The 115,343-nt window shown below is 66.2% G+C and carries 107 protein-coding genes and 2 tRNA genes (2 of these 109 running past the window's edge); 67 read left to right on the top strand and 42 right to left on the bottom strand.

Annotated elements, in window-relative coordinates:
- On the bottom strand, positions 1–760 hold the 5' portion of the coding sequence (locus L1080_RS14315) for a DUF1542 domain-containing protein (RefSeq protein WP_250771309.1). It extends 53 nt beyond the left edge of the window; the window shows 760 of its 813 coding nt (coding positions 1–760); the start codon lies at positions 758–760; the stop codon falls past the left edge of the window.
- A gap of 204 nt (positions 761–964) precedes the next feature.
- A tRNA-Gly gene (locus L1080_RS14310) sits at positions 965–1,035 on the bottom strand.
- A gap of 139 nt (positions 1,036–1,174) precedes the next feature.
- Here L1080_RS14310 and L1080_RS14305 point away from each other — a divergent pair.
- From L1080_RS14305 to L1080_RS14275, 7 genes are all read left to right on the top strand, one after another.
- Positions 1,175–1,251, top strand: a tRNA-Pro gene (locus L1080_RS14305).
- A gap of 61 nt (positions 1,252–1,312) precedes the next feature.
- Entirely contained in the window at positions 1,313–2,689 is a 1,377-nt protein-coding gene (gene tig, locus L1080_RS14300; RefSeq protein WP_208961939.1) for a trigger factor, read from the top strand.
- Between the two features lie 184 nt (positions 2,690–2,873).
- The gene (locus L1080_RS14295; RefSeq protein ID WP_109328849.1) at positions 2,874–3,461 is read left to right on the top strand and encodes an ATP-dependent Clp protease proteolytic subunit; all 588 of its coding nucleotides are present in this window, start codon (positions 2,874–2,876) and stop codon (positions 3,459–3,461) included.
- Between the two features lie 47 nt (positions 3,462–3,508).
- Positions 3,509–4,171 (top strand): ATP-dependent Clp protease proteolytic subunit, encoded by a 663-nt coding sequence (locus L1080_RS14290; RefSeq protein WP_109328851.1) that lies wholly within the window; start codon positions 3,509–3,511, stop codon positions 4,169–4,171.
- Between the two features lie 241 nt (positions 4,172–4,412).
- The gene (gene clpX / locus L1080_RS14285) at positions 4,413–5,693 is read left to right on the top strand and encodes an ATP-dependent Clp protease ATP-binding subunit ClpX (protein ID WP_109328853.1); all 1,281 of its coding nucleotides are present in this window, start codon (positions 4,413–4,415) and stop codon (positions 5,691–5,693) included.
- Between the two features lie 68 nt (positions 5,694–5,761).
- Positions 5,762–6,202: a type II 3-dehydroquinate dehydratase gene (aroQ, locus tag L1080_RS14280; protein ID WP_250771313.1), complete on the top strand. Its 441-nt coding sequence runs from the start codon at positions 5,762–5,764 to the stop codon at positions 6,200–6,202.
- A 7-nt stretch (positions 6,203–6,209) separates the two neighbouring features.
- Positions 6,210–8,144 carry a sugar phosphate isomerase/epimerase and 4-hydroxyphenylpyruvate domain-containing protein gene (locus tag L1080_RS14275; protein ID WP_250771316.1) on the top strand — a complete coding sequence of 645 codons (1,935 nt, stop codon included), beginning with the start codon at positions 6,210–6,212 and terminating at the stop codon, positions 8,142–8,144.
- Between the two features lie 33 nt (positions 8,145–8,177).
- Here L1080_RS14275 and L1080_RS14270 read toward each other — a convergent pair whose 3' ends face one another.
- From L1080_RS14270 to iolC, 5 genes are read right to left on the bottom strand one after another with little or no spacing between them, the layout of a single operon-like run.
- The gene (locus L1080_RS14270; protein ID WP_159921339.1) at positions 8,178–9,227 is read right to left on the bottom strand and encodes a Gfo/Idh/MocA family protein; all 1,050 of its coding nucleotides are present in this window, start codon (positions 9,225–9,227) and stop codon (positions 8,178–8,180) included.
- Between the two features lie 23 nt (positions 9,228–9,250).
- Entirely contained in the window at positions 9,251–10,156 is a 906-nt protein-coding gene (locus L1080_RS14265; protein WP_159921341.1) for a sugar phosphate isomerase/epimerase family protein, read from the bottom strand.
- 34 nt (positions 10,157–10,190) lie between these two features.
- Complete coding sequence (gene iolD, locus L1080_RS14260) at positions 10,191–12,143, bottom strand: 3D-(3,5/4)-trihydroxycyclohexane-1,2-dione acylhydrolase (decyclizing) (RefSeq protein ID WP_250771319.1); 1,953 nt, start codon at positions 12,141–12,143, stop codon at positions 10,191–10,193.
- Between the two features lies 1 nt (position 12,144).
- Complete coding sequence (gene iolB / locus L1080_RS14255) at positions 12,145–13,047, bottom strand: 5-deoxy-glucuronate isomerase (protein WP_250771322.1); 903 nt, start codon at positions 13,045–13,047, stop codon at positions 12,145–12,147.
- Between the two features lie 57 nt (positions 13,048–13,104).
- Positions 13,105–14,094 (bottom strand): 5-dehydro-2-deoxygluconokinase, encoded by a 990-nt coding sequence (iolC, locus tag L1080_RS14250; RefSeq protein ID WP_250771326.1) that lies wholly within the window; start codon positions 14,092–14,094, stop codon positions 13,105–13,107.
- Positions 14,095–14,269: 175 nt separating this feature from the next.
- Between iolC and L1080_RS14245 the strand changes: the two genes are divergently transcribed.
- Positions 14,270–15,007 carry a GntR family transcriptional regulator gene (locus tag L1080_RS14245; RefSeq protein ID WP_250771330.1) on the top strand — a complete coding sequence of 246 codons (738 nt, stop codon included), beginning with the start codon at positions 14,270–14,272 and terminating at the stop codon, positions 15,005–15,007.
- 75 nt (positions 15,008–15,082) lie between these two features.
- On the opposite strand, the gene L1080_RS14240 is transcribed toward L1080_RS14245, so the two are convergent.
- Complete coding sequence (locus L1080_RS14240; RefSeq protein WP_250771334.1) at positions 15,083–16,471, bottom strand: MFS transporter; 1,389 nt, start codon at positions 16,469–16,471, stop codon at positions 15,083–15,085.
- Positions 16,472–16,592: 121 nt separating this feature from the next.
- Complete coding sequence (locus tag L1080_RS14235; RefSeq protein ID WP_159921351.1) at positions 16,593–17,270, bottom strand: TetR/AcrR family transcriptional regulator; 678 nt, start codon at positions 17,268–17,270, stop codon at positions 16,593–16,595.
- Positions 17,271–17,387: 117 nt separating this feature from the next.
- Here L1080_RS14235 and L1080_RS14230 point away from each other — a divergent pair, with 117 nt between their 5' ends.
- Complete coding sequence (locus tag L1080_RS14230; protein ID WP_250771337.1) at positions 17,388–18,311, top strand: shikimate dehydrogenase; 924 nt, start codon at positions 17,388–17,390, stop codon at positions 18,309–18,311.
- Positions 18,312–18,573: 262 nt separating this feature from the next.
- On the opposite strand, the gene L1080_RS14225 is transcribed toward L1080_RS14230, so the two are convergent.
- From L1080_RS14225 to pcaH, 7 genes are all read right to left on the bottom strand, one after another.
- The gene (locus tag L1080_RS14225) at positions 18,574–19,902 is read right to left on the bottom strand and encodes an HNH endonuclease signature motif containing protein (RefSeq protein ID WP_250771340.1); all 1,329 of its coding nucleotides are present in this window, start codon (positions 19,900–19,902) and stop codon (positions 18,574–18,576) included.
- A gap of 399 nt (positions 19,903–20,301) precedes the next feature.
- Positions 20,302–21,513 (bottom strand): acetyl-CoA C-acetyltransferase, encoded by a 1,212-nt coding sequence (locus L1080_RS14220; protein ID WP_250771343.1) that lies wholly within the window; start codon positions 21,511–21,513, stop codon positions 20,302–20,304.
- A gap of 35 nt (positions 21,514–21,548) precedes the next feature.
- Positions 21,549–22,346, bottom strand: a complete 798-nt coding sequence (locus L1080_RS14215; RefSeq protein ID WP_109328878.1) for an IclR family transcriptional regulator — start codon at positions 22,344–22,346, stop codon at positions 21,549–21,551.
- A complete protein-coding gene (pcaDC, locus tag L1080_RS14210; RefSeq protein WP_250771346.1) occupies positions 22,343–23,536 on the bottom strand; it encodes a bifunctional 3-oxoadipate enol-lactonase/4-carboxymuconolactone decarboxylase PcaDC in 1,194 nt (397 codons plus the stop codon). Before pcaDC ends, L1080_RS14215 begins: the two co-directional genes overlap by 4 nt.
- Entirely contained in the window at positions 23,533–24,879 is a 1,347-nt protein-coding gene (gene pcaB / locus L1080_RS14205) for a 3-carboxy-cis,cis-muconate cycloisomerase (protein WP_250771349.1), read from the bottom strand. The genes pcaDC and pcaB overlap by 4 nt, the downstream gene beginning before the upstream one ends.
- Before the next feature lie 22 nt (positions 24,880–24,901).
- On the bottom strand, positions 24,902–25,543 hold the full coding sequence (gene pcaG / locus L1080_RS14200) for a protocatechuate 3,4-dioxygenase subunit alpha (protein ID WP_250771352.1): 642 nt from the start codon (positions 25,541–25,543) through the stop codon (positions 24,902–24,904).
- Positions 25,543–26,262, bottom strand: a complete 720-nt coding sequence (gene pcaH / locus L1080_RS14195) for a protocatechuate 3,4-dioxygenase subunit beta (RefSeq protein ID WP_250771355.1) — start codon at positions 26,260–26,262, stop codon at positions 25,543–25,545. The genes pcaG and pcaH overlap by 1 nt, the downstream gene beginning before the upstream one ends.
- 147 nt (positions 26,263–26,409) lie before the next feature.
- On the opposite strand from pcaH, the gene L1080_RS14190 reads away from it, so the two are divergent.
- Together L1080_RS14190 and L1080_RS14185 are read left to right on the top strand one after the other, a co-directional pair.
- Entirely contained in the window at positions 26,410–27,159 is a 750-nt protein-coding gene (locus L1080_RS14190; RefSeq protein WP_250771358.1) for a CoA transferase subunit A, read from the top strand.
- Positions 27,156–27,797 (top strand): CoA transferase subunit B, encoded by a 642-nt coding sequence (locus L1080_RS14185; RefSeq protein ID WP_159921367.1) that lies wholly within the window; start codon positions 27,156–27,158, stop codon positions 27,795–27,797. Before L1080_RS14190 ends, L1080_RS14185 begins: the two co-directional genes overlap by 4 nt.
- Positions 27,798–27,873: 76 nt before the next feature.
- Here L1080_RS14185 and L1080_RS14180 read toward each other — a convergent pair whose 3' ends face one another.
- A complete protein-coding gene (locus L1080_RS14180) occupies positions 27,874–28,488 on the bottom strand; it encodes a maleylpyruvate isomerase family mycothiol-dependent enzyme (protein ID WP_250771361.1) in 615 nt (204 codons plus the stop codon).
- A 153-nt stretch (positions 28,489–28,641) separates the two neighbouring features.
- On the opposite strand from L1080_RS14180, the gene L1080_RS14175 reads away from it, so the two are divergent.
- On the top strand, positions 28,642–29,010 hold the full coding sequence (locus L1080_RS14175) for a hypothetical protein (protein WP_159921371.1): 369 nt from the start codon (positions 28,642–28,644) through the stop codon (positions 29,008–29,010).
- 38 nt (positions 29,011–29,048) lie between these two features.
- A complete protein-coding gene (locus L1080_RS14170; protein WP_201453555.1) occupies positions 29,049–29,741 on the top strand; it encodes a hypothetical protein in 693 nt (230 codons plus the stop codon).
- 69 nt (positions 29,742–29,810) lie between these two features.
- Here the strand turns inward: L1080_RS14170 and L1080_RS14165 are convergent, their stop codons facing one another.
- Entirely contained in the window at positions 29,811–32,174 is a 2,364-nt protein-coding gene (locus L1080_RS14165; RefSeq protein ID WP_250771558.1) for an arylsulfatase, read from the bottom strand.
- Between the two features lie 394 nt (positions 32,175–32,568).
- Here L1080_RS14165 and L1080_RS14160 point away from each other — a divergent pair, with 394 nt between their 5' ends.
- The 16 genes from L1080_RS14160 to proB all read left to right on the top strand — a co-directional run bounded on the left by L1080_RS14160 (position 32,569) and on the right by proB (position 52,216).
- Entirely contained in the window at positions 32,569–34,281 is a 1,713-nt protein-coding gene (locus L1080_RS14160; RefSeq protein WP_250771365.1) for an ABC transporter ATP-binding protein, read from the top strand.
- A gap of 74 nt (positions 34,282–34,355) precedes the next feature.
- A complete protein-coding gene (locus tag L1080_RS14155) occupies positions 34,356–34,982 on the top strand; it encodes a GNAT family N-acetyltransferase (RefSeq protein ID WP_159921375.1) in 627 nt (208 codons plus the stop codon).
- A gap of 58 nt (positions 34,983–35,040) precedes the next feature.
- On the top strand, positions 35,041–36,045 hold the full coding sequence (locus tag L1080_RS14150) for an iron-siderophore ABC transporter substrate-binding protein (RefSeq protein WP_159921377.1): 1,005 nt from the start codon (positions 35,041–35,043) through the stop codon (positions 36,043–36,045).
- A gap of 91 nt (positions 36,046–36,136) precedes the next feature.
- Positions 36,137–38,182 carry a S9 family peptidase gene (locus L1080_RS14145; protein WP_250771368.1) on the top strand — a complete coding sequence of 682 codons (2,046 nt, stop codon included), beginning with the start codon at positions 36,137–36,139 and terminating at the stop codon, positions 38,180–38,182.
- Between the two features lie 153 nt (positions 38,183–38,335).
- Entirely contained in the window at positions 38,336–38,647 is a 312-nt protein-coding gene (mihF, locus tag L1080_RS14140; RefSeq protein ID WP_109328903.1) for an integration host factor, actinobacterial type, read from the top strand.
- Between the two features lie 162 nt (positions 38,648–38,809).
- Positions 38,810–39,262 (top strand): SRPBCC family protein, encoded by a 453-nt coding sequence (locus tag L1080_RS14135; protein ID WP_374433848.1) that lies wholly within the window; start codon positions 38,810–38,812, stop codon positions 39,260–39,262.
- 176 nt (positions 39,263–39,438) lie between these two features.
- A complete protein-coding gene (locus L1080_RS14130; RefSeq protein WP_159921383.1) occupies positions 39,439–39,597 on the top strand; it encodes a hypothetical protein in 159 nt (52 codons plus the stop codon).
- Between the two features lie 91 nt (positions 39,598–39,688).
- On the top strand, positions 39,689–42,364 hold the full coding sequence (locus L1080_RS14125) for a valine--tRNA ligase (protein ID WP_250771374.1): 2,676 nt from the start codon (positions 39,689–39,691) through the stop codon (positions 42,362–42,364).
- A complete protein-coding gene (gene folC / locus L1080_RS14120) occupies positions 42,361–43,788 on the top strand; it encodes a bifunctional tetrahydrofolate synthase/dihydrofolate synthase (RefSeq protein ID WP_308202145.1) in 1,428 nt (475 codons plus the stop codon). The genes L1080_RS14125 and folC overlap by 4 nt, the downstream gene beginning before the upstream one ends.
- The gene (locus L1080_RS14115; protein WP_109328911.1) at positions 43,785–44,189 is read left to right on the top strand and encodes a DUF4233 domain-containing protein; all 405 of its coding nucleotides are present in this window, start codon (positions 43,785–43,787) and stop codon (positions 44,187–44,189) included. Before folC ends, L1080_RS14115 begins: the two co-directional genes overlap by 4 nt.
- Positions 44,190–44,207: 18 nt before the next feature.
- Complete coding sequence (ndk, locus tag L1080_RS14110) at positions 44,208–44,621, top strand: nucleoside-diphosphate kinase (protein WP_250771377.1); 414 nt, start codon at positions 44,208–44,210, stop codon at positions 44,619–44,621.
- A gap of 432 nt (positions 44,622–45,053) precedes the next feature.
- The gene (locus tag L1080_RS14105) at positions 45,054–48,698 is read left to right on the top strand and encodes a translation initiation factor IF-2 N-terminal domain-containing protein (protein ID WP_374433854.1); all 3,645 of its coding nucleotides are present in this window, start codon (positions 45,054–45,056) and stop codon (positions 48,696–48,698) included.
- A 204-nt stretch (positions 48,699–48,902) separates the two neighbouring features.
- A complete protein-coding gene (gene rplU, locus L1080_RS14100; RefSeq protein ID WP_109328917.1) occupies positions 48,903–49,214 on the top strand; it encodes a 50S ribosomal protein L21 in 312 nt (103 codons plus the stop codon).
- Positions 49,215–49,257: 43 nt separating this feature from the next.
- Complete coding sequence (gene rpmA / locus L1080_RS14095; protein ID WP_005248077.1) at positions 49,258–49,521, top strand: 50S ribosomal protein L27; 264 nt, start codon at positions 49,258–49,260, stop codon at positions 49,519–49,521.
- A 137-nt stretch (positions 49,522–49,658) separates the two neighbouring features.
- On the top strand, positions 49,659–51,119 hold the full coding sequence (gene obgE, locus L1080_RS14090) for a GTPase ObgE (protein WP_250771380.1): 1,461 nt from the start codon (positions 49,659–49,661) through the stop codon (positions 51,117–51,119).
- Positions 51,116–52,216 (top strand): glutamate 5-kinase, encoded by a 1,101-nt coding sequence (gene proB / locus L1080_RS14085; protein ID WP_159921393.1) that lies wholly within the window; start codon positions 51,116–51,118, stop codon positions 52,214–52,216. The genes obgE and proB overlap by 4 nt, the downstream gene beginning before the upstream one ends.
- A gap of 12 nt (positions 52,217–52,228) precedes the next feature.
- Here the strand turns inward: proB and L1080_RS14080 are convergent, their stop codons facing one another.
- The 9 genes from L1080_RS14080 to L1080_RS14040 form a co-directional block, all read right to left on the bottom strand.
- A complete protein-coding gene (locus tag L1080_RS14080; protein ID WP_250771383.1) occupies positions 52,229–53,056 on the bottom strand; it encodes an NAD-dependent protein deacetylase in 828 nt (275 codons plus the stop codon).
- A 21-nt stretch (positions 53,057–53,077) separates the two neighbouring features.
- Positions 53,078–54,013 carry a D-isomer specific 2-hydroxyacid dehydrogenase family protein gene (locus L1080_RS14075; protein WP_250771385.1) on the bottom strand — a complete coding sequence of 312 codons (936 nt, stop codon included), beginning with the start codon at positions 54,011–54,013 and terminating at the stop codon, positions 53,078–53,080.
- Positions 54,014–54,022: 9 nt separating this feature from the next.
- Positions 54,023–54,421 carry an ectoine synthase gene (locus L1080_RS14070; protein ID WP_109328926.1) on the bottom strand — a complete coding sequence of 133 codons (399 nt, stop codon included), beginning with the start codon at positions 54,419–54,421 and terminating at the stop codon, positions 54,023–54,025.
- Between the two features lie 19 nt (positions 54,422–54,440).
- Positions 54,441–55,718: a diaminobutyrate--2-oxoglutarate transaminase gene (gene ectB, locus L1080_RS14065; RefSeq protein ID WP_159921399.1), complete on the bottom strand. Its 1,278-nt coding sequence runs from the start codon at positions 55,716–55,718 to the stop codon at positions 54,441–54,443.
- A gap of 27 nt (positions 55,719–55,745) precedes the next feature.
- Complete coding sequence (ectA, locus tag L1080_RS14060; protein WP_159921401.1) at positions 55,746–56,258, bottom strand: diaminobutyrate acetyltransferase; 513 nt, start codon at positions 56,256–56,258, stop codon at positions 55,746–55,748.
- 190 nt (positions 56,259–56,448) lie between these two features.
- Positions 56,449–58,548: a RecQ family ATP-dependent DNA helicase gene (locus L1080_RS14055; protein ID WP_250771390.1), complete on the bottom strand. Its 2,100-nt coding sequence runs from the start codon at positions 58,546–58,548 to the stop codon at positions 56,449–56,451.
- A 58-nt stretch (positions 58,549–58,606) separates the two neighbouring features.
- The gene (locus L1080_RS14050) at positions 58,607–59,473 is read right to left on the bottom strand and encodes a ribokinase (protein ID WP_159921405.1); all 867 of its coding nucleotides are present in this window, start codon (positions 59,471–59,473) and stop codon (positions 58,607–58,609) included.
- A 10-nt stretch (positions 59,474–59,483) separates the two neighbouring features.
- Entirely contained in the window at positions 59,484–60,953 is a 1,470-nt protein-coding gene (locus tag L1080_RS14045; RefSeq protein WP_250771394.1) for an MFS transporter, read from the bottom strand.
- A 244-nt stretch (positions 60,954–61,197) separates the two neighbouring features.
- A complete protein-coding gene (locus L1080_RS14040) occupies positions 61,198–62,298 on the bottom strand; it encodes an NADH:flavin oxidoreductase/NADH oxidase (protein WP_250771397.1) in 1,101 nt (366 codons plus the stop codon).
- A gap of 114 nt (positions 62,299–62,412) precedes the next feature.
- Here L1080_RS14040 and L1080_RS14035 point away from each other — a divergent pair, with 114 nt between their 5' ends.
- The 12 genes from L1080_RS14035 (at position 62,413) to L1080_RS13980 (ending at position 73,417) form a co-directional block, all read left to right on the top strand.
- Positions 62,413–63,690, top strand: coding sequence for a glutamate-5-semialdehyde dehydrogenase (locus L1080_RS14035; RefSeq protein WP_159921411.1), 1,278 nt, complete (start codon positions 62,413–62,415; stop codon positions 63,688–63,690).
- Positions 63,691–63,739: 49 nt separating this feature from the next.
- Positions 63,740–64,651: an AAA family ATPase gene (locus L1080_RS14030; protein ID WP_250771400.1), complete on the top strand. Its 912-nt coding sequence runs from the start codon at positions 63,740–63,742 to the stop codon at positions 64,649–64,651.
- Positions 64,652–64,659: 8 nt separating this feature from the next.
- Positions 64,660–66,120 carry a vWA domain-containing protein gene (locus L1080_RS14025; protein ID WP_159921415.1) on the top strand — a complete coding sequence of 487 codons (1,461 nt, stop codon included), beginning with the start codon at positions 64,660–64,662 and terminating at the stop codon, positions 66,118–66,120.
- A 19-nt stretch (positions 66,121–66,139) separates the two neighbouring features.
- Positions 66,140–66,835 carry a nicotinate-nucleotide adenylyltransferase gene (gene nadD, locus L1080_RS14020; RefSeq protein ID WP_109328945.1) on the top strand — a complete coding sequence of 232 codons (696 nt, stop codon included), beginning with the start codon at positions 66,140–66,142 and terminating at the stop codon, positions 66,833–66,835.
- Positions 66,836–66,864: 29 nt separating this feature from the next.
- Complete coding sequence (gene rsfS / locus L1080_RS14015; RefSeq protein WP_109328947.1) at positions 66,865–67,290, top strand: ribosome silencing factor; 426 nt, start codon at positions 66,865–66,867, stop codon at positions 67,288–67,290.
- Positions 67,287–67,946, top strand: a complete 660-nt coding sequence (locus L1080_RS14010) for a histidine phosphatase family protein (protein WP_109328949.1) — start codon at positions 67,287–67,289, stop codon at positions 67,944–67,946. Before rsfS ends, L1080_RS14010 begins: the two co-directional genes overlap by 4 nt.
- Positions 67,933–68,730 carry a diglucosylglycerate octanoyltransferase gene (gene octT / locus L1080_RS14005; RefSeq protein WP_250771403.1) on the top strand — a complete coding sequence of 266 codons (798 nt, stop codon included), beginning with the start codon at positions 67,933–67,935 and terminating at the stop codon, positions 68,728–68,730. The genes L1080_RS14010 and octT overlap by 14 nt, the downstream gene beginning before the upstream one ends.
- A gap of 4 nt (positions 68,731–68,734) precedes the next feature.
- Entirely contained in the window at positions 68,735–69,601 is an 867-nt protein-coding gene (locus L1080_RS14000) for a DegV family protein (RefSeq protein ID WP_250771406.1), read from the top strand.
- Between the two features lie 67 nt (positions 69,602–69,668).
- On the top strand, positions 69,669–70,541 hold the full coding sequence (locus tag L1080_RS13995) for a ComEA family DNA-binding protein (RefSeq protein ID WP_250771409.1): 873 nt from the start codon (positions 69,669–69,671) through the stop codon (positions 70,539–70,541).
- Positions 70,538–72,109, top strand: a complete 1,572-nt coding sequence (locus L1080_RS13990; RefSeq protein WP_250771412.1) for a ComEC/Rec2 family competence protein — start codon at positions 70,538–70,540, stop codon at positions 72,107–72,109. The genes L1080_RS13995 and L1080_RS13990 overlap by 4 nt, the downstream gene beginning before the upstream one ends.
- A 55-nt stretch (positions 72,110–72,164) precedes the next feature.
- Positions 72,165–73,124 carry a TIGR03557 family F420-dependent LLM class oxidoreductase gene (locus tag L1080_RS13985; RefSeq protein ID WP_250771416.1) on the top strand — a complete coding sequence of 320 codons (960 nt, stop codon included), beginning with the start codon at positions 72,165–72,167 and terminating at the stop codon, positions 73,122–73,124.
- A 122-nt stretch (positions 73,125–73,246) separates the two neighbouring features.
- Positions 73,247–73,417 carry a hypothetical protein gene (locus L1080_RS13980; protein ID WP_201453556.1) on the top strand — a complete coding sequence of 57 codons (171 nt, stop codon included), beginning with the start codon at positions 73,247–73,249 and terminating at the stop codon, positions 73,415–73,417.
- A gap of 24 nt (positions 73,418–73,441) precedes the next feature.
- Here the strand turns inward: L1080_RS13980 and L1080_RS13975 are convergent, their stop codons facing one another.
- Complete coding sequence (locus L1080_RS13975) at positions 73,442–74,170, bottom strand: GAF and ANTAR domain-containing protein (protein WP_250771420.1); 729 nt, start codon at positions 74,168–74,170, stop codon at positions 73,442–73,444.
- 128 nt (positions 74,171–74,298) lie between these two features.
- Between L1080_RS13975 and L1080_RS13970 the strand changes: the two genes are divergently transcribed.
- From L1080_RS13970 to holA, 3 genes are all read left to right on the top strand, one after another.
- Positions 74,299–75,849, top strand: a complete 1,551-nt coding sequence (locus L1080_RS13970; protein WP_250771422.1) for a carboxylesterase/lipase family protein — start codon at positions 74,299–74,301, stop codon at positions 75,847–75,849.
- A 46-nt stretch (positions 75,850–75,895) separates the two neighbouring features.
- Complete coding sequence (locus L1080_RS13965; RefSeq protein WP_250771425.1) at positions 75,896–77,005, top strand: carboxylate-amine ligase; 1,110 nt, start codon at positions 75,896–75,898, stop codon at positions 77,003–77,005.
- 67 nt (positions 77,006–77,072) lie between these two features.
- Positions 77,073–78,050 (top strand): DNA polymerase III subunit delta, encoded by a 978-nt coding sequence (gene holA / locus L1080_RS13960; protein WP_159921435.1) that lies wholly within the window; start codon positions 77,073–77,075, stop codon positions 78,048–78,050.
- A gap of 69 nt (positions 78,051–78,119) precedes the next feature.
- Here holA and rpsT read toward each other — a convergent pair whose 3' ends face one another.
- The gene (gene rpsT / locus L1080_RS13955) at positions 78,120–78,380 is read right to left on the bottom strand and encodes a 30S ribosomal protein S20 (RefSeq protein ID WP_109328964.1); all 261 of its coding nucleotides are present in this window, start codon (positions 78,378–78,380) and stop codon (positions 78,120–78,122) included.
- A 305-nt stretch (positions 78,381–78,685) separates the two neighbouring features.
- On the opposite strand from rpsT, the gene L1080_RS13950 reads away from it, so the two are divergent.
- The 4 genes from L1080_RS13950 (at position 78,686) to L1080_RS13935 (ending at position 82,965) form a co-directional block, all read left to right on the top strand.
- Positions 78,686–80,320: a circularly permuted type 2 ATP-grasp protein gene (locus L1080_RS13950; RefSeq protein ID WP_250771428.1), complete on the top strand. Its 1,635-nt coding sequence runs from the start codon at positions 78,686–78,688 to the stop codon at positions 80,318–80,320.
- Positions 80,320–81,291: an alpha-E domain-containing protein gene (locus L1080_RS13945; RefSeq protein WP_159921439.1), complete on the top strand. Its 972-nt coding sequence runs from the start codon at positions 80,320–80,322 to the stop codon at positions 81,289–81,291. Before L1080_RS13950 ends, L1080_RS13945 begins: the two co-directional genes overlap by 1 nt.
- Before the next feature lie 8 nt (positions 81,292–81,299).
- Entirely contained in the window at positions 81,300–82,130 is an 831-nt protein-coding gene (locus L1080_RS13940; RefSeq protein WP_213578105.1) for a transglutaminase family protein, read from the top strand.
- A gap of 61 nt (positions 82,131–82,191) precedes the next feature.
- The gene (locus tag L1080_RS13935) at positions 82,192–82,965 is read left to right on the top strand and encodes an aquaporin (RefSeq protein ID WP_109328969.1); all 774 of its coding nucleotides are present in this window, start codon (positions 82,192–82,194) and stop codon (positions 82,963–82,965) included.
- 75 nt (positions 82,966–83,040) lie between these two features.
- Here the strand turns inward: L1080_RS13935 and L1080_RS13930 are convergent, their stop codons facing one another.
- On the bottom strand, positions 83,041–83,604 hold the full coding sequence (locus L1080_RS13930) for a type II toxin-antitoxin system PemK/MazF family toxin (protein ID WP_250771431.1): 564 nt from the start codon (positions 83,602–83,604) through the stop codon (positions 83,041–83,043).
- Positions 83,605–83,669: 65 nt separating this feature from the next.
- Between L1080_RS13930 and lepA the strand changes: the two genes are divergently transcribed.
- From lepA to L1080_RS13915, 3 genes are all read left to right on the top strand, one after another.
- Positions 83,670–85,562, top strand: a complete 1,893-nt coding sequence (gene lepA / locus L1080_RS13925) for a translation elongation factor 4 (protein ID WP_109328974.1) — start codon at positions 83,670–83,672, stop codon at positions 85,560–85,562.
- Positions 85,563–85,620: 58 nt separating this feature from the next.
- Positions 85,621–86,559, top strand: a complete 939-nt coding sequence (locus tag L1080_RS13920) for an NAD(P)H-dependent flavin oxidoreductase (protein WP_159921445.1) — start codon at positions 85,621–85,623, stop codon at positions 86,557–86,559.
- 72 nt (positions 86,560–86,631) lie between these two features.
- On the top strand, positions 86,632–87,615 hold the full coding sequence (locus L1080_RS13915) for an ABC transporter substrate-binding protein (protein WP_250771434.1): 984 nt from the start codon (positions 86,632–86,634) through the stop codon (positions 87,613–87,615).
- Here the strand turns inward: L1080_RS13915 and L1080_RS13910 are convergent, their stop codons facing one another.
- Entirely contained in the window at positions 87,616–89,592 is a 1,977-nt protein-coding gene (locus L1080_RS13910) for a glycoside hydrolase family 15 protein (protein WP_159921447.1), read from the bottom strand.
- Between the two features lie 86 nt (positions 89,593–89,678).
- Between L1080_RS13910 and L1080_RS13905 the strand changes: the two genes are divergently transcribed.
- The 8 genes from L1080_RS13905 (at position 89,679) to L1080_RS13870 (ending at position 96,953) form a co-directional block, all read left to right on the top strand.
- A complete protein-coding gene (locus L1080_RS13905) occupies positions 89,679–89,861 on the top strand; it encodes a hypothetical protein (protein WP_284708046.1) in 183 nt (60 codons plus the stop codon).
- A gap of 125 nt (positions 89,862–89,986) precedes the next feature.
- Positions 89,987–90,076: an Ms4533A family Cys-rich leader peptide gene (locus L1080_RS13900; protein ID WP_317746273.1), complete on the top strand. Its 90-nt coding sequence runs from the start codon at positions 89,987–89,989 to the stop codon at positions 90,074–90,076.
- 163 nt (positions 90,077–90,239) lie between these two features.
- Positions 90,240–91,271: a sulfate ABC transporter substrate-binding protein gene (locus tag L1080_RS13895; RefSeq protein ID WP_159921451.1), complete on the top strand. Its 1,032-nt coding sequence runs from the start codon at positions 90,240–90,242 to the stop codon at positions 91,269–91,271.
- A gap of 7 nt (positions 91,272–91,278) precedes the next feature.
- Positions 91,279–92,163 (top strand): sulfate ABC transporter permease subunit CysT, encoded by an 885-nt coding sequence (cysT, locus tag L1080_RS13890; protein WP_159921453.1) that lies wholly within the window; start codon positions 91,279–91,281, stop codon positions 92,161–92,163.
- Positions 92,160–92,966 carry a sulfate ABC transporter permease subunit CysW gene (gene cysW, locus L1080_RS13885; RefSeq protein ID WP_109328983.1) on the top strand — a complete coding sequence of 269 codons (807 nt, stop codon included), beginning with the start codon at positions 92,160–92,162 and terminating at the stop codon, positions 92,964–92,966. The genes cysT and cysW overlap by 4 nt, the downstream gene beginning before the upstream one ends.
- Positions 92,963–93,976, top strand: a complete 1,014-nt coding sequence (locus L1080_RS13880; protein WP_159921455.1) for a sulfate/molybdate ABC transporter ATP-binding protein — start codon at positions 92,963–92,965, stop codon at positions 93,974–93,976. Before cysW ends, L1080_RS13880 begins: the two co-directional genes overlap by 4 nt.
- 40 nt (positions 93,977–94,016) lie before the next feature.
- A complete protein-coding gene (locus L1080_RS13875) occupies positions 94,017–95,399 on the top strand; it encodes a sulfatase family protein (protein WP_374433877.1) in 1,383 nt (460 codons plus the stop codon).
- A 63-nt stretch (positions 95,400–95,462) separates the two neighbouring features.
- Positions 95,463–96,953, top strand: coding sequence for a UDP-N-acetylmuramoyl-L-alanyl-D-glutamate--2,6-diaminopimelate ligase (locus L1080_RS13870; RefSeq protein ID WP_250771437.1), 1,491 nt, complete (start codon positions 95,463–95,465; stop codon positions 96,951–96,953).
- Positions 96,954–96,992: 39 nt separating this feature from the next.
- Here the strand turns inward: L1080_RS13870 and cysC are convergent, their stop codons facing one another.
- The 10 genes from cysC to L1080_RS13820 all read right to left on the bottom strand — a co-directional run bounded on the left by cysC (position 96,993) and on the right by L1080_RS13820 (position 107,563).
- Positions 96,993–98,867, bottom strand: coding sequence for an adenylyl-sulfate kinase (gene cysC, locus L1080_RS13865; protein ID WP_250771440.1), 1,875 nt, complete (start codon positions 98,865–98,867; stop codon positions 96,993–96,995).
- Complete coding sequence (gene cysD / locus L1080_RS13860) at positions 98,867–99,817, bottom strand: sulfate adenylyltransferase subunit CysD (protein ID WP_250771445.1); 951 nt, start codon at positions 99,815–99,817, stop codon at positions 98,867–98,869. Before cysD (L1080_RS13860) ends, cysC begins: the two co-directional genes overlap by 1 nt.
- Entirely contained in the window at positions 99,814–100,617 is an 804-nt protein-coding gene (stf0, locus tag L1080_RS13855; protein WP_159921463.1) for a trehalose 2-sulfotransferase, read from the bottom strand. Before stf0 ends, cysD (L1080_RS13860) begins: the two co-directional genes overlap by 4 nt.
- Before the next feature lie 237 nt (positions 100,618–100,854).
- On the bottom strand, positions 100,855–101,745 hold the full coding sequence (locus tag L1080_RS13850) for a universal stress protein (RefSeq protein WP_250771448.1): 891 nt from the start codon (positions 101,743–101,745) through the stop codon (positions 100,855–100,857).
- Positions 101,746–101,858: 113 nt separating this feature from the next.
- Positions 101,859–102,614, bottom strand: coding sequence for a sirohydrochlorin chelatase (locus tag L1080_RS13845; RefSeq protein WP_250771452.1), 756 nt, complete (start codon positions 102,612–102,614; stop codon positions 101,859–101,861).
- Positions 102,615–102,619: 5 nt separating this feature from the next.
- On the bottom strand, positions 102,620–103,936 hold the full coding sequence (locus tag L1080_RS13840) for a sulfate adenylyltransferase subunit 1 (protein ID WP_159921469.1): 1,317 nt from the start codon (positions 103,934–103,936) through the stop codon (positions 102,620–102,622).
- A gap of 2 nt (positions 103,937–103,938) precedes the next feature.
- On the bottom strand, positions 103,939–104,892 hold the full coding sequence (cysD, locus tag L1080_RS13835) for a sulfate adenylyltransferase subunit CysD (RefSeq protein WP_109328997.1): 954 nt from the start codon (positions 104,890–104,892) through the stop codon (positions 103,939–103,941).
- Entirely contained in the window at positions 104,889–105,626 is a 738-nt protein-coding gene (locus L1080_RS13830) for a phosphoadenylyl-sulfate reductase (RefSeq protein ID WP_159921471.1), read from the bottom strand. The genes cysD (L1080_RS13835) and L1080_RS13830 overlap by 4 nt, the downstream gene beginning before the upstream one ends.
- Positions 105,623–107,350, bottom strand: a complete 1,728-nt coding sequence (locus L1080_RS13825; protein WP_109329001.1) for a nitrite/sulfite reductase — start codon at positions 107,348–107,350, stop codon at positions 105,623–105,625. The genes L1080_RS13830 and L1080_RS13825 overlap by 4 nt, the downstream gene beginning before the upstream one ends.
- Positions 107,351–107,470: 120 nt before the next feature.
- Positions 107,471–107,563, bottom strand: a complete 93-nt coding sequence (locus L1080_RS13820; protein ID WP_358274434.1) for an Ms4527A family Cys-rich leader peptide — start codon at positions 107,561–107,563, stop codon at positions 107,471–107,473.
- Positions 107,564–107,722: 159 nt separating this feature from the next.
- On the opposite strand from L1080_RS13820, the gene hemW reads away from it, so the two are divergent.
- Entirely contained in the window at positions 107,723–108,931 is a 1,209-nt protein-coding gene (gene hemW, locus L1080_RS13815; RefSeq protein WP_374433890.1) for a radical SAM family heme chaperone HemW, read from the top strand.
- A 19-nt stretch (positions 108,932–108,950) separates the two neighbouring features.
- Here the strand turns inward: hemW and L1080_RS13810 are convergent, their stop codons facing one another.
- Positions 108,951–109,268: a type II toxin-antitoxin system VapB family antitoxin gene (locus L1080_RS13810; protein WP_005261240.1), complete on the bottom strand. Its 318-nt coding sequence runs from the start codon at positions 109,266–109,268 to the stop codon at positions 108,951–108,953.
- A 245-nt stretch (positions 109,269–109,513) separates the two neighbouring features.
- Between L1080_RS13810 and hrcA the strand changes: the two genes are divergently transcribed.
- From hrcA to L1080_RS13775, 7 genes are all read left to right on the top strand, one after another.
- Positions 109,514–110,557 carry a heat-inducible transcriptional repressor HrcA gene (gene hrcA, locus L1080_RS13805; protein ID WP_109335011.1) on the top strand — a complete coding sequence of 348 codons (1,044 nt, stop codon included), beginning with the start codon at positions 109,514–109,516 and terminating at the stop codon, positions 110,555–110,557.
- Positions 110,558–110,646: 89 nt separating this feature from the next.
- Complete coding sequence (gene dnaJ / locus L1080_RS13800) at positions 110,647–111,795, top strand: molecular chaperone DnaJ (protein ID WP_159921475.1); 1,149 nt, start codon at positions 110,647–110,649, stop codon at positions 111,793–111,795.
- Between the two features lie 2 nt (positions 111,796–111,797).
- Positions 111,798–112,559, top strand: a complete 762-nt coding sequence (locus L1080_RS13795) for a 16S rRNA (uracil(1498)-N(3))-methyltransferase (protein ID WP_250771457.1) — start codon at positions 111,798–111,800, stop codon at positions 112,557–112,559.
- Between the two features lie 35 nt (positions 112,560–112,594).
- Entirely contained in the window at positions 112,595–113,356 is a 762-nt protein-coding gene (locus tag L1080_RS13790) for an alpha/beta hydrolase family protein (RefSeq protein ID WP_250771460.1), read from the top strand.
- Positions 113,357–113,488: 132 nt separating this feature from the next.
- Complete coding sequence (locus L1080_RS13785) at positions 113,489–114,562, top strand: PhoH family protein (RefSeq protein ID WP_159921481.1); 1,074 nt, start codon at positions 113,489–113,491, stop codon at positions 114,560–114,562.
- Between the two features lie 36 nt (positions 114,563–114,598).
- Complete coding sequence (ybeY, locus tag L1080_RS13780; protein ID WP_109329011.1) at positions 114,599–115,141, top strand: rRNA maturation RNase YbeY; 543 nt, start codon at positions 114,599–114,601, stop codon at positions 115,139–115,141.
- A 21-nt stretch (positions 115,142–115,162) separates the two neighbouring features.
- Positions 115,163–115,343: the 5' portion of a hemolysin family protein gene (locus tag L1080_RS13775; RefSeq protein ID WP_159921483.1), read on the top strand. It continues 1,139 nt past the right edge of the window; only the first 181 of its 1,320 coding nucleotides appear in the window; the start codon lies at positions 115,163–115,165; the stop codon falls past the right edge of the window.

Here is a 115,343-nt window from a genome sequence, read left to right as displayed (position 1 = left end):
CGCCGCCGCCGCTCATGTCGCCGCCGGCGTCGCCGCTCATATCGCCGCCGGTGTCGCCGCCATCTCCACCGTCCCCGCCCGAGTCTCCGGTGTCGGCAGCGGCGTCGCCCTGACCGCTTTCCCAGTCCTGGGCGCCGTACGCCACCCCCGACATTCCGGAGAACATCGCGGAGAACAGGAACATCGAGCCGACGCCCCAGGCACCGGCAATGAGCGCCGGTTTCCACCACGGCTCCGAGTACCAGCCGGCGGGGACGGGGCGGCCCGCGACTCGACCGCCGGGGTAGTAATTGGGGGTTCTCGGCGAGGGATTCGGTGACGCGGCTACCTGACGCCCCTCGAAGTCGACCTCCCGGTCCTCGGTGACCTGACCGGCCACCTTCTGGCCTTCGAGGGTGGGAATCTCGGGCCCGGGGTCCATCCCCATCGCGATGCGCGCGGCGCGGATGTAATACAGACCCTCGAGGGCGGTCTGCTTGGCGAGACGTGCCTGTGTCGGGGTGTCGGCCTGATCGATCTGCGACCCAGCGGCGATGTAGCGCTCGGACGCGTCGGCCAGCGCCTGCTTGGACGCGTCGTCCGAACCGACGAGGTTGTAGACCTGTCCGCCGAGACGCTCGATGGCCTGCCGGGCGTCCGCCTTGGCATCCTCGAGTTGGTGTGCCGTCTGCTCCGCCCGTGTGTTGCGGCCTCGCACGACCAGGAACCCGACCGCGGCGATGATCACGAGGATGAGTAGGAGTTCCGCGAGAGCCTCCAAGGGCCGAGCGGCCGTCGCCAGGACGAATCGGACAACTCCCAGCCTACCGAGGAAACCGGGGATTACGCGTTGGGCGAACGCGGGGACGGTCGGGCAACGAGATCTCCAAGTTTGTGACGCATGTCACAAGGTCGTGGATTGCGTGCCCCGGCCACCAGAGCACGAAAAAGGAGCGCTTCCGCGAGGGGAAACGCTCCCGTGTCGAGGGGATGACGGGAATCGAACCCGCGTAATCAGTTTGGAAGACTGAGGCTCTACCATTGAGCTACATCCCCGTGCATACGACAACCTGGGATCGCCATGCATGTCGTCTGCGATGTCAGACTGTACCCAATCCCGCTTTGGATTTCATAATCGGGGGGCCGTAGGATTCTTCCTCGGGTCCTCGCGAGGTTGGCGAGAGCCTGCTCGGACCGGGGTGTAGCGCAGCTTGGTAGCGCATCCGCTTTGGGAGCGGAGGGTCGCAGGTTCAAATCCTGTCACCCCGACCAGAACCACAGGGCAGGCAACTGCCGCACAGTAAAGAGCACGACCACACGAAGGAGCCAGTCCGTGAAGAGCACCGTCGAGCAGCTCAGCCCGACGCGAGTCCGTATCAACGTTGAGGTGCCCTTCGAGGAGCTCAAGCCTGATTTCGACAAGGCCTACAAGGCCCTCGCGCAACAGATCCGTCTCCCCGGCTTCCGTCCGGGCAAGGCACCGGCCAAGTTGCTCGAAGCTCGTGTCGGACGTGGAGCCGTCCTGGAGCAGGTCGTCAACGATGCACTCCCGTCCCGCTACTCCGAGGCCGTCACCACGGCTGCGGTGAAGGCGATCGGTCAGCCCGAGATCGAGATCACGAAGATCGAGGACGGCGAGCTCCTCGAGTTCACCGCCGAGGTCGACGTGCGTCCCGAGATCACGCTGCCCGACTACAGCGAACTCAGCGTCACCGTCGATCCCATCGAGATCACCGACGAGGCCGTCGAGGAGCAGCTGCTGTCGCTGCGTCAGCGCTTCGGCACCCTCACCGGCGTCGATCGTCCGGTTCAGGACGGCGACTTCATCTCCATCGATCTGTCGGCCACCGTCGACGGTGAGGCCGTTCCCGAGGCCACCGCGAGCGGACTGTCGCACGAGGTCGGCTCCGGTCAGCTGATCGAGGGCCTCGACGAGGCCGTCATCGGTCTCTCCGCCGGCGAGTCCAAGGAGTTCACCTCGACACTCGTCGCCGGTGATCATGCGGGCAAGGAAGCCGTCGTCACCGTCACCGTCGGAACCGTCAAGGAGCGCGAGCTCCCGGCCGAGGACGACGAGTTCGCTCAGCTGGCAAGCGAGTTCGACACCCTCGATGAGCTGAAGGCCGACCTGCGCGAGCGCGTCGGACGGGTTCGTAAGGTCGAGCAGGCGGGGCAGATCCGCGACAAGGTCCTCGAGACCCTGCTGGAGACCGTCGAGGTTCCGCTGCCCGAGGCCGTCGTCAAGGCCGAGGTCGACGCGGCACTGCACGACGCCGTGCACAGCCTCGACCACGACGAGGACGCCCTGAACAAGGCTCTCGAGGAGCAGGGCACCAGCCGCGAAGAGTTCGACAAGGACGCCAAGGAGAGCGCCGAGCGCTCGGTGAAGACCCAGCTGCTGCTGGACGCCATCGCCGACGCGTCCGACGTCACTGTGGGCCAGGACGAACTCACCGAGCGCATCCTGTTCCAGGCCCAGCGCTACGGCATGGCTCCGGAGCAGTTCATTCAGCAGATCCAGCAGGCCGGCCAGCTCGGTGCCGTCTTCGCCGACGTGCGCCGCGGCAAGGCTCTCGCCGGTGTCGTCGAGCAGGCCACCGTCACCGACACCACGGGTGCCACCGTGGACACTGCGGAACTGTTCGGCAACGGCGAGACCGAAACCGATGAGCCCGCCGCGGATTCCGCCGAGGGCGAAGACCAGAGCTAACGCTGGTCGCGGGGTGTTTCCCGCATGTTCGGCGGTGAGTTGTTTTCCGCTTTGAGCGAAGTAGGGCGGCACCGGGACTCCGGTGCCGCCCTCCTTCGTTAGTGTCTGTGTCAGCAATCAACGATTTACGGAGAAGGCAGGTACCGTGACTTCCAATCACCTGGAGACTTTGCAGAGTCCCGCCATGACTTCAGCCACCGCTGGGTTGAACCTCAGCGATTCGGTGTACGAGCGCCTGCTGCGCGAGCGCATCATCTTCCTCGGTACCCAGGTCGACGACGACATCGCGAACAAGCTGTGCGCTCAGATCCTGCTGCTGTCGGCAGAGGATCCCAATCGGGACATCTCCCTCTACATCAACTCGCCCGGCGGCTCGGTCAGCGCCGGAATGGCGATCTACGACACGATGCAGTTCGCGGAGTGCGACGTTGCCACGTTCGGAATGGGTCTTGCCGCCTCGATGGGTCAGTTCCTGCTCTCCGCCGGTGCGAAGGGCAAGCGTTACGCTCTCCCGCACGCCCGGATCATGATGCACCAGCCGTCCGCCGGTATCGGGGGCACCGCCAGTGACATCGCGATCATGGCCGAGCAGTTCGCCCACACCAAGCGTGAGATGGCCGAGCTGATCGCCGAGCACACCGGTCAGACCGTCGAGCAGATCACCGCCGACTCCGACCGCGACCGCTGGTTCACCGCCAATGAGGCTCTCGAATACGGCTTCGTCGACCACGTCGTCTCCCGCGCACGCCAGGCGGGTGGAACCGGTAGCTGAATCCGGCCCCTGACCCTCCCCGCGTCCCACACATCCTTGGAGAACTGATGACCAACCTGTTCGATCCCCGCAACCTGGGAGGCCAGGCGCCCGCCGCCCCGCAGTCGCGCTACATTCTGCCGTCGTTCATCGAGCACTCGAGCTATGGCGTCAAAGAGTCCAACCCGTACAACAAGCTGTTCGAGGAGCGCATCATCTTCCTCGGCGTCCAGGTCGACGATGCCTCGGCCAACGACGTGATGGCTCAGTTGCTCGTCCTGGAGTCGCTCGACCCCGATCGCGACATCACGATGTACATCAACTCCCCGGGTGGTTCGTTCACCTCGTTGATGGCGATCTACGACACCATGCAGTACGTGCGCGCCGACATCACCACGGTGTGCCTGGGTCAGGCGGCGTCGGCGGCGGCCGTGCTGCTGGCGGCCGGGTCGCCCGGTAAGCGCCTGGCGCTGCCGAACGCTCGCGTCCTCATCCACCAGCCGGCCTCTGGCGGCATCCAGGGCCAGGTGTCCGACCTCGAGATTCAGGCAGCCGAGATCGAGCGCATGCGCCGCCTGATGGAGACGACCCTGTCGAAGCACACCGGCAAGACGCCGGATGTGATCCGCAAGGACACCGATCGCGACAAGATCCTCACCGCCGAAGAGGCGAAGGAATACGGGATCATCGACGACGTGCTCGAGTACCGCAAACTCAGCGCCCAGAAGTGATGTATTGCCGCCCCGGCTCGGGCGACACGCCGTGAGGGTGGAGTTGCGACGGGCCGGGTGCGGCGTCGGTAAGGCTGGCGTTCCCGGAAGATCGGCGAGCGAATCACCGACAACCAGTCGACCTCGCTCGCGATCTGCGGGTACGGTCACATAACGGGCTTTCGTTTTCGGTGGTGCGCAGCACGCGTGTCATCGGGATTCGGTGGTTGCACGTAAACGAGGGAAGTAGGGACCTGACGAGATGGCACGCATCGGTGACGGCGGGGATCTGCTCAAGTGCTCTTTCTGCGGTAAGAGCCAGAAGCAGGTCAAAAAGCTCATTGCGGGGCCTGGGGTGTACATCTGCGACGAGTGCATCGACCTCTGCAACGAGATCATCGAAGAGGAGCTGGCAGAGTCCAGCGAGGTGAAGCTCGACGAGCTGCCGAAGCCTGCCGAGATCCGGGACTTTCTCGAAAATTACGTGATCGGCCAGGACGCCGCCAAGCGGACCCTCGCTGTCGCCGTCTACAACCATTACAAGCGCATCCAGGCCGGTGACAAGGGTCGTGACGCGCGTGGTGAGACGGTCGAGCTGGCCAAGTCGAACATCCTCATGCTCGGCCCGACCGGCTGTGGCAAGACCTACCTTGCTCAGACGTTGGCGAAGATGCTCAACGTCCCGTTCGCGATCGCCGACGCCACGGCACTCACCGAGGCCGGTTACGTGGGTGAAGACGTCGAGAACATCCTGCTCAAGCTGATCCAGGCCGCCGATTACGACGTCAAGCGCGCCGAGACCGGCATCATCTACATCGACGAGGTCGACAAGATCGCCCGCAAGAGCGAGAACCCGTCGATCACACGCGATGTGTCCGGTGAAGGCGTGCAGCAGGCGCTTCTGAAGATCCTCGAGGGAACGCAGGCGAGCGTGCCTCCGCAGGGCGGGCGTAAGCACCCCCATCAGGAATTCATCCAGATCGACACCACCAACGTGCTCTTCATCGTGGCCGGCGCCTTCGCCGGACTCGAGCGGATCGTCTCCGACCGGGTCGGCAAGCGTGGAATCGGCTTCGGCGCCGAGGTGCGTTCCAAGGCGGAGATCGATACGCAGGACCACTTCGCCGAGGTCATGCCCGAAGACCTGATCAAGTTCGGTCTGATTCCCGAGTTCATCGGTCGCTTGCCGGTGGTAGCGTCGGTCACCAACCTCGACAAGGAATCGCTCGTCCAGATCCTGTCCGAGCCGAAGAACGCGCTGGTCAAGCAGTACAACCGGCTCTTCGACATGGACGGCGTGGAGTTGGAGTTCACCACGGACGCGCTCGAGGCCATCGCCGACCAAGCGATTCTTCGTGGCACCGGTGCCCGCGGTCTCCGCGCGATCATGGAAGAAGTTCTTCTCCCGGTCATGTACGACATCCCGAGTCGCGATGATGTCGAAAAGGTCGTGGTCAGCGCCGAAACGGTCAACGACAACGTTCTGCCGACCATCGTTCCGCGTAAGCCCGACCGCGGGGAACGCCGGGACAAGTCCGCGTAGGCGGAGGCGCGCTGTATCCTGATTGCGGACTAACTCACTAGTTCGTACATACGGAGGTAACGCGCGCGATGACAGCTCCAGGACCGATCTTCGTTCTGAACGGCCCCAACCTGAACCTGCTCGGGCAGCGCCAGCCCGAGGTGTACGGATCCGAGACGCTCGATGACGTCGTCGAACTCTGTCGCACCTCGGCTGCGCGGGCCGGTCGGGAGATCGTGGCTCGTCAGTCCAATCACGAGGGCCAACTGATCGACTGGGTGCACGAAGCGCGGACCACTGCGTCGGGTGTGGTGATCAACCCCGGTGGATACACCCACACCTCGGTGGCGCTACGCGATGCGCTCGTCACGCTCGAGGTGCCGTTGGTGGAGGTCCACATCAGCAATGTTCACGCGCGCGAGGAATTCCGGCGACACTCGTACGTCTCCGGCGTTGCCACTGGCGTGATCGCCGGGCTGGGCATTATCGGGTACGGGCTGGCCGTCGACTTCATCTGCAACAAGGGCTGAGTACGTCGTGGCAGAGCGGATCCGGACAAGTGTCGCCACCGTCTCCCTCAGCGGGTCGCTGGAGGAGAAGGTCGCCGCGATCGCCGCCGCGGGTTTCGACGGGTTCGAGGTGTTCGAACCGGACTTCGTGAGCTCGCCGTGGTCTCCACGTGAACTCGCAACCCGCGCAACCGATCTCGGGCTCACACTAGATCTCTATCAGCCGTTCCGTGACCTCGATTCGACGGACGATGCCACCTTCGCCCGCAACCTGGTCCGGGCCGAACGCAAATTCGACATCATGGAGCAGCTCGGCTGCGACACCATGCTGGTCTGCTCGTCTCCGTTGCCGGAGGCGGTACGCGACGACGGTCTTCTCACCGCGCAACTCCACACTCTTGCCGAACGTGCGCACGCCCGTGGACTGCGGATCGCGTACGAGGCGCTGGCTTGGGGAACGCACGTCAACACCTATCGTCATGCGTGGAAGATCGTGGCGGACGCGGACCATCCCGCCCTCGGAACCTGTCTCGACAGCTTCCACATCCTCTCGCGCGGCGACGACCCCTCGGGTATCCGCGACATCCCGGGCGAGAAAATCTTCTTCCTGCAACTCGCGGACGCACCACGCCTGTCGATGGATGTCCTGCAGTGGAGTCGGCATCACCGGAACTTCCCGGGGCAAGGAAACTTCGACCTTGCGGCGTTCGGCGCGCACGTGCAGGCGGCGGGGTACCAGGGCCCGTGGTCACTCGAAATATTCAACGACACGTTCCGCCAGTCGTCCACCGGCCGCACGGCGGCAGACGCTCACCGTTCGTTGTTGTATCTGCAGGAGGAAGTCGGCCGGGTTCTGGCGGAACGCGGCGAAGAGGCCGACGGCGGGCCGGTCCTCTTCCGGCCACCGCCCCGCGCGCCGCTCGAGGGAATCGTGTCCTTGCGCCTCGCGGCGGGTCCCGGCAAAGAAGCGGAACTGCGGCAGGCACTGCAGCACATCGGTTTTCAGCTAGCCGGGCGGCATCGCAACCACGACCTCCAGTTGTGGCGGCACGGGCCGTTGACCGTCGTCGTCGACGCCACGGCCGGCACCGTGTGGACTGCCCCGGGCCTGCCTGCGCACTTGCCGGTGCTCACCCAGATCGGCATCCGGTCGAGCGACCCGGATGCATGGGGTGAGCGGGCGGCAGCGCTCGAGGTGCCGGTGCACGAGGTTCAGTTGCCGGGCGTGGACACGGCTCCCGAGTCAGACGTAGTGCGGCTGAAAATCACCGATGCCACCTCGCTGGACCTGCGAGGGCCCGGGAGTGCGGCTGCGTGGCAATCGGCGTTCGACCTGTATCCCACCGAGTCGCGGTGGCAGGACGACGTTCCCGTCTTCACGGGTGTCGACCATGTGGCCCTGGCGGTGCCGTCCGACAACTGGGACGGCATCATGCTGCTGCTGCGGTCGGTGTTTGCGATGGCGCCGCACGAGGGCCTCGACGTCACCGACGCGGTCGGAATGATGCGCAGTCAGGCACTGACGATGGATCAGACGGGTGCCGACGGTGTCGACCGGCCGCTGCGCATCTCCCTGAACATGGTTCCGGGCGCAGCGCCCGGCAATTCGCACATCGCCGCGACCAGGCGTGGTGGGATCAGCCATGTGGCGTTCTCGTGCAGCGACATTTTCACCGCGGCGGCCGCGATGCAGTCCAACGGGTTCGAGCCGTTGTCGATCTCACCGAACTACTACGACGACCTCGAGGCCCGGTTCGGGCTGTCGCGGGAGTTGCTGGACCGGATGAGCAGTTCGGGCATCATGTACGACGCCGATCCGCACGGGGAGTTCTTCCACGTGTTCACCAGGACGGTGGGCGCCGACCTGTTCTTCGAGGTGGTGCAGCGGATCAGCGGGTACGAGGGCTACGGCGACGCCAACTCGGCGATGCGCTTGGCCGCCCAGCTGCGGGCGGCCGGCTGAGGGTGGCCGGCTGAGGGGCGGGCGCGGCGTCAGTTACCGGCGGTCCGGACTCCGGATCGTGGTTCGCTGGACCATCTCCACCGTGACGCGCTCACCGGTCTCGAGTGACTCGACCCCCGCAGCGCACACTGCGGCGGCCGCGTAACCGTCCCATGCGTCCGGCCCGTCGATGTAGTTGCCCGTCCTGGATCCCGAGCGGACAGCATCGACCCACCGCTGAATCTCGATGTCGTAGGCCTGCCCGAACCGCTCCGTGAAGGTCCGCGTGATCCGACCGCTTCGAATGCCGGGCGTGCTCGTACGAATCAGTCCTACGTCGAGACCGATCATTGCGCTACCCGATTCCCCGACAACCTCTGTCCGGACCTCGTAGGCGACCCCGGTGGTGACGAACACCTCCACGTCGACGTGCATGCCGGACGTGGTGGTGAACAGAGCGATCTGCGGATCCCGCAGGCCCTCCGGTGCTCGCGGGTTGGGTCTGGGCGTGATGATCTGAACGGAGGAGATCTCCTCGTTCAGCAGGAAGCGGGTCACATCGACCTCGTGCACCAGCGAATCCTTGACGATCATCGCGCTGTCGAAATGAGTTGGCACGCTCGGGTTTCGGTGGATGCAGTGCAGGAGCAGGGGGCGACCCAATTGGCCCGAGTGGAGGAGGGCCGCGAGTTGGCGGTACTCGGGATCGAATCGGCGCATGAAACCCACTTGTATGAGCTTCGTGCCCAGTTCCGCTTCACGCGCGACCACTTCGAGTGATGTGGCGACGTCGGTAGTGAGGGGCTTCTCGCACATCACCGGCTTGCCGTGCTCGAGGCACGCAAGCAGTTGCTTCTCATGGGCCGGGCCGGGACTGGCCAGCAGTACGGCGTCGACGTCCGGATCCGCGATCGCATCGAGCGGATCTTCGACGACGCGGCAATCCGGGATGGTCGCGGCGAGTCGCGCAGCCTTCTCGACGACGTAGTCGTTGACCACCGCGACCCGGGCACCGGAAATTGTGGAGGTAATGCGTCTGACGTGATCGGCGCCCATCATTCCGACGCCCAGTACGGCGATGCGGAGGCTCCGGCTTGCGGTCATCGGGGAACGAACTCCTGACGTTGTCAGTGGAAGCGAACGGAACCTATCCCGCAGCTCTCCAGATACATTCGAGTGCGTTGCGCGATCGGCAAGGGGACGTGGGGGGCGCAGGGATAGAGGTCTTGCTCGACGATGGCGAATACGTCTATATCGAGCGTGTCGATCGCCGCGAGGACAGACGGCATGTCCGGGATTCCCAGCGGAGGCTCGATCATGACGGCGAGCTGCACGGCTTCACCGAACGGCAGGTCGCCGGCTTCGACCGTGGCCCGGACCTCGGGATCGACCTGCTTGAGGTGCAAGTAGCCGATACGCTCGGCCGCGCGCTCGATGATCGCGAGATTGTCGCCACCGCGGTAACTGATGTGCCCGGTGTCGAGGCACAGATTGACGAATTTTTCGTCGGTGGCATCGAGAAAACGATACACCCGCTCCTCCGTGTCGATATGGCTGTCGGCGTGCGGGTGGTACTGGGCTTCGACGCCGTACTGCTCGAACATTCGCTTGCCCAGCTCGTTCATTCCTGCGGTCTTCTTCGTCCATTGCTCCGTGGTGAGGCTGCGATCTTCGAGGACCTTGCCGCTGCCCGGATCGCGCCACATCTCGGGGATCACGACGACGTGCCGGCCACCGACAGCCGCAGTGAGGGCGGCGACTTCCTCGATCCGGGACCAGACGGCTTCCCGGGAATCGGGTCGATGCAAGTGCTCGAACACCGTCCCGGCGGAAAGTTTCAGGCCGCGGGCGTCGAGTTCGTCACGCAGCTTCTCCGGCTGGGTGGGCAGGTAGCCGTACGGGCCCAGTTCGATCCATTCGTAACCTGCCGCGGACACCTCGTCGAGGAAGCGGTCGTAAGAAATCTGCCGCGGGTCGTCGGCGAACCAGACACCCCAGGAATCAGGGGCTGATCCGACGCGGATGGCGCTCATGTCGGGGCTCCTTTCGAGTTCTTGGGTAGTCGCTCTAGTTTCCGGAGGGCCGCAGGAAGGGGCGTTGGATCTTCTTCCACTGTGCGTACGTCTCGTAGGCGGTTCGGGTCGAGTCGAGCGTGGACGTGGAAGACACCGGAACGTCCCACCAGGATTCACTGTCCGGGCCAGGGGAACGCGGATCGGTTTCCACGTGAATGACAGTAGTCGTCTCGCCGGCCTTCGCGACTTTGACGGCGTCAGCGAACTCCGCAGCTGTCTTCACGCGAATGACATCTACGCCGAGACTGGCTGCGTTGGCTGCCAAGTCGACCGGGAGTACCTCGCCGTCGAGCCGGCCCGATCCGCCGCGGCGACGGTACTCTGTGCCGAATCTCTGGGACCCCACCGACTCGGAGAGCGATCCGATCGAGGCGAAACCGTGATTCTGCACCAGGATGACGATGAGCTTGAGATTTTCCTGCACTGCAGTCACCAGCTCGTTGGCCATCATGAGGTACGAACCGTCACCGACCATGACGAAGACGTCGCGGTCGGGACAGGCCATTTTGACGCCGACTCCGCCGGCGATCTCGTATCCCATGCAGGAGAAGCCGTATTCGACGTGGTAGCCCTTCGCATCGCGCGTCCGCCACAGCTTGTGGAGGTCGCCGGGCAGGGAACCGGCGGCACCGACCACGACGTCACGTGGGTCCGACAGGGTGTTCGCCAAGCCGATCACCTGGCTCTGGTTCACCTGCCGAGTGTCGTCGGTGATGCGGTACACCGACTCGACTTTCGCTTCCCAGCGGGATACGAGCTCGCGTGTCCAAGTGCGGTACTCCTGGGACACGCAATAGTCGCCGAGCAAGGGGCCGAGCGCCTCGAGGGCCTCTCGAGCATCCGCGATGACGCTGACTCCGCCCTGTTTCACCGAATCGAGCGATGCCACATTGATATTGACGAACTGCACGTTCGGGTGTGCGAACGCGGTCCGCGACGCCGTCGTGAAATCGCTGTACCTGGTACCGATGCCGATGACCACATCGGCATCGGCGGCCAACGTGTTGGCTGCCGTGGTTCCGGTCGAGCCGATGGCTCCCAGCGACTGTGGGTGATCGGAAGCGAGCGATCCCTTGCCTGCCTGCGTCAGACCGACAGCGACGCCGGTCTGCTCGACGAACGCTGCGAGGGCGTCGGTCGCACCGGAGTAGATGACACCACCACCGGCGATGATGAGCGGATTCTGTGCCGAGCGAATGATATCCGCAACGCGGGTGAGCACGGACCGTTCGGGCAGGGGCCGCGCGACGTGCCAGGTGCGCGGGGCGAAGAGCGAGCGCGGCCAGTCGAATGCGTGTGCCTGAACGTCCTGCGGAATAGCGACCGTGGCGGCGCCGGTTTCGGCCGGGTCGGTCAGCACGCGCATCGCTCCGAGCAGCGCCGCGGACAGCTGCTCCGGGCGCCACACCCGGTCGAAGTATCGCGACAGCGGCTTGAAGGCGTCGTTGACGGTGACATCACCGCTGGACGGCAATTCGAGTTCCTGGAGAACCGGGGCACTCGCACGGGTCGCGAATGTGTCGGCAGGCAGCAGTAGCACCGGCAACCGGTTGATCGTGGCGAGTGCCGCACCGGTAAGCATGTTGGTCGAGCCCGGCCCGACACTGCTGGATACCACCCACGTCTGCAGGCGGTTCTTCTGGCGTGCGTACGCGACGGCTGTGTGCACCATCGCCTGCTCGTTGCGGCCGGGCACGTAGGGCAACTCGGGTATGGTCCCGGCTTCGGCGGCGTCGATCTCCGCCTGCAGCAGCGCCTGTCCCACACCGGCCACGTTGCCGTGGCCGAAGATGCCGAGGCAACCGGCGAAGAACCGGTTCCGTACGCCGTCCCGCTCCACATACTGGTTTTCGAGGAACCTGAGGGCCGCCTGGGCCACAGTGAGGTGCACGGTGCCCTCGGCGTCGGGATCTTCGTTCGCCGATCGAGGCGCGGTGGACACCACGTCATGCTCCTTTCGGAAAGGTGGAGCGGTGCAAGGGCAGGCGGGGATCGACGGTCTGGTGCTCCCAACTGGTGCGGACCCAGGCGTGCGCCGGGTCGTCGCAGATCTTCCAGGATCGCTCGTCGCCGGGACCGGCCATGACGTTCAGGTAGTACATGTGGTGGCCGGGTGCGGCAATCGACGGGCCGTGATACCCGTGCGGAACGAGGACCACGTCGCCGGTTCGTACTTCCTCGAGCACCTCGATGGGCCGCTCTGGTGTGCCGTAGACGCGGTGGTAGCCGAATCCGGTGCCACTGAAATCTGGTGTCCGCGAATGTGCCTGGGCGATCTCGAAATAGTAGATCTCCTCCAGCTGGGATTCGACAGCGCTGTTTTCGTCGTGCTTGTGGCTCGGATACGACGACCAGTTGCCGCCGGGCGTGATCACCTCGCACGCGATGATCGAATCTGCGTCGAACCGGTCGGCGGTCGCGAAGTTGTGCACCTGCCGGCTGCAGCTGCCCGCACCGCGCAATTCCACGGATACGTCCGCGGCGGGGACATACCGGAACGGGAACTTTTGCCGTGCCCGGGCGCCGCAGAGCGCGAAGCGTCCACCGTTCGAGGCCGTCACCCGGTAGGCGGAGTCGATGCCGACATACGCGAAGTCGGTGGGGCCGTCGAACACCGATCGTCGCCCGGCGAGGACGAACTCCTCGGTCGCGCAGGACACCCTCACCGATCCCGAGAGGGGAACGACGAGAATTTCTTCTGCGCCGGTGTCGAATTCCGCAGAACCGTCGAGAGGAAGCGTCAGGACGCGCAAGCTCGACTCGGTCCAGCCCGCGGATGCGGGCGTCACCTCGAGGTCGAACGGACCGGTGGCGGCCGAGCCGACGGGCAGGTAATACTTGCTGCTCATCGCATCCCCTCCGGCGCGGTCAGTGGCGAGGCGCGATGCGCACGGGGGACGAACGTTTCAGACATCGATGACCTCCGCAGTGTCGACTTCGGCACGTGCGCGTACCTCTTCGGCCGTCGGCATCGCCGTGGAGCATTCGAGGCGGGACGCCACAATCGCTCCTGCTGCGTTGGCGTAACGCAGTACTTTCTCGAGCGGCCATCCGGACAGAAGTCCGTGGCACAGGGAGCCGCCGAAGCTGTCACCCGCGCCGAGTCCGTTGACCACCTGCACGTCGATCGCGGGCACAGTGACGCGCTGGCTGCGCGTCTTTCCGAGCACACCATGCGGGCCCTGTTTCACTATCGCGAGTTCGACACCGAAGTCGAGGAGTGCGTCGGCGGCGTTGTCCGCGTCGGTCTCACCGACCGCGATCTCACATTCTTCCCGGTTGCCCACCGCAACGGTGACGTGTCGGAGAGCGCGCTGAATCTGCGCGGTGGCGTCGGCCGCGCAGGCCCAGAACATCGGCCGGTAATCGAGATCGAGAACGGTGTGCTGCCGACGGCCGCGCGATTGCCAGGCCGCGAAATGAGCACTACGACTCGGTTCCTCGGACAGTCCGGTCGCCGTGGACCAGTACAGCTTCGCCTCTCGCACTGCGGCGGTGTTGATGTGCTCGGGGGAGATCTGCAAGTCGGGGGCCGTGGGCTTGCGGTAGAAATACAGCGGAAAGTGGTCCGGGGGAAAGATCTCACAGAACGTGACCGGTGTCGGGTACGCGGAGTCGATGTGCACGTAACGACTGTCTACTCCGAGGTCGGTGAGCGCCGAGCGCACGAACCGTCCGAATGGATCATCGCCGACGCCGGAGATGAGGGCACTGCGGCAACCCAGGCGCGCGGCGGCGACGGAGACATTGGCTGCGCTGCCGCCGAGGAACTTGCCGAACGTCTCTACCTGCTCGAGCCCGACCCCGGTCTGCAGAGGGTAAAGGTCGACCCCACAACGACCGATAGCGAGAACATCCCAGCAGGGGCGGCTGCGTTGCGTGCTGTCCGTGGTCAATGCTGACTCCCGGGGAGGTCGTTGCGGCGCTCTGCGCAGGCGGTGAGATCTGATGGAGACTGTTCTCCACATCGCGCGCACTGTCAACGCTTTGTCCTGACATTAAGACGTAACGTTCACCCGGTGTTAGTCTTTTCAGCGCCGCTCTGGCCGAGGACGAGGATCGGAGTGATCCGTGAGTGCACAGCTCGCAGTCGAGCTCGACAGATCCAGCCCGATCCCGCTCTACTTTCAGCTGGCACAAAGTATCGAGAAAGCGATCATCGCAGGCGAACTCGCGCCGGGAGATCGATTCGAGAACGAACTCTCACTCGCCAAGCGTCTCAATCTCTCACGCCCCACAACTCGGCGGGCGATCCAGGAAGTCGTCGACAAGGGGTTGCTCGTCCGAAAGCGCGGTGTGGGGACGCAGGTGGTGCACAGCACGATGCACCGGCCGGTGGAGCTGACGAGTCTGTTCGACGACCTCACCAGGACGGGGCAGAGCCCCACCACCACGCTGCTCGAGTTTCGCGTGACGGCGCCCGGAGCGAACGTCGCGGCCGAACTCGGCCTGGAGCACGGTGCGGAAGTGGCGTGCATCCGGCGACTCCGCAGCGCCAACGGGGAGCCTCTCGCGCTGTTGACGAACTTCCTCCCGATCGCCCTCGCGCCGGACCCGGAGGAACTGGAAGAGTCCGGGTTGTATGCCGCGCTGCGAGCCCGCGGAGTGCAGATTCGGTTGGCTCGGCAGCGGATCGGCGCATCACTGGCGACCGACGCCGAGGCGCTGCTGCTCGACGAGAAGGCCGGTGCACCGTTGCTGACCGTGAACCGGACTGCCTTCGACGATTCCGGCCGCGCTGTCGAATGCGGTAGCCACTGCTACCGGGCGTCTCGCTACAGCTTCGACACGACCGTCGTCGACAAATAGGCCTCGAGTCCGGTGCCTCGACACGAAAGAACGCGCCCGGCAAGGTGCCGGGCGCGCTCGGTCGTCGCGAGGAGATCAGACCTTCAGCTTCGCGAGCGCGACGTCTTCCTTGTCGAGTTCGAGGAGCGGGGTGCGCGAGTTCTCCTTCGCGGTGGCGGCGGAGGCTCCGGCGACGAGTGCGCACACTGCTGTGAAGACTGCGACGGGCACCCAGTTCTTGGGGTCGGCACCGCGGAGTGCCTGGGCGATGGTCGGGGCGAATCCGGCGAGCGCGAACCCGAGCTGCGTGCCGATCGCCATGCCGGAATAGCGAACTCGGGACGAGAACATTTCGGCGTAGAAGGCGGGCCAGATGGCGTTGGTCCCGGCGTACACGCCACCCATGAGCAGGATTCCGGCGAGGAAGATCAGTGTGACGTTGCCGGTGCCGATCGCGGCGAAGTACAGGAAGATTCCGGCGGCGGAGCCGATCGCGCCGCCGATGAAGACGGGCTTGCGGCCGATCCGGTCGGACAGGATGCCGAGCAGCGGCTGTGAGATGAGTGCCACGCAGTTGGCGGCGATCGCGACCCACAGCATGGTGGTCCGGCTCATCCCGATTTCCGGAGTGGTGGCGTACGCGAGACCGAACACGGAGAAGACGGTGCTGACGACGGCGATGAATGCGCAGAACACGACCCGCAGTACGTCACGCCAGTGCGTGCGGAACAGGTCGACGACGGGAAGCGGCGCGGGGGTCTCGTCCAATGCCTCCTTGTTGGCAATGAAGATCTCGGGCTCTTCGAGCTTGCGACGCACGATGTAGGCGACGACGAGGACGAGGAGGCTGCACCAGAACGGGACACGCCAGCCCCAGCTGTAGAGGGTCTCGTCCGGCATCGCGGCGACCGGGATGAACGCGAGGCTGGCGACGATGAAGCCGGCCTGGGTGCCCGTCAAGGTCCAGCTGCAGAAGAATCCGCGACGGTGGGCGGGGGAGTGCTCGAGGGTGAGGGAACCGGCTCCCGACTGCTCGCCGGCAGCGGAGATGCCCTGACAGATACGCAGAAGAACCAGGAGTGCCGGTCCCACCATGCCCGCGGTTTCCGAAGAAGGCAGACAACCGATCAGGAAGGTCACGACCCCCATGAGCACCAGGCAGAACATCATCACCTTCTTGCGCCCGGCCCGGTCGCCGAAGTGTCCGACGAATACCGCACCGACCGGACGTGCGACGTAAGAGATGCCGAAGGTGGCCAGCGACAGCAACAGCGGGTTCTTCGAGCCTTCGAAGAACACGTGGGGGAACACCAGCGCAGCAGCCGAGGCGAAAATATAGAAGTCGTAGTACTCGAGCAGGCTGCCGAAGAAGGCGGCTTTCGCGGCCTTTTTCGCGTTGGTGGGATCGGCGTTGGGGTCGACGGCGGAACGGCCGTTGCCGTCACCGCCTCGACCGGAGACGCCGGTGCCGTAGTCGATGGTCATCGATACTCCTGGGGAGCGAGGAGGGCGAACAGGCTGCGCTCGGCGAGCGGCTGTTCGAAGGTCGTGCAAGCAAGGTAACCCCCGTCACACGCTCTCGTCAATAATGGTCGAAATGGTTAGTTCATAATTTTCCGGGCTGCTGAAGGTAGGCGAGGACGACGTCACCGAGCATCGTGCGCAGGTGGGGGCGGTTCTCGGCGCCCGTGAGATCCCAGTCGAACAGCGCCTTGAAGGTGTACCGGTTGGCTACGCGAAAGACGCAATACGCGCTGATGAGCATGTGAATGTCTAGGGCGGTGGTATCAGCACGGAAGATTCCGGCATCCTGCCCGCGCTGAAGAATCTTCTCGAGTGTGCGGATGGCGGGGGTCTGCGTTTCCTGTAGGCCCTCGGCCTGGCTGAGATTCGCGCCCCGATTCGTGTTCTCGATGGCGACCAGCCGGATGAAGTCGGGGTGCGCCTCGTGGTGATCGAAGGTCAACTCGGCGAGCGCTCTTATCGCCTCCGACGGATCGAGGTGGTCGACGTCGAGCTGCGACTCTTCGTAGCGAATCTCCTCGTACGCGCGCTGGAGCACCGCTCGATACAGGCCGTCCTTGTCGCCGAAGTAGTAGTAGAGCATCCGCTTCGTCGTGGCGGTCTTGGCTGCGATCTCGTCGATGCGGGCACCGGACAAACCTTTGTCGGCGAACTCCTTCATAGCCACGCGCAGAATGTCCTCCTTGGTCTTCTCGGGATTTCGAGTGCGTTTGGCACCCTCGTGCCGGGGTGTCTTCTCCGTAGCGTCACTTCGTGTCATCCCGAGAACTCCTGTTCATCGCTGTTGCTTTCGCGCGGTATGGAGGTATGCTACCGTGACATAACTCACTAGATAGTTAATTAGCTCTTGCAAGTCCTCTCCCCGGAAGTGAGCACCATGATTTCTCCCGACCTCGACACCGTTGCCGTATCCCGCCCGTCGTACCTGTGTGGGCTCATCGGTTCGGGAATCTCGAAGTCCCTGACGCCTCCTCTGCACGAGGCGGAGGGTCAGGCGCAGGGGGTCGGGTACGTCTACCGCATTCTCGATCTCGACACACTCGCGCTGGGTGAGGATGCGTTGCCGCGGCTCCTCGCCTCGGCGAAGCTGCTCGGATTCGATGGTCTCAACATCACGCATCCCTGCAAGCAGGCCGTCATCCCGTTGCTCGACGACCTGTCGGACGATGCGCGCACGCTCGGCGCGGTCAACACGGTGCACATCGCTAATGGACGGCTCATCGGCCACAACACCGACTGGTCCGGATTCGCGCGGAACATGGACGAGGGCCTCGGCGGTGCGCCGACCGATCGTGTGGTCCAGCTCGGCGCAGGCGGCGCGGGCGCGGCCGTCGCATACGCGGCGCTGACCCGTGGGGTCCTGCACTTCACGATCATCGATGCCGACGCAACCCGCGCACAGCTGCTGCGGGATTCACTCGCCGCCATGTTCCCGGACCGCGTCGTCGTCTCCGGTGACCTCTCCGCCGTGCCTGCCGCTATCGGGCAAGCGCAAGGTCTCATCAATGCAACCCCGCTCGGAATGGCGCAGCATCCCGGTATGGCGCTGGATGCTGAACTGCTCCGGCCCGATCTTTGGGTTGCCGACGTCGTCTACCGGCCGGCGGAAACTGAGCTTCTGCGACGCGCCCGCGACATCGGGGCGCGCACCCTCAGCGGCATCGGAATGGCCGTCGGACAGGCGGTCGATTCCTTCCGCATCTTCACCGGACTCGAGCCCGACGCACTCCGGATGCAGGAGCACATGCGGCGGCTGCTCGCCGAAGAGGACAGCGCCGCCCTCGCCGCATCACCGTCGTGACCCGTGGCGGGTCCTTCGCAGGCAGGGAAGTTGGGCGGCAACATCGGCCAGCGATGTCCTTGTCTTAGGGATGTCCTTGTCTTCGGGGCGTCCTTGTCTCCGGGTTGCTGATCGCAACGGGTTTGGTGGGTTGGTGAGGACCAAGGTCGATGCAGTCTGCGCTTGGCGCTTGGCGCTCGGCATGACGGCATGACGGCATGACGGCTCTGCAACAGGAGTGGTCCTGTTGCAGAGTCGGCAAGTGTGTGTCGCGCCTCGGGGGTCAGGCCGCTCGGGGTCGGGCCTGGTTGTGCGCGGGTATGGGTGTGCGCTCCCAGTCGACTTGCCGGGGCGGGATGAAGACGGGGTGCCGGTCTGCCCCCATTTCGATCTCCCAGTCGCTGTGGTGGAGCAGTCGGTGATGGAACCCGCAGAGCAGCACCAGGTTGTCCATGTCGGAGGGCCCACCTTTGGACCACGGAATGATGTGGTGGCCCTCGCACCATGACGGTGGCGCACCGCATCCGGGAAATGCGCATCCTCGATCTCGCGCGACCAGCGCTTTTCGTTGTCGTTTGGTCACTGTCCGGGTGGTGGTGCCGAGATCGAGTGGCGCGCCGTGGTCGTCGAGGACGATCGGCGTGTAGATCGAGTCGCAGCTGAGGAGCCGAGCCGCTCGCAGGCTCAGCGGTCCCATCCACTCGGTCCACGCGACCCCGTCGACCGCAAACAGCGACGCGTCCCTCGCGCAGGCGCCGCGCTGATCTTCTGCGCTGGCGTGGTTGGCGTGGTCGGCGTGGTCGGCGAGGTCTTTGATGTTGATGTGGAGGGAGACGTGGGGTCGTTCTCCGCCTTCTTCGCCGGCGATTGCGGCGTTGAGGTACCGGCGCAGCAGTTCGGTGAACCCGTCGGCCCTGCGCTGTCCGGGGGTGCGGGTGTCTGTGGTTCCGTCCTGCGCGGGTCGCGGCTGGGAGAGTCCGGAGAGCGCGGAGAGCAGCATTTCGCCGGTGACGGCGTCGAGGTCGCCTTTGACGGCGACGCGTCCGTTGAGTGTTCTGGAGGCGTGGAATTCGTTGAGTTCGGTGTCTTCGGCGGGCGGCGGGTCGTCGGATTCGAAGGCGCGTTCGAGTCGGGCGATGACGGCACGCACGGCGTCGGTGTTGGCGGTAGGACCGCTCGCCGCGTACAGCAACGCGTTTCGGCAGTCGTCCATCGCTTCGAGTGGCATGCCTTTGGGCGGCCGCTCGCAGAATTTCATGATCAGTGCGGTGTGCTCCGCCGACATGGTGGTGTCGAAGTATGCGTCCGCGATTTCCGGTTGGGAACGTAAACCGCGTCCCAACATCACGATTCGTCCCGCCGCTCCCACCTCGAGCAACGTCTTGGAGGCCAGCCACATCTTGGTGTTCGGAAATCCCAGCACATCGACCTTGCAGCGCTGGTCGACGGCACCGACCAGCCTGACCCGCAACGCCTCGAGTCGCTGAATCTCCTCCGACACAGCAACCACCGATGCGAGCAACTCGGCCTCGGCCAGACGCCACGCATCACCGACCGCAGTTGCCAGAATCTCGTCCGGCAATGCCCCCTGGATATCCTCCCCGATCCCCATGTTCAAATCCTACTTCGAACACGTGTTCGAGTCAATAGCCCGAGTTGGCTTATACAGCCGGAGTAGAGGATGCAGGGCATCATCGATTCCGACACCACCCCCCCGGTGGCGCGTGGACGTATTTCAGTACCGTCGCGGGCCCAGGCTCCCGTTCGCTGACGCCAGGACAGCACGTCACCTTCGAACCCGAGAGAGTGGTCAGCGGGACGCAGAACGGCTACCACTACCGCGCACTGGATGTTCGAAGGTGACGGAGACCAGCCTCGAGCCACCCGATCAGACACCGGCTGTACTGTCCTCAGGCAACTCAACTTCTGAGCCCCAGAAAAATTCGGGTGCACTGATCACATCGATGTGCGCGCGAGGGGTTGAACGGCTGGGTCTGCGAGGGAGACGAAGTCAGACTCGTTCGAAAACGGCGGCGAGTCCCTGGCCGCCTCCGATGCACATCGTTTCGAGTCCGTAGCGGGTTTCGCGGCGGTCCATTTCCCGCAGCAGGGTGGCGAGGATCCGCCCACCGGTGGCACCGACGGGATGCCCGAGGGAGATGCCCGATCCGTTGGGGTTGAGCCGCTCGTCGGTGGGTTCGAGGTCCCAGGTTCTGAGCACCGCGAGGGTCTGCGCGGCGAAGGCCTCGTTCAGCTCGATTACGCCCATGTCGGACAACGACAGTCCGAGTTGTCCGAGGGCGTTCTCCGTCGCCGGCACAGGACCGATGCCCATGGTGCGCGGTGGAACTCCGGCCACTGCCCAGGACGCCATACGGGCGAGCGGCCTCAGCCCGAGCTCCTTGGCCTTCTCGGCGGTCGTCACGATGCACACGGCGGCACCGTCGTTCTGCCCGCTGGCGTTGCCGGCGGTGACAGTGGATTCAGAGTCGATCTTGGAGCGGATGGCGCGGAGCTTCGACAGCGACTCCACCGTGGTGTCGGCCCGCGGGTGCTCGTCGGTGTCCACCACGACGGGGTCGGACTTTCGTTGCGGCACAGTGACACCGACGATTTCCTCGGCGAACCGGCCGGCCCGCTGCGCCGCCACCGCCCGCTGATGCGACTGCACTGCGAGCGCGTCCTGATCTTCGCGGCTGATGTCGAACTCTGCGCGCAGATTCTCGGCAGTCTCGATCATGCCGCCCGGAACGGGGAAGTTGTCGCCGCCTGCGGTGACGCGAGCGCGGGCGAGACGGTCGGCGAGCTGCACACCCTCGCCCTTCACTCCCCAGCGAATGTTGGGGTGGGTGTAGAACTCGGCCTGGCTCATCGATTCGGTACCGCCGGCGAGGACCAGGTCGTTGCCACCGGACGCGACCTGCAGTACCGCGGTGATGACCGCCTGCAGGCCGGATCCGCATCGGCGATCCACCTGCATCCCGGGAACGTCGATACCGAGGCCGGCGTCGAGCGCGGCGATCCGGCCGATCGCCGGAGCCTCACCGCCCGGAGATGCTTGACCGAGGATGACGTCGTCGATCGCGCTGCCGTCGATGCCGGTTCGTTCGACGAGTGCGGTGATGACGGTGGCAGCGAGACTTTGGGGAGTGAGGTCTTTGAACACTCCGCCGAAACGCCCTACCGGGGTGCGCAGGGGCTCACAGATGACGACGTCACGCATGGAAAACCTTTCATAGCTGTTCTGAACGGACCACGTCAGCGGTTGACGGTGGCGAGGTCGCGTTCGATGTCGTGCGCGGCATGACGCAGCGCGGGAATCAGATCGGAGTACAGGTCGTCGAGGCTGTACCGGGCAGCATGGGTGGAGATGTTGACAGCCGCCACCGTCTCGCCGGAGGCCGACCGAATGGGCGCAGCCATCGAGCGCAGCCCCGCCTCGAGTTCCTGGTCGAGTAGGCAGTAGTCGTTCTTCCGAACCTCGAGAATTGCTGATCTCAGATCGGCGGGGGCGCTGATGGTGCGTTCGGTGAGCGGCTCGATCTCGATCCGCGAGAGATACGCGTCGAGTTCCTCGTCGGACAGTCCGGCCAATAGCACGCGTCCCATCGAGGTGGCGTAGGCCGGGAACCGCGTGCCGATGGTGATCCCCACCGTCATGATTCTGCTGACCGGGACTCTTGCGACGTACACGATGTCGTCGCCGTCGAGAATCGACACCGACGACGACTCGTGCACCTGGTGACTGAGCTTCTCGAGGTGCGGCTGCGCGACCTCGGGCAGCGAGAGGCTCGACAGGTAGCTATAGCCCAGTTCGAGTACGCGCGGCGTGAGCCAGAATGCCGAACCGTCGGTGGCCACGTACCCCAGTTCGACGAGTGTCAGCAGGAAGCGACGCGCGGTGGCCCGGGTGAGATCGGTCGCGCGGGCGACATCGCTGAGTGTGCGTCGCTGGTTCTGCTGGTCGAAGCAGCGGATCACCGCGAGGCCACGGGCCAGCGACTGCACGTAGTCGGGGGAGGGGAGAATCTTCTCCGTCGGTTCGGTTGCGGTCATGTCTGCGAATCATCCTCGGTGTCACCCGGCGACAGGTCGGCGAGGGCCTTCTTTCCGAGCGCAAAACCTCGGTTGCTGTTGGGAACACCGGCATAGACGGCGGTGTGCAGCAGTACTTCGCCGATCGTGTCCGCATCGACGCCGCCGCGCAGCGCCGCGCGAATGTGCATGTCCAGTTCGTGCTCGTTGCCGACGGCGGTGAGGACGGCGATGGTGAGAAGGCGCCGCGTCGTGTGGTCGAGGCCCGGCCGTGCCCAGATGTCACCCCAGGCCGTGCGGGTGATGAAGTCCTGGAATGGTGCGGTGAATTCTGTGGTCCCCTCGATCGACCGATCGACGTGTGCGTCACCGAGAACGGAGCGTCGTACCTTCATTCCCTCGGCGTGCGCTGCCCGGCGTCCGCGTGCGTACCCACCACCGAGAATGTGCTCGCGCAGCAAGGCGGTGACGGCACCGGTCTGTTCGAGGTTGGCCACGTGGGCAGCGGGGGAGAGGATTTCGAATCGAGCACCCGCGATCCCGTCGGCGAGCACCTGCATGACGGACGGCGGTGTCGACGGATCCTCGGCGCCGGCCAGAACAAGCGTGGGTGCGGCGATGCGGGAGAGATCGGCGGTGAAATCCCAATCGGCCAGAGCGTCGCAGCAGGCGGCGTAACCCTCGGGGGAGGTCACCGCGATCATCTCGCGGTAATGCCGCACGAATTCGGGGTCACGCTTGGCGAGCCCCTCGCTGAACCACCGTGCCACGACGGCATCCGCAAGTGACTCCGGACCGTCGGTGCGCGAGGCGGCAGCACGCTCCACCCATGCGTGCGGTTCGCCGAACTTCGCTGCAGTGCACATCAGCGACAGGGACAGCACCCGGCGCGGAGCGTGGGCTCCGAGCCATTGCGCGATGGCGCCGCCCATCGAGAGCCCCACGATGTGGGCGGCGTCGACATCGAGGACATCGAGCACCGCGAGGACGTCTTCGGAGAGTTCGCGCACGGAGTACGGCCCGTCCGGTGCGGGCGACTCGCCGTGGCCGCGTTGATCGACGGCGACCACCCGGCAGTCGTCGGACAGCGCTGCGATCTGCGGATCCCACATCGACCGATTGGAGCCGAGGGAGCCGAGCAGTACCACGACGGGGGCGTCGGGCGATCCGTTTTTGGGGCCGGAGACTTCATGGGCGAGTGCGACTGTCATCGCGTTCCTTCCCGTCCGCGAGTCACTGTGTCCAGTGCGCGGTCGACGATGTCGTAGGCGTGGCCGAGGTAGCCGGCCGGGTCGAGAAGCGCGCGGATCTCGTGCGCCTCGAGGTGTTCGAGAAGCGCGGGATCCTGGTCGAGGGGACGTCCCGTGCGGCAGGCGGCAGTCACGAGGTCGCGCGCGTTGTGGGTGCGCGTGGACAGGGCACCGGTGACCCGTTCGGCGAGCAGAAGTCCCCCGGTGAGGTCGAGGTTGCGGGCCATCGCGTCGGGATGCACCTCGAGGTCGCCGAGGCAGTCGGCGATGCGGGCGACGGCCCCGCCGGTGAGGCGCAGCAGGTCCGTGAGTGTTTCCCATTCGGCGTGCCAAGCTCCCGCCGCCCGTTGCTGCTCATGGTCCATGGAGGCGAGGACAGTGGCGACGAGGCCGGGAACGCGTCGGGCGCCGGCACGGGCGGCGATGGCGGCCACCGGGTTACGTTTGTGTGGCATGGCGGAGGAACCACCGGGCGTGCCCTCGCTGACCTCTCCGATTTCGGTGGCGGAGAGGAAGACGATGTCGGTGGCGATCTTGGAGACCGCACCGGCCGCGGTTCCGAGGGCCGAGGCGAGGATCGCGATGCGTGTGCGGTCGGTGTGCCACGGGACGTCCTGACGCGGCAGGCCGAGTTCGTCGGCGAGGGCGTCCGCGACCTCGAGGCCGTGCGGATAGAGGGCCGCCGACGTTCCTGCCGCGCCGCCGAGCTGCACAGGCAGATCAATGAGCGCGTCGTCCAGGTTGCGGGAAGCCCTGTGCAGTGCGGTCATCCAGCCCGCGGCGAGAACACCGAAGGTGGTGGGCAGTGCCTGCTGTCCGAGCGTGCGGCCGGCGATCGGCGTGGTGCGTTGCGCCCGCGCCAGCGCCTCGGCGCACACGAGCGCCTCATCCAGCAATGCCAGCACATGAGCGCCCGCTCGGCGGGCGAGAAGCACGAGCGCAGTATCGAGGATGTCCTGACTGGTCGCACCCTTGTGGACATGACTTCCGGGGACGGCAGGATCGGCGGCCGTGAGTTCGGTACGCAGAAGTTTCACGAGCGGTATCACGGGATTGCCGCCCGCCGCCGCTGCCTCACCGAGGTCACCGACGTCGATGGTGCCCTCGGCAACCAACCGCGCGAACAACGACGAGATGGTGTCGGCGGACATGGTGGGGATGACCCCGCATTTTCCCTCCGCCCTGGCCAAGGCAGCTTCCACCTCGACCATGGCGGTCACCCATGCCTGGTCGGAGAGCAGCGTCGACAACTCCCCGGCGCCGAACGTCGGGTCGAACAATGCGCCTCGGATGGGCGAATTCACGCGAGATCCTTTCACCGATCGGTTACAGGGCGAAGAACGGCGTTTCCCGTCCTTCCGCATTCTGCACGTGGATCGTCAGGTGGTACCCGCGATCGGTCTTCGCGGCGATCAACTTCGGACGGTCCGCTTCGGGAACGGCGGCGAGGACGGGGTCCGCTTCATGAGCCTCGGTGTCCTCGGGAAAGTAGAGACGGGTGTAGAGACGCTCGAGCATTCCGCGGGCGAAGAGACCGACGTTGATGTGCGGCGCCTCCGCGGTGCCGTTCTCCGCGGGGAGAGCGCCGGGCTTGACCGTGTGCACCACGATCGTGCCGGTGTCGTCGGCGAATACTCGTGCCAGACTCCGGAAACCGGCCGGAGTCGCCTCCGCCGCACCGCGGGGATCGGAGGGAGTGTCGAAGCGGCCTTCGGCATCGGCCTGCCACGTCTCGATCATCGCGTCCACGATGGGCTGCCCGGCGCCGTCGAGCACCGTGAAGGAGACGTCGACGCGTCCCGGCGCATCCTCGGGAACAGTGGTGCCGCTGTTCTCCCAGCGGGGTAGCAGGCCTATGTGCACATACGGTCCCACCGTTTGGGAGGGGGTGACGCCGAAGGGCACTTCGTCCTGACTGCGCGCGAAGACGGGGTAGCGGGGTGCGTCGGGATTCTGGGTGTCGATCATCAGTGGCCCCCTGCCTCGGTGGACGGCTCGAACGGGGTGGCGTCCCGGCCGCGCAGGACGATGTCGAATCTGAACCCGACCGCCCAGTTCTCGCGGGTGTGGTCGTAGTCGAACGTGGCGATCATCCGCTCGCGAGCGGCTTCGGGAACCGAGTTGTAGATCGGATCCTGGAAGAAGAACGGATCGTCCGGAAAGTACATCTGGGTGACCAGTCGCTGCGTGAACGCCTGACCGAACAGGGAGAAGTGGATGTGCGCCGGCCGCCAGGCGTTGTGGTGATTGCCCCACGGGTAGGCGCCGGGCTTGACGGTGGTGAATTCGTAGTGGCCTTGCTTGTCCGTCAGGCAACGAGCCACACCGTTGAAGTGGGGATCGAGAGGTGCCGGCCAGGAGTCGTTCTTGTGGCGGTAGCGTCCGCCGGCGTTGGCCTGCCACACCTCGATGAGGGTGTCGGGAATCGGTTTGCCGGCGCTGTCGAGGACCCGCCCGTGGACGATGATGCGCTGTCCCTGCGCCTCGCCACCGTTGGCGTGAGTCATGTCGCTCTCGCCCTTGGCGACATCGCCGTCACCGAAGACCGGGCCCGTGATCTCGCCCAGACGCTGGGGAATCAGGATCAGGTCATTCTTGGGACTGCGTAACCGGGTTGTCTTGTACTCGGGGAAGAGCAACGGCGCATTGGCTTCGTGCCCAGCCCGGTGCGCTGGTAGGTGCAGCATGAAATCCTCGCGTTCTCGATGTGAACAGTCGCCCGCTATACGTACATAGTAGGCGGAATCTGTGATGGGGCCAACAGCCGGGGCGATATTTGTTCGCAATGTGGATGGGTGTTCACTGTGTGAACATTTTCAGGTAGCCTGGGTCACATGGTCAACAAAGTCTTTCCAACAGCGGCCGAGGCTGTTGCCGATGTCCCCGACGGTGCGTCCCTTGCCGTGGGCGGCTTCGGCCTCGTCGGCATCCCCTCGGTGCTCATCGACGCCCTCCTCGCGCAGGGTGCGACCGACCTCGAGACCGTCAGTAACAACTGCGGCACCGATGGTTTCGGTCTCGGGCTCCTGCTCGAGCAGCACCGTATCCGCCGCACGATCAGCTCATACGTGGGCGCCAACAAGGAATTCGCACGCCAGTACCTGAGCGGCGAACTCGAGGTGGAACTCACTCCGCAGGGCACGCTGGCGGAGCGCATGCGCGCCGGGGGAGCGGGCATTCCCGCCTTCTACACCCCTGCGGGGGTGGGAACGCAGGTTGCGGAGGGCGGACTGCCGATCCGTTACGACGGCCAGGGCGGTATCGCCGTGGCAAGCAAGCCGAAGGAAACGCGCGAATTCGACGGCGAGGCCTACGTCCTCGAACGGGCCATCCGCACCGACTTCGCGCTGGTCCACGCCTGGAAGGGTGACCGACTCGGCAATCTCGTTTACCGCGAGACGGCCCGTAACTTCAACCCCGATGCCGCGGGCGCGGGTCGCATCACCATCGCGCAGGTCGAGTACCTGGTCGCACCCGGTGAGATCGATCCGGCCGAAGTCCACACACCCGGCATTTTCGTTCAGCGTGTGGTCGAGGTCGGTAAGCAGGAAACGGGAATCGAGAACAGGACGGTGCGGGCATGAGTTGGACGCGGAACGAGATGGCAGCACGAGTCGCCGCAGAACTCGAAGACGGACAGTATGTGAATCTGGGTATCGGGATGCCTACCTTGATCCCCGGCCACATCCCGGCCGGCAAGGACGTCATCTTGCATTCGGAGAACGGAATCCTCGGCGTCGGGCCGTACCCCACCGAGGACGAGGTCGACCCCGAACTGATCAATGCAGGCAAGGAAACCATCACGGTGGCACCCGGTGGGGCGTTCTTTTCGTCCTCCGATTCGTTCGCGATGATCCGCGGCGGCAGCGTGGACGTGGCCGTTCTCGGCGCCATGCAGGTCAGCAGCCACGGCGACCTCTCCAACTGGATGGTTCCCGGGGCAATGGTCAAGGGGATGGGCGGCGCCATGGACCTTGTTCACGGTGCAGGCAAGGTCATCGTGATGATGGATCATCTCACCAAGAAGGGTGAGCACAAGATTCTCGAGGAGTGCACGCTGCCGTACACAGGCAAGCGGTGCGTACAGAAGATCGTCACCGACCTTGCCGTCATCGACGTGACGGCGAACGGTCTGCGCCTCGTCGAGACCGCGCCCGGCCACAGCATCGAAGAGGTGCAGGCGGCAACGGGCGCCACGCTGCTGGTCGACGCCACCGTGTAGTCCGAGACTTCCGTGTGATCCCAGACTTCGGAGGGCGCGCGGATCGTCGTCGGCTCCTTCGTCAGCCAATGGGTGTTCACAGCGGGAGGCCCGCGACTCGTCCTGAGGGCACGGTCCGGCCGCACATTACGAGGGCGAGGTCTCCGCCCGAGCCGAGGAGTTCGGTACCCGACCCGAATGCCCAGTCCATGTCCGTGGCCACCAGCCGCCGGCCCTCGATGTCGATGCCGAAGCGAGCGTGTCCGCCGCCATGCGTGAGATCGTCCAGCACGGCCCGGATGGTCTCGTCGGGTACCCGGCGGGTGCATCCGAGCGGCACGGTGGCATCGAGGCCATGGATTACCACGTGGTTGAGGGCGCCGTGATAACCGCCGCCCGGCGGTGTCCAGTGCTGCATCACCTCGGAACGCAGGTTGTCCACGAGCTCGGTTACCGGGAGGCGGGCATCCTCCCGGGCGATCTGGTTGGACAGCCGGGTGAAGTCGAATTGGCAGTCCTGCAACTTGGCCATGAATTCGTCGCCTGAATAGCGCGCCGCCATGGTCAGATGGGCAATCACTTCGCGCACCCTCCACCCTTCGCAGAGCGATGGCGTGTCCCACCGTGCGTCGGAGAGTGCCTCGAGTTGATCGGCGAGTGCCGAGAATTCTGCAGCGACCGCGGGTTGGAGATGCGCGTCGTCATCAGTCATCGCAGACCTTCCCGCCTCCACGTGTTCGGCGACTCCCCGCCGTGGTACACCCACCGTAGACCCGGCTGCACGGCGGTTGGGCGTAATCGGGCCTGCATGGTCAGTGTGTGCCGGCGTTCCCCGTTACTCTCCTCGTGCGGTCATGATGGGGCGGTGACTGCAGACCCACCTGCTCGAGCCGTGCGCCGGCGGTTCCCGTTCCGCGCGGCCGCGACGCTTCTCCTCGCCGCATTCCTGATGTGGATCAGTGCCGCCTGGTATTTCGGTGCGCTCGACTACCCGCTGGACGATTCCAACGGTGCGTTCGTCGAGTGTGGATCGCCGTTTTCACCCACTCCTCGGGAAAGCCTCGCAGTCACGCCGGAGGGTCGACAGGCCGTGTCGGAGGAGGAGCTGTACCGGTTGTGTGCGGCTGCCCTGGACGGCACGGCGCGCATCTCCCTGGTAACCGCCGTGTTCGCGGTGGGTGTCGTTCTTCTCGGCGCACGGTTGCTCCGGACCTTCGTGCACGGCACGAACTGACCGGACGCACTCCTCCCTCCGGGGATAGTGTGGACGGCATGGTCCTGCTCGTACCTCACCGTTTTCGCGGCCCCACGGCGTCGGGCAACGGCGGGTACGTCGCTGGACTTCTAGCCGCGACGCTGGATCACGACGACGCCCCGGCGGGTCCGGTGACCGTGACCCTGCGCACACCGCCACCGCTGGAAGTTCCACTGAAGGTGGTGAGGAGCGAAGGGCGCTCCAGCGCCCAGGACCGGGACGGCACGACCATTGCCGACGCCGAGTCGGCCACTGTCAACGAGCTACCACAGGTCGCGGCAGTGGGCCTCGACGTTGCTCGTGCCTCGTCCGAGAACTATCCCGGCCGAGACCGTCATCCGTTCCCGCAATGTTTCGTGTGCGGCCCCGACCGCGCATCCGGTGATGGCATGCGCCTGTTCCCCGGCCGGATCGCAGACGGCAGCACCGCGTGCGTGTGGTGTGTCGACCCCGACCTCGCGGGGCAGGCGGCTTTCGTGTGGGCGGCGCTCGATTGCCCTGGCGGCTGGGCCGCACCGATCGAAGATCGACCCATGGTGCTGGGCCGAATCACCGCTCGGATATCGGCGCTGCCCGAGCCTGGCGAGAACTGCGTGATCACGGGCCGACTGATCGGCTCCGAAGGGCGCAAGGTGTGGACTGCGACGACGGCCTACGGAGCCGACGAACGTGAACTCGGTCGTGCCTCCGCTACGTGGATCACCCTGTGAGTTGGCCGCTCCCGCTGCATCGAGGGGGACCTGGAAGAAAGTAGGATTCGAGCGGCAGCGGCGGCGACCTCAGTCGGCCATCGCCTCTGCCAATTCCTCGACCTCCTGGATGACCGGTTCGGGCACACGGACCGTACCGGGGGTGTAGGTGACCGATCGCAGTCTGCCGGTGAAGCGGAAAGTCCCGCGGCGTTCCCGAAGCTCCCACACCACGGGTCCGCGGGCGTCGACGCCTACCGAGATCCCGGTCCAGGGCGCCATGCCGACCAGCTGGAACTGGTCGTCGAGGGTGGCCACGTCCGTTTTGACCCCGGCCGAGTCGGTGAGGGCGACGGTGAAGTTCCACCGGACGGATTCGGTGGCCTGTGCCCGCACCTGCACGCCCACCACAGCCGCGCCGAGGGGCGCGGAGGTATGCGCAACCCGGCCGTAGCTGTTGATGGCGAACACAATTCGGCCGTCTTCGACGTAGAGCACGTATCCGCCGTGCGGGTCGCCGTGGGCCACGAGCACGCCTTCGTCGTCCCCGGTGATCTCGTGTGTGGCGACGTCAATGGTGAAGTCGCGGTACTGGATCAGCACGCTGGACCGATAGCGTTCCAGCGTCGGCGTGCCCGCGAGGATCTTCACCGGCTCTGCCAGCCGACGCTCGTCGGGGCGCCGCTGCACGGCCTTGCGGTCGTTCAGGATGGGGAACACCGTGTTGTGCCAGGCCGCCCGGTCCCAGGCCTCGGCGAGTTCGCGCACCTTCTCGGGAAACAGATGTGCGACATCGGTGGTCTCGGCCGGGTCGGACTCGACGTCGAACAGCTGCCACTGCGGATCGTCGACCCGGGTCGGATCCGTGTGCAGCGACAGCAGTTTCCAGCCGTCCCGGTAGAACCCGCGGTGACCACCGAACTCGGCGTACTGCTCCGTGTGCGGGGTGGGCTGCGCGGCGTCACGCAGAACGTCGGCGATACTGACACCGTCACGCTCCTGGGCGGGAAGCCCGTTCCGGTGGCTCGGAGTTTCGAGTCCAGCGAGATCCAGGAGCGTCGGCGTGATGTCGGTGACGTACGAGTACTGCTTGCGCAGTCCGGTGTCGCCGTCGGCACGCCCGAGTCCGGCCGGCCAGGACAGCAGGAACGGCACCCGGACACCACCGGCGAACGTCTGGCCCTTGTAGAACCGGAACGGGGTATTCGACGCCTGCCCCCAGCCGCGCGGGTAGTGGACGCCGATCCTCTCCGAGCCGATCAGTTCCTCGTCGTGCGGAACGTCGCGCACCCAGTCCGACGGGACCGGTCCGTGCACGAATTGGCTGAAGTACGAACGCGTTCCCGCCGCGCCGCCCTCAGCGGTGCCACCGTTGTCGGACGTGAACACGATGATGGTGTTGTCGGTCTCGCCGAGTTCGTCGAGGGTGTCGAGCACCCGCCCCACGCTCTGGTCGATGCTGTCGACCATCGCGGCGTAGACCTCCTGGTACCGGGCGAACCGCAGCTGCTCCTCTTCGGTGAGCTCGTCCCACGGCGGCGCGTCGTAGCCGGGTTCGGTGTTGCGTTCGGCCATCTGGGTGCCGGGCGGGAAGAACCCTGCCTCGAGCTGCGCGTCGAAGCGGCTGCGTCGCACTGCGTCCCAGCCCTCCGTGTAGCGGCCGCGGTACTTGGCCAGGTCTTCGGGCTTGGCCTGGTGCGGTCCGTGCATCGCGATGTGCGAGAAGTACAGGAAGAACGGCTTGTCGGCGTCGTGGGCGCGCAGGCTCTTGATCCGCGAGACGGCCTTGTCCGTGATGTCATCGGTGACGTAGTAGTCCGGCGGATACTCCTCGACGTCGACCACGGAGTTGTCCGAAATCAGCTCGTTCGGGTAGTAGAACGAATTCAACCCCTCGAGCGAGCCGTAGTAGCTGTCGAATCCACGCTGCAGGGGCCAGGAGTCACGGGTGCGGCCCGGTGCGAGGTTGGTGTCGCGCGCGAGATGCCACTTGCCGACCGCGTGCGTGGCATACCCGTTCGCGCGCAGAATCTCGGCGAGGCTGAGCGCGTCGTCGGCGAGTTCCATGCGCAGTCCGGGGAAGCCGGGATCGAAGTTGGCCACGCTGCCGTAGCCGGCGCGGTGCGGGTTCAGGCCGGTGAGCAGCGCCGCGCGAGCCGGTGAGCAGACCGAGGTGGTGTGATAGTTAGACAGTCGGTAACCGCTGTCGGCGAGCCGGTTCAGGTTGGGGGTGTCGATTTCGGAGCCGAACGGTCCGATGTCGGCGTAGCCCATGTCGTCGACCAGGATCACGACGATGTTCGGTGCGCCGGGCGGAGCTGTGGTCTCAGGACCCCACCAGGGAGTCGACTCGGCGCTCGTTCGCCCGATACGCCCGCCGAATCCCTCGTATCCCCGCGCCCCGGGCGGGACGGGCGGTTCGGCCGGTCGCTGCTCGCTTCTGCCGTCGTCCACATTCGTCACGAACACAATTCCTTCCACCGTGCCGGGCGTACTTCCCCGGACAACCCGAGAAGACGGTACGGGTGCCGATCCCGTCCCTCAGTACTTGAAATCAGGTGGATTCCATCCCCGCCGGACCGGCTGCCCCGTGTCGGCCTCGCCCCGGGGTCGTACCAGCGGTACGTTCGTTCGATCTGACGCAACGAACGTCCCGTTCGTGCGGAGTGCAGGTGTCGACGGAGTGCAGGTGTCGACGAAGTACAGGGGTCGGCGGAGTGCACGGGTCGGCGGGGCAGCAGGGGGATCTGTGGAGTCGCATCGGGGAAGACCGCACGCAGGAAGACCGCACGCAGAAACCGCGCACGCACGGACCACGGATACGGCGACTAGGCCCAGTATTCGGGAGTTGTGGCCGTACGCGCGCGAGCATCGGCGGCTTCTCGGTGCGGCGGTGGTGTTGTCGGTGGCTGCGGCCGGGGTGAGTCTCGCGCAACCCTTGGTCGTGGGCGGAATCATTGCCGCAGTCAGCGACGGACGATCATGGGGCGGGCTGGGGTGGGCGCTGGTCGGCTTGCTGGCCGTCGAAGTCGGCGTGGGGACGATGCAGTATTACCTGTTGCATCGGACCGCCGAAGGTGTGGTCCTCGGCGCCCGCACCGATCTGATCCGTCACGTGCTGCGCTTACCGATCAGCGAGTACCGCCGCCGTGATGTCGGTGATCTCGTCTCCCGGGTGGGATCGGACACGACGCTGCTTCGCGGTGCACTGACCGAGGGGCTCGTCGATGCACTCGGCGGCGTCTTCGTTCTGGTCGGTGCGCTGGCAGCGATGCTGCTCCTCGACCCGGTTCTCGCGGGGGTGACGGTGACGGTGATCGCGATAGTCGTGGCCGTCTCCCTGCTGGTGGGCAACCGACTGCGCAAGTTGATGTTCGACACCCAGAGCCGCCTCGGCGACCTCACCGGAGATCTGACCCAAACACTGTCCGCCGTCACCGTCGTTCGTGCCAACGGCGCTACCGAACGGGCACAGGCTCGGCTCGACGAGCGGGCTGCAGCCGCATTCGCTGTCGGCGTGCGCGCGGCACGGTCGAGCGCTGCGATACAACCGCTCGGACGGGCCGCGGGTCAGGCGTCGCTGCTGATCGTCCTCGGCATCGGCGGCTTCCGGGTGGCCGCGGGAAATATGACGGTGGCCGAGTTGGTGACCTTCGTTCTCTTCATGTTCTTGTTCATGGGCCCGGTGAATGTCGGATTCGCCGCGGTGCAGTCCGTCGCAGGGGCGCTCGGTGCCCTGCAACGCATCACCGAAATCCGCCGCGTGCCCACCGAGGACGCCGCCGACACCATCCGCCACCGCGCTGTGCCGCACACAGCGGGACCCATGCTGCAATTTCACGACGTGCACTTCGCCTACACGCCGGGGCATGCCGTGCTGAATGGGGTGAGCGTCAGCGTGGAGCGCGGCTCACGTACCGCAGTGGTCGGGCCGTCCGGGGCCGGTAAAACCACACTCCTGGCCCTGATCGAACGCTTTTACGACATCGACCGCGGCCGAATCGCCATCGGTGGCATCGACATCACCGAGTTGCCCCGCGCAGTCCTGCGCGAGCAGATCGGGTACGTGGAGCAGAACTCGCCCGCCGTGGCCGGGAGTATCCGCGACAACCTCACATTCGGAGCCCCGCACGTGAGCGACGAGCGGTGCCGCGCGGCGCTGAAAGCTGTCGACCTCCTCGGCCGGGTCGATGCCGAGCCGAGGGGTCTCGACGCACAGATCGGCGAGAACGGTGTCCGCCTGTCCGGCGGGGAGCGACAACGGCTTGCGCTCGCCCGTGTTCTTCTCACCGAGCCGCCGCTGCTTCTGCTGGACGAGCCGACGTCGAGTCTCGACAGCCGCAACGAGGAAATCTTCCAGATCGCTCTCGACGCCACCGCCTCCGATCAGACGGTGCTCATAGTCGCGCATCGTCTCGCGACGGTGAAGAACGCCGACCAGATCGTCGTCCTCGACTCCGGCCGCATCTCCGCTGTGGGTGCCCACGACGAACTCTTGACCACCAGCCTGCTGTACCGCGAACTCGCCCGTCACCAGATGATCGGCGCCCCGAATCCGTAGGAATCCTCGCGGGGAAGCGGACCGACCCCGAATTATTACGACGGCGCGACGCGCAGCGGCCGTACCCTCGACGCATGGGTGTGCGCGTTCGAGCCGTAAGCAGGAAAGACATCTCCGAGTCGGCCCGGGTCCTCGCCGACGCCTTCTTCGACGACCCCGTCATGGAGTGGATGTGGCCCGATCCGGCTCGCCGACGACACGGACTGCCGCTGCTCTTCGCGGCCGATATGAAATATCACCACCTTGCCGGCGGAGGGGCCGAACTCGCGGTCGATGCCGACGGCGTCGTGCGCGGCGCCGCGATGTGGGATCCGCCCGGGCGGTGGAAGCAGTCCACGTGGTCGTCGGTTCTCAGCCTTCCGCGCCTGGTGCAGGCATTCGGTGGGCGCCTCGGCGTCGGTGCGGCAGTGAGCGGAACCATAGATTCGGCGCACCCGGCGGAGCCGCGGCACTGGTATCTCGCGACGATCGGGACGTCGGGTGCCGGCCGTGGCGGTGGCTACGGCAAGGCACTGATGCAGTCGCGGCTCGACCGCTGTGACGCCGAAGGGTTGCCCTCCTACCTCGAGTCCAGCAAGCAAGGAAACATCCCGTACTACGAGCGCTTCGGCTTCGAGGTCACGCGGGAGATCCGGATACCCGACGGTGGCCCCGCAGTGTGGGCGATGTGGCGAGAGCCCAAAAGGGATCCCTTAGGATAGGCTCGCCAAGCCTGAACCGGAGCGAACGTTTCGCCCGGCGAACGAGAGGGTCGCCTGCATGAACCTGGGTCAACAGAGAGCCGGCCTGAGCCGCCGCGGTTTCCTCGTCGGTACCGGGGGAGCATTGCTCGCTTTCGCCGCGGCCTGCAGCAGTTCCGGGAACTCGGGCGGTGACGAGCCCTCGGGACCCCTGGTGGCGCACAAATACGGGGAAACCCAGGTGCCGGTGGATCCGCAGCGCATCGTGAGCGTCGGCTACAACGATCACGACACAATTCTCGCTCTCGGTGGCACTCTCGCCGGCACGTTCGACTGGTACGGCGACTACCCGTACGGAGTCTGGCCCTGGGCGCAGGATCTGCTGGGCGACGCGCAGCCGGAAATTGTCGGCACCGCCTCCACCAACATCGACTTCGAAAAGGTCGCGACGGTGGGGCCCGACCTCATCGTCGGCACCTACTCCGGCCTGACGCAGGCGCAGTACGACAAACTCGGGGCCATCGCTCCGACAGTGGCGCAGCCATTGGGTTTCGCCGACTACGGCGTTCCCTGGCAGGACCAGACGCGCGTTCTCGGCACTGCCCTCGGTAAGGAGGACAAGGCAGCCGAACTGGTGTCCGCGGTGGAGAAGCAGTACGCCGACGTCCGAGCCGCCAACCCGTCTTTCGCCGGCAAGACCGTGCTCGTGGGCGCACTCAAGGGTCCGGGGCAGTTCGGGGTGTACGGGCCGGAAGACCCGAAGGTGCGATTCTTCACCGACCTCGGCTTCGTCAATCCTCCTGTCACCCAGCAGATCACCGGCAACTTCGCGGAGATCAGCACCGAGCAGCTGTCGCTGGCGAATGTGGATCTGCTCGTCTGGTACGCCGGTGGTGGTTACGGTGACAAGTTGCGCGAAGAACTCGCCAAGACGCCGATCTACCAAGAACTCGACGTGGTGAGAGCGGGCCGCACCATCATCCTCGAGGACGCCGCCGCCGAGGCGATGGCCTGGAGTACGGTGCTGAGCCTGCCGTACGCCCTGACCGAGATTCCGCCGCGGATCACACCGCTCATCGACTGACCACGCGCGGTATCGAACGTCTCGGCCCTTCGGCGGCGCGACGCTCGGCGATGTCCGACGACACGCGGCGCGTCCGTGGTACCAACGAACCGTGACCGCGATTCCTGAACTCCACGCCGGAACTCCTTTCGACGATCTCGACGACTATCTGGCTCTCGGCCGCCTCGCCGGCCTGGTGTTGTCCCCGGACGGGCGCCGTGTCGTCGTGACGCAGTCGACACTCGACGCGAAAGCGACCAAATACGTCACGGCGCTGTGGGAGATCGATCCCACCGGGGAACGGGCGGCACGTCGACTGACACGAGGGCGGACCGGTGAAACCAATCCGGCGTTCACGAGCAACGGTGACCTCCTCTTCACGTCCTCGCGGCCGACGCAGGACGAGGAGGAATTGCCCGAATCCCTGTGGCGGCTCCCCGTGGGCGGTGGTGAGGCGGCCGTGATCGCTCACCGGAGCGGTGGGATCACCGGGGTGCGGGCGGCGCGGTGTGCTCCGCGGTTCGTCGTGACCACCGGCGTGCTGGGACGGTCGGGGGAGAAGGACGAGGACGAGCGCCTGCGCTCCGAGCGCAAGGACAAGAAGGTGTCCGCGATCCTGCACTCCGGTTACCCGATCCGGTACTGGGACCACGACCTCGGACCCGACGTTCCCCATCTGCTGTCCGGGACGCTGGGCGACGCGTCGCAGGACGAGGCGGTAACGGACCTCGTCGACCTCACATCCATGCCCGGCCCTGCACTGCGTGAAGCGAACTACGCGTTGAGCGAGGACGGTACCTTCGTCGTCACGTCCTGGACGGTTCCCGGTCCGACGGCCTCCATCCGGACGATCCTCGTGCGCATCGATACCGAGACAGGGAATCGGACGACACTCGTCGACGATCCCGCCGCCGACCTGTCGAATCCGGTGATCTCGCCCGGCGGCGAGTACGTGGTCTTCAGCAGGGAGTCTCACGCGACTCCGGACGGTGCACCTCGATTCACGCTGCACCGCTACAGCTTCGAGACGCGAACCGTGGCGGACGTGGCACCGGGCTGGGACCGCTGGGCCACTTCCGTGCAGTGGCTACCCGACGGCTCGGGGCTGGTGCTGACGGCCGACGACCACGGCCGCGCGCCCGTCTTCGTTGTCCGCGGCGGTGCGGAACCGACGCCGGTGACGACGGATGATTACGCCTACACCGATATCCACGTGGCCCCGGACGGATCCGCGGTGTTCGCCCTGCGGGCGTCGTACGCGACTCCGCCCCACCCGGTGCGCGTTGACCTCGCCACGGGCGCGGTCACGGTGTTGCAGGCGCCGCAGGATTCCCCCGAGCTTCCCGGAACGCTGACCGAGGTCGAGACCACCGCGGACGACGGGGTGCCCGTGCGGGCCTGGCTGGCCTTGCCGAACGGCGCGTCCGCGCACGCACCCGTCCCGTTGGTGTTGTGGGTGCACGGCGGACCGCTCGGTTCGTGGAACACGTGGTCGTGGCGTTGGAACCCGTGGTTGCTGGTGGCACGCGGCTACGCGGTGCTGCTGCCCGACCCGGCACTGTCCACAGGGTACGGCCAGGAGTTCGTGCAGCGGGGCTGGGGACAGTGGGGCAAGGCGCCGTTCACCGACCTCATGGCGATCACCGATGCGGCGGTGGCATTACCCGAGATCGACGACAAGCGTACGGCAGCGATGGGCGGATCGTTCGGCGGATACATGGCCAACTGGATCGCCGGGCACACGGACCGATTCCAGGCGATCGTCACCCATGCGAGCCTGTGGGCGCTGGACCAGTTCGGACCCACCACGGACGCCGCCTGGTACTGGCAGCGGGAGATGACTCCCGAGATGGCCGTGGAGAATTCACCGCACCTCTACGTCGCCGACATCGTGACGCCCATGCTGGTGATCCACGGCGACAAGGACTTCCGCGTTCCCATCGGCGACGGGTTGCGGTTGTGGTACGAACTGCTCTCGGAGTCGGGGCTGCCCGCCGACGACGAGGGCCGCACGGCGCACCGCTTCCTTTACTTCCCGGACGAGAACCATTGGATCCTCAGCCCACAGAACGCGAAGATCTGGTACCAGGTGGTGTTGTCGTTCCTGTCCGAACATGTTCTCGGCGAAGAGGCACCCCTACCGGAAATCCTCGGATGATCGGCCCGGAAATCTTCCGAGGGGCCTCTCGCCGAGGCGCCGAGAGGCAGGTGGGCAATTCGGACACAACGTGCGACACGTCGGCTGGATGACGTGAAGTAGCGATTCTCTCGCTACGGTGTTCGATAAGCACCCCGAAATGAAGGAGACATCGTGGCACTTCCCCAGCTCACTGACGAACAGCGGGCCGCAGCTCTCGAGAAGGCCGCAGCCGCTCGACGTGCGCGTGCAGAACTGAAGGGCAAGCTCAAGTCGGGTGACGTCACTCTCAAGCAGGTCCTGTCCAAGGCCGACGTGGATGACATCATCGGCAAGACCAAGGTGAGCGCCATCCTCGAGGCTCTGCCCAAGATCGGCAAGGTCAAGGCTCAGGAAATCATGGCCAACCTCGAGATCGCCCCGACTCGGCGCCTTCGTGGCCTGGGTGATCGCCAGCGTGACGCCCTGCTGGCTCACTTCAGCTGACACTGCCTCGGGAACCGCACCGCACCGCCGTTCGGGGGTGCGGTGCGGTTTTCCGTTGAAGGACCCCCCCGACACCTCGCCGTCTGTGCAACCAGTGGGTTGCGCAACGGCCATTAATGTGCAACCCTGGGGTAGCACATATGCGGCGAGGTGAGGATGATCATGAGCACTTCCGGGGTGTCGACCGACCGGATCGAACGCGAAATCTTCATCGCGGCCCCAGTGGAGCGGGTGTACCGGCTGGTGAGCGAGCCCGGCTGGTTCATCGGTGACGGAGACCCGAGTGCACGCACCATCGTTCGTGAGGGCGACGTCTACGTAGTCGAATACCCGCCGTACGGACGGTTCCTCGTTCTGCCCGTCCGGGCCGACGCTCCGCACTACGTCTCGTTCCGTGGGGGAGACGAGCCTGGTGCGCCCCTGAACGAGGGCAACTCCACGCTGGTCGAATTCTTCCTGCCCGAGCACCGCGACGGCACGATGCTGCGGGTCGTCGAGAGTGGATTCGACGCACTGTATGCGAGTGCAGAACGACGGGCTGCCGCTCTCGACGACAATTCCCGAGGCTGGGAGATGCAGCTTGCGATCGCAAAGCGGGACGCCGAGCGGTCGTAGCGAACGATTGGTGCGCGTGTTGCAGCGTCAACTGCGCGGTCCGCAGCGAGTTGGGGGCATACTCGACATAGAGGCCGGACCGAATCTCGGGAACCCGGAGATGTGTACACGGCCCCCACCCGCTTCAATCAGCGGAACTGCCGCGGCCCGCTACGGCAGACGAACCGGAGGAAACCTTGACCAACCAGCATGTGCAGCTCTTCTCCGAGCAGCACCCGCCTACCGGAACCACGCCCCTCCCGCGTGGAGACGAGGGCGACGAGCCGGCGCAGTCCGTGGACGCCCACCATCCCACGGCAACCGAGATTCACCTCACACTGTTCAGCGACCGGTAGAGAGCAGCAGTCGGCAGCCCTACACCGCTGTCGGTCGCTCTCGGCGGCCCGCACGTTCGAGGGTCGCGTCCGCGTTCACTAGACTCGACGGGTGACCAGTGCAGCTCCCGAAAATTCCCAGAACCGCGCCGATGCCCTCCCGAAGAGCTGGGATCCCAGCTCCGTCGAGGCCGACCTGTATCAGGGCTGGGTAGACGCCGGTTACTTCCGTGCGGATCCTTCCAGCAGCAAGCCCGGTTACTCCATCGTGCTGCCGCCGCCCAACGTGACCGGCAGTCTGCACATGGGTCACGCACTCGACCACACGTTGATGGACGCACTGAGTCGCCGCAAGCGCATGCAGGGCTACGAAGTGCTGTGGCTGCCCGGCATGGACCACGCCGGCATCGCCACCCAGAGCGTGGTGGAAAAGCAGCTCGCCGCCGACGGCAAAACGAAGGAAGATTTCGGCCGCGAACTCTTCATCGACAAGGTGTGGGACTGGAAACGCGAGTCCGGCGGAACCATCGGTGGGCAGATGCGCCGCATCGGCGACAGCGTCGACTGGAGCCGCGACCGTTTCACCATGGACGAGGGACTGTCCCGGGCCGTCCAGACCATGTTCAAGCGGATGTACGACGACGGCCTCATCTACCGGGCCGAGCGTCTCGTCAACTGGTCGCCCGTGCTGCAGACCGCCATCTCCGACATCGAGGTGAAGTTCGAGGACGTCGAGGGCGAGCTGGTGTCGCTTCGTTACGGCTCGTTGAACGACGACGAACCGCACGTCGTGGTCGCCACCACCCGCGTGGAGACGATGCTCGGTGATACCGCCGTGGCCGTCCACCCGGACGACGAGCGGTACAAGCACCTGATCGGAACGACGCTCGAGCACCCCTTCACGGGGCGCGACATCCCGATCATCGCGGACGAGTACGTCGATCCCGAATTCGGTACCGGTGCAGTGAAGATCACGCCGGCGCACGACCCCAACGACTTCGAGATGGGTCTTCGGCACAACCTGCCGATGCCGACCATCATGGACAAGACCGGCAAAATTGCCGACACAGGAACTCAATTCGACGGACTCGATCGTTTCGAGGCGCGGGTCAAGGTGCGAGAGGCGCTGGCCGAGCAGGGCCGCGTTGTCGCCGAGAAGCGCCCGTATCTCCACAGTGTCGGCCACTCGGAGCGCAGCGGTGAGTCCATCGAACCGCGCCTGTCGCTGCAGTGGTGGGTGAAGGTCGAGTCCCTCGCGAAGGCGGCCGGCGATGCGGTGCGCAACGGCGACACCGTGATCCACCCGACGAGCCAGGAGCCACGATGGTTCGCCTGGGTCGACGACATGCACGACTGGTGCATTTCGCGCCAGCTGTGGTGGGGCCACCGGATTCCCATCTGGTATGGACCCGACGGTCAGGTGGAGTGCTTCGGGCCCGACGAGACCGTGCCCGAGGGCTGGGAGCAGGATCCCGATGTTCTCGACACCTGGTTCTCTTCCGGACTGTGGCCGTTCTCGACCATGGGCTGGCCGGAGAAGACCCCCGAGCTCGAAAAGTTCTATCCCACCAGCGTTCTCGTCACCGGGTACGACATCCTGTTCTTCTGGGTGGCGCGGATGATGATGTTCGGCACCTACGTGTCGGAGGACGAGGCCCTTGCGGCCGGAAAGTCCGGCCCGCAGGTTCCGTTCGAAGACGTTTTCCTGCACGGCCTCGTCCGCGACCAGTTCGGCAAGAAGATGTCGAAGTCGCGGGGCAATGGCATCGATCCCCTCGACTGGGTCGACCGCTTCGGCGCCGATGCGCTCCGCTTCACTCTCGCCCGCGGTGCCAACCCCGGCAGCGACCTGTCGGTCGGTGAGGATCACGCGCAATCGTCGCGGAACTTCGCCACCAAATTGTTCAACGCGACCAAGTTCGCGTTGATGAACGGCGCTGCGCCCGCTCCGCTTCCCGATCGCGGGGAGCTGACCGACGCCGACCGGTGGATCCTCGACCGTCTCGAGCAGGTGCGCGGCGAGGTCGATGCAGCTTTCGACCGTTACGAGTTCAGCAAGGCCTGCGAGGCGCTGTTCCACTTCGCGTGGGATGAGGTCTGCGACTGGTATCTCGAGTTGGCCAAGGTGCAGTTCGCCGAGAACGACACCGTTGCCGCGACCACCCGAAGCGTTCTGGGCACCGTGCTGGACGCTGTGCTCCGGCTGCTGCATCCGGTGATTCCGTTCGTCACCGAAACGCTGTGGAAGGCGCTGACGGGCGGTGAATCCGTCGTTGTCGCAGAATGGCCGCAGAGCACCGGCGCGGCGGCGGATCCGGTTGCAGCCCAGCGCATCGAGGACATGCAGCGCCTCGTGACCGAGGTGCGCCGTTTCCGCAGTGATCAGGGGCTCAAGCCCTCGCAGCGCGTGCCTGCCCGCGTGAGCGGCATCGTGGAGGCGGACCTGAACACCCAGGTCGCCGCCATCACGTCGCTGGCACGGCTGACGGCGCCGGAGGAGGGTTTCGAGGTATCGGCGTCCGTCGAGGTGCGCCTCAGCAAGGGCACCGTCACCGTCGACCTCGACACCTCCGGGAACGTCGACCTCGGCGCGGAGAAGGCCCGGCTCGAGAAAGACCTCGCTGCGGCGGAGAAGGAACTCGCGGGCACTGCCGCAAAGCTGTCCAACGAGGCATTCCTGGCGAAGGCTCCCGACGCTGTCGTGGAGAAGATCCGCACCCGCCGGCAGATCGCCACCGAAGAGATCGAACGCATCACCAAGCGACTGAAGGAGCTGGAAGGCGCGTGACCTCGCCCGACTCCCCGCCGGAGAAAGTCAGCCCGGTCGACCTCGCCGAACTGGCATTGGTCGAGGCGGAACTCGACAAACGCTGGCCCGAGACGAAGATCGAACCCTCTCTCACTCGGATCGCAGCGTTGATGGACGTGCTCGGTTCGCCACAGAGGGGATACCCCGCTATCCATGTCACCGGAACCAACGGCAAGACGTCGGTGACGCGGATGATCGACGCCCTGCTGACCGCACTGCACCGCCGGACGGGACGCACCACCAGTCCCCACCTGCAGCTCGCCACGGAGCGGATCAGTATCGACGGGCGTCCGGTGTCACCCCGGCGGTACGTCGACACCTACCGCGAGATCGAACCCTACGTTCAGATGATCGACCAGCAGTCGGAAGCTGCGGGTGGGCCGCGGATGAGCAAGTTCGAAGTACTCACCGCGATGGCCTACTCGGCCTTCGCCGAAGCGCCGGTCGATGTGGCCGTGGTGGAGGTGGGTCTCGGCGGGCGCTGGGATGCGACGAATGTGATCGACGGCGAGGTCGCCGTGATCACACCTGTCAGCCTCGACCATGCCGAGTATCTCGGCGACGATCTCGCCGGAATTGCCGCGGAGAAGGCCGGGATCATCAAGAAGGGTCGCGAGGATGCCGTCGTGCCGCGCGACGCGGTCGCCATCATCGCCGAGCAGACGCCCGAGGTCATGGACGTGCTCCTGCGCCGAGCCGTGGAGGTCGACGCTGCCGTGGCTCGGGAAGGGGCCGAATTCACTGTCCTGGCGCGGCAGATCGCCGTCGGCGGTCAGCAGTTGGAACTGCAGGGCCTCGGCGGCGTGTACACGGACATCTTCCTGCCACTACACGGAGAACATCAGGCGCGCAACGCCTCTCTCGCACTGGCTGCCGTCGAGGCGTTCTTCGGTGCCGGCCCCGACCGCCAACTCGATCAGGAGGCGATTCGGACGGCCTTCGCCTCGGTGGTCAACCCCGGTCGCCTCGAGCGTGTGCGCAGCGCCCCCACCGTCTTCCTCGACGCCGCCCACAACCCCGACGGCGCAAGGGCGCTCGCCGCGGCGCTCACCGCCGAGTTCGACTTCCGCAAGCTCGTCGGGGTCGTCAGCGTCATGGGGGACAAGGACGTCGAGGGCATCCTCGCAGCGCTGGAGCCCGTTTTCGACGAACTTGTGGTGACCCACAACGGCTCGCCTCGCGCCATGGACGTCGAGGACCTCGCCAATCGGGCGGTCGCGAAATTCGGTGACGAGCGCGTCGTTGTGTCTCCCACTCTCGCGGATGCGCTGGAGACAGCCATCGGTCTGGCCGAGGAAGTTGCGGAACCGGGTGAGGCAGTATCGGGTGCGGGCGTGGTGGTCACCGGATCCGTGGTGACCGCCGGTTCGGCCCGCACCCTCTTCGGAAAGGACCCAGCGTGAGCGAGCCAGATTCGAGTGCCCCGGACTTCGGCCCGCCGGCCAAGGATCCCTGGAAAGGTTTCCGCGGTGTGGTCGCCGGATCGCTGGTCCTCGAAGCGATCGTCGTGCTCCTCGCCCTGCCCGTCGTCGCCACCGTGGGTGGGGGAATCACCTGGGTGTCGGGTTCCTACTTGGTGGGTCTCGCCGTGCTGATGATCCTCGGAGCCGGCCTGCAAGGCCGGTCCTGGGCGATGACCTACAACCTCTTGCTGCAGGTCGCGCTCCTTTTCGGCTTCTTCGTGCACGTGTCGATCGGCGCGGTCGGCGTGGTCTTCGCCATCCTGTGGGGATACCTTCTCTACTTTCGGAAGAATGTTCGAGAAAGAATGGAGCGGGGCCTGCTTCCTGGGCAACGGGACTGACCATTTAGGCTGTCCGCCGTGACTGAGCGCACCCTTGTACTGATCAAGCCTGATGCTGTTGCCCGCGGATATGTAGGAGAAATCCTCGGTCGGATCGAGCGGAAGGGTTTGACGATCTCTGCGCTCGACCTGCGCACCGCACCCACCGACGTCGCGGCAACCCACTACGCCGAACACGAAGGACGTCCGTTCTACCCGAGCCTGCTCGAGTTCATCACCTCGGGACCGCTCGTCGCGGCGGTACTCGAGGGTCCGCGGGCAATCGCAGCGTTCCGTCAGCTGGCCGGCGGCACCGACCCCGTGGAGAAGGCGTTGCCGGGAACGATCCGCGGCGACTTCGGGCTGGAAGCCCAGAATAATCTGGTGCACGGTTCCGACTCGGTCGAGTCGGCTGAGCGGGAGATCGCCCTCTGGTTCCCGCACCTCGCCTGACGCTGACCAATGCTTCCCGCGCCGCGGCGTGGCGTCCGTCAGAACGTGTTGCAGACGGATCGGTGCGCCGCTGGCACGGAGTGCGGCACACGTGTGGGATACTGAGGGCGGTTGAACCGCAAATTGTGCTTCACGCGGCTTCGACCGGATGACACCTCGGCTCGATGCCCTTCATCGCTGCCCCTACGTCAACAGGAAGTCCCTGGGCGGATCGGCAAGCTGGATGATCAGGCGCTCGCGTCGCGGACTCACGCCATCCGCAAGGCACTACATGGATGTGCAGTGAAAACGGACACTGCATGCGCCGTGTGGAGCGAGACCAGACAATCTCGCGCTCACAGCAGTGGCGCGAGTACACACACTGCGCCCTCGCGTGGCCGCGTGACATTCCCAGACAGGGGAGTGGACGCGCCCGGGGGCTGAGGAGACTACGTGGCCGATCAAGCGCCGCCCATAAATTCAGAACCGAACGCCGACAGCGCAGGACGTACGGTTCCTGTTCTTCCGGAAAAGATGCGCGTCCACGCTCTGGCCAAGATCCTGGGCGTCACCAGCAAGCAGGTTCTCGCCGAGGCTGCGGCCCTCGGAACCGAACTGCGCAGCGCGCAGTCCAGTCTTCAACGTGAGGTAGCCGAGCGCGTTTACTTAGCGTTCGCGCCCGCCGACATCCCTGAGCCGGCCGTCGAGGCCGAACCGGCCGTTCCTGAGCCCGAGCAGGCGGCTGAACCAGAACCGGCCGTTCCTGAGCCCGAGCAGGCGGCTGAACCAGAACCGGCAGTCGCCCCTGAGGCCGTTTCCGAACCGGAGCAGGCCGTCGAAGCCGAGCCGGTAGCTGCAGCCGAGCCGACAGCTGAAGCAGAACCGACAGCTGAAGCAGAACGGGTCGCCGAAGCTGAACCGGCGGCTGAAGCCGAACCGGTCGCTGAAGCCGAACAGGCCGTCGAGGCCGAGCCGGTAGTTGCAGCCGAGCCAGTAGCTGCAGCCGAGCCGGCGGCGGCGGTCGAGGACGCCGCACCCGAGGCGAGCGCGCCCGACCAGGTACGGGCTGAGAAGGAACTCGGCCGCGACCTGTTCACGACCTCGGCGTACGAGGTCGAAGCCCCCGCAGCGGAGCCCGGCCCCGAGACCACTCCCGCCGTCGCGCAGGTTCCTTTGTTCCTGCAGCCCGACCCCGCTGCGGTCGAGACGCCGCGTCGTCGTCGCAGCCGTCGGGACGCCGGAACGCCGGACGCCGCGTCCGAGCAGGCGCAACCCGCCCCCGAGAAGCGGGACGTCCCCGCTGAGCCCGCACGGTCCGCCGACACCGGAACCACAGAAGCCGAATCCGACGATGCCGATGCCGATGGCGACCAGCCGCGGCGCCGCCGCCGGGGACGCCGTGGCCGTGGCCGCGGCCGCGGCGAGCAGCAGAACGAGCAGGGCACCGAGACCGACTCGGACACCGAGTCCTCGGACACTGTCGACACGGTCGAGCAGACAGGGGAAGAGAAGGCGGGGGACGAGAAGACCGCCGAGAAGCCTGCCCGCGAATCCGCCGAAGCAGCCGAGACGGAGCCGGCCGAGGCCGAGGCCGCGGAGTCGGACGAGACGGATTCGGATCAGACCGGTGACGAGGATTCCGGCGACGCCGACTCGGACGGTTCGAGCCGTCGCCGTCGCCGCCGTCGTCGGCGCAAGTCAGGTACCGATGCTTCCGGCGAGAGCGTTTCCGAGGACGATCCGCCCAATACCGTCGTCCACGAGCGTGAGCCCCGCAACAAGAGCCGGGCGAAGGACGAAGTCCAAGGCATCACCGGGTCGACACGACTCGAGGCGAAGCGTCAGCGTCGCCGCGACGGTCGCGATGCCGGCCGCCGTCGCCCGCCGATTCTCACCGAGTCGGAATTCCTGGCTCGCCGCGAGGCGGTGGACCGCGTCATGGTGGTCCGTGACCGGATCGCCACCGGGCAGCCCCACGCCACCACGCAGGTTGCGGTTCTCGAGGACGGGGTTCTCGTCGAGCACTTCGTGACCACGTCCGCGTCGGCCTCCATGGTCGGGAACGTGTACCTCGGACGTGTGCAGAACGTTCTGCCGAGCATGGAGGCGGCGTTCATCGACATCGGCCGCGGCCGTAACGGCGTCTTGTATGCAGGTGAGGTCAACTGGGAGGCCGCCGGGCTCGGTGGGAACTCCCGCAAGATCGAGCAGGCGCTCAAGCCGGGCGACCAGGTCCTCGTGCAGGTGAGCAAGGATCCGGTCGGGCACAAGGGTGCGCGGCTGACCACGCAGATCAGCCTGGCCGGCCGATTCCTCGTGTATGTGCCGGGCGGCACCTCCACCGGAATCAGCCGCAAGCTGCCCGACACGGAACGCAAGCGCCTCAAGGACATCCTCCGCGACATTGTTCCGGCGGACGCCGGTGTGATCATCCGCACCGCCTCCGAAGGTGTGAGCGAGGAAGAGCTGGCGCGTGACGTCACCCGTCTGCAGGAGCAGTGGGCCGGAATCGAAGAGCAGGCCGCCAAGGCGGACGCCGGCAAGTCCGGGAACCCGCAGGCGCTCTACGAGGAGCCGGACCTGCTGGTCAAGGTGATTCGCGACCTGTTCAACGAGGACTTCTCCAAACTCGTCATCGAGGGTGAGAAGGCGTGGTCGACGGTCGAGTCCTACATCAAGTCCGTGGCTCCCGACCTCTTGCCGCGGCTCGAGCAGCACACCGGACACAACGGTATCGACGTCTTCGAAGCGCACCGCATCGACGAGCAACTGGCCAAGGCACTGGACCGCAAGGTGTGGCTGCCGTCGGGTGGCACGCTCGTGATCGACCGCACCGAGGCCATGACCGTGGTCGACGTCAACACCGGCAAGTTCACGGGCGCCGGCGGCAACCTCGAGGAGACCGTCACTCGTAACAACCTCGAAGCCGCCGAGGAGATCGTGCGGCAGATGCGCCTGCGCGACATCGGCGGCATGATCGTCGTCGACTTCATCGACATGGTGCTCGAATCGAACCGGGACCTGGTGCTGCGACGTCTCACCGAGGCCCTCGGCCGCGACCGCACCCGCCACCAGGTGTCGGAGGTCACGTCCCTCGGCCTGGTGCAGATGACCCGTAAGAAGTTGGGTACCGGCCTCGTCGAGGCGTTCTCCACCACCTGTGAGCACTGCCACGGACGCGGAATCATCGTCCACACCGAGCCGATCGACGCGAAGGTCTCCGAGGACAACGGGGCACGGGGGTCCTCCCGCGGCGACGCCGGCGGCTCCCGCAAGAAGCGCGGTCGCGACAAGTCCGCCGGTGCCGATGTGTCGCCGACGCCCCCGCAGGAGGCTGTCGTCCCGGCCGTGGATGCGACCGTGAAGCGGGCGCATCCGGTGGCTCTGGCGATGGCGCACCACCATCACGAGGACGCGGCAGCGCCCGAGCGGCCCCGCGAAACGGCAGCGCAGCACGCTCGTGACGAGGCTGTGCACGACGCACCTCGTAGCGAGGCTGTGCACGACGTGCGTGCTGCCGAGGCGGCGCAGGTGGATGCTCCGGCCGCGGTGGCCGCCGAGGCTACGGAGCAACCGTTCGTCGCTTCTACCGCGGCGGAGCAGACGACGGAGGGGACGCCCACGGCGGACCTGGCCGGAATCGAAGAAGCTGTTGCCGAGGCACCGGCGGCCGTCGCCGACGAAGCAGTGCCCGCACCGGAACCCGTGGTCGAGCCCGTGACGCCGGAAACTGCGGTGACGCCGGAGACTGCGGTGACACCGGAACCTGCTGTCGCACAGGAACCTGCTGTGACATCCGGACCCGTGACTCCGCAGCGGCGTCGTAGTCGCCGAGTGTCGAGGGCAGCGGCCGCACCGGTGTCCGAAACCCCGGCAGCGGGCACCGTCTTCGTGATTCCTGCCTCGTCGGAGTCGGAGTCGGAGTCTCGGTCGGAGAGGGCTCCGGAATCAACTCCGGAACCGGCGATGTCCTCATCGGCGCCGAGCGGGTCGGCCGGTTCCTCGCCCACCGGCACGGGTGTGCAGCCTGCGCCTCGTCGGCAGCGGCGTCGCGCAGCGGCGCGTCCCGCCGGTCCGCCGGTGGACGCCGACAGCTGATCAGAGCTGCGGGAAGGCAATCCGCCCAGTTTGTATGGAACGGTTGCCTTCCTGTAACCTTGACCAGTCGCTACTCGGCGATAAGGGTCAGCTGTGCCTTCACTTGTGAAGGCTGCGCGATCTCGACCGAGCTAGCCGTACCAACAGACCAGTCGCGCACTTCGTGGCGCGAGCAAGTTCGAAGAAGCAAGGGGTAGCCCTCCGATGGCAACGTACGCGATCGTCAAGACCGGCGGAAAGCAGTACAAGGTCGCTGTTGGTGACCTCGTCAAGGTCGAGAAGATCGAGGGTGAGCCCGGCACTGCTGTCTCGCTTGCTCCCGTTCTCGTCGTCGACGGATCCGATCTGACCACCGATGCCGACAAGCTGGCCAACATCTCGGTCACCGGCGAGGTCGTCGAGCACACCAAGGGCCCGAAGATCCGCATTCACAAGTTCAAGAACAAGACCGGCTACCACAAGCGTCAGGGCCACAGGCAGAAGCTGACGGTCCTCAAGGTCACCGGTATCAAGTAACTAGAGCTTCAGAGCTGATTTCACCCGAGGAGGGTCAAGAAACATGGCACATAAGAAGGGTGCATCCAGCTCCCGTAACGGGCGCGATTCAAATGCACAGCGACTCGGCGTGAAGCGCTTCGGCGGTCAGTCCGTCAGCGCCGGCGAGATCCTGGTGCGTCAGCGCGGAACCCACTTCCACCCCGGCGTCAACGTCGGACGTGGCGGCGACGACACGCTCTTCGCTCTCTCCGCCGGTGCCGTCGAGTTCGGCACCAAGCGTGGACGCAAGACCGTGAACATCGTTCCGGCGGCGGCAGAGGCCTAGTCCTGCCGCGAGTATGTACCGTCCTGACATAGGACGTACCAAGCTCCCGAATAGGGGCGGACCAGGGTCGAGATACCCGGTCCGCCCCTATTGTTTTTTCAGAGTTCATTTATTGACTGAGGAAGGATCCGGCAGTCATGTCCCGATTCATCGACCGCGTCGTGCTGCACGTCAGCGCCGGCAAAGGCGGCAACGGCTGCGCCTCCGTACACCGGGAGAAGTTCAAGCCGCTCGGCGGCCCGGACGGCGGTAACGGCGGGCGTGGCGGTGACGTGGTGCTCGAGGTGGACGGCAATGTCCACACCCTCCTCGACTTCCACTTCCATCCCCATGCGAAGGCCACCAACGGCAAGCAGGGGATGGGAAGTAACCGGGACGGCGCCCAAGGTGACGACCTCGTCCTGAAGGTCCCGGACGGCACCGTCGTCCTCGACGAGAACGGCAAGGTTCTCGCCGACCTGATCGGTATCGGCACCCGGTTCGAGGCCGCCCAGGGTGGGCGTGGTGGGCTCGGAAACGCCGCGCTGTCTTCCAAGGCACGCAAGGCGCCCGGCTTTGCCCTCCTCGGCGAGGACGGCGTCGAACGCGAGCTCGTCCTCGAACTCAAGTCTGTCGCCGACGTCGGGCTCGTAGGCTTTCCCTCGGCCGGCAAGTCCTCCCTCGTGTCCGTGCTCTCGGCGGCAAAGCCCAAGATCGCCGACTACCCGTTCACCACTCTCGTCCCCAACCTCGGTGTCGTGTCCAGCGGTGATACCACCTTCACCGTCGCCGACGTGCCAGGGTTGATCCCCGGGGCGAGCGAGGGACGTGGCCTGGGTCTGGACTTTCTGCGCCACCTCGAGCGCTGTGCTGTGCTGGCGCATGTCGTCGACTGTGCGACCCTCGACCCCGGTCGTGACCCGATCTCCGACATCGACGCCCTCGAAGCTGAGCTCGCGGCCTACAAACCCGCGCTGTCCAGTGACGCCAGCCTCGGTGACCTCGCCGATCGTCCTCGCATCGTGGTCCTCAACAAGGCGGACATTCCGGAAGCTGCTGAGCTGGCCGAGATGGTGACCCCCGACCTCGAGGCCCGCGGTTGGCCGGTGTTCACGATCTCCGCGGTGAGCCGCGAAGGATTGCGTCCGCTGATCTTCGCGTTGGCGAAACTTGTCGAGGAGTACCGCACGGCGCATCCGCCGGAAGTCCCCAAGCGGCCCGTGATTCGCCCGATTGCCAACAAGGACAACAGCTTCAGCGTTATAGCCGACCCGCAGGTGCCAGGCGGCTTCATCGTCCGGGGAACGCGTCCCGAGCGCTGGGTGCGGCAGACCCAGTTCGACAACGACGAGGCTGTGGGTTATCTGGCCGACCGTCTCGCTCGACTCGGAGTGGAGGACGCCCTCGTCAAGCAGGGAGCCGAACCCGGCGCGTCCGTCACGATCGGTGACGTGAGTTTCGACTGGGAACCTCAGACGCCCGCAGGTGTCGATCTCACTCGCACCGGCCGCGGTACCGACCCACGTCTCGATCAGGTGGAACGTATCGGCGCGTCGGAGCGCAAGCACGCACACAGGATCCGTCGCGGTCTCGAAGGCCTCGACCCCGAAGAGCAGTGAGCGCCACCCGGCGCACGATTGCGTCGGCCGACAGCATTGTCGTGAAGATCGGATCGTCAGCGCTGACCAGCCTGGTCGGCGGACTCGACGTGGGTCGTCTCGATGCGCTGGCTGACGCAATCGAGGCACGGATGCGTGCCGGCTCCGACGTGATCGTGGTGTCGTCCGGTGCCGTCGGCGCCGGTCTGGCGCCACTGGGTCTCACGCGGCGACCCCGCGACCTGGCCACCAAGCAGGCCGCCGCAAGTGTCGGGCAGCTGGCCCTGGCCCACGCCTGGGGAACGTCCTTCTCCCGGTACGGCCGCACCGTGGGGCAGGTGCTGCTCACCGCCGACGACATCGCGCGCCGTGCGCAGCATCGCAATGCCCAGCGGACCCTGGACCGTTTGCGGGCGCTGCATGCCGTGGCGATCGTCAATGAGAACGACACCGTCGCCACCGCCGAACTCCGGTTCGGTGACAACGACCGCCTCGCTGCGCTCGTGGCGCACCTGGTCGGTGCCGACGCACTCATCCTGTTGTCGGACGTCGACGGTCTCTACGACGGCGATCCACGCAAGGGGAACGCCACTCTGATCCCGGAAGTGAACAGCCCCGAGGACCTCGACGGAGTGGTCGCCGGTTCGGGTGGTGCCCTCGGGACGGGCGGCATGGCGTCCAAACTGTCCGCGGCCCGCCTCGCCTCGGATGCCGGTGTGCCGGTGTTGCTCGCGGCAGCGTCGGAGGCGGGTGCGGCGCTGCAGGACGCCGCCGTGGGAACAGCTTTCGCGGCTCGGCCCACCCGGCTGTCCGCACGCAAGTTCTGGGTGCGGCATGCCGCGGACGAACAGGGAATCCTCCACATCGACGAGGGCGCGGTCCGTGCCGTCGTCACCAAGCGGCGGTCGCTGCTGCCCGCGGGCATCACTGCCGTTTCGGGCCGGTTCTACGGCGGCGACGTGGTTTCCCTGCTCGGCCCCGAGGAGCGTCCCGTAGCGCGGGGCGTGGTGGCCTACGACTCCACCGAGATCAACGACATCCTGGGGAAGTCGACAACCGAGTTACCGCCGGAGATGCAGCGACCCGTGGTGCACGCCGACGACCTCGTACCGCTCTGACTGGGGTGCCTGTCACGCCGACATCGTGGTGGATACGTCGAGCAGCGCCCGCAGCGCGTCCGAGCAACCCGCATCGAGTGTGAGGGTGGCGAACTCGTCACCTCTCGTCGACCCACGGTTGACGATCACGATCGGTTTTGCGCGCTTGGCGGCGTGCCGGACGAACCGTAGTCCCGACATGACGGTGAGCGACGAACCCGCCACCAGCAGCGCTTCCGCGTCGTCGACCACGGCGTAGGCAGCCGCGACCCTCGGCTTGGGGACCGACTCGCCGAAGTACACGATGTCCGGTTTCAGGAGCCCGCCGCAGGCCTCACAGTCGACCATCCGGAAGTGCTCCGTACTGGTGACGACGGCGTCCGCGTCCGGTGCGATCTCGACTCCCTCCGCGGCGGCCACGGTCTCGGCGAACCCGGGGTTGGCTCGCTCGAGACGCTCGGCCAGTGTTGCCCGGGAGATCAGTGCACCGCACGAGAGACAACGCACCTGTGCGTACGTGCCATGTAGATCGATGACCCGGCGACTGCCCGCCTTGGTGTGGAGCAGATCCACGTTCTGCGTGATCACCGCGTGCACGGCGCCGGCGCGTTCGAGACCGGCCAGGGCCCGATGACCGGCGTTGGGCCGGGCTGCGTCCATGTGCCGCCAGCCGAGATGATTCCGGGCCCAGTAGTGACGACGGAAGTCCGGGTCGCCGATGAATTGCTGGAAGGTCATCGGGTTGCGCGGGGGAGAGTCGGGACCCCGGTAGTCGGGGATTCCGGAATCCGTGGAAATGCCGGCGCCGGTGACCACACACAGACGCCGGCCGCTGAGTACGTCGAGCAGTCGGTCGAACACGCACTCCAGGGTAGCGCCGGGTCAGTAACCGACGACGGGATCGATCAGGGCGGTGAGCCGCTCACCGGCGACGAAACGGGTCACATTCAACGCCACATGATCGGCGAATGCGGGCGGACGCACGGACGGCGGGTTGGAATCGTGGGGGGTGATGATTACATTGGGCAGTTCCCAGAGCGGGTGACCGTCGGGAAGCGGCTCCGGATCCGTGACATCGAGTCCGGCGCCGCCGATGCTGCCGTTCCGCAATGCGTGCACGAGGGCATCGGTGTCGATGAGCGACCCGCGGGCCACGTTGATCACCCACGACGTCGACTTCATCTGAGCCAGTTCGGCGCCGCTCACCAGGTGATGTGTCGCGGACGTCGCGGGCGCCCCGATGACGAAATGGTCGGCCCGCGGCCACACCTCGTTCAACCTGGTGGTCGGAAGCGTTTCGATGGCACCCGGAACGGGGCTGCCCGAGCGATTCACGGCGATCACGTCGGCTCCGAGCGAGGCCAGCATGGGAATGAGTGCCCGGCCGATGCCGCCTGCGCCCACCATGGCGACCATCGCACCGCGCAGGGTGCCGACCTTGGAGTAGAAATCGTGCTGACGCCACGTTCGGGCCGCCATGTGTTCCGGCAGCGCCCTCACTCCGGCCAGGAGGAGCGTCAGGGCATGTTCGGCGACTGTGGCCGCGAACGCACCCGCAGCCGACGTCCACATGATCTGGGTATCGGGTGTGATGAGTTTCGCATCGAACCACTGCTCGACCCCGGCGGAATCGAGCTGCACCCACCGAATATTGTCCGGGAGCGGGTCGGGAAACCCGATCGGGCCCGCGGTCCACACCAACGCATCGGCGGACTCGAAGGGCGACAGACGGGCGCCGCCCCGGCGCACCGCGTCCTCGAGGAGCGGGTCCGGGGCGGGTCCGATGGCAACAGCTGGAACAGCAACGTCGTCGGCCATGGTTCGACGCTACGCGGGAACCTCGATCAACGGGTAGACACCATTTTCATCGTGTACCTCACGTCCCGTCACGGGCGGGTTGAACACGCAGAGCATGCGCATTTCGGTCTCCGGCTCGACGCGGTGCCGTTCGTGTCCGTTCAGCAGGTACATCGATCCGGGTCCGAGGTCGTAAACCTTGTCGTTGTCGAGATCGACCAATTTGCCCGTGCCCTCGACCAGCCACACGGCCTCGACATGGTTGGCGTAGTGGAACTCGTTGACAGTTCCCGCCTTGATCGTGGTTTCGTGGAAGGAGAAGCCCACCTTGTCACCGCCGAGGACGATGCGCTTGCTGCGCCAATTGCCGTCCTCGCTGGTGATGTCGCGCTCGGTGTCGGTGATTTCTGCGGTGGTGCGAACGATCATGGGTACTCCCATCCTCTCTCTAGCTGCAAACCTTGCCGGTGGCCTCGGCGAGAATGCCGAGTCCGTGGTCGAGTTCCTCGTCGGTGATGGTGAGCGCCGGTAGCAGCTTGACCACCTCGTCGGAAGGTCCGGAGGTTTCGGCGAGCAGTCCCTCGTCGAAGGCGAGTTTGCAGACCTTGCCCGCATTCTCGGCCTCGTCGAAGACGAGACCCTGAACGAGGCCGCGACCGCGGGTGAAGACCTTGCCCTCGAACTGGTTGGACAGTGCGGTGAACGCCTGATGAATCTTCTCGCCCTTGGCCAGCGTCGACTGATGCAGGGCGTCGTCGGACCAGTACTGGTCCAAGGCCACTTTGGAGGTGATGAATGCGGGATTGTTGCCGCGGAACGTGCCGTTGTGCTCGCCCGGACCCCACACGTCGAGTTCGCGTTTGAACAGCGTGAGCGCCATAGGGAGCCCGTAACCGCTGATCGACTTCGACAGGCAGACGATGTCGGGGGTGATGCCGGCGATCTCGAAGGAGAAGAACGGGCCGGTGCGCCCGCACCCCATCTGAACGTCGTCGACGATCAGCAGGATGTCGCGCTCGGCGCACAGCTCGGCCAAGGCGCGCAGCCACTCGGCCCGAGCAACGTTGACGCCACCTTCGCCCTGAACGGTTTCGACGATCACGGCGGCCGGACGGTTCAGGCCACTGCCCGAGTCGTCGAGGACCCGGGAGAACCAGTGGAAGTCCTCGGTGACTCCGTCGAAGTAGTTGTCGAACGGCATGGGAGTGGCGTGCACCAGCGGGATACCGGCTCCGGCACGTTTCATCGAGTTACCGGTGACCGAGAGCGCGCCGAGCGTCATGCCGTGGAACGCGTTGGTGAAGTTGATGATCGACGAACGGCCCGTGACCTTACGGGCAAGCTTCAACGCGGCCTCGACGGTATTGGTGCCGGTGGGGCCGGGGAACTGGACTTTGTAGTCGAGGCCCCGCGGTTTCAGGATCTTGTCCTCGAAGGTCTCGAGCAGTTCGCGTTTCGCGACGGTCGACATGTCGAGACCGTGGGTGATTCCGTCACCGACGATGTAGTCGACGAGTGCCGATTTGAGCACCGGGTTGTTGTGCCCGTAGTTGAGCGAGCCGGCTCCGGCGAAGAAGTCGAGGTAGTCCTTGCCGTTCTCGTCGCGAATCCACGATCCGGACGCCGTTTCGAAAACGGTGGGCCACCCGCGGCTGTAGCTGCGAACCTCGGATTCGAGGCTCTCGAAGATATCGGTATGAGCGTTAGTCGTACTGCTGTCAGTCATGTTGCTGCATTCCTCCGGGGCATGCTCTTAGCCGATCGTGTACAGATCTTCGGCTTCGTGTCCATCGGGAAAATCGTTGGGCGAGAATAACGTCTGCTTGGTGATCGCCGTATCTCGGCGACGCGCCAATGCGGTGAACAACGCGATCGATGCCTCGTTGTCGGGGCTGATCGTCGTCTCGAGATGGGTGATCCCTTCAGGCGCAAGACGATCGAGCAAGGCGCCCAGCATGCGTCCGGCAATTCCCTTGCCACGCTGGTCTGCGTCTACGGCGACCTGCCAGACAAACAGTGTCGCCGGGGATTCGGGGCGGATGTAGCCCGAAACGAATCCCACTACTCGTTCGTCGACCACTGCGACGATCGACGTGCGGCTGAAATCTCTGCACCACAACAGGTAGGCATAACTCGAGTTGAGGTCGAGCACTTCCGTGTTCCTGGCGATCTCCCAGAGCCGGACTCCATCAGAGATCTGTGGACTTCGAAACAACACCGCGTCCGGCGCGGTGGTCGGGATGGCACTCTTCTGAACAGGCGTCATTGGAAAAACCAACCTAACAACCATCTATGCCGATTTCACGTGCGTCGCGAAATTGGCCCGTCCGGGCACGGAGCCTTCGCAGGTGAGACGGGCAATGTGACGCTGCTCACGTTATGTAACTTTTCGACGATCCGCAAGCGACACACTTGTCCATTTCGAGATCTCAGGGCACTCGACCGCCGCTGCGGAGTCACTTCACGGCTGCCAGGGCGAAAGGCAGCACCGAGGTGGCGCCCGCCGCCCGCAGCGTCCGGGCAGCCATCGTCAGGGTCCAGCCGGTGTCGGTGAGGGTGTCGACGAGGAGAACAGGCCCCGTGGAACCCGAAAGTTCGGGGGTTTCCCACGCGTCTGCCAGACCGGCCACCCGGTAGGCGGAGTTCGCCGCAGAGACCGGCGGATGGCCGGGTCGTTGCCTCAGGACTCCCAGATGCTCGAGCCGTCCGATCTGGGCGAGCCGCTCCGCCAAGGAGGCCGCGAGAAGGGGATGGGTGGTCGATTCGACGGCCATGACGGCGGTGGGCCGCTGCGTCCAGTCCCACGATGCCAGCACGGCGATGCAGGCCTGCAAGACGTTCTCCGGTGCCGGACCGTCCGGTCCGTCCATCAGAGTGCGCAGTCGTTGTCCCCAGCCGAGGTCGGACAATCGGCCGAGGACACGGCCCGGTTCCGGACCGTCCGTAATTTTCCCCGACAACGCGACACCGAGCTTCTTCAGTCCCGAAGGCCACTGTTTCCGAGGCGCCAGGTCGATGCCCGGCCTCTCCAGCCGCGATCGGGTCTGAGCCACGGTGTCTGCATCCACAGCGGTGTCGTAGTGCGCGCCGGTGCAGTTGTCGCACCGGCCGCAGTCGGACGCCCCCTCGACCAGTCCCGGATCGTCGAGCTGCTCCCTCAGGAACTCCATCCGGCACGTGGTGATGCGTTGATAGTCGAGCATGGCCTGCTGCTCGGACTCACGGGCCCGTTCGAGACGTTCGTAGCGTTCGGCGTCGTAGGTCCAAGGCTGCCCGGTTCCCACCCAGCCCCCACGGACGCGGCGAACCGCACCGTCCACATCGAGAACCTTCAACACCATCTCGAGCCGCGTCCGCCCCAGTTCCACCAGCGGCTCCAGGGCCTGCGTGGATTGCGGCCGGTCGGGGTCGAGAACCTCGATGACCCGCCGCACGATGTGCTCACGGGGAAACGCCACCGAGGCGAAATAGCTCCAGATCTGCCGGTCTTCCGAGCCGGGGAGCAAGATGACTTCGGCGCGATCAGTGGAACGGCCCGCACGGCCCACCTGCTGGTAGTACGAGATCGGTGACGACGGCGCACCGAGGTGCACCACGAATCCGAGATCGGGCTTGTCGAAGCCCATGCCGAGCGCCGACGTAGCCACCAGGGCTTTCACGCGGTTGTCGAGTAGATCCTGCTCGAGGCCTTCCCGTTCGCCGGCATCGGTTTGTCCCGTATAGGCGGCGACGGTGTGCCCCTGCTCGGTGAGCAAGCTCGCCAGATCTCGTGCCGCCGACACCGTCAACGCATAGATGATCCCCGACCCGGGCAGGCTGTCGAGCTTCTGGGCGAGCCACGCGGCGCGGGCCGTGGCCTCAGGAATTTGCACCACCGACAGATGTAGCGATTCGCGTTCGAGCCCGCCGCGCAACACCAGCGTTTCGCCGCCGCCCACACCGAGCTGGGTCGAGACATCGGTGACCACGCGGTCGTTTGCGGTGGCCGTGGTCGCAAGCACGGGAATGCCCTGCCCGAGCTCGCCGATCAGCGTGCGGATGCGCCGATAGTCCGGGCGGAAGTCGTGGCCCCAGTCCGAGACGCAATGGGCTTCGTCGACGACGACCAGGCCGGCGTCGGCGGCGAGGGAAGGAAGAACCTGGTCGCGGAAGTCGGGGTTGTTCAGGCGTTCCGGGCTGACCAACAAGACATCCAGCTCTTGCGCCGCGACACGGGCGTGAATGTCGTCCCACTCCGTGACGTTGCCCGAGTTGATCGTGGCGGCCCGGACTCCCGCCCGTTCTGCCGACGCCACCTGATTCCGCATGAGGGCGAGAAGCGGCGACACAATGACGGTCGGCCCGTGCCCGTCGGCCCTCAACAGCTTGGCCGCGATGAAGTAGACAGCTGATTTACCCCACCCGGTCCGCTGGACGACGAGCGCGCGTCGTCGGCCCACGACGAGCGCCTCGATGGCAGTCCACTGGTCGTCCCGCAGCCGCGCTTCGGGTCCTGCCAGCTCTCGGAGCAGGCGTTCGGCCTCGTCGCGGAGTGCGGGCGTGGTGGCGGTGGTCATGACCCCATGGTGCACGACTGCTGTGACACTCCACCTGCGGCGAGGGGGAACGGCCTGCTCAGCGGTGCAGAGCTGTCTCGATGGCGGTGCGGGTGGGGGAGGATGTCGAGGCTCCTCGCCGGGTGGTCGCGAGTGCGCCTGCCGCGGTCGCGAACGGCAGTGCGGCCTCGGGGCCGCGCATCCACGACACCGCCAGAGCGCCTGCGAACGCGTCACCGGCACCCGTCGTGTCGACTACCTCGACCGAGGGGGCGTCGGCATGTACGGCGGCGCCGCCCGGGTTCGTGTACTCGGCGCCGGATCCGCCGAGTGTGGTCACCAGGTGGGGGACGGCGGAAATCACGTCGGGTCCGAGTTGCGCGGCTTCTGTCTCGTTGACCACCAGCACATCGACGAGTGCTACGAGTTCTCGGGGAAGCGGCTGAGCGGGTGAGGGATTGAGCATCACCACCGTGTCGTGTTCGGCGGCGTGCGCGGCTGCGGCGAGCACGGTCGCGACCGGTATCTCGAGTTGGCAGAGGAGCACGTCGGCGGCCGCGATGGCCTCGAGATCTGCCGGTTCGAGATCGGTCAGGGTGCTGTTGGCGCCCGGGACCACCACGATGCTGTTCTGTCCGGCGGCGTCGACGGTGATGGTCGCGATTCCACTCGGCCCGTCGACCTCGCGGAGGTGGGTGGTGTCGACTTCGGCCTCCACCAGGGTTTGGCGCAGTTCGAGGGCGAACGTATCGGATCCGACGGCGCCGATGAATGTGACCCGTCCCCCTGCCCGCGCCGCGGCGATGGCCTGATTCGCGCCTTTGCCGCCGGGGGTGGCGGCAAAGGCGCTGCCCAGAATGGTCTCGCCGGGGGCGGGTAATCGTTCGGTCGCCGTCAGCAGATCCATGTTGACGCTGCCGACCACGGCGATCCTGGGAGCGGACATGATGGAAAGACTATCCCGCGTCGACGGCGTCCGCCTCGTGCTCGGACCTCGGTGACTCGCCGGCCTTCGTCCGCCGCAACCGGCCGAGGACACGACGAGCTTCCGCCTCCGTGGCGACGGCAGGCGGCGATCCGTCGAGCGGCTTGCGGGCGGTCTCGGAGATGAGGAGGACCGCGATGGCCCCGATCACTGCGGCCACCATCATGTACATCGGAGCGACGAGATCGCTGCCGGTCGCGTCCTGCAGGGCGGTCAGCACCAGAGGCGTGGTACCACCGAAGATCGAGACGGCGAGGTTGTATCCGATCGCGAGGCCGCCGTAGCGAATTCCCGTCGGGAAGAGTGCAGGAAGGACCGAGGGGAAGACGCCGACGAACAGCAGCAGTAGTCCGCCGAGCATCGCGAGGCCGACGAAGACGGTGACGTAGTGCCCGACACCGATCAGCAGGTACGCGGGCAGCGACAGCGCGAAGAATCCGACGAAACCGGTCAGCAGCAAAGGTTTACGACCCACCCGGTCGGACAGCTTTCCGACGAAGCTGATGCACACCATCATGATGAGCATCACGACGATCATGAGGACGAGGCCGTGCGACTCGTCGTAGCCGAGCGTGTTCGACAGGTACGTCGGCATGTAGCTGAGCAGGCCGTAGTGCGCGATGTTGTAGGCGGCGACGAGGATGACGCACAGTACGAGGGGCCGCCAATTGTCGACCAGTGTCTCGCGCAACTTTCGGCCGGTGGATTCTTCTGCGAGAGAATGTTCCTCAGCCTGCTGTTGCTGCTGGAAGGCCGGCGTCTCTTCCAGCCGCAGGCGCAGGTAGAGGCCGATGAGTCCCAGGGGACCGGCGAGCAGGAACGGGATTCGCCATGCCCAGTCGACCAGAGCGTCGGCGCTGACTGCGCTGCTGATGACGGTGACGAGCCCCGCCGCCGCGACATACCCGGCCAACGTGCCGAATTCGAGGAAACTCGCGAAGAAGCCGCGACGCTTGTCGGGCGCGTACTCGGCGACGAACGTACTGGCGCCACCGTATTCGCCGCCGGTCGAGAATCCCTGTACGAGGCGAAAGAGTACGAGAAGGATCGGTGCCAGGATGCCGATCGATTCGTAGCTCGGGATCACGCCGATCGCGAAAGTGCTTCCCGCCATGAGGATGATGGTGGTGGCAAGCACCTTCTTGCGGCCGATACGGTCGCCGAGCGGGCCGAAGAAGAAACCGCCGAGCGGCCGGACGATGAAGGCTGCGGCGAAGATTGCGAACGTCGACAGTAGCTGCGCCGTGCCGCTGGCCTCGGGAAAGAACACCTCGCCGATGGTGGTCGCGAGGTAGGCGTAGACGCCGAAGTCGAACCATTCCATGGCGTTGCCGAGCATGGTCGCTTTGACGGCCCGCGAGACCGAGGCCTCGTCGATGACGGTGACGTCGGGTGACTGCGCCACCTCGTCCGCGGTGATGGAGTGATCTGGTGCATTCATGAGTCGTGCGCTCCCCAGCGCCGGTATCACCCACGCGGGGCACGTACCTGATGCACGCATCTTTTCGTCGCCCGCCGGGTGAAATGCTGGTCGGGTCTCCTGGCCACGGACCCTTCGGCGCGATGCGGCCCCCGCCGATCGGCTCTGGCTCGTGGCTGGTCCCGCCCACCGTCCGGGGTGCGGGACTACCAGCTGTAAGAGCGATTACCGTAGCAAAGGATGCGGGGGCTTGTCGGCTCGAGCCTCAGTACGCCCGGGCGTACTGCGCCGGAATCTGCGGCGTCACCTGCGCATTCAATGCCAGTGCGGCTTTTCGCGGCCAATACGGGTCGCGGAGCAGTTCGCGCCCGAGGAACACGGCGACGGCTTCTCCCGACTCCACGATTCGCTCGGCCTGCTCCGGCTCGGTGATGAGCCCGACGGCGGCGGCCGGGACCGTGGTCTCGTTCTGGATGCGACGGGCGAACGGCACCTGGTAGCCGGGCCCGACGGGGATCCGGGCGGCCGCGACGCCACCGCTGGACACGTCGACGAGGTCGACGCCGAGGTCCGCGAGGGCCTGCACGAGGGACACGGTCTGATCCGGCGTCCAACTGTCCGCGTCGAGGCCGGGCTCCTCCGAGAGCCAGTCGGTTGCCGAGACCCGGACGAAGACGGGCAACTCGGCCGGCCAGACCCCGCGTACTGCGTCGACGACCTCGAGCAGGAGGCGAATGCGGCCCGCGAAGCTGCCGCCGTACTCGTCGGTGCGGTGATTGCTGACCGGTGAGAGGAACTGGTGCAGCCGATAGCCGTGTGCCGCATGGATTTCCACCACCTTGAAACCGGCCCGCGACGCCCGCTCGGCGGCGGCGGCGAAATCGGCGACCACCTTCCGGATGTCGGCGGACGTCGCCGCGGCAGGCGGGGTGTGGTCGCCGAAACCGATCGCGCTCGGCGCCACCGTCTGCCAGGACAGCCGATCGTCGCCGTCGAGGCTCCCGCCCCCGCGCCACGGGACGTGCGCGGAGCCCTTGCGCCCGGCGTGACCGAGCTGGATGCCCGGGACCGCGCCGAAGTACTCGAGCTGTGCGTTGATCTCCGCGAAGGCCTCGGCCTGGGTGTCGTTCCAGATGCCGAGGTCGGCGGGGCTGATGCGGCCCTCCGGGCTGACTGCCGTCGCCTCGGTGAGGATCAGGCCGGCACCGCCGATGGCGCGCGTCACGAGGTGCGTCCGGTGCCAGTCATTGGGAACTCCCACATCGCGGCCCGTCACGTCGGCCGAGTACTGGCACATCGGCGCCATCCACACCCGATTGGGGACGGTGACTCCGCGGAAGGTGATGGGTTCGAACAACACACTCACTACAGCACTCCTGCCTCTGATGGTCTCGACCAGTCGCAACCTGCGCGGGGGACGAAATCATTCCCGGTCGTTCCCGCGCCGCGCTGCACAGACCCCGGTATATAGGCTGTCTTCATGACTGCAGTGACCTCCACCGCGTCGACCGGTGCCGTGGACACCCGTGAGGCCGTTCACGCGGCGGCTCGTCGTGCCCGCACCGCGTCGCGGGTCCTTGCTCTGCTCACCACCGCGCAGAAAGACGCGGTCCTGCACGCCGCGGCCGATGCGGTGCTGGCAGCTACGACTGACGTCCTTGCCGCCAATGCGGCCGACATCGAGTCGGCCCGGGCGTCCGGCACCGAGGAATCCCTTCTCGACCGGCTCCGGCTGACCGAGGCTCGGATCGAGGGAATCGCCGCCGGACTCCGTCAAGTAGCGGGTCTGCCCGACCCGATCGGTGAAGTGGTGCGCGGATCCACACTGCCCAATGGACTCGAACTGCGACAGCTCCGAGTGCCGCTGGGTGTGGTGGGCATGGTGTACGAGGCCCGTCCCAACGTCACCGTGGACGCGTTCGGCCTGGCCCTGAAGTCGGGCAACGCTGCGCTTCTGCGTGGATCCTCGTCCGCGGCGAAGTCGAATGCGGCGCTGGTCGTCGCATTGCGCGCCGCGCTGGCTGCGCAGGAGCTGCCGGAAGACGCGGTGCAATTACTGCCCACCGAGGACCGCTCGAGTGTCACCCATCTGATCCAGGCGCGCGGTTTGGTCGACGTCGTCATCCCGCGGGGCGGCGCCGGACTGATCAGCGCCGTCGTGCGAGACGCCTCCGTCCCCACCATCGAGACGGGCGTGGGTAACTGCCACGTCTACATCCATGCCGCCGCGGACCTGGAGATGGCCGAACGAATCCTGCTCAACTCGAAGACGCGGCGGCCGAGCGTCTGTAACACCGCGGAGACGGTTCTGGTCGACGCCGCCATTGCCGACGTCGCCGTCCCGAAGCTCCTGCAGGCGCTGCAGACGCACAGTGTCACCGTCCACGGAGATCTTCCCGGCATGGTGCCCGCCACCGAGACGGACTGGTCGGACGAATATCTCACCCTCGATGTGGCGCTGAAGGTCGTCGACGATCTCGATGCCGCGGTAGAGCACATCGATCGATATGGAACCGGTCACACCGAGGCGATCGTGACCGCCGACCTGTCGGCCGCGCGCGAGTTCACCGCCCGCGTCGATGCCGCCGCCGTCATGGTCAACGCGTCGACCGCCTTCACCGACGGCGAGCAGTTCGGTTTCGGCGCCGAGATCGGGATCTCCACCCAGAAGCTCCACGCCCGCGGTCCGATGGGGCTGCCGGAACTCACCTCCACGAAGTGGATCGTGTGGGGGGACGGGCACACGCGTCCGGCCTAGCGCCACAGTTCGACCACCAATTTCCGCAAGCCCATCGAAAGGAGCGAGCGTGGATCGCGCACTACCCACCACGACGCCGTTGTTCGTGAGCGTCGACGACGTGATCGTCCGGCTCGCCGAAACCGGCTACCTGGCAGACAAGGGCACCGCGACCGCGGTGTTTCTCGCCGACCGGCTCGGTAAGCCCCTGCTCATCGAGGGACCGGCGGGTGTCGGCAAGACAGAGCTGGCCCGAGCCGTCGCGCAGACGACCGACGCCGAACTGGTGCGGTTGCAGTGCTATGAGGGCGTCGACGAGGCTCGCGCGCTCTACGAGTGGAACCACGCGAAGCAGATCCTGCGCATCCAGGCCGGAGCGAGCGCAGCGACGGGGAATGTTCACGGCAGCGACAGCAGCTGGGACTCCACCAAGGCGGATGTCTTCTCGGAGGAGTTCCTGCTGTCGCGTCCGCTGCTGACCGCGATCCGGCGCGAGGATCCGACGGTGCTGCTCATCGACGAGACCGACAAGGCGGACGTCGAGATCGAGGGCCTGCTCCTCGAGGTGCTCAGCGATTTCGCGGTCACCGTTCCCGAGCTGGGAACGATCACGGCCGTCCGGAAGCCGTTCGTGCTCCTCACCTCCAACGCCACCCGTGAGTTGTCCGAGGCGCTCAAGCGTCGCTGCCTCTTCCTCCACCTCGACTTCCCGGATGCCGAACTCGAACGCAAGATTCTGGCGAGTCGAGTCCCGGAGCTTCCGGAAGCGATCGCCGAGCAGTTGGTGGCGACCATCCGGGTGCTGCGCGGAATGCAGTTGAAGAAACTGCCCTCGGTAGCCGAGACGATCGACTGGGGCCGCACGCTCCTCGCGCTCGGGTTGGACACCCTCGACGACGACGCCGTGCGGGCCACCCTGGGCGTGGTTCTGAAGCACCAATCCGACCAGCAGCGCGCCGCTGCCGAACTGCGACTGAACTGAGGGTTCCCATGGCTGCAGGTGGTCCTCCCACGTCCCGGTCGGCAACATCGGGGCCCGCCGCGCCGCACGGGTTACCCGGCCACCTGGTCGACTTCGTCGAGGCGTTGCGGCGGCGCGGCATCATGGTGGGCCCGTCGGAGACCGTCGATGCCGGGCAGGTCATGTCCGTCCTCGACCTCCTCGACCGCGAGGCACTCCGAGAGGGACTGGCGTGCGCCCTGCTACGCCGTCCCACTCACCGCTCCACGTTCGACGCTCTGTTCGATCTGTGGTTCCCCGCGGCCGTCGGGAATCGGTCGAGCGGGGCCGTCGACACCAGGCTTCCGCGAACCGAGAAGGGCGACATCGATTACGACGCCCTGCGTGAGTTGATCGTCGAGCTCCTCGCCGACGGGTCGCCCGAAGCGCTCGAGCTCACCGAACTCCTGACCGCGCAGATGGTCGAAGAACTCGGGCAGTACCAGTCGGCGAACGGGCCGTCGTTCTCCGCCTACCAGGCGTTGCGGGACGTGGCGCCCGAGACCCTGCTGAAGAAGATCCTCGACGGACTCCTGGGCAATCAGCAGGACGGCGAAGCCCGAACGACGGAGAGCTACGAATCCGAGGTGGCCAAACGCACCGCGGCGCAGCGGATCGCCGACTTCCGCAAGATGGTCGAGAAGGAGACGCGTCGGCGGTCGGCCGAGAACCTGGGCAAGGAGCGGGTGGCGTCGTACGGCGTGCCGCGGCTGGCCGAGGAAGTGGACTTCCTGCGAGCGTCGGACTCCGAGCTGACCGCTCTCAAACGTAACGTCACCCCGCTCGCCAGACTGCTGGCCAGCCGGCTCGCGGTGCGCCGCAGTCGTCATCGCGCCGGGTCGATCGATCTCCGGCGGACCCTGCGCAAGTCGATGTCCACCGGGGGAGTGCCCATCGATCTCGTCCAGCGCAAGCCGAGACGCGCACGCCCGGAACTGGTGGTGATGTGCGACGTGTCGGGTTCGGTGGCGGGGTTCAGCCACTTCACATTGCTGCTCGTCCATGCGCTGCGGGAGCAGTTCTCGCGGGTGCGGGTGTTCGCTTTCATCGACACCACCGACGAAGTCACCCGATTCTTCGACACCGGTGCAGACCTCGGGAACGCGATGTCGCGGATGATCCGCGAGGCCGACCTCGTCAGCTACGACGGGCACTCCGACTACGGCAACGCATTCGGTGTGTTCGCGGAGCGGTTCACCTCGAGCATTACCTCGCGCACCTCACTGCTCGTCCTCGGGGACGGCCGCAACAACTATCGCGACCCCAATTTGGAGGCGCTGGCGCGTCTGGTGTCGGTGGCCAAGCATGCGCACTGGCTCAACCCCGAGCCACGCGGACAGTGGGGTTCCGGGGATTCGGCCGCCAAGGTGTACAACGAGGTCATCAGCATGCACGAGTGCCGCTCCGCGCAGCAGCTCGCCTCGGTGGTCGCCGGGTTGCTCCCGGTATGACCACGTAAGCTCGGCACTCGTGGAACAGGGAACAACGGGCGCACGTCGGCGCCGTCTCGGGGTCATGGGCGGCACCTTCGACCCCATTCACCACGGTCACCTCGTGGCCGCCAGTGAAGTCGCCGACCGGTTCGGCCTCGACGAGGTGATCTTCGTACCCACCGGCAGGCCCTGGCAGAAGCAGGGAAAAGTGGTCAGCCCCGCGGAAGACCGGTACCTGATGACGGTCATCGCCACTGCGTCGAACCCACGGTTCTCGGTGAGCCGGGTGGACGTCGACCGCCGGAAGGTCACCTACACCGTCGACACTCTGCGCGATCTCCGCAGCTTCCATCCCGACGCCGAGCTGTACTTCATTACCGGTGCCGATGCCCTGGCGAGTATTCTGTCGTGGCAGGACTGGGAGGAACTGTTCTCACTGGCGAAATTTGTGGGAGTGTCGCGCCCGGGATTCGATCTCAATACCGAACATCTGGCCGCTCATCTCGACGCGCTGCCGGAGGACGCGGTCACGTTGATCGAGATACCGGCGCTGGCGATCTCCTCGACGGAATGTCGGCGGCGCGCGAGCCGGCACCGGCCTGTGTGGTATCTGGTGCCGGACGGCGTGGTCCAGTACATCTCGAAGCGGAACCTGTATCGGCCGCCGGACGCCGAGCGCCTGGACGGTGCGACGACGATGTCCGAACCGGCCCCCGGCAAGACCAAGAGCTAGCACTTTTTCAACGAACTGGAGAACATCGAGTGAGCGCAACGACCGAAGCCATCGCGATGGCACGCATCGCGGCAGTGGCGGCCGACGAGAAGCTGGCCTCCGATGTGGTGGTGCTCGATGTTTCCGAGCAGCTGGTCATCACCGACTGCTTCGTCATCGCGTCGGCGCCCAACGAGCGCCAGGTGAACGCGATAGTAGAGAACATCGAGGAACGTCTGCGTGAGGCCGGTCACAAGCCGGTGCGCCGTGAAGGCACCCGGGAGGGCCGGTGGGCGTTGCTGGACTTCGTGGACGTCGTCATCCACGTGCAGCACAACGAGGAACGTAACTTCTACGCACTCGAGCGGCTCTGGAAGGACTGCCCCACCGTCCCGGTCGACGGGATCGGCCTGCACGCCCCCGCGACCAACGGTGCTGATCCCGGCTCCGCGAACAGTGAGGAATCCGAGCAGTGACGGACGCTCCGCGCGCCCCGCGACGGCTCATTCTGCTGAGGCACGGCCAAACCGAGTACAACGCCGGAAACCGCATGCAGGGTCAGCTCGACACCGACCTGTCCGAACTCGGCCGGAGGCAGGCCCGCGCCGCTGCCGCCGTCCTCGTCGGTCGCTCACCGATCTCTATCGTGTCCTCGGACCTGCGGCGTGCGTACGACACGGCGGTGGAGATCGGCGACAACGCCGGACTGCCGGTGCAGATCGACGAGCGTCTGCGGGAAACCCATCTCGGTGAGTGGCAGGGGCTGACTCACCTCGACGTCGACGCGCGGGCACCGGGTGCGCGCGCGGCGTGGCGTAGCGACGCAACGTGGGCACCGCCCGGCGGAGAGAGCCGTGTCGATGTCGCGCGCCGCAGCACGCCGGTGGTGGCCGAGCTTCTCGAGAAGTACGAGGATTGGGCCGAACAGCCCGTCGTCCTGGTTGCCCACGGCGGATTGATTGCTGCACTCACCGCGGCGCTTCTCGATCTTCCTGTCAGTCATTGGCCGGTGCTCGGTGGTCTCGGTAACACCAGCTGGGTGCAGCTCAGTGCGCACGGAAACTCCGACTCGCCGAGCTGGCGCCTGGACGTCTGGAACGCATCCGCGAGCGTGGCAAGTGACGTCCTCTGACATGGAGGCCGGTTCCGGAGAGCGGCCGGTCCTTCTCGTGCTCGCCGATTCACTGTCCTACTACGGGCCCAAGGGCGGCTTGCCGTCCAACCATCCCGACATCTGGCCCAACATCGTTGCGCGCGAGCTGGACTGGGATGTGGAGCTTGTTGCGCGGATCGGTTGGACCAGTCGTGACGTCTGGTGGGCCCTGACCCAGGACCCCCGCGTGTGGTCGGCCGTCCCCCGGGCGGGTGCTGTTGTGTTCGCGGTCGGGGGAATGGATTCGCTCCCGTCCCCGCTGCCCACCGCGATGCGGGAGCAGCTCCGCTACATTCGTCCGCCCGCGCTGCGCCGGGTCGTGCGTACTGCCTACCAATGGTTGCAGCCGCGGCTGTCTCCGCTCGGATGGCCGGTCGCGTTGCCCCCGAAGTTGAGCGTCGAGTACCTCGAAAGCTCCCGGGCGGCGCTCGAATACATGCGACCGGAACTGCCCGTCGTCGGCACTCTCCCGTCCGTCCACCGCAGTGAGGCCTACGGCAAGGTGCACTCCGGCCGGCCGGGTGCTGTCGCGGCCATCACGGCGTGGGCGGAGGACAAGAACGTTCCGCTCGTCGACCTCGCGGAGGCTGTGCGAGCCGACATCTTCGGTGGCCGAGGCAATCCGGACGGAATCCACTGGGGCTGGGACGGTCACGCCCAGGTAGCGGCGGCCATGCTGACCGCTCTTCGTGCCACCGGAGCGGCACCGATGCTGGGCGAAGACATCACTGCCGCGGACGCGGTGTCGAGCAGGGCCGAGTAGTCCCATGCCCGTTGTCGTTGTCACCGATTCGTCGGCCTCGCTCGTTCCCGAGGTCGTCGAGGAGCAAGCAATCCAGGTCGTGCCCCTTCATGTTCTCAGCGGCGACGAGGACTTTCGCGAGGGAATCGACGTCATTCCGGAGGACCTCGCCGGCGTCACCACCGCGGGTGCCTCGCCCGGCGAGCTGTCCGAGGCCTATGCGGCGGCGTGGGAAGCGAGCGAGGGCGCCGGCGTGGTCGCCGTGCACATTTCCCGCCAGTTGTCGGGAACCTGGGAGGCCGGACGACAGGCGGCGCAGGAGTTCGACGGTCGCGTGCGCATCGTCGATTCCCAGTCGGCTGGAATGGGTTTGGGATACCCGGTGCTGGAAGCAGCACGGTTGGCGATGAGCGGTGCCGACCTCGAGACGGTGTACCGGCGGGCTGTCGACGTAGCGGGTCGCAGCCGTTGCCTGATTGTCGTGGACCGGCTCGATCAGTTGCGCCGCGGGGGGCGGATCGGCGCTGCGGCCGCGTTGCTCGGCACCGCGCTGGCGATGAAACCGGTGCTGCATCTCGTGGATGGACGACTCGTCCTGAAGGAGAAAACCCGGACCTCCACCAAGGCGATGGCGAAGATGATCGATTCCGCCGTCGAGCTGGCAGGGGTGGACAGAACCTCGGTGGCTGTGCATCACATGCATGCACCCGACCGGGCCGAGTCGGTCGCGCAGCGGCTGAAAGAACGAATTCCGCAGGTCAGCGACCTCGTAGTCACTGATTTCAGTTCGGTGATCGGGGCCCACGTGGGGGCAGGCGCTGTGGGCGTCGTTCTCTGCCCGGAGCCCGCCGAGGGCTATCCAGACGCCGATTCATCCACAACCTCGAGCTGATCCACAGGCCAATTTTTCTCGCCCACAACCTCGCTGATCGGCCGCCGCGACGTTCTACCTTCTCTGCATGGGCAACAGGGAAGAGCGTTCGCGAGGACGGAGCCGTCTTGCGTTCATCACGTCGGGGGAGGACGCGCATCTTCCTCCGGGTGCGGTAGCCCCGTCCGGCCCCTCCACACCGGGATGGTTGGCGCACGCCGAGGACGCCGAAACCGAGGACGCGCCGTCGTGGTCTGCGCAAGGGCGATGGTCCCGCGCCCTTCCGGAACGCTGGCGGGATGCGCGCGTCGACCCCGGCCGCGCAGGCGCAGCCGTCCTCGTCATAGTGGGGCTGATTCTGGCGACAGTCGCCGTGATCAGTGTTCGCAGCGGTCAGCCGGAGGCGCAGGCCGTGCCCTCCCTTCCCCTTGCGCACGTCCGTTCGGAGGCCACCCCCGCCGCGGAGCCGGCCGAGGCAGCTCGGCCGCTGCTTCCGCCGCCGGTGGACGAAATCGTGGTGAGCGTGGTCGGTTTGGTGAGCACGCCCGGGCTCGTGCGGCTGCCGCCTGGCTCACGGGTTGCCGACGCACTCGCCGCCGCGGGAGGAGTGCGCACCGGCGGAGACATTCTCGCTCTCAATCTGGCGCAACGACTTTCCGATGGTGACCAAATCGTGGTTGGGGTGGCCGCGCCCGGAGCGGCGCCCAGTGCGGTGGGCGGCGTCTCCACTCCGGGCGCCGCACCGGCGGACGGGAAGGCAACGACGGGCGGGCTCGTCGATCTGAACACGGCCACGGAGACCGAGCTCGATGCCTTGCCCGGCGTCGGCCCGGTGACCGCGGCAGCCATCATTGCGTGGCGCACCACCAATGGGAAGTTCACGGACGTGGCCCAACTCGGCGAGGTGGACGGGATCGGGCCGGTGCGCCTCGAGAAGCTACGGTCGCAGGTCACCGTGTGAGGTCCGAGCGGGAGTCGCACCGGCTCGACGTCCGCCTCGTTCCCTTCGCTGCGGCCTGCTGGGCAACGACCGGAGGCGGGATCCTGTGGGGTTCACGAACCGCGTTGTGCGTGGTGGGTGGCTCGTTTCTCGTTGCTGTCGCGCTGGTCGCGGCGAGTGTTCGGTCGGGTGACTCCCGGTGGACAGCGCATCGGACGACGGCACTGGCGCTTCTTCTGTTCGGATGCGTGTGTAGCACGGCCGTCGCCGTGCGGGTACAGGCCGCCGAGACGCACCCGATGGTGAACCTGGCGTCGAACGGTGCGTGGGTGACGTTGGTGATCGAAATCGCCGACGACCCACAGCAGCTCGCGAGTTTCGGCCGACGGGTCCGCGTCGACGCGCATCTGCGCGAGATACGCAAAGCCACCGAGACTGTTCACGCGAGTGGGTCGATAGTCGTACTCGCCCCGTCCGATGGGTGGTCCGGTCTGCTGCCGGGACAGGAGGTGGTCCTGCGAGGGCAGGTGAGCCCGCCGATGCACCGCGACCTGACTCTGGCCACGGTCCGGGTGTCCGGTCCACCCTCGGAAGTGGGACCGGCACCTCCTCACCAGCGATGGGCGGGCACCCTGCGCGCCCGGTTCACAGTCGCGGCCGCCGTTCTGCCGCCCGACGAGGCCGGACTGCTGCCTGGGCTGGTGGTGGGGGATACGTCGTCGCTGTCGGCCGAGGTGAAGGACGATTTCACGACAACCGGACTGACACACCTGACGGCGGTGTCCGGCGCGAACGTCAGCATCCTCCTGGGAGCGGTGTTGCTCCTGGTCCGGGCGCTCGGACTCGGCCCGCGGGCCGGCGCCGTTCTGGCGGCCGGCGCGCTGGTCGCTTTCGTCGTAGTGGCGAGGCCGTCGCCCAGCGTGCTGCGCGCCGCGGCGATGGGCTCGGTTGCGTTGCTCGCTCTCGTGAGCGGTCGGCGAAAGCAGGCGGTACCGGCTCTCGCCGCGGGTGTCATCGTGTTGCTGATGTGCTTTCCGGCGCTGGCTGTGGACTTCGGTTTTCTCCTGTCCGTCACGGCCACCGCGGCGTTGATCGTCGTCGCGCCGGTCTGGGTGGACCTTCTCGTTGAGCGGCGATGGCCGCGCGCGGCAGCGGAAATGGTGGCCGTCGCAGTGGCTGCCTTCGCGGTGACCGCGCCCATCGTCGCCGCAATGACGGGGACCGTGAGCGCGGTGTCGGTGGGGGCCAATCTCCTGGTCGCGCCTGTCATCGGAATCGTCACGGTGCTCGGCGCCGTCACCGCCCTCGTATCAGCGGTCTCGGTGCCGGTCGCGGAAGTGACGGTACGCCTGACGCAGTGGCCACTCTGGTGGCTCGTCACCGTGGCCGACCAGGGGTCGCGGATCCCCGGGGCGTCGATACCGGTCCCGTCGGGGCCGGTAGGCGCACTGTCCGTCCTCGCCTGCACAGTCTTGATCGGGGTGGCGTTGCGCTTCCGACGATTCCGCCTGCTGCTGTTCGGGGCCGCGGTCGGTCTCGCGCTGCTCTGGGCACCGGTGTGGCCTGCCTCTCTCGCCGGCGCTGTGTGAGTACGCCGCCGTGCGGGCAACCTGCTCGGAACTCGACGACACAGGAGGATTCCTCATGCAGGTCGGTTTCAAGCTCATGGCCGAAACGTTCGATCCACGGGAAATCGTGCGCCAAGCGGTGGAGGCCGAGCGTGCGGGTTTCGACTTCGTCGAGGTGAGTGATCATTACCATCCTTGGCTCTACAGTCACGGCCACTCGGGATTCGTGTGGTCGATGCTCGCCGCGGCCGCCGCCCGAACCAGCACCATCGGCTTGGCAACGGGTGTCACCTGCCCGTTCGTCCGCTACCACCCCGCAATCATCGCGCAGGCCGCCGCCACCACCGCAGTGCTGAGCGAAGGGCGCTTCAAACTCGGCCTGGGCTCGGGAGAGCGTCTCAACGAACATGTGGTGGGCGGTGGGTGGCCGTCGGTGCGGGTGCGGCACGAGATGCTGCGCGAATCGCTCGACATCATTCGACTGCTGTGGTCGGGTGGCTACCACTCCTACGAGGGCAAGCACCTGACGTTGGACGACGCCCGCGTGTACGACCTGCCCGAGGTGCCGCCCACGATTGCCGTCGCGGCAGGGGGCGCGGAAGCCGCGCGGCTCGCCGCGGAACTGGGCGACGGGTTGTTCGCCACCGAACCCGACGCCGAACTGGTGCGGGCGTACTCCGACGCCGGCGGATCGGGGCCCAAGTACGGTGAAGTGCCGCTCGCGTGGGCGCCGGACGTGGAGTCGGCCGTGAACTCGGCGCACGACAAGTTCCGTTTCGGTATGACGGGATGGAAGGTGCAGGCGGAGCTGCCGAACCCGATCAACTTCGAGGCGGCCACGGCGACAGTACGTCCGGAGGATGTCCAGGAAGGGATGGCGTGTGGTCCTGACGTGCAGCGTCATCTGGAGGTGGCCGGTAAGTTCGTCGACGCCGGGTTCGATCGTCTGGCGCTGATCAACGCGGGTCCCGACGTCGATGGATTCTTCGAATTCTTCGCGAACGAACTGAGCGAACCGTTACGGGCACTTCCGTAGGCCGCACCGATTGCGGATTCGATGCGCGATGTGTGTATGCCGCGCGGCAACTGCGACTACCATCCGGTGACAAATACTGCGGCGAATGGTCCTGAAGTGCATCCGCATTGGAGGTGAGAGGTATGTCGGAAGCTGAGCAGGCAGATCTCGATGTGGACGATGTCCTCGACGCGGGTCAGGTTCGCCGGGCGCAGCGCGTCGTCGCCGCATCATCGCTGGACGCCGACGATTGCCGGTTGCTGCTGTCCATGCTGGGCATTGCCGGGAACCCGGAGTCCGCCGAGCTGGAGTGAAGTCGGGGGCTGAACTGGTGCCGGTCAGCTCAGGTTCTTGTGGTGGTGAACGATGATTTCCTCAGCCAGCGCCGAGATCTTGACGTTCATTTCCTGAGATGTCGCCTGCAGGATCGCCAGCGCCTGGTCTTCGGTGATGTTGTGAAACGCCATCATCAAGCCCAATGCCTTCCCTATCTCCCGATTGCTGGTCAACCCCGCCCGTAACGTCTCCGCTTCGAGGTGCTCATGCGCAGCGGTGAGGGCTACAGCGGCGAACGATGCGAGCATGATCCCCTGTTCGACGGATGCTGCCGTCAACGCGCCGGGCGTATCGGCGAAGAGGTTGAGGGCGCCGACCTTCCGACGCCGGACGACGAGGCGGAACCCGGCTGCACCGCGAACCGGGGTCTCGGCGAGCACCCGGCGCACCAATCGTGGCCACTCGTGTGCGGCGGTCAGGTCCGGTACCAATTGCGGTGTCTCCTCGACGATGGCATCGACACACGGACCTTCGTTTTCGCTCCGCTCCAATTCGTCCACCCGGGCGGCGATGGTGTCATTGGCCGCGGCGGTGACGAATCGACCCTTCTCGTGAAGCATCAGGCTGGCGTGGGAACAGCCGTCGACGAGAATGGGGGCGACATCGCAGACTGCTTGCTGGACATCCCGAAAGTCCGCGCCGGCGTATACCAGTTCGGCCAATCCTGTCAACGATGCCGACGCTTTGTCGACAGGCTGTGAGCGAGTCGCTTCCTGCTCGTCGTCCCGCATCGGGTCCTCCACATCCGGGCACGCCCAGTGTTGACGCCCAGTCTGCCAGATGGGGGTCGGGCCGTGCCCCGGCCGGAAGAATTGCTGGAACCGACTCGGGAATCCTTGTCGGCAGCGAAGATGGCGGCATGGTGCCGTCCGCCGATAGTCCACTCGTGACCATCGCTCAGGGAACCGCGCGAGGCGTGCGCTTCGCCGGCGCACTGGTGTGGAAGGGGATACCCTATGCGGCTCCGCCGATCGGCGACCTGCGCTTCCGCGCCCCACAGGCTGCTGCGGCGTGGGAGGGCGTGCGCGACTGCTCGGTGTTCGGGCCGATAGCACCGCAGAACGAGCACGGGCCGCTGCCCATCGACCCCGGCCTCACGGTCGACGAGGATTGCCTGTCACTGAACGTCTGGGCCCCCGAAGGTCCGCAGCATCGACCACGCCCCGTCATGGTGTGGATTCATGGTGGTGCCTACTACCTCGGGTCCTCGGCGCAGCGGATGTTCGATGCCTGCCATCTGGTGGAGCGCGGCGACGTCGTGGTGGTCACGATCAATTATCGACTGGGTGCTCTCGGTTTCCTGGACTTCTCGTCGTTCTCGACGGCAGAGCAGCCTTTCGATACGAACCTCGGTCTCCGCGATCAGATCGAGGCGCTGAAGTGGGTGCGAGCGAACATCGCCGCGTTCGGTGGCGACCCGGCCGATGTGACACTGTTCGGCGAGTCCGCGGGGGGCGGCGCGGTGACCACTCTGATGACGTCGCCCGCCGCGGAGGGACTCTTCCACCGGGCGATCGCCGAGAGTTCACCCGCGACCTCGGTCTACGGCAGCGAGCGCGCGGCGTCTATTGCCGAGTCGTTCCTCGAACTAGTCGGACTAGCTCCCGCCGAGGTGGGACGTCTCCGCGATCTTCCCGTCGACGTGTTGACTGCGGCCTGCGTGGAACTCGTGCAGCAGGTGCCTGCTCGCGTCCCCGGCACGCTGGCGGTTGCGCCCACCGTGGACGGTGACGTGGTACCGCACTACCCGGTGGCCGCGTTCCGTCACGGCCTCGCGCACAAGGTGCCGCTGCTGATCGGGACCAACAAGGACGAGGCGTCGATGTTCCGGCTGATGAAGTCTCCGCTCATGCCCATCACCCCGGACGCCGTCCACCAGATGTTCGTGGCGATCGCGGCCGACAACCCCGACCTGCCGGTGGACGAAGAGCAGCAGGTGGAGGCGGCATACCCCGATTACCCGAAGAGGCGGTCCGCAATGGAGATCTCGCGGGACGCTGCTTTCCGGATGCCCACTTTGTGGATCGCCGAGGCCCACAGTCGCGTCGCACCCACGTGGTTGTATCGGTTCGATTACGCCACGCCTTTTCTCCGGGCGGCGCGAATCGGTGCGACCCACGGGACGGAAGTGCCCTATGTGTTCGGGAACTTCGGTGTCGTCCCCCGGGACCCCACCTTCAAGCTCGGTGGCCGCCGGACCGCCGCTCACGTATCCGATCGGATTCAGCGGCGGTGGCTGTCCTTCGCGTCGGCGGGCAGCCCGGACGGCGGGGAAACCGAAACGCCCTGGCCACGGTACGACGAGACGGACCGCGCCACGCTGTTGATCGGCAAGGCGGATGCGGTGGTGGGGGACCCCGATCGGGATCTTCGCCGTGCATGGGGTGAAGAGGTGATCGGCTTCACGTGAGCGGGTGCTCCGGTTTCGTATCGACCGATCGGGGGATACCTCTCGGATGGGCGCTGCAGCAAGGGAATCGGTTCGAAACCTCACCGTCGGCGTCGAGGAGGAGTTTTTCCTGGTCGACTCCTCGGGGCATCTCTCCGACGCGGGACCCGATGTGGTGGCGGAAGCCGGTGAGGAAATCCAGGGACTGCAGCGGGAACTGTCCCGGCCCCAGATCGAAACGGCGACCGGTGTGTGCTCCACCGGTGAAGAGGTGCACGAGCAATTGCGCACTCTGCGCAGCAGTCTGGTGAAGGTTGCCGCGGACCGCGATCTCCTGCTCCTGCCCAGTGGCACCCCGCTGATGGTCGAGGAAGGTCCCGCTGCCATCACGCCGACACCGCGCTACCAGAAGATGGCTCGTCGTTTCGGGCCGATCGTCGATTCGGTCACTACGTGTGGCTGCCATGTTCACGTGGGGATACCGAACCGTCAGATCGGTGTACAGGTGAGCAACTACATCCGAGGATGGCTGCCCGTCGTCCTCGCGCTGGCCGCGAACTCGCCATTCCACAGCGGGCAGGACACCGGCTACCACAGCTGGCGTCACATCCTGTGGTCGCGCTGGCCATCCGCAGGCCCGCCGCCGCGTTTCGACTCCGCTGAGGAGTACGAGGACACCGTGACCGCGATGATCGCCAGCGGCGCTGCTCTCGACCGCGGCATGATCTATTGGCACGTTCGACTGTCCGACGCGCAGCCGACCATCGAGATTCGGATCGCGGACGTCGCCATGACCGCCGCGCACGCGTCCGTGTACGCCATTGCGGTGAAGGGGCTGGTCGCGCGGGCGTTGCGGTACATCGACGACGGGGTGTCCGTCGACTCACCGCGGATCGAACTCTTACGTGCGGAGCAGTGGCGGGCAGCCCGAGAAGGGCTCGACGGGGAATGTACGAGTCCGGTTTCGGCCCGGCCTCTGGCGATCCGGCGGCAACTCGAATTGCTGCACGACACGGTGAGTGACGTCCTCGGCGCGGAGGATCGGGGCTTCCTCGAAGCCGGACTCGATTCGATGCTCCGTGACGGAACGGGCGCAGAGCAGCAACGCGCCGAGTTCGAACGGCGCGGCTCGCTGGCCGACGTGCTGGCATTCCTGACGCGAGAGGTGATCAGTTGAGGTCGCGTCCGTCCGATAGGCGCCGGGGGTCGCCGTCCGTGTCCGCCGCCCGTGGCACGATTGTCGCGTGAGCACCCCAACCCAGCTCGAACAACTTCACCTGGTCCTCGGCGACGAGGAATTCCTCGTCGAACGCGCGGTGTCGACCGTGGTCGCCCAGGTCCGGGCCACTGCTGCCGTCGCGCAGGGTGCTGAACTGCCCGTCAACCGGCTGCGGGCCGGTGATGCCGGTGCAGCAGAACTGGCCGAGCTGCTGAGTCCGTCCCTGTTCGCGGAAGACCGGGTGGTGGTGCTCGAGTCCGCCGCGGAGGCGGGTAAGGATGCGGTCGCGCTCATTCTCGACGCCGCAGCAGACCCGCCGCCAGGTGTCGTACTCGTGGTTCTGCACTCCGGCGGTGGGCGTGCAAAGGCGATGACCGGCTCCCTCGAGAAACTCGGCGCGGTCACTCACCAGTGCGCCAAGTTGAAGTCCGGTGACATCATCGGCTTCATCCGCGGCGAGTTCCGAACGCTAGGCGTCCGGGTGTCACCGGAAGTGGTGCAGACCGTGTTCGAGGGTGTGGGCTCGAATCTGCGAGAACTTGCGGCCGCCTGCTCACAGCTCACCGCTGACACCGGCGGGAAGATCGACGTGGCTGCCGTTCAGCGGTACTACTCGGGCAAGGCCGAGGTGACCGGGTTCGATGTTGCGGACAAGGCTGTGGCCGGGGACACGGCGGGTGCCAGGGAAGCGCTGCGATGGGCCATGCTGCGTGGGGTACCGCACGTGCTGCTCGCGGACGCGCTCGCCGACGCGGTGCACTCGATTGCGCGCGTGGCGCCCGCAGGCAGGGGGGATCCGTTTCGGATGGCGTCCGAGCTGGGTATGCCGCCCTGGAAGATCAAGAAGGTGCAGGCTATCGCCAAAGGGTGGACTCCGGCGTCCGTCGGCGAAGCGTTGCGTATCGTCGCCGCTCTCAACGCAGACGTGAAAGGTGCCGCTGCGGACGCGGACTATGCCGTCGAGAGCGCGGTCGGACGCGTATCGCTGCTACGGCAGCTCTGATCGGCGCACGACAACAGCCGCTCGATCCGAGGACCGAGCGGCTGCTGGAGAGCTACGACGAAGGTGTCGTCAGATCTTGTTGAGAGCCTGCGCGAGAGCAGACTTCTTGTTGGCAGCCTGGTTGGCGTGAATGACGCCCTTGCTGGCCGCCTTGTCGAGCTTGCGGCTGGTGGCGACGAGGAGCTCGTTGGCCTTGTCCTTGTCACCGGCCGCCGCAGCCTCGCGGAACGAGCGGATGGCCGTGCGCAGCGAGGACTTCACCGACTGGTTACGGAGTCGGGCCGCCTCGTTGGTACGGATCCGCTTCACCTGGGACTTGATGTTGGCCACGCGTAAAATCCTGTCGTCTTAAGCTGGATACGGTCTAGAAAGCTGTGGGCGCACACTTATGCACCGACAGGCGAGATTACCAGTGATCGGGGTCCGATCTCAAACCGGACCCCGGACGCGCCGGGGACAGGGCGGCTGCGCTGCTGAACGGGTGTACATGTAGCAGCATGTCTGGGATGACGCCCCCAGCATCGAAGTCGTCAAGAGTAACGAAGTCGCAGGGAAGCACGAAGGCGCCGGCTCCCATCTCGGGCGACAGCAGACAGAAGGGCGTGAAAGCGTCAGCAGCTCAGTCGCGAGCCTCTGTGACGACCCGATCACGCACGCCGGCGCGGCCCGCGCACGTGTTCGACGGCTATGTCGACGTGGGAGGGTACGGGCTGGCGTTCGACGAGATGTTCGACCGTGACGGAAGTGTCCGGCCGCCCTACAAGGGTGTCTTCAAGGCCCTCGAGCCGGCCGACAGCGCTGATCTCGCCGCCCGCTCCGAGGCGCTGGGCAGGGCCTTCATCGACCAGGGCGTGACATTCTCCCTCTCCGGTCAGGAACGGCCGTTTCCGCTCGATCTCGTCCCCCGGGTGATCGCCGCCGCGGAGTGGACGCGCCTCGAGAAAGGGATCAAGCAGCGCGTAAAAGCGCTCGAGATGTTTCTCCACGACGTCTACGGGGAGCAGCGCATCCTGCGCGATCACGTCCTCCCGAAACGATTGGTCACCTCGTGTGAGCACTTCCATCGGGAGGCGTCGGGCATCGTTCCACCCAACGGTGTGCGCATTCACGTGGCCGGTATCGACCTCGTTCGTGACGAGAACGGCGTGTTCCGCGTACTCGAGGACAACCTGCGCTCGCCGTCGGGAGTGTCCTATGTGATGGAGAATCGCCGCACCATGGCGCGCGTCTTCCCCGACCTGTTCATGTCCCATCGCGTGCGTTCGGTCGGCGACTACTCCACGCATCTGCTGCGCGCACTGCGGGCGTCCGCCGCGCTCAACGAGGCCGACCCGACCGTGGTGGTGCTCACTCCCGGTGTCGCGAACTCTGCCTATTTCGAGCATTCACTGCTCGCGCGCCAGATGGGGGTGGAACTCGTCGAGGGCCGCGACCTCTTCTGCCGCGACAACATGGTCTACATGCGCACCACCGAGGGTGAGCGCCAGGTGGACGTCATCTACCGCCGCATCGACGACGACTACCTCGACCCGATGCATTTCCGGCCGGATTCGGTATTGGGTGTGGCCGGTGTTCTCAACGCCGCGCGGGCCGGCAACGTCGTCATCTCGAGTGCCGTCGGAAACGGTGTCGCCGACGACAAGCTGGTCTACACCTATGTGCCGCAGATCATCGACTACTACCTCGGTGAGAAGCCGCTGCTCGCGAACGTCGACACGTTCCGGTGCTGGCTCGACGACGAGTGCGAGCAGGTGCTTGACCGCGTGGACGAACTGGTCATCAAACCGGTGGAAGGTTCGGGTGGCTACGGCATCGTCTTCGGTCCCGACGCCTCACCCAAGGAACTGAACACGATCACCCGGAAAATTAGGGCAGACCCGCGGGGATGGATCGCCCAGCCGCTGGTCCAGTTGTCCACGGTGCCGACCAAGATCGGTGACGAGCTCGTGCCCCGGCACGTCGACCTTCGCCCGTTCGCGGTGAACGACGGCGAGGACGTGTGGGTGCTGCCAGGGGGACTGACCCGGGTTGCCCTGCCCGAGGGTTCTCTCGTGGTCAATTCCAGTCAGGGCGGTGGCAGCAAGGACACTTGGGTGCTCGCCAGCCGAACCTCGGATGAGGAACAGGAACTCGCGGGGGAGGAACTCGTCACCGAACCTGCGCAGACCGCAGAAGCCGAGCAGGGTCCCGAACTCAGTACGTCGCAACAGCAACAGCAACAGCAACAGCAGCAGCAGCAGCAGCAGAAGAAGTGTGGAGGTGAGGGCTGATGCTGGCGAGAAACGCGGAATCGTTGTACTGGATCGGCCGGTACGTCGAGCGTGCCGACGACATGGCGCGGATTCTCGACGTCGCGGTGCATCAACTGCTCGACGATGCGTCGGTGAATCCGGACCGAACGTCCCGGCTGCTCCTGCGGGTTCTCGGGATCCCTGCTCCGAGTACAGAACTCGACGTGCGCTCGGTCACCGAACTCGTCGCCTTCAGTCGCAATCAGGTCGGCTCCATCATCGACTCGCTCGCCAGCGCACGCGAGAACGCCCGAGGCGCCCGCGAGGTCACGTCGAGTGAGATGTGGGAGTGCCTCAACGCCACGTACAACGGTCTGGCGGAACGCGAACGCGCAGCCAAACGCCTAGGGCCGCACGAGTTCTTCCGCTACGTCGAGGAGCGCGCGGCGATGTTCGCCGGTCTCGCCGACTCGACGATGAGTCGTGACGACGGCTACCGCTTCCTGCTGCTCGGCCGCTCGATCGAACGTGTCGACATGCTGGCGCGAATGCTGCTGTCCCGCGCGGGCGACCGACCGTCGTCGCCGGCATGGGTGACGGTTCTGCGTTCGGCGGGCGCTCACGACACGTACCTGCGCACCTACCGCGGCGCGCTCGACGCCAACCGCGTCGTCGAGTTCATCCTCCTCGACCGCTTGTTCCCGCGGTCGGTGTTCCATGCCATCCGGCAGGCGGAACAATGTCTCGCGGAACTCGACCATCAACCCGACAGCCGGGTGGGACCGCGCGCCGAGGCGCAGCGTCTGCTGGGACGGGCGCGGAGCGAACTCGAGTTCCTGCCTCCCGGTGTTCTCCTCGAGGACCTCCAGGACCGGTTGGTGGGCTTGCAGGACACCTGCCGTGAGCTCGGAGAAGCGATCGCACTGCAGTATTTTCACGCCGCGCCGTGGGTGGCGTGGACCGATGCACGGGCCGTCGGCGCAGAAGCCGTCGTGGAGGGAGAGTTGTGAGCTGGCGAATGAGGGTGGTGCACACCACCGGTTATGCCTACGACGCGCCGGTGACGTCTTCATACAACGAGGCGCGGCTCACGCCCCGCGGCGACAGCAGGCAGACGGTGATTCTCAACCGAGTGGAGACCACACCGGCCACCCGTTCGTATCGCTACACCGACTACTGGGGTACCGCGGTCACCGCCTTCGATCTGCACGCGCCGCATCGGGAACTCGAGGTCACAGGGCTGTCGGTCGTGGAGACGGAACCGTTCTCACCTCCCGAGGAGTCGGTGGATTGGGACGAACTGGCGGGGCCGGCGGTGACGGACCGGTTCAACGAGCAGCTCAGTAACACCCAGTACGCGCCCCGCAACCGGAAGCTCGACGCGATCGCTCGCGACCTCCGGAAGGGGTGTACGCCCGAGGAAGCCGTTGTGGCCGCAGCGGACTGGGTGCACGCGGAGATGGCGTACGTTCCCGGGACCACGGGCGTGCACACGTCGGCAGTCGAGGCCTGGGCCGAACGGGAAGGCGTATGCCAGGATTACGCCCACCTGACGCTCGTCCTGTTACGGAGCATGGGGATTCCCAGCCGGTACGTGTCGGGATATCTGCACCCGAAAGCGGATGCGGCACTGGACGACACGATTGCGGGGGAGAGCCACGCCTGGGTGGAGGCATGGACCGGCGCGTGGTGGGGGTACGACCCCACCAACGCTGTGGCCGTCAACGAGCAGCACGTGTCGGTGGGTGTCGGGCGCGACTACGCCGACGTCCCGCCGCTCAAGGGAATTTTCTCGGGAGGGCAGGCAACAGATCTCGAAGTCGTCGTGGAGATCACACGCCTGGCGTAAAGTCCGGCGCAGAACTGTGGAAAGCAAGGACTAACGATCCATTCCGACGAAGGTGGGTTCAATGTCTCCAACCGCACAGGAATACGTAGAGGTCGAGCCGATCTCGGATATCAAGAAATACTCGGCGGAGGCAATCGGCACTTTCGTGCTGGTTTTCTCGGCAGTGGGCACGGCGGTGTTCGCCGGAGCCAAGGTCGGCAATCTCGGTGTGGCCCTAGCTTTCGGACTGACGCTCCTCTTCCTCGTCTACGCCATCGGTCCCATTTCCGGGTGTCACGTCAATCCGGCCGTCACCATCGGACATCTGGCCCTCGGCCGAGTGTCGGTGGTCCGGGCCGGCCTGTACATCGTGGCCCAGGTGATCGGCGGCCTCCTCGCAGGACTCGTCATCTACGCCATCGCGCAGAGTCTGCCGTCGTACGACCGCAAGGCCGACGGGCTCGGGGCCAACGGCTGGGGTGAGCACAGCCCCTCGGCGATCAAAGGCCCTCTGGGCGGCATTCTGGAGAACGGATACGGCATCGGTGCTGCGATGATCGTCGAGGTCCTCCTCACCGCTTTGCTCGTGTTCGTCGTCCTGGCCTCGACCGACCAGATCTCGGATGTACCGCTGGCCGGTGTGTCCATCGGCTTCACCCTCGCGGTGATCCACCTGGTGTCCATTCCGATCGACAACACGTCGGTGAACCCCGCCCGCAGTCTCGCCGTGGCCCCGTATCAGGTCGGCGCGCTGTCGCAGGTGTGGTTGTTCCTCGTTTTCCCGTTGATCGGCGGTGCGGTGGGCGCCCTGGCCTACCGCTCGCTGTTCGGCAGGTACGACCGCCTGCAGAGTTGACGAAAGCCGGCTCCCTCGGCGAATGCCGGGCACGCACCCCTCGGTGCGTGCCCGGCCTTACTGTCCCGGCGAATCTCACTGCCAGCTGAAATCGGCCCTCAGCCGCCTTGCCACGAGCTCGAACGTCGTCCGCTCCATGACGGCGCCCTCGCGCCGGATCCCTTCCTCGGGCACGTCGAGCACCCGGTCGAGGCGGACCCAGCTCGGGCGACCCTCGGAGTCCCAGGAACCCGAGCCGACCGCCACCCAGTCGCGGTCACCGTCGTGCTTGCTCTGCGAAGACAACATCAGGCCCAGGAGCGTCGCGCCGTCCCGCCCGACGACCAGTACGGGCCGGTCCTTGCCCTGTGCCGGATCTTCCTCGTACGCCACCCAGGTCCACACGATCTCGCCAGGGTCCGCGCGCCCGTCCAGGTCGGGGGAGTACTGCACCTTGCGGGCACGGTGGGCAGTCGGCGCGGAGTTCGCGGTAACCGGGCGGCCAGCGCTCGGCTTCGGCGCGGTGGTGGCCGAACCGGTCAGCACACCGGCTGCGCGGTCGAGTGCGCCGGACTTCTGCAGCTGCTGCAGCAACTGGGGGCCCTTGTCTCGCGCCAGTTTGGCCAGTGTCTTCCCGATGCTGCTCCACGTGCTCGCCATGGCCGTCGAGCTTAGTGCGTGTATGCCGCAGCAGCCGGAGTCCGGTGGCTTGGATATCCTGACAGGTGACAGTGGCCCGGAACCGGGCCGGTGCCGGTCCAGGTAAGGGGTCCCCCATCAGCAGCTTCGCCGACAAGACGTTCACGGATCCCGCACAGATCCGGAATTTCTGCATCATCGCGCACATCGATCACGGCAAGTCGACGCTGGCCGACCGCATGCTTCAGCTCACCGGCGTGGTCGAAGAACGGCAGATGCGGGCCCAGTACCTCGACCGCATGGACATCGAGCGCGAACGCGGCATCACGATCAAGGCGCAGAACGTCCGGTTGCCGTGGAAGGTAGGTGACGAGGAATTCGTCATGCACCTCATCGACACGCCCGGGCACGTCGACTTCACGTACGAGGTCTCGCGTGCCCTCGAGGCGTGCGAAGGCGCGGTGCTGCTGGTCGACGCCGCTCAGGGCATCGAGGCTCAGACACTGGCCAACCTGTATCTGGCGATGGAGAAGGACCTCACCATCATCCCGGTGCTCAACAAGATCGATCTGCCTGCCGCCGATCCAGACCGCTACGCCGAGGAAATCGCGCACATCACCGGCTGCGAGCCGGGCGACGTGCTGCGCGTGTCCGGCAAGACCGGTGTGGGCGTCAAGGAACTTCTCGACGAGGTCGTGAAGCAGATCCCGGCGCCGGTCGGCGACGCCGACGGACCGGCGCGCGCGATGATCTTCGACTCCGTGTACGACGCCTACCGCGGTGTCGTCACCTACGTCCGCGTGGTCGACGGGCGGATCTCCCCGCGCGAGAAGATCACCATGATGTCGACCGGCACCACCCATGACCTCATCGAGGTCGGCATCATCTCGCCGGAGCCGAAGGCCAGCATCGGACTGGGTGTCGGCGAGGTGGGCTACCTCATCACCGGTGTGAAGGACGTGCGGCAGTCGCGCGTCGGCGACACCGTCACCGCAGCCCGTGGCGGCGCCACGGAACCGCTCGTCGGCTACCGCGACCCCAAGCCGATGGTCTATTCGGGTCTGTATCCCCTCGACGGCTCCGACTACCCGGTGCTGCGCGACGCTCTGGACAAGCTGCGCCTGAACGACGCCGCACTCGCTTACGAGCCGGAGACGTCGGTGGCGCTCGGATTCGGTTTCCGGTGCGGGTTCCTCGGACTGCTGCACATGGAGATCACCCGCGACCGCCTCGAGCGCGAGTTCGGCCTCGAACTCATCTCCACGTCACCCAACGTGGTGTACCGCGTGGTGATGGAGGACGGCGCCGAGCACGTCGTCACCAACCCGTCCTACTGGCCGGAGGGCAAGATCCGCGAGGTGTACGAGCCGATGGTGAAGTGCACCGTCATCGCGCCCAGCGAATTCATCGGGGCGATCATGGAGCTGTGCCAGAACCGGCGCGGTGAACTCGGCGGCATGGACTATCTGTCGGAGACCCGCGTCGAGCTGCGCTACGAAATGCCCATGGGCGAGATCATGTTCGACTTCTTCGACGCGCTGAAGTCCCGCACAAAGGGGTATGCGAGCCTCGACTACGAAGAGTCCGGCGAACAGCAAGCGGATTTGGTAAAGGTCGACATCCTGCTCCAGGGCGAGGCCGTCGACGCGTTCTCGTCGATCGTGCACCGGTCTGCCGCCGGCGCCTACGGCGGACGGATGACGTCCAAGTTGCGCGAGCTCATTCCGCGCCAGCAGTTCGAGGTCCCCATCCAGGCGGCCATCGGCGCGAAGATCATCTCCCGTGAGAACATCCGCGCGATCCGCAAGGACGTGCTTGCCAAGTGCTACGGCGGCGACATCAGCCGTAAGCGCAAGCTGCTCGAAAAGCAGAAGGAAGGCAAGAAGCGCATGAAGACCATTGGGCGAGTGGAAGTGCCCCAGGAGGCTTTCGTCGCCGCGTTGTCCTCCGAAGCGGTCGGCGACAAGCCGAAGAAGTAACGCAGCCCCGCCCGGAGGTGTCCCCTCCGGGGTGTCCGAACGAAAGTAGGTACGCGGCGTGGCAATCGAAACCTGGCTGACCCGGACTCTCGGGATCGAGGTGCCGATCTTCGGAGCCCCGATGGGCGGGCGGGCAGGAGGCACTCTCGTCGGCGAGGTGTCGAAGGCGGGCGGGCTCGGCCTGCTCGGGGCAGCCCGCTATGCCACCCCGGAGTGGATCGCGGACGAGGTGGCGATCGCGCGCAGCATCGGCGGGGACGCCTTCGGGATCGGCCTGATGACCTGGGCGCTCGACGACGATGACGCGCTGCTCGACGCCGCTCTGGCTCAGAACCCGCGGGTGGTCTCGCTCTCGTTCGGGAACCCCGCACCGTATGTGGATCGCGTCCACGACATCGGTGCGCTCGTGGTGTCGCAGGTCAACACCGTCGAGGACCTTCGCGTGGTGGAAGCTGCCGGCGTGGACGTCGTCATCGCCCAGGGCGGTGAAGCCGGTGGTCACACCGGTCGAATCGGGACGCTGCCCCTGCTGCAGGAGATCCTCGAGGCCACGTCGTTGCCCGTGCTCGCCGCAGGAGGAATCGCGACCGGCCGCGGCCTTGCCGCGGTGATTGCCGCCGGCGCCGAGGGCGCGATGATCGGGACCGTCCTGCTCGCGAGCCCGGAGACCATCGGCCCGGAGTATGCGCGGAGCAAACTGATCGCCGCGGGCAGCGCCGACACCGTCTACACCTCGGTGTTCGACCAGGCCCGCAGCCAGCCGTGGCCTTCGCGGTGGGGTGGCCGGGCGCTGCGCAACGACTTCACCGGCAAGTGGCACGACGCCGGCGCCGCAGAGAGCGAACTCGCCACGGCGTACGACCCCGCGAATCCTGACCTCGGGGTCGTGTACGCGGGCGAAGCGGCCGGGTTGGTCACTTCCGAGCAGCCGGCGGGAGCGGTGGTCCGCCGGATCGCCGCCGACGCGGAGCGACTGCTGACGCGTTTCGCGAAGTGACGGCAACGAAGGTGTAGCGCCGAGTCGTCCGATATGCCAAGGTTAGCCTTGGCTTATCGAGAGGGGTGCGCTGTGCGTGGAGGTCTGGTCATCGCGCTCGTGTTGTCGGTGATGTTCGCCGGTGCCGGCTGCAGCGTCGACGCTCGTTCCGACGAGGCAGCCGAGCGGCAGATCACGGTCGAACATCGCTTCGGCACGACGACCGTGGAGGGCACACCGACCCGGATCGTCGCGACGAGCAGCCAATGGCTCGACGCGTTGTTGGAATTCGGCGTCCAGCCGGTGGGGTATCTCTCAGCTGGTCCGATGGGGGACGAGCGGGGACTTTATTCCTCGGAATCCGATGTTGCCGAGGCGGCGGTCGAACTGGACCGAGCGTCGGTGACTCAGTCGGGTGCGCCGTTGCCTGCCGAAGAAATCGCCGCCATGAATCCCGACCTGATCCTCGGTTCGTTCGCCATCACGGATCAAGACGACTTCGATCGAATCTCCGGCATCGCACCTACCGTTGCGGCGATCGGCGATGAACAGGTCGACCCGTGGGAATTGCAAGTCGAGACGCTCGGTCGACTGCTCGGTAAGGAGGGGCAGGCAGCCGAGATCGTCGCGAAGACCGACGGATTCGTGAATGGCCTGACCGACCGACTGCCCGGCCTCGCGGGCAAGACGGCTGTCCTCTCCCAATTCATGTTCGCCACCGATCAATTGGTGGTGGTGGCCGATCCTGACGACGGCGCGAGTACCGTCTTTCGCCGGCTGGGACTGACATTGCCGCCGGATCTCGTCGAGGAGGCGGGTGCCACGGGTGGTCGGCTGATGCTGAGCCCGGAGAGGGTCGACGCCCTGGACGCCGATCTCGTCGTCATATTGCCCAACGGCGGCACGCGCGAGGACCTGATGGCACTGCCAGGATTCGCCGAGCTTCCGTCGGTGCGTGGCGGTGGGCTCGCGGCCCAGGACTACGCGACCGTGGTGGGATTCAACACGCCGTCGAGCCGCTCACTGGTGTATTCCCTGAACCGGATCATGCCCCAGCTCGAGGCAGTGGCCACCTGATCAGACGGTCTGATGCGCAGGTTGGAAGCCGCCCGCGGCGGCCTCTTCGGCGCGGATGACGTGGACCACTGCGTTGATCAAAGCCAGGTGGGTGAACGCCTGCGGGAAGTTGCCCAGATGTCGTCCCGACGCCGGGTCGATTTCCTCCGCGTACAACTTCAGTGGACTCGCGAAGCCCAGCAGCCGGTTGCACAAATCCTTGGCGCGGTCGAGCTCACCGATCTCGACGAGCGCCGAGACCAGCCAGAAGGAACAGATCGTGAACGTGCCCTCCTTGCCCTCGAGTCCGTCGTCGGTGGTCTCGACCTGATAGCGCAGGACCAGGCCGCCCTCGGTCAGTTCATCGGCGATGGCGAGGACCGTGGCGCGGATACGCGGATCGTCCGCTGGAAGGAACCGCAGTAGCGGGGCAAGGAGCAGTGAGGCGTCGAGGTCGTCGCTGCCGTAGCGCTGAGTGAAGACACCGCGACGATCCACCCCGTGCTCGAGGATGTCCTCCTTGATCTCGTCGGCCAGGTCCGACCACTGCTGTGCGTAACTCGCCTCACCCTGCTGCTCGGCGAGTTTGGCGCCGCGGTCGAGGGCGACCCAGCACATGATTTTCGACGAGGTGAAGTGCTGTGGTTCGCCGCGCACCTCCCAGATGCCGCGGTCCGGGTGCCGCCAATGCTTGACCGCTTCCTCCACCTGACGTTTGAGCATCGGCCACAACGTTTCGGGAACCCGCTCCCGCGACTTCACGTGCAGATACACCGAGTCGAGGATCGTTCCCCAGATGTCGTGCTGATTCTGGTTGTATGCACCGTTGCCGATGCGCACCGGCTTCGCCCCGCCGTACCCGGACAGGTGATGCAGTTCGGCCTCTTCGAGGGTCTGCTCGCCCCCGACGCCGTACATGACCTGGAGCGGATGATGGTGGCCGTCCTCGGAGGCAGAAACGTCATAGATGAACGAGAAGAAATCGTTGGCTTCACGGTCGAGCCCGAGACTGTACAGACCCCACAACGCGAAGGTCGAATCGCGAACCCACGCGTAGCGATAGTCCCAGTTGCGCTCGCCGCCAGGTGTTTCCGGCAAGGAGGTCGTGGACGCGGCCAGAAGGGCGCCCGTGGGCGCGTACGTCAAACCCTTCAGTGCGAGCGCACTGCGTTGAAGGTAACCGCGCCACTTGTGGTCGGGGAAACGGCCGATGGTGATCCATTCGCGCCAGCACTTCGCGGTGTGCCACATCTTCTGGGCGGCCTCGTCGAACGTCTGGGGTGCTGGCAGGTGCGACCAGGACAGCGCGACGAACACGTTGTCGCCCTCGACCATGCGGGTTCGGGCCCTGGCCTCGCGGCCCTCGAGGCCGATCTTCAGATTGGTGGTGAGCCGCAGCACCGGATGATCACCCGGGCCGCTCGCGTTGCAGGTGGCCGTGGCCTCCTCGTACACCTTGCCCGTGTACTCCCAGTGCGCTGTGCCACGGTGATAGTCGAAGGCAGGTTCGCAGCTCATCTCGAATTCGACCGTTCCGTTGACGCACTTGACCGTTCGCAGTAGAACATGCTCGGCGTCCCAGTCGGTGGGTGTGCGCCGATGCGAACGGGAGCGTTGCTCGGTGTTGTGCCACGGGCCGAGCACCAGCGCGTCACGCACGATCAGCCACCCCGTCTCGGTTTGCCAGGTGGTCTCGACGATGAGCCCGCCCGGCAAGTAGCGGCGGGCCGCCGGCACGTTCTGCCCGTACGGACCGATGCGGAAGTGGCCGGCGCTGCGGTCGAGAATCGCGCCGAAGACGCTGGGGGAGTCGGGACGTGGGATGCACATCCATTCGACGGCCCCGTTGCGGGCGATCAGGCACGTGGTTTCACAGTCCGAGAGGAACGCGTAGTCGTCGATCGGCGGAAACGTGTCGTGCCGATGGTGCCCGCCGGATGCGGTCTTACCAGGGGTCGTCGGCCCGAACGGAAGCTTCTGGTTCTCGGTGGACACCATCTGGACATCATCGACCGCCTGCGTCGCGCCGTCCACCTGTGCGGCCTCCCGACATCGGCGGGCGATAGGGTGGTGCGGTGGAATTGATGGCGGGTTGGTGGGACGGCTTCGAGCTGTGGATCGCCGGCCTTCCCTTCGTTCCTCAAGTCGCACTCGTGCTGCTGGTCATGGTGCCGGTGTGCCGCGGCGTCGCGTGGCTGCTCGATCGAGCACTGGCCGCAGTCTTCGTCCTGCTCAGGCGGGATGTTCCCACAGTGGAGGAACCCTGATGCCGCGCTCCCGCGTCACACTCGCCTTGCTCGCGCTCATCGTTCTCGTTGTCGTCGCCTGGCTGCTCACCCGATAGCTCGGTTCGATTCGAGAGGCTGGTTCAGCCTCTGCTACAGTCCACGGCGTGTCTGAAGCCGCTGTACACCAGGTCCGCCATGAATTGGCGTTGATCGCTGTCGGCATGCTTGCAGTCGCCGACATCGACTGTTGTTGATTCTCACCTCGCACCCAGCAGTCGGCATTTCCGGCATCGAGCAGTTCCGCCGCCGATGGCGCATCGCTCTTTCCGTTGCGTTCCTGCAGGTGCCGATGGGCGCGTCCCCCCTCTTCTCGTTTCGCACTACTCCTCTGTAAACAGTTCCCAGGAAGGTTTCTCCATGAAACGCCGTTCTCGTAGTCTTCTCACGGCCCTCGTGACACTCGGAGCTGTGGCACTGACCGCGTGCAGCGGCGGCGCGAGCGACACCGCCGGCAGCGACGCGGTGGGTGCAGACGGCAGTGCCGGCACCATCAACCTCTTCGCGTACGCGGTGCCCAAGCCCGGCTACGACAAGCTGATCCCCGCGTTCAACGCCACCGAAGAAGGCACGAACGTCGCGTTCCAGCCGTCGTATGGCGCGTCCGGTGACCAGTCCCGCAAGGTCAAGGACGGTGCCGAAGCCGATTTCGTCAACTTCTCGGTCGAGCCCGACGTCACTCGTCTCGTCGACGCGGGACTGGTCGACAAGACGTGGAACCAGGATGCCTACAACGGAATCCCCTTCGGTTCGGTGGTCACGATCGTCGTCCGTGAGGGCAACCCGAAGAACATCCGGGACTGGGACGACCTTCTGAGCCCCGACGTCGAGGTGGTCACGCCCAACCCGTTCAGCTCCGGATCGGCGAAGTGGAATCTGCTCGCACCGTATGCCGCGAAGAGCAACGGCGGCCAGGATCCGAACGCCGGTCTCGCCTACATCACCTCGCTGGTCAACGACCACGTGAAGATTCAGCCGAAGTCGGGCCGTGAGGCGTCGGAGGCGTTCCTGCAGGGCACCGGTGACGTGCTGCTGAGCTACGAGAACGAGGCGCTGTTCATGGAGAGCAACGGTGATCCGGTCGAGCATGTGACCCCGCCGACCACCTTCAAGATCGAAAATCCGGTCGCCGTGCTGTCCAACAGCAAGCACCTCGACAAGGCCAACGCGTTCAAGGACTTCCTCTACACCCCCGAGGGGCAGAAGCTGTGGGCGGAGGCCGGGTTCCGTCCGGTCGACCCGGCCGTGGCGACGGAGTTCGCCGACAAGTTCCCCCAGCCGGCGAAGTTGTGGACCATCGCCGACCTCGGCGGCTGGTCGAAGGTCGACCCCGAGTTGTTCGCCAAGGACACCGGGTCGATCGCCGTGATCTACGACAACGCAACCAGGTAACACCGACATGAGCGACGCACCAACGACGACGGCGGTCGGCACCGGCACCACGGTGCCTTCCCCGCCCGATCGCCGCACCCGTAAGAAACTCGTTCAGGTCACCGGCGCGGTCGGACCGTTGGGTATCGGTGTCGCGACCCTGTGGCTGAGCATCATCGTGGTGCTTCCCCTCGCCGCCCTTACCGTGGCGTCGTTCGGTGACGGCATCAGCGGCTTCGTCGACGCCATCACCAGTCCGGTCGCGTTGGCCTCCCTGCGGGTCACCATCATGGTGTCGGTCGTGGTGGCGGTGATCAACGTGGTGATGGGCACGCTGATCGCGTGGGTGCTCGTCCGCGACGAGTTTCCGGGCAAACGGATCGTCAATGCGCTGATCGATCTCCCGTTCGCACTCCCGACGATCGTGGCCAGCATCGTCCTGCTGGCCCTCTACGGGCCGGAAAGTCCCATTCACATCTACCTCAACGCGACGCAACCCGGACTGATCGTGGCACTCGCATTCGTGACGCTGCCCTTCGTGGTGCGTTCGGTGCAGCCGGTACTCATCGAGGTGGACCGGGAAGTGGAAGAAGCTGCGGCGTCGCTCGGTGCAGATAATGTGACGATCTTCCGGCGAGTCGTCGTCCCGACCCTCATGCCTGCGATCATCAGCGGTGCAGGGCTCGCGTTCGCCCGTGCGATCGGCGAATACGGGTCGGTGGTCCTCATCGGCGGAAACATTCCGCGTGAGACCCAGATGGCATCGCAGTACATTCAACAACAGATCGAAATCGATCGGCCTGCCGCTGCGGCGGCCGTGTCGGTGGCACTTCTGGCCATCGCGTTCGTGACGTTGTTCGTTCTGCGGCTTCTCGCGAGTCGTGGCCAGCGTCGTGAGGAGCAGGCGGAATGAAACTGTCGGGACCCACCCGCATCACTCTGCGCACCGTCGCGCTGCTCTACCTGTTCGGCCTTCTCGTCGTGCCGATCGCGGTCATTCTCTACCGAACGTTCGAGCGTGGCATCGGTGCGTTCATCGACTCCATCTCGACCCCGGCGGCAATCTCGGCGCTCAACCTGTCGATGCTGATCGTCGCCATCGTCGTGCCGATCAACGTGGTGTTCGGAATCGTGACCGCCCTCGCTCTCGTACGGGGACGATTCCCGGGTCGTGGTCTGGTGCAAGCCGTGGTGGATCTGCCGTTCGCCGTGTCCCCGATCGTCGTGGGTGTGTCGCTGATCCTGCTGTGGGGTACCAACGGCTGGTTTGGGGGAGTGGAATCGCTCGGGTTCAAGGTCATCTTCGGACTGCCGGGAATGGTGATCGCCACGTTGTTCGTGACGCTTCCGTTCGTGGTGCGCGAGGTGGAGCCCGTGCTGCACGAGATCGGGGAAGAACAGGAGCAGGCGGCCGCGACGCTCGGGGCAAACAAGTGGCAGACCTTCTGGTTGATCACCCTCCCCGCCATCCGGTGGGGTCTGACGTACGGGGTAATTCTCACCATCGCCCGCTCGTTGGGCGAGTTCGGCGCCGTCATCATGGTGTCGTCCGGGTTCCCCGGAGTCTCGCAGACCCTGACACTGCTGGTGCATTCGCGGTACATCGACGACCACAACACCTTCGGGGCATATTCGGCGGCCACCCTGCTGATGGGCATTGCCGTACTCAGCCTGCTTCTGATGACTCTGCTCGACCGTAAGAGGAGCACCACATGATTACCGTGACCGGCGCGCGCAAGAACTACGGATCGTTCGCTGCCCTCGACGACGTGACCATCGACATCCCCTCGGGTTCGCTCACTGCGCTCCTCGGTCCGAGTGGTTCCGGCAAGTCGACACTGCTGCGCTCCATCGCCGGCCTGGAGGCACTCGACTCCGGCACGGTGGTGATCGGCGGGAAAGATGTCACGAACGTCTCGCCGCAGAAACGTGACATCGGATTCGTGTTCCAGCATTATGCGGCGTTCAAGCACATGACGGTGCGCGACAACGTCGCGTTCGGACTCAAGATTCGAAAGAGGCCGAAGCCGGAGATCGACAAGAAGGTCAACGAGCTCCTCGGAATCGTCGGGCTCGACGGGTTCCAGCACCGATACCCGGCTCAGTTGTCCGGCGGGCAGCGACAGCGCATGGCGCTCGCCCGGGCATTGGCTGTCGATCCCCAGGTGCTGCTCCTCGACGAGCCGTTCGGTGCCCTCGACGCCAAGGTGCGGACCGACCTGCGCACCTGGCTGCGCCGGCTCCACGACGAGGTGCACGTGACCACCGTCCTCGTCACCCACGATCAGGAGGAGGCACTCGATGTCGCCGACCGGATCGCCGTCCTCAACAGGGGCCGCATCGAGCAGATCGGTGAACCGGCAGACCTCTACGATCGTCCGGCCAACGATTTCGTGATGTCGTTCCTCGGTTCGGTGGCCAAACTCAACGGCCAGCTGGTCCGTCCTCACGACATCCGGCTCGGCCGCGACCCCGACATGGCACTTGCCCAGAAGGCGGGAACCGCGGAGTCGCTCGGGGTGACACGGGCCACTGTGGAACGGGTGGTGCATCTCGGGTTCGAGGTGCGGGTCGATCTGCGCAACGAGGCGACCGGCGAGCGTTTCTCGGCCCAGGTGACGCGGGGTGACAGCGCGGCGCTGCATCTGCAGGAGGGTGAAACGGTGTACGCGCGGGCCACCCGGGCACCGGAGCTTCCCGAGGCGGAAATCCCGGTGTCTCTATAGCCCGGTGTCTCTGTAATCCCGAGCCGACGAGGAGGCGATTGTGACAACTCCGGCAGTGCCCGCAACCCGCGACAACGTGCTGATCGTGCACTGGCACGACCTCGGCAGACATCTGGGTTGTTACGGTGCGTCCGGTGTGCGAAGTCCGAACCTCGACCGGCTCGCCGCGGAGGGAGTGCGGCTGACCGACGCGCACGCGGTGGCACCCCTGTGCTCCCCGTCGCGGGGCGCTCTCTTTTCGGGCCGGTACCCGCACAGCAACGGTCTCGTCGGACTCGCCCATCACGGATGGCAGTATCACGACGACGTGCAGACGTTGCCGTCTCTTCTGTCGAACGCCGGGTGGTACACGGCCCTGTTCGGCATGCAGCACGAGACGGCATACCCGAAGCGGCTCGGCTACCACGAGTACGACGTGACGAATTCGTACTGCGACTACGTCACCGATCGTGCGTCCGGGTGGTTGTCCCGATTCCCGCCACAGCCGTTCCTGTTGACGGCGGGATTCTTCGAGACGCACCGCCCGTACCCGGCGGACCGCTACCGGCCGGCCGACCCGGAGAGCTTCGCGGTGCCGTCGTACCTGCCGGACCGGCCGCAGGTGCGCGAAGACCTGGCCGGGTTTCACGGTTCGATCGAGGTGGCGGACGCGGCCGTTGGACGGCTGCTGCACACGCTGGAGGCCGAGGGACTCGACGACAGCACGTGGGTCGTGTTCTTCACCGACCACGGCGAAGCGTTCCCCCGGGCCAAGTCGACCCTGTATGCGCCGGGCACCGGGATCGCGACGATCATCCGCCCACCGCGCCGGTTGCGCGCGGCGCCCCGTGTCTACGACGGATTGTTCAGTGGTGTGGATCTGGTGCCCACCCTTCTCGACCTGCTCGGTGTGCCGGTGCCCGCGGAGGTGGAGGGCGTCTCCCACGCCGAACAGCTACTGGGTGCGTCGAACGACCAGGCGCGCGAGGTGGTGTTCACCGAGAAGACCTTCCACGACACGTTCGACCCGATCCGCGCTGTGCGATCGAAGCAGTACAGCTACATCGAGAACTATGCGCCTCGGCCCGTTCTCGACCTTCCGCTCGACATCCAGAACAGCCTGTCCGGTGACGCGATGGGTACCGAGCACCTCGCGCCACGCCCGAGCAGGGAGCTCTACGACCTCGCTGCCGATCCCGACGAACGCGTGAACGTCGCAGACACCGAATCCTTCGCCGGCATCCAGGCCGAGTTGTCGCTCGAGCTTCACGCGTGGCGACGGGCCACCGGCGACGCCATTCCGAGCGATGAGGAGGGCACCGCCTACGCCCGAACCGCAATGGAGAAGTATCTCGCCAAACTGGACCGCACGCCCGATGTGCGGTCGGCGTACAGCGCGGAGCGCGGCATCCTCGACGAACCGCGGAACAACACCGACACCTGACCGGCCGAAATCGAAGATCCGGTTCAGCCCTCGCACGCCCCGTGGCAGTGGTGCACTGAGAGCGTGAGCATCGATTGCCCGTCCCGTCCGCCCACACCTCTGCGCGAGGTGCTGCGCCGCCTCGGCGCGGCGGCAGTGCTCTTCGGGACCGGGGAGGAAGTCGTGACGGGTATCAGTCAGGACTCGCGTCTCGTCCGGCCGGGCGACCTCTATGCGGCGCTGCCCGGCCAGCGCTGGCACGGCGCCGCGTTCGCCGCCGAAGCCGTCTCGCGTGGTGCGGTCGCGATGCTGAGTGACCACCCGTCGGAACTCCTGCCGACCATCGTCGTGGACGATCCGCGGTGTGCTGTGGGGCCGCTCGCTTCCGCACTCTACGGAAATCCCTCCGGCGCACTCGATGTCTACGGCGTGACGGGAACGAACGGAAAGACCAGCACCGCATATCTCCTCGAGGCAGGTTTGCGCGGCGCCGGAATTGCCGCCGGACGGATTACCGGCATCACGGTGCGGGGACGCCGCGGTTCGCGGGACGCTGTCCGGACCACTCCCGAGGCCTCCGAACTCCACCAAACTCTCGCGGCTTTCAAAGACCAGGGGGTCTCCGCGGTGGCGATGGAGGTGTCCAGCCACGGGCTCGCGCTGCATCGCGTCGACGGAACGTCGTTCGGTGTAGCCGTATTCACCAATCTGGCACGGGACCATCTCGATTTCCACAAAGATATGGATTCTTATTTTGCCGCGAAGGCGAGGCTGTTCAGCGCCGAGCGTTGTGCGACAGCGGCAATCGGCATAGACGACGAATTCGGTCGCCGCCTTGCCGCCACTGTGTCCGTGCCCCGTCTGACCTTTTCCTCGAGGTCTGTGGCGGCAGATATTTACGGAGACGACGTGCACGCCGACGAGGGTGGAACTTCGTTCAGGTTGCACGGCCCGTCGGGGACGACCACGATTCGACTGCGGCTCCTGGGAGCACATCAGGTGGACAACGCACTTGCCGCCGTCACGGCTCTGACTGTGCGCGGGGTCGACCTCGACGGCGCGATCGCCGGAATCGAAAGCCTCGACACCGTGCCGGGTCGTCTCGAAGCGATCGACGCCGGCCAGCCCTTCCTGGCCTTCGTCGACTACATGCACAACACGGGAGGTCAGCGGCGGTTGTTCCCGTATCTTCGCTCCCTGACCCGGGGCAAGGTCATCGTTGTCATCGGGGCGACGGGCAATCGTGATCCGGGTAAGCGCGCCCCGCTAGGGACGACGGCAGCCGAGCTCGCCGACATCGTCGTCGTCACAGACGAAAGCCCGTTCTCGGAAGATGCCGAGGTGCTGCGGGACGACGTCGCAGGAGCGGCGCGGAGGGTGAAGACCGCTGAGGTACTCGTCGTCCCCGAACGCGGCGAGGCCATCGCGACCGCGGTCACGCTGGCCGCACCCGGTGACGTCGTCGTCGTAGCGGGTCGCGGTTCCGACGCCGTGCAGGATTTCGGCCGGGTCCGGCGACCTTTCGATGATCGCGTCGCCCTTTACGACGCCGTACTCCGGTTCGCGCGGGCGTGAGCAGACCCGGCCTCAGGCCTCGACGGCGCCGCGCCAGCGCTACCGAACCTCGTGTCGGGCCAGTACGGCAAGGATGCGTTGTACGAGCTCGTCGAGATCGGCACCCGTGGTGTCGAACGCGAGGTCCGGATCATCGGGCTCCTCATAAGGCGCGTCCACACCTGTGAGGCCGCGCAGCTCGCCGGCCCGCGCACGAGCGTAGAGGCCCTTAGGGTCTCGTCGTTCGCATTCCTCTACCGGCGTGCTCACGTGAATCTCGAGGAACGGCAGTCCCGCCGCCTCGTTGAGGGCCCTCGCGATGGTGCGATCCGACCGGAGTGGAGACACCATCGAGGCGATGGCGACCACCCCGGCGTCGGCGAACAATCGGGTGAGGTGTCCGACTCGCCGGATGTTCTCGGCGCGGTCCCCCGGGCTGAACCCCAGATCGTCGGAGATTCCGTGCCGCACATTGTCGCCGTCGAGCAGATACGCCGTTCGCCCCGCGTCGACGAGCGTGCGTTCGAGTGCTACAGCCACCGTCGACTTCCCCGAGGCGGGAAGCCCGGTGAGCCAGATGGTGGCGCCGCGCTGACCCGTCGCCGCCCATCGACGGCCACGGTCGAGAGAGGAAGGGTGCCAGGTGATATCGCGTCTCGTCTGCGCTCCCGGTACCACTTCCCGGGAATCGAGGACAGTGCCGGCGCCGATCGTGTCGTTACTGCTCTCGTCGATGAGAATGAATGCGCCGCCATCCCGGTTTTCCGCATACGTGTCGGCGAGGACGACGGTACTGGTGCGCAGCGTTATTCGGCCGATGTCGTTGAGAGCGAGTTCGGCGGGGGAGTCGTGTTCGTCGAGAGTTTCCGGGTCCAGTAGAGTGTGCAACGCCTGCACCGTGGCGCGAACGGTGCGGGACGTGTGCTTCACGGCGATGCGGTCGCCGGCACGCAAAGGGGTTTCACCGAGCCAGCACACGGTCGCATCGATCTCTCGCGCCGGCACCGGCGCCGAGGCATCGGCGTGGGCACTGACGATGAGATCGCCCCGTGCGACGTCGATGTCGTCGGCAAGTTCCAGCGACACCGACAGGGGCGCGACGGCGACGGAGCGTTCGGGGTCGAGCGTATCGAGGGCCGTCACCGTGCTTCGCGCGCCCGCGGGCAACACCACAACTTCGTCGCCGACTGTGAGAGTGCCGGCCGACAGTCGACCGGTGTAGCGCCGTCGGCGGCCTTCAGTCGGGCGCGCAACCCACTGGACGGGCAAGCGCAGCTGAGCGGTGTTCGCCGACGGGGCAGCGAGTTCCACCGATTCGAGATACTCGAGCAGAGTGGGACCTGCGTACCACGGAGTGGTGGTGGAGCGGTGCACGACATTGTCGCCCAGTGTCGCCGACACAGGGATCACGGTGAGATCGGCCGCACCCAGATGCCCGGCAAGTATGCGGAGGTCGGACTCGACCTCCCGGAAGCGTGCCTCGTCGAAACCCACCAGATCAATCTTGTTGACGACTGCCACCACGTGGGGCACTGCGAGCAGTTCGGCGATGCGTGCGTGCCTCCGGGTTTGGCGGAGCACTCCGGTCCGCGCATCGACCAGCAACATCGCAACGTGTGCGTTGGACGTCCCGGTGAACATGTTGCGGGTATACCGCTCGTGCCCGGGCGTGTCGGCGAGTACGAAACTACGGGAGGCGGTCGAGAAGAAGCGGTATGCGACGTCGATCGTGATTCCCTGCTCCCGTTCGGCCCGTAGGCCGTCGGACAGGGCGGCCAGGTCCGCGTTCCCATCTTCGTCGGTCACCGCGTCGAGGTGATCGATGGGCAGGCTTCCAGTGTCGTGAAGGAGCCGGCCGATCAGCGTGCTCTTTCCGTCGTCGACACTACCTGCGGTCGCGAGTCTCAGCAGTTGGCGCGGTGCGGTGATGGTCATCAGAAATAGCCCTCGCGCTTCCGGTCTTCCATTGCTGCAACCGACGTTCGGTCGTCGGCTCGGGTCTGGCCGCGTTCGGAGACGGTGGCGGCCATGATCTCGTCGATAACCCCCGCGACGTCGTCGGCCTCGGAGAGGACGGCGCCCGTGATGGTGAGGTCGCCGACCGTCCGATATCGGACCCGGAGTTCCTGCACCACCTCACCGGGCGCAGGCTGCGTGTGTTCGGACACGCCCAGAAGGATCCCGTCACGCTCGAACACTGTGCGGTGGTGTGCGAAATAGATCGACGGCAGCTCGAGATTCTCGAGTTCGATGTACCGCCAGATGTCGACTTCCGTCCAATTGCTCAACGGAAACACGCGCACCTGTTCGCCCCGGCGAATTCTCCCGTTGTAGAGCGACCACGGCTCGGGGCGCTGCGCACGCGGGTCCCATTGGCCGAACTCGTCGCGGAAACTGAGCACTCGCTCCTTCGCGCGGGCCCGTTCCTCGTCCCGCCGGGCGCCACCGAACGCGGCGTCGAATCGGTGCTGTTCCAACGCGTCGAGCAACGTGCGCGTTTGCAGCCGGTTCCGTGACCCGCTCGGACCGCCCGCCTCGGTGACCCGGCCACGATCGATCGACTCCTGCACGGACGCGACGAGGAGCGAGTGCCCGCCCTCGGCGAGTCGCCGGTCCCGGAACTCGAGTACTTCCGGGAAGTTGTGACCGGTGTCCACATGGAGCACGGGAAAGGGAACAGGCGACGGACGAAAGGCTTTCTCCGCGAGGCGAAGTAGAACGATCGAGTCCTTGCCGGCCGAGAAGAGCAGTACCGGCCGTTCCAGTTCGGCCACGACCTCGCGAATGATGTGCACGGCCTCGGCCTCGAGTGCGCGCAGTTCCTCGACGGGGGCGACTGTGGATTCCGCAGATCTGGAATCCGCAACGATAGAACCGTGGGTCATACCGGGTACCCCTTCGCCGTTGCTTCGACGCGATAGCGTTCTGCCCATTCGCGGGAGCGGCCGTCGCTCTGGCGTTTCAGTGGCGGCGGCGGTGCCAAGTCCGGATCCAACCCGAGCGCAAGAAGAACCTTCGCAGTGGTGGCCTGCGGATCGGCCACCAGATCGGTGAAGCTGACCTCGAGAGGAGACAGGTTCTCCGCCGCAAACCAGTCGCGCCAGCCGCGCTCCTGGTCACGCAAAATCCGCGCAAGGTGGGCGATGCCTTCGGCGTTGTACTCGGCGCCGTCGTTCGGTGCCGGTGGAGTCGCGTCGTCGCGCCAGACCTGGGTCTGGACGGCCCGCCACATCGACACCGCCTGATCGACGACATCGGGCCGGTACACGTGAATGAAAGTGATGTCCGTGCCGAGAACCTCGTCGAGGGCGGACCGGAGATCGGCGCCGGAACGGTGGGGTAACCCCGCCGCGCGATCGAGCAGCAGGGAAACCTGGTTCCACATGAGCTTTCCGCCCCACACCCCGTTGGGTGTGCGCCCGAGACTGAGTAGTTGATCGCGCCACTGCTCGGCCGTGCGGGTGTCCTCGACCCCCGGTTCCAGCGGCGCGAGGAGTGAGAGCACCGCTTCGTCGGTGACACCCTCGAACCACTGCCGCGGTTGCGGTGACCGGCTGGTGGACGGCAAATACTGGAAGAACTCCTCAGGATTGCCGGCCACCGTGGTGGCGCGAAGTGACTCGACGAGCAAAGTGCTGCCACTACGCTGCGACGCGCAGACAAGGTACGACTGGGGCTCCGGCATGCCGGAAACTATAAACGCGAAATCAAGTGTCGCAATCGGTGGTGCATTTGATTTTGCGTGATGGAAACACTTGTCTTTTCTGCAGGCTGTGCATGGGGTGTTGTGACACTGCGATCAACCAAAAAGACGCAGTTCAGCAGTATTTCGGATTGCTGGATGCGACGCCGGATTCCGGCACAAGATTGGTTCTGTACTACGTCGATATTAATCAGACTGATCGCAATTGCCTGCGTGCGCTCAGCCTTTACGGCAGACCAGCACCGGGCACCGTGCGTGGTGAATCAGGCTCTGACTGGTAGAGCCGATGAACGACGCGGTGAAGGGGCTGCGCCCGTGACTGCCGACGGCAATCAACTGCGCCCCGAACGAGTACTCGAGGAGTACTTTCATCGGCCCGCCCCGCTCGAGGCACCGCGTGACCTCCACGTCGGGGTACTGCTCGCACCATCCGGCAAGGCTCTCTGCGAGCCAGGCCTCCTCGTGCTGAACGAGGTCGGTCCAGTCCATGAATCGCCGCGCCTCCGAGTACCACGCCCCGAACGTGGAGTGCTCCGCCCAGGTGTGCACGGCGACCAGTGGGGCGCCGAAGAACGATGCGAACTCGAAGGCGTGTGACACGGCCATGTCGCTCAGTTCACTGCCGTCCACACCCACCACGATCGGACGATTGCCGCTGACCTCGTGGCCCTGGATCCCACGCCACACAACGACCGGGCATTCGGCGTGGTTCGAGACCCTCACGACGTCGGAACCGGCATACACCGATTTCATTTCACTGGTGGCCGCAGGTCCGAGGACGATCATCCGCGCGGTACGGGACAGATCGATCAACACGCGTGCCGGGGGTCCGTCGACGATGCTCCGCTCGATCTCCACGTCGGCACGGCCGTCACGCAACGCGCGTTCCGCTGCCGCGAGGAGCGCCTCTGCCTCGGCGCGGAAGTCGTGCCGGGGCTCGCCCGCGGGGGCCCGGCCGCGTGACTCGGGATGCTTGGGCAGCACGTGGACCAGGCGCAGCGGCTCCTCGAAGCGCTCCGCTGCGGAGGCGGCCCACTGCGCCGCCTCCACTGCGCCGTCCGATCCGTCGATGCCTGCCACGATTCCGTGCCGGATGATCTCAGTAGCCATGGTGGACTCCCTCGCCTCTGTTTCAGTTTGATCCAGAACGACGGCGGTGCGCCAGGGGAGAAGGAATGTGACGCGAGGGGTTGATTCCGTTTTTGGTGCCGGCCGGCGGGTGCTCAGGCGGACAAGACCGTGCACGTCCGCGACTCGGTGCGCGTGTCCGCATACCGATCGAGCATGACGTCGAGCAGCCGGGCGTGCGGTCCGATGGTGGCGGAGTAGGTGATGTCGCCTGCGCAGGACTCGGCTGCACGGCTCAGCCGGTCGGTGAGCAGTCCGGGGGCGAGGAACCACGGCGCGATCACGATGCGTGACGCGCCTGCCGCGTGAAGATGCGCGATCGCCTGCTGCACCGTCGGTTCGGCTGAAGTGGCGAAACAGGTGACAGCGCCGGACCACCGGGTGCCGGCGAGAAGTGCGTCGGCCAGCCTCCGGGTTCGGTCGTTCGCTGCCGGGTCCGAGGAGCCGACCGCCGCGAGGACCACCCCGAGACCGGACTCTTCGGTGGAGCCGCCGGCCTCGACGACCCGGTCACGGACGGCGTCGAGGAGCCGGGGATCATGCCCGAGTACGTCGGCTTGACGGACCTCGAGCCGGGGGTGCCGTCGCCGGGCGGCGTCGAGAAGTGCGGGTAGGTCGACCCGGGCGTGGAAGGCAGCGCCCAGCAACATCGGCACGACCACCGCCGAGTCATGGCCCTCCGCGGCCACCGCGTCGATCACCTGATCGACCGACGGCGCAGTGAGGTCGAGGAAGCACAGGCGGACATCGAGGTCCGGACGTCTCTCGCGCAGCGCCGACACGGCAGCCGCCACCACCTGCGCGCTGCGGGGGTCGCGACTGCCGTGTGCGACAGCGATCAGCGGCGTCACTGCACTCAGACGCGCTCGCCGAGCTCCACCGAGGCGATGGCGTCTCCGACGAGTCCTGCGGCGAGCGTGTTGCCGCCGGCCGGATCGATCAGCAGGAAGCTGCCGGTGTGGCGGTTCACCGTGTAGTCGTCCGCGAAGATCGGTTCGGCGACACGCACCGAGATCTTCCCGATCTCGTTGAGCTCCAACGACTCCGGGCTGGGCTCGGAGGTGAGTTCCTGCTCGTTGAGACGCTCGACCAGGGTGCCGACGATAGCCTGGGTGGTGCGGGTGCCGTGCTTGAGGAGCAGGCGCGCCCCGGGACGCAGCGGTTTCTCGGCCAACCAGCACACGGTGGCATCGAACTCACCGAGCGGTTCCGGCGCATCTGCAGGCGAGGCGATGACGTCGCCACGCGAGACGTCGACGTCGTCGGCGAGAACCAGGGTGACGCTCCGGCCTGCGTGTGCGCTGTCGAGTTCACCGTCCGCGGTATCGATCCGGGTCACCGTGGTGCGCACACCGGACGGCAGGATCACCACTTCGTCCCCGGGCTCCACCGCACCTGCCGCGACCTGCCCGGCGTATCCGCGGTAATCCGGGAATTCGGGGGTACGGGGTCGGATCACGTACTGGACCGGGAAGCGGAGGCCGACCCGGTGCGGTTCGGCGTCCACCGGCACGGACTCGAGGTGCTCGATCAGGGTGGGACCGTCGTAGTACGGCGTGTTGTCCGATCGGACCGCGACGTTGTCGCCGTGCAGTGCTGACACGGGGATCTCGAGGACGTCCTCGGACGCCCAGCCGAGTGAACTGGTGAGCGAGTTGAACTCGGCCGAGATCTCGGCGAACACACTGGCCGGATCCTCGACGAGGTCGATCTTGTTGACCGCCAGCACCAGCTTGGGAACCCCGAGCAGAGCCAGAACTGCAGCGTGCTTACGGGTCTGCGAGATCACACCCTTACGGGCGTCGACCAGCAGAATCACCAGCTGCGCGGTGGACGCGCCCGACACGGTGTTGCGGGTGTACTGCACATGCCCGGGGGTGTCGGCCAGCACGAAGGACCGGCGTGGGGTGGCGAAGTACCGGTAGGCGACGTCGATGGTGATGCCCTGCTCGCGTTCGGCGCGCAGACCGTCCACCAGCAGCGACAGGTCGGGGGTGGACAGACCCTTGTCGACCGAGGCCCGGGTGACGGCATCGATCTGGTCGGCGAGTACCGACTTCGTGTCGTACAACAGTCGGCCCACGAGAGTGGACTTGCCGTCGTCCACACTGCCGGCGGTGGCGAGCCGAAGTAACTGGGTGCTTCGGGGGCTACCCACGTGGAGGTCGCTCATGATCAGAAGTAGCCCTCTCGCTTGCGGTCTTCCATGGCCGCTTCGGAAACTCGGTCGTCGCCGCGTGTCGCGCCGCGCTCGGTCAATCGGGATGCCGCGACCTCGGCGAGGATCGCCTCGTTGTCGGCGGCGTCGGAAAGGACTGCGCCGGTGGTCGATCCATCACCGACAGTGCGGTACCGCACCGACAAGGTCTGCAGTTCCTCGCCCTCGGTCGGACCGCCCCACACGCCCGGGGTCATCCACATGCCGTCGCGCTGGTACACCGCACGCTGGTGGGCGTAGTAGATGCTGGCGAGTTCGACATTGTCGCGGGCGATGTAACGCCAGATGTCGAGTTCCGTGAAGTTGCTGAGCGGGAACACACGGACCTGCTCACCGGGGGAGTGTTTGCCGTTGTACAGGTTCCACAGTTCTGGGCGCTGCTTCTTCGGGTCCCACTGGCCGAACGCGTTGCGCAGCGAGAAGATGCGCTCCTTGGCCCGGGCGCGTTCTTCGTCGCGGCGAGCGCCACCGAAGACGGCGTCGAAACGGTTCTCGGCAATCGCGTCGAGCAACGGCACAGTCTGAAGAGGGTTGCGGATCCCGTCGGGACGTTCGGTGAGGCGACCGTCGGCCAGGTAGTCCTCGACCTTCGCGACGTGCAGGCGCAGGTTGTACTTCGAGACCACGTGGTCGCGGAAGTCCAGCACCTCCTGCAGGTTGTGGCCGGTGTCGACGTGCAGCAGGGCGAAGGGCAGCGGTGCAGGCCAGAACGCCTTGATGGCCAGATGCAGCAGCACCGTCGAGTCCTTGCCACCCGAGAAGAGGATGACCGGGCGTTCGAACTCGCCGGCGACCTCACGGAAGATGTGGATCGCTTCCGACTCGAGCGCGTCGAGTGTGTCGAACTGAGTGCCGTTCAACTGCGGGCGAACGCCCGTGTCGGCAACGGAGGTGGAGAAATCGATGCTCATGAGGCGTGCAACCCGCATTCTGTCTTGGCCTGACCGGCCCAGCGGCCGCTGCGCGGATCGCTGCCGGGGGCTGGCTTGCTGGTGCACGGAGCGCACCCGATGGACGGATAACCTTCGTCGACAAGCGGATTCACGAGAATCGAGTGCTCGTCGATGTAGGCTTGCATGTCTTCGTCGGACCACGCGGCGATCGGGTTGATCTTCACCAGACCGAACGCCTCGTCGAACGAGATCAGCGGCGCGTTGGCCCGCGTGGGGGCCTCGACCCGCCGGATACCGGTGACCCAGGCCTTGTAACCGGCGAGAGTCTTCTTCAGCGGCGCGACCTTGCGCAGTGCGCAGCACCGGTTGGGCTCACGGGCGAACAGATCCTTGCCCTCCGCCGCGTCCTGCTCGGCCACGCTGGCCTCGGCGCGGGCGTTGATGATGTTGACCCCGTACACCTGCTCCACGGCATCGCGGGTGCCGATGGTCTCCGCGAAGTGATAGCCGGTGTCGAGGAACAACACGTCCACGCCGGGATGAACCTGGGCGGCGAGGTGGACCAGAACACCGTCCTGCATGTTCGACGCGACGATGTAGCTGTTCCGATACCCCGTCGCGTCGCTCGCACCGTCCCCGAACGTCTCTTCGGTCCACTGCAGCAGTTCGTGCGCGGTGGCACCTTCGAGGTTTGCTGCTCCGCGCTCGGCAAGGAGCCGGAGATCGTCGTGTGTGGCTGTGGCGAGATTCACCGCAAGTCTCCTTCGTCAGCTCGAACGACCCATTCCGCGAAGCGCTCACCTTCGTTGCGATGCTTCACGAACTGGCGGACGACGCGATCGATGTAGTCACCGAGTTCGGTGCTGGTGACCTTGTGCTGCCGGAGCTTCCGGCCGAAAGCTGCATCGAAACCGAGGCTGCCACCGAGGTGGACCTGGAAGCCCTCCACCTGGTTGCCTTCGCCGTCGTCGACGAGCATTCCCTTGAATCCGATGTCGGCGACCTGGGAACGGGCGCACGAGTTGGGGCAGCCGTTGATGTTGATCGTGATCGGCACATCGAGCTGCGCGTTGATGTCGGCCAGCCGCTGCTCGAGTTCGGGAACCAGCACCTGCGAGCGCTTGCGCGTCTCCGCGAACGACAGCTTGCAGAACTCGATGCCCGAGCAAGCCATCAGGTTCTTGCGCCAGTGCGACGGACGAGCGGGCAAACCCACCTCGTCCAGGTCGGCGATCAGCTGGTCGAGCTTGTCGTCGGCGACGTCGAGGATGATCAGCTTCTGGTAGGGCGTGAAGCGGATCTTGTCGCTGCCGGCGCGTTCGGCAGCGTCGGCGACCTTCGCGAGAATGGTGCCCGACACACGGCCGGCGATGGGCGCGACCCCGACGGCATTGAGGCCGTTGCGGGTCTTCTGCACGCCGACGTGATCGATGGGACGCAGCGGCTTCTCCGGCGCCGGGCCGTCGATCAGCTTGCGCTTCAGGTACTCGGTCTCGAGCACCTCACGGAACTTCTCGATACCCCAGTCCTTCACGAGGAACTTGAGCCGGGCCTTGGCGCGCAGCCGGCGGTAGCCGTAGTCACGGAAGATCGAGACAACGGCTTCCCAGACGTCGGCGACCTCGTCGAGCGGCACCCACACGCCCACGCGCTGCGCGAGCATGGGATTGGTGGACAGTCCGCCGCCGACCCAGAGGTCGAGGCCGGGACCGTGCTCCGGATGGTTGACACCGATGAACGCGACATCGTTGATCTCGTGGACCACGTCCTGCTGACCCGAGATGGCGGTCTTGAACTTGCGCGGCAGGTTGGAGTACTCGGGCTTGCCGATGTAGCGGCGGACGATCTCGTCGATCGCGGGCGTGGGATCGAGGACCTCGGTCAGCGACTCACCGGCGAGAGGCGAACCCAGCACCACGCGCGGGCAGTCGCCGCACGCTTCGGTGGTCTTGAGACCGACACCTTCGAGGCGCTTCCAGATCTCCGGGACGTTCTCGACCTCGATCCAGTGGTACTGGACGTTCTCGCGGTCCGAGAGGTCGGCGGTGTCGCGCGCGAACTCGGTGGAGATACCGGCGATGGTGCGCAGCTGCTCGACGTTCAGGGCGCCGGCGTCGCACCGCACCCGCATCATGAAGTACCGGGCCTCGAGCAGGTCGATGTTCTCGTCACCGGTGAAGGTGCCGTCGTAACCCTGCTCGCGCTGGGTGTAAAGACCCCACCAGCGCATGCGGCCACGCAGGTCGCTCTTGTCGATGCTGTCGAAACCTTGCTTCGAGTAGATGTTCTCGATGCGTGCCCGGACGTTGAGCGGGTTGTCGTCCTTCTTCGCCTGCTCGTTGGCGTTGAGCGGCTCGCGGTAGCCGAGGGCCCACTGTCCCTCGGCCCGTCGGCGGGTCGGCTTCGCCGTGCGGGTGCGAGTGGGCGCGGGAGCTGCGTCGGTGGCAGCGGGGGAGGCGTCGGTGGTCGACGTCATGGAGCACTCCTGTGTCTCACGGTGCACCGGCTGAGGCCGAGGAGGAACGCTGTTCCTCGCTCGGGGCGTACGAATCCGGCCGGAAGTCGAGAAGAATGATGAACGGGCTGACAGGCTGGTTTACTGCGCGCAGCAGGGCAGACAACAACAGCTGCAGACACGCTTGAGATCGACGTGGCGACGTGCCACCAGTCGCACTCCGGGTCCGGTCATGCGGTCCATTGTGCCACGTCAGATCGCTGACTCCGAGTCGGGGACCGATTTCCACCATTTTTGCGGGAAATATCACGCTTGCGTGCATTTCTTCCGGTCGGTCAGGAGGTGACACGGCCCGTGGAATCGCCGCGACGCAACACCGTGGACACTGGAGGAGTGAGCGGAACGAGTACGACCCCCGGCAGTCTGCGCGAGGCGGACCCCTTCGTGCTGCCGGAACGGTCTCTCGCCGGTGTAGGGAGTCGTCCGTTCGGCATCTACATCCACGTTCCGTTCTGCGCCACACGCTGCGGTTACTGCGATTTCAACACCTACACGGCCGGTGAACTCGGCACGTCGGCGTCCCCGCAGTCGTGGATGGGGGGATTGCGCCGCGAACTCGACGCGGCAGCGGAGCTGACCGGGGCGCCGGCCGTCGACACGGTGTTCGTGGGCGGCGGTACCCCTTCACTGCTGGGCGGTGACGGTTTGGCCGACGTCCTCGGCGCCGTCCGCGCGAGCTTCGGGCTGGCCGATGGCGCCGAGGTCACCACGGAATCGAACCCCGAGTCGACATCGCCGGAGTTCTTCGACCGGCTCCGCGCAGGCGGGTACACCCGCGTCTCGCTGGGCATGCAGTCCGCAGCCCAGCACGTCCTGAAAGTGCTCGATCGGACGCACACTCCCGGTCGGGCGGTCGCCGCCGCCCTCGAAGCGCGGGCCGCCGGGTTCGAGCACGTCAACCTCGACCTCATCTACGGCACACCGGGCGAACGCGACGAGGACCTCGACCTCTCGCTGGATGCGGTGCTCTCGGCGGGGGTCGACCACGTCTCGGCCTACGCGCTGATCGTCGAGGACGGTACCGCGCTGGCCAGGAAAGTCCGTCGAGGTGAACTGCCCGCACCGGACGACGACGTGCTGGCATCGCGCTACGAACGTATCGACGCCCGCCTCGCCGACGCCGGCCTGACCTGGTACGAGGTGTCGAACTGGGCTGTGAGCGGAGCGGAATGCCGGCACAACCTCGGGTACTGGGACGGCGGAGACTGGTGGGGAGCCGGCCCGGGCGCCCACAGTCACGTCGGGGGCGTGCGCTGGTGGAATGTCAAACACCCGGCCCGCTATGCCGAGCAGCTCGCGGCCGGATCGCTACCGGTCGGCGGAAGTGAACACCTCACCGACGACGATCGCCACCTCGAACGGGTGATGCTGACCGCACGGTTGCGGACGGGCCTGCCGGTCGCCGAGCTCGACGCCGGGGAACGCCGCTCCGCCGACGCAGTAGTGAAGGACGGGCTTCTGCTGCGAGACGGCGATCACCTGGTGCTGACCGATCGGGGACGACTCCTCGCCGATGCCGTGGTCAGGACCGTTCTCCGGTAGCCGGACAGCGATCAGGCGGTCAGGCGGTCACGATCCCGGGCATCTCGTCGTAGTCGAACACCCGCGCGTGCAGCACCACCCGGTTCCGCAGGGCCGACCGCACCGCCCGGTGTAGTCCGTCCTCGAGGTACAGCACCCCATGCCACTGCACGGCGTGCGGAAAGAGGTCGCCGTAGAACGTCGAATCCTCGGACAGCAGCCGGTCGAGTTCCAGAACCTTGGTCGTGGTGACGATTTCGTCGAGTCGAACCTGCCGCGGCGGGATCTTGGACCAGTCGCGCAGCGACAAACCGTGGTCCGGGTAGGGCTTGCCGTCCATGACACCTTTGAAAATCATCGCCTCGTCATCCGCCCGTAGTCGTGCCGTGCGCTCATCGACGCCCGAATATCCAGCTGGTCACCGATGCGCGACTTCCGGTCACCACAGTAAGGCCTCGACGGGTGCGGGCGTCCGGACGATTAGACTGGATCGAGCCGCGATGCACGTGCCTACGCACGGAGCTCAGGGGACGTGAGGGCCTCACCGAACCCGGTTCGGTGAGGGCCATATTCGTGATGATCGAGAACTGGAGGTGGATGGCGGTGTCGAGTACTGACGACAGACGTTTCGAGGTTCTACGCGCGATCGTCGCCGACTACGTCTCCACACAGGAGCCCGTGGGGTCCAAAGCGCTGGTCGAGCGGCACAACCTGGGGGTTTCCAGCGCCACCGTGCGCAATGACATGGCCTTCCTCGAGAACGAGGGATACATCGCCCAGCCGCACACGAGTTCCGGCCGCGTGCCCACGGACAAGGGTTACCGGCAGTTCGTGGACCGCATCGCCGAAGTGAAGCCACTGTCGACCGCGGAGCGGCGGGCCATCCTGGAGTTCCTGGAGTCGGGTGTCGACCTGGACGACGTGCTCAGGCGGGGCGTGCGGCTCCTCGCGCAACTGACGCGGCAGGTCGCGGTTGTGCAATATCCCACACTTTCGGCGTCGAGCGTTCGTCATCTCGAGGTGGTCGCCCTGACACCCGCCCGGCTGCTGCTGGTGCTGATCACCGACTCCGGCCGCGTCGATCAACGCATCGTCGAACTCGGTGACGTCCTCGACGACGAAGACCTCGCACGTCTGCGCCGGCTCCTCGGCGGCGCGCTCGAAGGCAAGCGGCTGGCGGCGGCGTCGATCGCCGTGTCGGAACTCGCCGAAGAGGCTCCCGAAGACCTCCGCGACGCCGTGGTCCGTTCGGCCACCGTGCTCGTGGAAACGCTCGTCGAACACCCCGAGGAGCGGCTGGTGCTCGGCGGCACGGCGAACCTCACCCGCAACGCCGCCGATTTCACCGGTATCAGCGGGCTGCCCGGTTCGTTGCGGGCCGTCCTCGAGGCGCTCGAGGAGCAGGTGGTGGTCCTGAAACTGCTGGCCGCCACCCAGGATGCCGGCACCGTCACCGTGCGGATCGGCGAAGAAACACAGGTGGAGCAGATGCGCGGCACCTCGGTCATTTCCACCGGCTACGGCGCCGCCGGCACCGTGCTCGGCGGCATGGGAGTGCTCGGACCCACCCGAATGGACTATCCGGGAACAATCGCGTCGGTGGCAGCCGTTGCCAGATACATCGGCCAGGTACTCGCCGAGCGGTAACCGCCGGACCCATGAGCTCGACGGGAGCCGGGGACGCGAAGACGGATCAATAGCGAGATGACGAAGTAGAGAAGGACGAGAGACTCAACGTGGCACGGGATTACTACGCAACGCTCGGCGTCGACCAGAAGGCGACCGACCAGGAGCTCAAGCGCGCCTACCGCAAGCTTGCGAGGGAACTGCATCCCGACGTGAACCCCGACGAGTCGGCGCAGGCCCGGTTCCGGGAGATCTCGACGGCCTACGAGGTGCTGTCCGACCCGGAGAAGCGGCGCATCGTCGATCTCGGTGGCGACCCGCTGTCCTCCGGTGGTGGTGCGGGTGCCGGCTTCGGAGGCGGTTTCGGTGGCGGCCTCGGCGACGTGTTCGAAGCGTTCTTCGGTGGCGGAGGTGGCGCGGGACGCGGTCCCCGCGGCCGGGTGCAGCCCGGAGCGGACTCCCTCCTGCGCACCCGTCTGACTCTGGCCGAATGCGCGACCGGCGTGAGCAAGCAGGTCGCGGTCGAGACGGCGATCCTGTGCGACAGCTGCACCGGCTCCGGCACCAACGGAAACTCCAAGCCCGTGCGCTGTGAGACGTGTGGCGGTGCCGGTGAGGTCCAGTCGGTCCAGCGTTCGTTCCTCGGTCAGGTGATGACCTCCCGTCCGTGTCCGACGTGCCGCGGCGCGGGCGAGACCATCCCGGATCCCTGCCACAAGTGCGGCGGCGACGGCCGCGTGCGCGCTCGCCGCGACATCACCGTCAAGGTCCCTGCCGGTGTCGCCGGAGGTATGCGTATCCGGCTCGCCGCGCAGGGCGAGGTCGGCCCCGGCGGTGGTCCGGCCGGTGACCTGTACGTCGAGGTCGTCGAGCAGGCACACGAGGTATTCGTCCGCGACGGCGAAGATCTGCACTGCACCGTCCGGGTGCCGATGGTCGACGCCGCGCTCGGAACCACGGTCACCATCGACACCATCATCGACGGCCCCAAGGACATCGTCATCGAACCCGGCACCCAGCCCGGGTCGGTGACGGTCCTGCGCGGACACGGCATGCCGAAGCTGCGCTCCGGTGTACGCGGCGACGTGCACGCGCACCTCGAGGTGGTCGTGCCCTCGCGCCTCGACCACAAGGAAGCCAAGCTTCTCCGCGAGCTGCGCGATCTGCGTGATCGGGACGTCGCCGAGGTCGTCTCCACCCAGTCGCAACACAGCGGTGGGCTGTTCTCCCGCCTGCGCGAAGCGTTCAGCGGCCGCTGACGGTGGCGGCCACCGTCTTCTTCCTCGACCCCCTTCCCGAGGTTGGGCAGACCGCGGTGCTCGACGGCCCCGAGGGCAGGCACGCGGCCACCGTGCGCCGAATCGGTGTCGGTGAGCGGATCGTCCTCGCCGATGGACGCGGAGGCCTCGCGGACACCGAAGTCACCGCAGCCGGAAAGGACCGGCTCGAACTCACCGTCCACGAGCGTCGTCAGGTATCTGCAGCGTCGCCCACGGTCACGGTGATCCAGGCACTGCCGAAGGCGGACCGCTCGGAGCTGGCCGTCGAACTCGCCACCGAGGCCGGTGTCGATGCGATCATTCCCTGGCAGTCGTCGCGGTGCGTGGCCAAGTGGGAGGGTCCCAAGGTGGCGAAGGGCGTCGCTCGCTGGCGTAGCGCCGCAGTGGCCGCCGCCAAGCAGTCGCGGCGGGCGATCGTGCCCGAGGTGTCGGAGCTGCACCGCACCGCCGGGATACTCGCCGTCGTGCGTGAGGTGGTGGGCCGCGGCGGAGTCGTCGCGGTCCTGCACGAAGCGGCCACACAGGGACTCGCCGAACTGCCACTGCGTTCCGCCGCAGAGATCGTGCTCGTCGTCGGACCCGAGGGCGGCCTCGCCCACGACGAGGTCGCCTCGTTGACGGAGGCCGGCGCTGTCCCCGTACTGCTGGGACCGCACGTCTTGCGGACCTCCACGGCGGCCGCGGTCGCCCTCGGAGCCCTCGGCGTGCTCACGGACCGCTGGGGAACCGCCCCCATCGCCTGACGCTGCGTCTTCGTCGGCGATTAATCTGACTGCCCGTGGACCGCATTCGTATCGCCTACGGCACCGAACCGCAGCAGTTCGGGCACTTCTACGCCCCCGAGGAGCCGGTCGAGGGTCCCGTCCCCGTGGTGATGGTCGTGCACGGCGGATTCTGGAGCGGCAAGTACCACCTCAACCTGGGAACGAGCTTCTCGGTCGATCTGGCGCGGCACGGAGTCGCGGTGTGGAACATCGAGTACCGCAGGTTGGGTGCGGGTGGGGCGTGGGACGAGATGTCCGCCGACGTCGTCGCCGCGCTGGAGGCAATCGCCGGTCCAGTCGCCGAGCAGTCGCCGGTTGCCTTCGACTTGTCTCGCGTTCGGGTGATCGGGCACTCGGCCGGGGGACAGCTGGCCGTGTGGCTCGCCGGCCAATCGCACACCGCGGTGCGGCCCGACATGGTGGTGGCACAGGCCGGGGCGCTCGACCTGGCGTCGGCGGGGGAGCGCGGGCGGCGTATCGGGTACATCGAGGACCTGCTCGGCGTTCCCTTCGGCGACGATCCCGAGCGCTACCGCTCGGCGTCTCCTTACCACCGGATTCCGATCGGCGTACCGGTCGTCTGCGTGCACGGCACGGAGGACGTGCAAGTGCCTGCGAAGGTGAGTGTGCGGTACAGCGAGGCCGCGCGGGCGGCCGGTGACCCGATCGCGCTGCACGTCGTCGAGGCTGAAGACCACTACGCCTTCCTGAATCCCGAGACCGACTGCTGGAAGATCTCGCGGGATGCGCTGTTGACCGGTCCGGTCGACGGGTGACGTTCCCCGCCGCCGATCATGCCGGTGTTGTCACGTAATCGGGTGGGCGCGCTGACCTGCGAGCGATAGACTGCGGAGAGCACGGCGACCGCCGTGAATCGCCGGGAACCGGAAGTAGGCCATATACCTCACGTGAGCGAACAAGACCAGAATGGCGAGACGTTCGGCGCCACGCGCCCGGCGGAACGCACCGTGCGTTCGAGTATCGATCTCCCACCCGAAACGGTCCCGCCCCTCCTCGGTTCTGCCGACGAGAATCTGCGAGCTCTCGAGCGGGTCCTGGATGCAGACATCCACGTACGCGGCAATGCGGTCACACTCACCGGGAAGCCCGGGGACGTTGCCCTGGCCGAGCGCGTGATCACCGAGCTCGCCGCCATCGTGGGCCGGGGACAGCCGCTCGCACCCGATGCGGTGCGGCGCACCGTCGGGATGCTGACCCAGGGGTTGAGCGAGTCCCCCGCCGAGGTACTCACTCTCGACATCCTGTCGCGGCGCGGCAAGACCATCAGACCCAAGACGCTCAATCAGAAGCGGTACGTGGACGCGATCGACGCCAACACGATCGTCTTCGGCGTCGGCCCCGCCGGCACGGGCAAGACGTACCTGGCGATGGCGAAGGCCGTGCAATCGCTGCAGACCAAACAGGTGTCGCGGATCATCCTCACCCGACCCGCGGTCGAGGCGGGCGAGCGGCTCGGATTCCTGCCCGGCACGCTGCACGAGAAAATCGACCCCTACCTGCGGCCACTGCACGACGCGCTGCACGACATGATGGACCCCGAGGCAATCCCGAAGCTGATGCAGTCGGGCATCATCGAGGTCGCGCCGCTGGCGTACATGCGAGGTCGCACGCTGAACGACGCCTTCATCATTCTCGACGAGGCACAGAACACCACCGCCGAGCAGATGAAGATGTTCCTCACCCGGCTGGGCTTCGGTTCCAAGGTGGTCGTCACCGGTGACGTCACCCAGGTGGACCTGCCGGGAGGCGCGCGATCGGGCCTGCGGGCCGCCAGCGAGATCCTCGGCGACATCGACGACATCCACTTTGCCGAGCTGAACAGCAGCGACGTGGTCCGGCACCGGCTGGTATCCGACATCGTCGACGCCTACGAGCGTTTCGAGGCGGATCGCGACGGCAAGGTGGAGCTCGGAAACCGCGCACAGCGGAGAGCGGCGCACTCGCGTTCTCCGCGACGGTAGGGTGAGTGTCGCCGGAACCAGGAGGAAGCGACACACATGAGCATCGAAGTCTCGAACGAATCGGGCATGGACGTCTCCGAAGAGGAGCTGATCAGCGTTGCCCGCTTCGTGATCGCGCGGATGGATGTCCATCCCGCGGCCGAGTTGTCGATGGTCCTCGTGGACTCGGCCACCATGGCGGACCTGCACATGCGGTGGATGGACCTGCCGGGCCCCACCGACGTGATGTCCTTCCCGATGGACGAGCTCGAGCCGGGTGGGCGGCCGGATGCGCCGGACCCCGGACCGTCGATGCTCGGCGACATCGTGCTGTGCCCGTCCTTCGCAGCGGATCAGGCCGACAAGGCCGGTCACCCGCTGGCCCACGAACTCGCGCTGCTCACCGTCCACGGAGTGCTGCACCTTCTCGGCTACGACCACGCGGAGCCCGAGGAAGAGAAAGAAATGTTCGGCCTGCAGAACCAGCTCCTCGAAGAGTGGTACGAGGACCTTCGCCGCGCCGAACGGGACGCGGCACTCGCTGCCCGCGATCAGAAGTTGCTCGGCAAGGCCGGGTTCTTCGACTCGCCGGATCAGTAACCGCGACGTGAAGGGTTCTTTGTGACTAGCGCCATCGCGCTGATCGTCCTCGCGATCGTTCTCGTCCCCCTCGGCGGTGTGTTCGCCGCCGTCGACTCCGCGCTCAACACCATCTCGTCGGCGCGCGTCGAGGAGATGGCCAAGGAGGATCGGGCCGGCGCTCACCGGGTCCTCCGCATCCTGTCGGATCGCCCACGCTACG

Origin of the sequence: Rhodococcus sp. MSC1_016 (genome assembly GCF_023667485.2) — a bacterium.
Taxonomy (GTDB): Bacteria; Actinomycetota; Actinomycetes; order Mycobacteriales; family Mycobacteriaceae; genus Rhodococcus_F; species Rhodococcus_F oxybenzonivorans.
This window is presented reverse-complemented; position numbering and strand designations above follow the sequence as displayed.

Excerpts from the sequence above, each read along its gene's own strand:
- aroQ (WP_250771313.1), top strand. The coding sequence starts at position 5,762 with ATGACAGCTCCAGGACCGATCTTCGTTCTGAACGGCCCCAACCTGAAC.
- pcaH (WP_250771355.1), bottom strand. The coding sequence starts at position 26,262 with ATGCTGCACCTACCAGCGCACCGGGCTGGGCACGAAGCCAATGCGCCG.
- L1080_RS14235 (WP_159921351.1), bottom strand. The coding sequence starts at position 17,270 with ATGACACGAAGTGACGCTACGGAGAAGACACCCCGGCACGAGGGTGCC.
- pcaG (WP_250771352.1), bottom strand. The coding sequence starts at position 25,543 with ATGATCGACACCCAGAATCCCGACGCACCCCGCTACCCCGTCTTCGCG.
- L1080_RS14185 (WP_159921367.1), top strand. The coding sequence starts at position 27,156 with ATGAGTTGGACGCGGAACGAGATGGCAGCACGAGTCGCCGCAGAACTC.
- L1080_RS13910 (WP_159921447.1), bottom strand. The coding sequence starts at position 89,592 with ATGGTGTCCACCGAGAACCAGAAGCTTCCGTTCGGGCCGACGACCCCT.
- L1080_RS13965 (WP_250771425.1), top strand. The coding sequence starts at position 75,896 with ATGGGCGCTGCAGCAAGGGAATCGGTTCGAAACCTCACCGTCGGCGTC.
- ectB (WP_159921399.1), bottom strand. The coding sequence starts at position 55,718 with ATGACTGACAGCAGTACGACTAACGCTCATACCGATATCTTCGAGAGC.
- L1080_RS14295 (WP_109328849.1), top strand. The coding sequence starts at position 2,874 with ATGACTTCAGCCACCGCTGGGTTGAACCTCAGCGATTCGGTGTACGAG.
- L1080_RS14240 (WP_250771334.1), bottom strand. The coding sequence starts at position 16,471 with ATGACCATCGACTACGGCACCGGCGTCTCCGGTCGAGGCGGTGACGGC.
- L1080_RS14220 (WP_250771343.1), bottom strand. The coding sequence starts at position 21,513 with ATGCGTGACGTCGTCATCTGTGAGCCCCTGCGCACCCCGGTAGGGCGT.
- L1080_RS13940 (WP_213578105.1), top strand. The coding sequence starts at position 81,300 with ATGAGGGTGGTGCACACCACCGGTTATGCCTACGACGCGCCGGTGACG.
- L1080_RS13895 (WP_159921451.1), top strand. The coding sequence starts at position 90,240 with ATGAAACGCCGTTCTCGTAGTCTTCTCACGGCCCTCGTGACACTCGGA.
- L1080_RS14290 (WP_109328851.1), top strand. The coding sequence starts at position 3,509 with ATGACCAACCTGTTCGATCCCCGCAACCTGGGAGGCCAGGCGCCCGCC.
- L1080_RS13980 (WP_201453556.1), top strand. The coding sequence starts at position 73,247 with ATGTCGGAAGCTGAGCAGGCAGATCTCGATGTGGACGATGTCCTCGAC.
- L1080_RS14180 (WP_250771361.1), bottom strand. The coding sequence starts at position 28,488 with ATGACTGATGACGACGCGCATCTCCAACCCGCGGTCGCTGCAGAATTC.
- L1080_RS14270 (WP_159921339.1), bottom strand. The coding sequence starts at position 9,227 with ATGACCGCAAGCCGGAGCCTCCGCATCGCCGTACTGGGCGTCGGAATG.
- L1080_RS14170 (WP_201453555.1), top strand. The coding sequence starts at position 29,049 with ATGGTCCTGCTCGTACCTCACCGTTTTCGCGGCCCCACGGCGTCGGGC.
- L1080_RS13810 (WP_005261240.1), bottom strand. The coding sequence starts at position 109,268 with ATGATTTTCAAAGGTGTCATGGACGGCAAGCCCTACCCGGACCACGGT.
- L1080_RS14075 (WP_250771385.1), bottom strand. The coding sequence starts at position 54,013 with ATGGCCGACGACGTTGCTGTTCCAGCTGTTGCCATCGGACCCGCCCCG.
- rplU (WP_109328917.1), top strand. The coding sequence starts at position 48,903 with ATGGCAACGTACGCGATCGTCAAGACCGGCGGAAAGCAGTACAAGGTC.
- L1080_RS14155 (WP_159921375.1), top strand. The coding sequence starts at position 34,356 with ATGGGTGTGCGCGTTCGAGCCGTAAGCAGGAAAGACATCTCCGAGTCG.
- L1080_RS14150 (WP_159921377.1), top strand. The coding sequence starts at position 35,041 with ATGAACCTGGGTCAACAGAGAGCCGGCCTGAGCCGCCGCGGTTTCCTC.
- L1080_RS13880 (WP_159921455.1), top strand. The coding sequence starts at position 92,963 with ATGATTACCGTGACCGGCGCGCGCAAGAACTACGGATCGTTCGCTGCC.
- L1080_RS14035 (WP_159921411.1), top strand. The coding sequence starts at position 62,413 with ATGACTGCAGTGACCTCCACCGCGTCGACCGGTGCCGTGGACACCCGT.
- rpmA (WP_005248077.1), top strand. The coding sequence starts at position 49,258 with ATGGCACATAAGAAGGGTGCATCCAGCTCCCGTAACGGGCGCGATTCA.
- L1080_RS14230 (WP_250771337.1), top strand. The coding sequence starts at position 17,388 with ATGATTTCTCCCGACCTCGACACCGTTGCCGTATCCCGCCCGTCGTAC.
- L1080_RS14190 (WP_250771358.1), top strand. The coding sequence starts at position 26,410 with ATGGTCAACAAAGTCTTTCCAACAGCGGCCGAGGCTGTTGCCGATGTC.
- stf0 (WP_159921463.1), bottom strand. The coding sequence starts at position 100,617 with ATGCCGGAGCCCCAGTCGTACCTTGTCTGCGCGTCGCAGCGTAGTGGC.
- L1080_RS14225 (WP_250771340.1), bottom strand. The coding sequence starts at position 19,902 with ATGGGGATCGGGGAGGATATCCAGGGGGCATTGCCGGACGAGATTCTG.
- L1080_RS14135 (WP_374433848.1), top strand. The coding sequence starts at position 38,810 with ATGAGCACTTCCGGGGTGTCGACCGACCGGATCGAACGCGAAATCTTC.
- cysD (WP_109328997.1), bottom strand. The coding sequence starts at position 104,892 with ATGAGCATCGATTTCTCCACCTCCGTTGCCGACACGGGCGTTCGCCCG.
- L1080_RS13935 (WP_109328969.1), top strand. The coding sequence starts at position 82,192 with ATGTCTCCAACCGCACAGGAATACGTAGAGGTCGAGCCGATCTCGGAT.
- L1080_RS13820 (WP_358274434.1), bottom strand. The coding sequence starts at position 107,563 with ATGACCGGACCCGGAGTGCGACTGGTGGCACGTCGCCACGTCGATCTC.
- L1080_RS14050 (WP_159921405.1), bottom strand. The coding sequence starts at position 59,473 with ATGTCCGCTCCCAGGATCGCCGTGGTCGGCAGCGTCAACATGGATCTG.
- clpX (WP_109328853.1), top strand. The coding sequence starts at position 4,413 with ATGGCACGCATCGGTGACGGCGGGGATCTGCTCAAGTGCTCTTTCTGC.
- cysD (WP_250771445.1), bottom strand. The coding sequence starts at position 99,817 with ATGACCCACGGTTCTATCGTTGCGGATTCCAGATCTGCGGAATCCACA.
- ybeY (WP_109329011.1), top strand. The coding sequence starts at position 114,599 with ATGAGCATCGAAGTCTCGAACGAATCGGGCATGGACGTCTCCGAAGAG.
- L1080_RS14070 (WP_109328926.1), bottom strand. The coding sequence starts at position 54,421 with ATGATCGTTCGCACCACCGCAGAAATCACCGACACCGAGCGCGACATC.
- L1080_RS14000 (WP_250771406.1), top strand. The coding sequence starts at position 68,735 with ATGCCCGTTGTCGTTGTCACCGATTCGTCGGCCTCGCTCGTTCCCGAG.
- L1080_RS13970 (WP_250771422.1), top strand. The coding sequence starts at position 74,299 with ATGGTGCCGTCCGCCGATAGTCCACTCGTGACCATCGCTCAGGGAACC.
- L1080_RS13945 (WP_159921439.1), top strand. The coding sequence starts at position 80,320 with ATGCTGGCGAGAAACGCGGAATCGTTGTACTGGATCGGCCGGTACGTC.
- ectA (WP_159921401.1), bottom strand. The coding sequence starts at position 56,258 with ATGACGCCTGTTCAGAAGAGTGCCATCCCGACCACCGCGCCGGACGCG.
- L1080_RS13825 (WP_109329001.1), bottom strand. The coding sequence starts at position 107,350 with ATGACGTCGACCACCGACGCCTCCCCCGCTGCCACCGACGCAGCTCCC.
- L1080_RS13840 (WP_159921469.1), bottom strand. The coding sequence starts at position 103,936 with ATGAGCGACCTCCACGTGGGTAGCCCCCGAAGCACCCAGTTACTTCGG.
- L1080_RS13975 (WP_250771420.1), bottom strand. The coding sequence starts at position 74,170 with ATGCGGGACGACGAGCAGGAAGCGACTCGCTCACAGCCTGTCGACAAA.
- iolB (WP_250771322.1), bottom strand. The coding sequence starts at position 13,047 with ATGAGCAGCAAGTATTACCTGCCCGTCGGCTCGGCCGCCACCGGTCCG.
- L1080_RS13930 (WP_250771431.1), bottom strand. The coding sequence starts at position 83,604 with ATGGCGAGCACGTGGAGCAGCATCGGGAAGACACTGGCCAAACTGGCG.
- pcaDC (WP_250771346.1), bottom strand. The coding sequence starts at position 23,536 with ATGACAGTCGCACTCGCCCATGAAGTCTCCGGCCCCAAAAACGGATCG.
- L1080_RS14045 (WP_250771394.1), bottom strand. The coding sequence starts at position 60,953 with ATGAATGCACCAGATCACTCCATCACCGCGGACGAGGTGGCGCAGTCA.
- L1080_RS14025 (WP_159921415.1), top strand. The coding sequence starts at position 64,660 with ATGGCTGCAGGTGGTCCTCCCACGTCCCGGTCGGCAACATCGGGGCCC.
- L1080_RS13905 (WP_284708046.1), top strand. The coding sequence starts at position 89,679 with ATGGCGGGTTGGTGGGACGGCTTCGAGCTGTGGATCGCCGGCCTTCCC.
- L1080_RS13850 (WP_250771448.1), bottom strand. The coding sequence starts at position 101,745 with ATGGCTACTGAGATCATCCGGCACGGAATCGTGGCAGGCATCGACGGA.
- L1080_RS13995 (WP_250771409.1), top strand. The coding sequence starts at position 69,669 with ATGGGCAACAGGGAAGAGCGTTCGCGAGGACGGAGCCGTCTTGCGTTC.
- cysT (WP_159921453.1), top strand. The coding sequence starts at position 91,279 with ATGAGCGACGCACCAACGACGACGGCGGTCGGCACCGGCACCACGGTG.
- L1080_RS14215 (WP_109328878.1), bottom strand. The coding sequence starts at position 22,346 with ATGACCGCAACCGAACCGACGGAGAAGATTCTCCCCTCCCCCGACTAC.
- L1080_RS14265 (WP_159921341.1), bottom strand. The coding sequence starts at position 10,156 with ATGAGCGCCATCCGCGTCGGATCAGCCCCTGATTCCTGGGGTGTCTGG.
- cysC (WP_250771440.1), bottom strand. The coding sequence starts at position 98,867 with ATGACCATCACCGCACCGCGCCAACTGCTGAGACTCGCGACCGCAGGT.
- L1080_RS14055 (WP_250771390.1), bottom strand. The coding sequence starts at position 58,548 with ATGACCACCGCCACCACGCCCGCACTCCGCGACGAGGCCGAACGCCTG.
- L1080_RS13985 (WP_250771416.1), top strand. The coding sequence starts at position 72,165 with ATGCAGGTCGGTTTCAAGCTCATGGCCGAAACGTTCGATCCACGGGAA.
- cysW (WP_109328983.1), top strand. The coding sequence starts at position 92,160 with ATGAAACTGTCGGGACCCACCCGCATCACTCTGCGCACCGTCGCGCTG.
- obgE (WP_250771380.1), top strand. The coding sequence starts at position 49,659 with ATGTCCCGATTCATCGACCGCGTCGTGCTGCACGTCAGCGCCGGCAAA.